This window comes from Conyzicola lurida (assembly GCF_014204935.1).
Lineage (GTDB): Bacteria > Actinomycetota > Actinomycetes > Actinomycetales > Microbacteriaceae > Conyzicola > Conyzicola lurida.
Genome location: NZ_JACHMJ010000001.1, coordinates 1 through 109,931 on the forward strand (window position 1 = coordinate 1; position 109,931 = coordinate 109,931).

Consider the following 109,931-nt stretch of genomic DNA (forward strand, 5'->3'; position numbering starts at 1 on the left):
GGATGCGGGTTGCTTTGCGGGGCTGCGGGGGCACACGTAGAGTAATCACTCGTCACCCCAAAGGTGCGGAAAGCCGCAGAGCTTCCCGGCCTCAAGCAGGGGACTGAATCCCCACTATTTTCCGACTGTGTTCATGTGACCGGTTTGGTATGGTGTTTGGATGAGATTTCCGCCTCTGGCGTGGGGTCTATTGAGATGTTGTTCGGACATGGAAGTGTCCGGCGGGTCGATTTGACACCGGGCCGGGACGTGGTAAGTTATACAGGTTGCCCTGAGCGAGACCGTGAGGTTGAATCAGGAGCGTCCGATCCTTGAGAACTCAACAGCGTGCACAATGTCAAATGCCAAAAACCCGGGCATTCGGAGCCGTTTCTAGCGGCGATGGATGTCACGGATTCCTTTGGAAATTGAATTAAACAAACAAAGCAAGTCAGTAATGATTTGTTCTGTCAGTTTCAAACTTGTCGCATCGACATCCTATTCCGGGTGCGTGCGGCGCTAGATGTGCCGTCAGCTTGCTGGCGTGCAGTCAAACATTTATGGAGAGTTTGATCCTGGCTCAGGACGAACGCTGGCGGCGTGCTTAACACATGCAAGTCGAACGATGACGGGGAGCTTGCTCCTCTGATTAGTGGCGAACGGGTGAGTAACACGTGAGTAACCTGCCCTTGACTCTGGGATAAGCACTGGAAACGGTGTCTAATACCGGATACGAGCTTCAGCCGCATGGCTAGGAGCTGGAAAGAATTTCGGTCAAGGATGGACTCGCGGCCTATCAGCTAGTTGGTGAGGTAACGGCCCACCAAGGCGACGACGGGTAGCCGGCCTGAGAGGGTGACCGGCCACACTGGGACTGAGACACGGCCCAGACTCCTACGGGAGGCAGCAGTGGGGAATATTGCACAATGGGCGAAAGCCTGATGCAGCAACGCCGCGTGAGGGACGACGGCCTTCGGGTTGTAAACCTCTTTTAGTAGGGAAGAAGCGAAAGTGACGGTACCTGCAGAAAAAGCACCGGCTAACTACGTGCCAGCAGCCGCGGTAATACGTAGGGTGCAAGCGTTGTCCGGAATTATTGGGCGTAAAGAGCTCGTAGGCGGTTTGTCGCGTCTGCTGTGAAAACCCGAGGCTCAACCTCGGGCCTGCAGTGGGTACGGGCAGACTAGAGTGCGGTAGGGGAGATTGGAATTCCTGGTGTAGCGGTGGAATGCGCAGATATCAGGAGGAACACCGATGGCGAAGGCAGATCTCTGGGCCGTAACTGACGCTGAGGAGCGAAAGCATGGGGAGCGAACAGGATTAGATACCCTGGTAGTCCATGCCGTAAACGTTGGGAACTAGATGTAGGGGCCATTCCACGGTTTCTGTGTCGCAGCTAACGCATTAAGTTCCCCGCCTGGGGAGTACGGCCGCAAGGCTAAAACTCAAAGGAATTGACGGGGGCCCGCACAAGCGGCGGAGCATGCGGATTAATTCGATGCAACGCGAAGAACCTTACCAAGGCTTGACATATACGAGAACGGGCCAGAAATGGTCAACTCTTTGGACACTCGTAAACAGGTGGTGCATGGTTGTCGTCAGCTCGTGTCGTGAGATGTTGGGTTAAGTCCCGCAACGAGCGCAACCCTCGTTCTATGTTGCCAGCACGTCATGGTGGGAACTCATAGGAGACTGCCGGGGTCAACTCGGAGGAAGGTGGGGATGACGTCAAATCATCATGCCCCTTATGTCTTGGGCTTCACGCATGCTACAATGGCCGATACAAAGGGCTGCAATACCGTAAGGTGGAGCGAATCCCAAAAAGTCGGTCTCAGTTCGGATTGAGGTCTGCAACTCGACCTCATGAAGTCGGAGTCGCTAGTAATCGCAGATCAGCAACGCTGCGGTGAATACGTTCCCGGGCCTTGTACACACCGCCCGTCAAGTCATGAAAGTCGGTAACACCCGAAGCCAGTGGCCTAACCGCAAGGAAGGAGCTGTCGAAGGTGGGATCGGTGATTAGGACTAAGTCGTAACAAGGTAGCCGTACCGGAAGGTGCGGCTGGATCACCTCCTTTCTAAGGAGCACTCGAAGACAGCGTCTGTATACAGCGCTTATCCGCTTCGTAAGCCATTTCGGAGACACACGTTCTCCGGTGGCGCTCATGGGTGGAACATTGACATTGACCAGGACGAGGAGTCCTGACCCAGTACAACCCGCAAGGGTTCGGAACAGTCGTTTTCTTCGGATCGGTCTTGTGCACGCTGTTGGGTCCTGAGGGACCGGGCCGGCAGACGTCGTCTGCCGATCGGACCTCTGGACTCCGGCCGCCTAGAATGCTTCGGCTTTCTGGTGGAGGAGTACCGCCCGTATTTTGAGAACTACACAGTGGACGCGAGCATCTTAAAGATGCAGACGAGATGGATCGGACTTCGGTCTGTGACGGATCGTCTGTGTCACAAATTATCTGGCACCCTTTCCTGGGTGTCAGGTTACTCATGTGATATCAATTTTTTAAGAGCAGACGGTGGATGCCTTGGCATCTGGAGCCGAAGAAGGACGTATAAATCTGCGATAAGCCTCGGGGAGCTGATAATAGAGCTGTGATCCGAGGATTTCCGAATGGGGAAACCCCGCCAGGCGTACTTGTGCGACCTGGTGACTCCCGCCTGAATATATAGGGCGGGTAGAGGGAACGGGGGGAAGTGAAACATCTCAGTACCCCCAGGAAGAGAAAACAACCGTGATTCCGTTAGTAGTGGCGAGCGAAACCGGAAGAGGCCAAACCGATCATGTGTGATAGCCGGCAGGCGTTGCATGGTCGGGGTAGCGGGACTTTTCAGCTGTTACTGCCGTACAGCAAGGATTACAACGCGATATAGACGAATGGTCTTGAAAGGCCAGCCATAGACGGTGCCAGCCCGGTAGTCGAAATGTCGCAATGGTCCGAAGAGTATCCCAAGTAGCACGGGGCCCGAGAAATCCCGTGTGAATCAGCCAGGACCACCTGGTAAGCCTAAATACTCCCAGATGACCGATAGCGGACAAGTACCGTGAGGGAAAGGTGAAAAGTACCCCGGGAGGGGAGTGAAATAGTACCTGAAACCGTCTGCTTACAAACCGTTCGAGCCTCCTTAGTAGGGGTGAGAGCGTGCCTTTTGAAGAATGAGCCTGCGAGTTAGTGATCAGTGGCGAGGTTAACCCGAGTGGGGCAGCCGTAGCGAAAGCGAGTCTTAATAGGGCGTTTTAGTCGCTGGTTCTAGACCCGAAGCGAAGTGATCTATCCATGGGCAGGTTGAAGCGACGGTAAGACGTCGTGGAGGACCGAACCCACTTCAGTTGAAAATGGAGGGGATGACCTGTGGTTAGGGGTGAAAGGCCAATCAAACTTCGTGATAGCTGGTTCTCTCCGAAATGCATTTAGGTGCAGCGTTGCGTGTTTCTTGCCGGAGGTAGAGCTACTGGATGGCCGATGGGGCCCAAAAGCTTACTGACGTCAGCCAAACTCCGAATGCCGGTAAGTGAGAGCGCAGCAGTGAGACGGTGGGGGATAAGCTTCATCGTCGAGAGGGAAACAACCCAGACTACCAACTAAGGTCCCCAAGCGTGTGCTAAGTGGGAAAGGATGTGGAGCTGCATAGACAACCAGGAGGTTGGCTTAGAAGCAGCCACCCTTGAAAGAGTGCGTAATAGCTCACTGGTCAAGTGGTTCCGCGCCGACAATGTAACGGGGCTCAAGCACACCACCGAAGTTGTAGATTTCGTATAGTAGCCCGGCCCGCAAGGGTCCAGGCGTACGGAGTGGTAGGAGAGCGTCGTGTGGCCAGCGAAGCGGCGGTGTAAACCAGCCGTGGAGGCCACACGAGTGAGAATGCAGGCATGAGTAGCGAAAGACGGGTGAGAAACCCGTCCTCCGAAAGACCAAGGGTTCCAGGGCCAGGCTAATCCGCCCTGGGTAAGTCGGGACCTAAGGCGAGGCCGACAGGCGTAGTCGATGGACAACGGGTTGATATTCCCGTACTGACGAAGAACCGCCCAAATCAATCCAGTAATGCTAAGTGTCTGAATCCCCTAGACGGATCCCTTCGGGGTGAAGCGTGGGGCCTAGCACACGACCCTATGCTGGTGCGGTTAGCGTATTAACAGGTGTGACGCAGGAAGGTAGCTGAGCCGGGCGATGGTTGTCCCGGTCTAAGGATGTAGGGCGAACGGTAGGCAAATCCGCCGTTCATATAGCCTGAGACCCGATGGGTAGTCCTCACGGACGAAATCAGTGATCCTATGCTGCCGAGAAAAGCATCGACGCGAGGTTCCAGTCACCCGTACCCCAAACCGACTCAGGTGGTCAGGTAGAGAATACCAAGGAGATCGAGAGAACCATGGTTAAGGAACTCGGCAAAATGCCCCCGTAACTTCGGGAGAAGGGGGGCCTGATGCGTGAAGGGATTTACTCCTGGAGCGTTTGAAGGCCGCAGAGACCAGTGGGAAGCGACTGTTTACTAAAAACACAGGTCCGTGCTAAGTCGCAAGACGATGTATACGGACTGACGCCTGCCCGGTGCTGGAAGGTTAAGAGGAACGGTTAGCCGCAAGGCGAAGCTGAGAATTTAAGCCCCAGTAAACGGCGGTGGTAACTATAACCATCCTAAGGTAGCGAAATTCCTTGTCGGGTAAGTTCCGACCTGCACGAATGGCGTAACGACTTCCCAGCTGTCTCAACCGTGGACTCGGCGAAATTGCACTACGAGTAAAGATGCTCGTTACGCGCAGAAGGACGGAAAGACCCCGTGACCTTTACTATAGCTTTGTATTGGTGTTCGGTGTGGCTTGTGTAGGATAGGTGGGAGACTGTGAAGCTCGGACGCTAGTTCGGGTGGAGTCATTGTTGAAATACCACTCTGGTCACTCTGGATATCTAACTTCGAACCGTGATCCGGTTCAGGGACAGTGCATGGTGGGTAGTTTAACTGGGGCGGTTGCCTCCCAAAAAGTAACGGAGGCGCCCAAAGGTTCCCTCAACCTGGTTGGTAATCAGGTGTCGAGTGTAAGTGCACAAGGGAGCTTGACTGTGAGAGTGACAACTCGAGCAGGGACGAAAGTCGGGACTAGTGATCCGGCAGTGGCTTGTGGAAGCGCTGTCGCTCAACGGATAAAAGGTACCTCGGGGATAACAGGCTGATCTTGCCCAAGAGTCCATATCGACGGCATGGTTTGGCACCTCGATGTCGGCTCGTCGCATCCTGGGGCTGGAGTAGGTCCCAAGGGTTGGGCTGTTCGCCCATTAAAGCGGTACGCGAGCTGGGTTTAGAACGTCGTGAGACAGTTCGGTCCCTATCCTCTGCGCGCGCAGGAAATTTGAGAAGAGCTATCCCTAGTACGAGAGGACCGGGATGGACGAACCTCTGGTGTGTCAGTTGTTCCGCCAGGAGCACCGCTGATTAGCTACGTTCGGAACGGATAACCGCTGAAAGCATCTAAGCGGGAAGCCGGCTTCAAGATGAGATTTCCATGACTTAGGTCGAGAGGCTCGCAGCTAGACTACTGCGTTGATAGGCGGGATGTGGAAGCGAGGACTAAAGACTCGTGAAGCTGACCCGTACTAATAAGCCGATAAATTGATAACACCTTCTGTCTGCAGCAATGCAGATGATGAGTATGCTTGCGTCCACTATGTGGTTCCTGATCTACGGTCGGGAACCGCGAACACAACCACTGTGTTCCACCCCCACAGCCACCAGGCTGCAGGACGGACACACAGTGCGCATGTTTCGCGAAACCTTTTTGATACAGATCAAAAGAGTTTCGGCGGCCATAGCGAGAGGGAAACGCCCGGTCACATTCCGAACCCGGAAGCTAAGACTCTCTGCGCCGATGGTACTGCAAGGGGGACCTTGTGGGAGAGTAGGACACCGCCGGACACAATTTGAAGAATAGCCAGCCCTTCGGGGCTGGCTATTCTGCTTTAAAGCGCCGATCAGGCGACTCAGACTGGCCCGTTCCAGCCCCGGAACGAGTGGATTCTGGCCTCTTTCGGGTACGCGGCGGCGTCATTCGAAGGCGGTCCGACCTCGAACAGGTCGACCATCAGCAGCATCGGATAGTCGGGCGCGGCAGACGAGCTCATGACCACGACTCCCTCGCATGCGATCACCGTGCCGGCCGGACCCCAGACCACCGTCCAGGTGTGCGGTCGGGACGCGTCAATCGGCAGCACTGCCTCCACCATCTCGGTGACGAGGGCGGGGTCGCCGTGGGCCTTGATCCCGGAGCGGACCGCTGTCGAACTCGGTCCGATCGCGGTCGCATCGATCTCGAAGACGCAGATCTCACCCGATTGCTCGGGCGACGAGTTCTCGACGCCGACGAGCCAGACAGCCAGCATGCACCCCTCGTCGACGCTCGCACTGACCGTCACCTCGAAGCGCCCTGACGCCGGCGCCCATAGCAGCCTCTCGAGCGTGGGGGTACGCACTCCGAGCCCGTCGGGGCGGTGCCGATGGGTTCCCCGCTCGGAGCCGAGCGGGCCCGAGAACACGCCGGTCTGCAGGTTCGACACCCGCAGCGGTGCGTCCTCCGGGCGCCAGTCCAGCTGGTCCCTCTCGATCAGGAGGCGGAGGCCCGCTTCACCGTCCAAGCTGTAGCGAGCCCGCGAACGTTCCGGGGTGGTCCAGTGCGGCAGATAGTGGTCGACCCACAGGTCGCGGCGAAGGGCGGGCGCCGAGAAGTGGTCCTCGACGTCCGGCGCGCGGTCGGGCGCCGGCGGGACCGTGTCTGTGACCACGTCAGCATTGTGCCCGCGCGACGGGCTCCCGCGGTAGTGACGCGAGGTGCGTAACGCCCACGGCGAACACGCCCCAGATCCGCGACATCCGTAGCTAGTCTCTCTATATCGGCACCAAAACCTGCATGGTGCTTAGGGAGTAAACATGTTTGAAAGATTTACCGACCGAGCACGTCGCGTTGTCGTCCTGGCCCAAGAAGAGGCCAAGATGCTCAACCACAACTACATCGGCACCGAGCACATCCTCCTCGGACTCATCCACGAGGGTGAGGGCGTCGCAGCCAAGGCTCTGGAGTCACTCAACATCTCGCTCGACGCAGTGCGCGAGCAGGTCCAAGACATCATCGGCCAGGGTCAGCAGCAGCCGACCGGCCACATTCCCTTCACGCCCCGCGCGAAGAAGGTCCTCGAGCTGAGCCTCCGCGAGGCGCTGCAGCTCGGACACAACTACATCGGTACGGAGCACATCCTGCTCGGCCTCATCCGCGAGGGTGAGGGCGTCGCAGCTCAGGTGCTCGTGAAGCTGGGTGCCGACCTCAACCGCGTTCGCCAGCAGGTGATCCAGCTTCTCTCTGGCTACCAGGGCAAGGAGGCTGTCGCAGTGGGCGCTAACGACGCCGCACCCGACAAGGGTTCGCAGGTACTCGACCAGTTCGGACGCAACCTCACTCAGGCTGCGCGCGACGGCAAGCTCGACCCGGTCATCGGGCGCGAGAAGGAGATGGAACGGGTCATGCAGATCCTGTCCCGTCGTTCCAAGAACAACCCGGTTCTCATCGGAGAGCCTGGCGTCGGAAAGACCGCTGTCGTCGAGGGCCTCGCCCAGGCGATCGTCAAGGGCGATGTGCCCGAGACGCTGAAGGACAAGCAGCTGTACTCGCTCGACCTCGGCTCGCTCATCGCCGGCAGCCGCTACCGCGGTGACTTCGAAGAGCGCCTGAAGAAGGTGACGAAGGAGATCCGCACGCGCGGTGACATCATCGTCTTCATCGACGAGATCCACACGTTGGTCGGTGCCGGTGCGGCAGAGGGTGCCATCGATGCGGCATCCATTCTCAAGCCCCTCCTCGCCCGCGGCGAGCTGCAGACGATCGGTGCGACCACCCTCGACGAGTACCGCAAGCACTTCGAGAAGGATGCCGCTCTCGAGCGCCGTTTCCAGCCCGTCCAGGTGCACGAGCCCTCGCTTCCCCACACGATCAACATCCTCAAGGGACTGCGCGACAAGTACGAGGCGTTCCACAAGGTCTCGATCACCGACGGCGCCATCGTCGCCGCGGCGAACCTCGCCGACCGCTACGTGAGCGACCGCTTCCTGCCGGACAAGGCGATCGACCTGCTCGACGAGGCCGGCGCACGCCTGCGTCTCTCGATCCTGTCGGCTCCGCCCGAGCTGCGCGAGTTCGACGACAAGATCTCCGTCGTGCGTGGCCAGAAGGAAGGCGCGATCGAGGATCAGGACTTCGAGAAGGCCGCATCGCTGCGCGACGAGGAGAAGAAGCTCCTCGGCGAGCGTCTGCGTCTCGAGAAGCAGTGGAAGAGCGGCGACGTCGGAGCCAGCGGAACGGTCGATGAGGGACTCATCGCCGAGGTACTCGCACAGGCCACCGGCATCCCGGTCTTCAAGCTGACCGAGGAAGAGTCGAGCCGGCTCATCTTTATGGAGAAGGCGCTGCACATGCGCGTCGTCGGCCAGGAAGAGGCCATCTCGGTTCTCGCCAAGACCATCCGCCGCACCCGCGCCGGACTCAAGGACCCGAAGCGCCCGAGCGGTTCGTTCATCTTCGCCGGCCCGACCGGTGTCGGTAAGACGGAACTCGCCAAGGCACTCGCCGAGTTCTTGTTCGACGACGAGAACGCGCTGATCTCCCTCGACATGTCGGAGTACGGCGAGAAGCACACGGTCTCGCGACTGTTCGGTGCTCCTCCCGGATTCGTCGGCTTCGAAGAGGGCGGCCAGCTCACCGAGAAGGTGCGCCGCAAGCCGTTCTCCGTGGTCTTGTTCGACGAGATCGAGAAGGCCCACCCCGACATCTTCAACTCGCTCCTCCAGATTCTGGAAGAGGGACGTCTGACCGATGGCCAGGGTCGTGTCGTCGACTTCAAGAACACCGTGATCATCATGACCACGAACCTCGGTACGAAGGACATCACCGGAACCCCGATCGGCTTCACGTCGAGCACCGACACCGCCACCGGTTACGACCGTATGCGCGGCAAGGTCGTCGAGGAACTGAAGAAGCACTTCAAGCCCGAGTTCCTGAACCGCGTCGACGAGACGATCGTGTTCCCGCAGCTCAGCCCCGAGGAGCTGCTGCAGATCGTCGACCTGTTCATGAAGCGTCTGAGCGAGCGCATGCTCGACCGCGACCTCACGATCGAGCTCACCGTTCCCGCAAAGGAGCGCCTCATCAAGGTCGGCTTCGACCCGTCGCTGGGAGCCCGGCCGCTGCGCCGTGCCGTCCAGCACGAGATCGAAGACAAGCTGAGCGAGAAGATCCTGCACGGCGAGCTCAACTCGGGCGACCACGTGCACGTCGACTTCGCGGACAACGCGTTCGTCTTCACCACCGGTCGCCAGGCCGGCCTCGCCGAGGCCGAGCCGGTCGCTGTCGAAGCCGGAGCGCCCGCTCCCGAGTAGTAGCAGTACGCGGATCGAGCCTGTCGAAATCCCTGACGTTGTGCGTCTGGGGGCTTCGGCAGGCTCAATCCTGTTTAACGAACTCGTAGACTCGAACACGTGAGTTTCTCCGTGCGCCCGGCCCGAACATCCGATGTTCCATTTATCCAGGCGCTCGTCGAACCCCTGGTGCAGCAGCGCATTCTGCTCGGTAAAGACCTCGTCGTGTTCTACGAGGCGGTGCAGGAGTTCCGCATCGCGGTCGACGAGCACGGCACGCCCGTCGGGTGCGGCGCGCTTCACGTGATGTGGGAAGACCTGGCGGAGGTGCGCACCCTCGCGGTCGACGAGGCCTGGTTGGGCCGCGGCGTCGGTCGCGCGCTGCTCGAACAGCTCGAACGCGACGCCCTCGCGCTCGGCGTGCACCGTCTGTTCTGCCTCACCTTCGAGGTGCCCTTCTTCGAGCGCAACGGTTTCCTGCCGACGGGTGAGGGAGTGGTCGACCCGCAGGTCTTTGCCGAGCTCGCCCGCTCCTCCGACGAGGGTGTCGCCGAGTTCCTCGACCTCTCCCGCGTCAAGCCGAATACCCTCGGCAACACGCGCATGCTCAAGATCCTCGCCTGACCCTAAATCCGCGGCCACACGCCGGTCGATCACCCGCGAGTTGCCGGGGACAAGGCTTACCCTGAGACCATGTCGACGTTCCGAAACCCCGTTGGCCCGCAGTCGAGCAGCACGTACTGGCGCCGCCGCCTCGTCGTCGGCCTCGGACTCGTCGCGGTCATTGTCGTCATCATCCTGATCGCGTTCCCCCGCGGCGGTGCTACCCCCACCGCGGACGAGACCGACGCCCCGGCATCCACGTCGTCGCCGGCCGCAACCGACGAGGCCGTCGTGCCCGACGGCGAGTGCAACCCGTCTGTAGTCGAGGTCACCGCGATCACCGATGCCGGTGACTACTCGGCCGAACAGCAGCCGCTGCTGTCGCTCTCCATCACCAACATCGGCGCGACGGCGTGCACCTTCAGCGCCGGCTCCGACGTGCAGGAATACGTCATCACCAGCGGCGAAGAGCGCATCTGGTCGTCGAAGGACTGCCAGACCGACCCGGTCCCCGCGGCCACCCAGCTCGAGCCGGGAGTCGCCGTCACGACGACACCGTTCGCCTGGGACCGCACCCGTTCCGACCCGGCCGCGTGTGACGCGCAGCGCACCCCGGTCACCGCCGGCGGCGCGAGCTACCACCTCGGCGTCACCGTCAACGGGGTCGCCTCGACAGACACCAAGCAGTTCCTGCTTAACTAGAGGCGTGGCTAAAAAGACAACTCCCCGCGCGCCCGACTTCCGCTCCCAGCCCCTCGAAGAGGCTTTGAAGGCTCAGGATGCCGCGGCCGTCGCGTTCGCTCTGCGCAACGACAAAGTCATCGTCCCGCTCCTCCCGGTCGAGGGCCCGGCCCAGATCCGCGTGTTCCGGCGCGACGACGCCGATAAGTACATGCTTCTGCTCTTCTCGTCGGCCGCGACCTACGTGAAGATGCTCCCCAACGAGACCGACCACCGGGTGCTCGCTTACGACCGTGCCACGCTGCGCGAGTTCCTCGAAGTGAACATCGGCGTGCTCGAAGCCGTGTGGTTCGACGTCGCCGGTCCGCACGCGATGCAGGCCGCGCCGCAGGACGTGCTCGACGCGCTGCAGCTCGAGGCGCCGGCCGAGGATGTCAACTAGGCGCGTTTCGCTTGCCCGTCGAACGTAACTCTCGCTAGCTTTGGCTCAGGCAGTGCTGCGCGAGGAGAACCCGATGAAGAACTCACATTTCGACCCGAGCTTCGACGAGGTTCCCGCGGTCGATAAGGCGGAATCGGCCGAGGGTCACCCCCACACTCTGGGTGTCGAGTACACGGACGACGAAACGCTCGTGACGATCGAGTCGCCGGGGGCCGACGAAGAGTTCGGCGAAGATCCCGACGTGGAGACCCACGACGACGAGGCGTTCGGAGCGTACAACCCGGGCGTCTGACGAGGCCCGGCGAAATCCATCGTGCGCCGATAGGGTGGACAGGTTCTCCGTCCCCCGTGATCTTCCCCGGCGGCGGTGGGCCTCGAAAGGCATAGCGTGACCAAGTCCCCCTCATCCGGCTCGACCCATGGACCCGCGGATGACGACGGTGGACTGTCGGCACGCGACCGCCGCCGTCTGACCCGCGTCCACAGCGACCGCACCATCATCGCGACGCTCGCCGGCACCGGTCTGATCGCCGCATTTATGCAGACGCTCGTGACCCCGATCATCCCCGAGCTGCCGCAGCTGCTCGACAGCGTGCCCTCCGACACCTCGTGGGTGCTCACGTCGACGCTGCTCGCCGCGGCAATCTCGACGCCGATCTCCGGCCGGCTCGGCGACATGTACGGCAAGCGCTGCATCGTCCTCGTGCTGCTGACCTTTATGGCCGTCGGCTCCGTCGTCGCCGCGCTCTCCGACTCGGTGATCCCGATGATCGTCGGCCGCTCGCTGCAGGGCATCGGCCTCGGCGTGATCGCGCTCGGAATCAGCATCCTCCGCGACGTCATCCATCCCAAGAACCTCGGCGGCGCGGTGGCGCTCGTCAGCGCCACCCTCGGCATCGGCGGCGCGATCGGGCTACCGGTCGCCGCGGTCATCGCGGAGAACTTCTCCTGGCACTACCTGTTCTGGCTCGCGACCCTGCTCAGCCTCGTCGCCATCGCCGCGGTGGCCTGGGTGGTGCCGGTCAGCACGCTGCGCACCGCGGGAAGGTTCGACTTCGTCGGCGCTCTCGGACTCGGTGTCGGACTCATCGGCATCCTGCTCGGCGTCTCGAAGGGCACCGAGTGGGGCTGGGCGAGCCCTGGCATCCTCGGACTGCTCATCGGCGGAGTCGTGGTGCTGGTCGGATGGGGCTTCTATGAGCTGCGCTCCGACCACGCGCTCATCGACCTCCGCGTCGCCGCCCGACGTCCGGTGCTGCTCACGAACCTCGCATCGATCTCGGTGGGCTTCGCGTTCTTCATCACCTCGGCGTCGTTGCCCATCCTGTTGCAGGGGGCGACGACCACCGGCGTCGCGTTCGGGCTGCCGCTGCTGCTCGCGAGCCTCTGCCTCATGCCGCTCGGCCTGGTGATGTTCTTCACCTCGCCGCTGGCCGCGCGGCTCTCCGGCGCGAAGGGCCCTCGCACCAGCCTGATCCTCGGCACCGCCATCCTCGCCGTCACCTACGGCGCCGCGATCTTCCTCACCACCGAGATCTGGCACGTCGTGCTGATCTCGCTGTTCGTCGGTCTCGGCGTCGGCACCGCATACGCCGCGATGCCGACGCTCATCATGAGCGCCGTGCCGCCGAGCGAGAACGCCGCGTCGAACGGCCTCAACTCGGTCATGCGCACACTTGGTTCTACGGTCGCCGCCACCGTGGTCGGCGTCATCCTGTCGACCCAGGCCGTCGTGGCGGACGGGGAGTCGATCCCGACGACCGGCGCGTTCCAACTGAGTTTCGGAATCGGTGCCGTCGTCGCGCTGGTCGGAATGCTCATCGCCTTCTTCATCCCGCGGGGTAACGCGCGATTCGGCAACACGGCGAGCATCCCGGTGCAGTAACCGCGTCGAGCGGTTACCGCTGGTCGATGATCGTCGCGAGGGCACCCTCGAAGTCGATGGAGGAGGCCTCGATGCCGGCGTCTTTCAGGCGTTCGGTGAGCAGTGCGCGGGCGTCGCCGGCGTTCCCGAGGGCGATGTCGGCGCGGACCTGGCCGACGATCCCGTCGATCTTCTGAGCGTCGGAGGCGTTGTTGCTGTCTTGCAGCGGTTCGTTCTGGAAGTCGGTCATGCCTCATCGTCGCACCGGACGATGCAGAATGGAACAAATGCCACTCCACGTACTCGCGATTCTCAACCAACCGTCAGCCGATGCCGCGCCGCACGATCCGGACGCGCCGGCCTTTACGTTCGCCGACCCGTCGCAACCGCACCTCAGTGTGATGGACCTCGGGGCGACCCGGGGCGACGGCATCTTCGAATCGATCAGCGTCGGCAGCGGCCGGGCACAGGCGCTCGAGCACCACCTGCGCCGGTTCGCCAGCTCCGCGGCCAAGCTCGAGCTGCCCGCCCCCGACCTCGACGTCTGGCGCGAGGCGATCCTCGCCGCGATCGTCGAGCTCGAGCCCGGCGCAGAGTCGTGGGTCAAGACCGTGCTGACCCGCGGTGTCGAGGGCGACGGCCGCCCCACCGGCTGGGTCTACGCCGCCCACACCGCCGACTTCTCGGCAGCGCGCACCGAGGGCGTGCGCGTCGTCACGCTCGACCGCGGCTACCGTCACGACGTCGAGCAGACGTCGCCGTGGCTTCTCGCCGGCGCCAAGACGCTGAGCTACGCCGTCAACCGCGCGGTGCTGCGCGAGGCCCACCGCCGTGATGCCGACGACGTGATCTTCGTCTCGAGCGACGGTTATGTGCTCGAAGGCCCCACGTCGTCGGTCGTCTTCCGCCGCGGCAACACCCTGCTCACTCCCGGAACGGGCCTCGGCATCCTCGACGGCACGACCCAGGCGAACATCTTCCGATTTGCCGAGACTCTCGGTCTCGAGACCGGCTTCGAGCTGGTCACCCCCGACGAACTACGGGCAGCGGATGCCGCGTGGCTGGTGTCGAGCGTGCGCCTCGCCGCTCCGGTGCGAGAACTCGACGGTCTGCCGCTCGCGGTCGACTCCGAATTCACCGCCGCGCTCAACGACTATCTGCTGGCGCTGCGCGACTGACAGTCGGGCCGCCCGGCGGGCCTATCACCCGTCGGGGGTAGGCGATAGGGGCTATGACCCGGGATGCCGACAGTGTGGACTGGGTTGATGACGAGCACCGCCCCCGATACAGCAACTCTCACCTCCCGCCAACGATCGCACTTCCGCAAGCGCCTCGACGACGACCGCACCGAGACCGCCGAACTGATCATCCGACTCGACGCCGACGTCGCGTCCTTCCACGGTTCCCGCGCCGGGTCCTCGGTCGACGACGAGCACGACCCCGAGGGCCCGACGCTCGCGTTCGAGCAGTCGCAGGCCTCCGCGATCCTCGAGCAGACGCGGGTCCACCTCTCCCAGATCGACAAGGCGCTCGAGCGCCTCGAAGCGGGCACCTTCGGTTCCTGCGTAACCTGCCTCCGGCCGATACCGGTGGCGCGCCTCGAAGCGCGCCCGTACTCGACGCAGTGCGTCGCGTGCGCGAGCGTGGCGCGCTGATGCGGGCCGTCACCTGGCAGGGTAAGCGCAAGGTCAGCGTCGACACGGTTCCCGATCCCGTGATCCTCGAGCCGACCGACGCCATCGTGCGCGTCACCTCGACCGCGATCTGCGGTTCCGACCTCCATCTCTACGAGCTTCTCGGCCCGTTCCTCGACCAGGGCGATATCCTCGGCCACGAGTCGATGGGCGTCGTCGTCGAGGTCGGCAGCGCCGTCACCTCTCTCAAGCAGGGCGACCGCGTGGTCGTGCCGTTCAACATCGCCTGCGGTGCGTGCTTTATGTGCGTCCGCGGCCTGCAGAGCCAGTGCGAGACCACGCAGAACCACGATCAGGGAACGGGCGCCGCGCTGTTCGGCTACACCAAGCTGTACGGCCAGATCCCCGGCGGACAGGCGGAGTACCTGCGCGTGCCGCTCGCGGACTACAACACGATCCCGGTCGGCTCGGAGCTCCCCGACGAGCGGTATCTGTTCCTCAGCGACATCCTGCCCACTGCCTGGCAGGGTGTGCAGTACGCCAACGTGCCCGAGGGCGGCACCCTCGCCGTGATGGGCCTCGGCCCGGTCGGGCAGCTGGTCACCCGCGTGGCCACGCACCTCGGCTACGACGTGATGGCCGTCGACCCCGTGCCCGAGCGCCGCGCGATGGCCGAGCGCCACGGCGTCGAGACGTACGACCTCACCGACCAGACGATTGCGGCGATCCGCGAGCGCACCATGGGCCGAGGCCCCGACTCGGTGGTCGACGCCGTCGGCATGGAGGCCCACGGCAACCCCGTCGCCGGCTTCGCGCAGGCCGCCGTCGGCTTGCTGCCCGACGCGATAGCCAGAAAGGCGATGGATGCCGCGGGCATCGACCGGCTCGCAGCGATGCACGCCGCGCTCGACCTCGTGCGTCGCGGTGGAACGGTCTCGCTGAGCGGCGTGTACTCGGGCGAGGCCGACGTTCTGCCGGTCAAGTCGATGTTCGACAAGCAGGTCGCGCTGCGCATGGGGCAGTGCAACGTGAAGAACTGGATCGGCGACCTGATGCCGCTGGTCGAGGACTCCGCGGACCCTCTCGGCCTCACCGACCTCGTAACGCACCGAGTGCCACTGGACGAGGCGCCCGAAATGTACGAGATTTTTCAGAAGAAGCACGACGGCTGCATCAAGGTCGTCATGACCCCGACGGGAGCGTAAATGAGCGACACCGCATCTACACCGGACCCGTACACCGATGGCTCGGTTCCGGAGGACGCCGATCTGAGCGCGGCCACCGAAGAACAGACAGCGGACGAGGGCGACGAGCGTCTCGACGAAGACGTCTCGCCCGTCATCCCGCCTCTCTCCTGACCATCACCACCATCCACCAACAGAAAGCGAAAGCAACGTGTCGAAATTTTGGTTAGTCGTCGGCTTTGCCGCCGGCTACGTCGTCGGCTCTGCCGCGGGACGTAAGCAGTACGAACGCATCAAGGGTGCAGTGCAGGATCTCTGGGGCAACCCCGAGGTGCAGCGCACCGTCAAGAAGGTCGACGACTTCGTCGAGGAGAAGGCACCGACCGTGCACGACCTCGGCGCGGCCGCGGTCGACAGCGTGAAGGCGACCGCGGACTCGTCCGAGGAGCAGGCACCCGCGGGGTCCACCTCGTGAGCGGCAACCCGGGCAGCGAGCCCGCCCCCGACCCGAAGACCGAGACCGAGACACCGGCCGAGGAGTCGGCGCCCGATACCGTATCGGGCGGAGCACCGGAGGAGCCGGAGAAGTGACCGATCCCGCTGACCACAACCCCGACGCGCTCGTCAAGGGCAACCGCGTCACCAACGCCCGCGACATGGAGTCGAGCGACGAGCCCGGCTACGAGGGCGAGGCGCCGAACGCGCCGCTCGCGAGCCAGGGTTCGCGCGACGGCACGCCCGTGGGCGAGGACCAAGACGACGAGTAGCAACTAGGCCGGTCGAGCCTGTCGAGACCATCCCCGCGGTGTACCCGGGGTGATGATCTCGACAGGCTCGATTAGCGTTTAACGACTAGAACTGCGGCACGTCCACCCGCTCGACCGTCGAGCTCGCGAAGGCCTGTCGCAGCGCCTCGCGCAGGTGGACCGCCTCGGAGTCGATGAACGTCGTGAAGCCGAGGCGTCGGGCCTCGGTGATGCGCTGTTTCGCCGACGATGCGGAACGCACCTCGCCGGCGAGACTGATCTCGCCGACCGCCGCCTGCGTGATCGGGAAGGCCTTGTCGGCGAACGCGCTGGCGATGGCCAGGGCGATGGCGAGGTCGGCACCGGGCTCGGTGACGCGGATACCGCCCACCGTCGAGACGTAAACGTCGACCTCCGACAGCTTCATGCCGGCCCGCCGCTCGAGCACCGCGAGCAGCATGGCCACGCGCGATCCGTCGACGCCGTTGACGACGCGTCGCGGCTGCGGGGCGCCGCTCTTCACGATGAGCGCCTGCACCTCGACGGGCAGCGCGCGCCGGCCTTCGACCGCGATCGTGACGCAGGTGCCGCTCACGGGCAGCCGCGCTCGCGAGAGGAACAGACCCGAGGGGTCGGCGACCTCGGCGATGCCGTCGCCGGTCATCTCGAAGCAGCCCACCTCGTCGGTGGGGCCGAACCGGTTCTTGTGCGCGCGCACGAAGCGGAGCGCGGTCTGGCGGTCGCCCTCGAACTGCAGCACGACGTCGACGAGGTGCTCGAGCAGGCGGGGCCCGGCGATCGAGCCGTCTTTGGTGACGTGGCCGACGAGCAGCACGGGCAGGTTGCGGTCTTTCGACACGCGGATGAGGGTCGATGCGACCTCCTTCACCTGCGACGGTCCGCCCGCGAGCCCGTCGGACATCGACGACGAGACGGTCTGCACCGAGTCGACGATGACGAGCTGCGGGTCGACCTGGTCGATCTGGCCGAGGATGGTGGCGAGATCGGTCTCGGCGGCGAGGTAGAGCGTGGGCTGCAGGGCGTTGGTGCGCTGCGCTCGCAGCCGCACTTGGCTCACCGATTCTTCGGCACTGACGTAGAGCACGCGCTGGCCGGTGGCCGCGGCGCGCGAGGCAACCTCGAGCAGCAGGGTCGACTTGCCGACGCCGGGTTCCCCGCTGAGCAGGATCGCGGCGCCGGGCACGATGCCGCCGCCGAGTACGCGGTCGAACTCGGCGATACCGCTCGGCCAGTGCGCCACCGACTCGGCACCGATCTCGGTGATCGGCCGCGCGGAGCGGGCATCGGAGATCTTGACGGGGGTGACGGAACGGCTCGCAAGGCCGACGGTTTCTGCCTGGTCGACGACCGTGCCCCACGCCTGGCACTCGCCGCAGCGGCCCACCCATTTGATGCTCGACCAGCCGCACTCGGTGCAGCGGTAGTTCGTGGTGACTCGGGCCATGCCGACAGCCTAGGCGTAGCCACCGACGGTCGTTATCGAGCCGGTATTCGCTCGTTACATTGGCGAAACGTTACGGGTACGTTTCTTTACTATCGTGTGGCCATGGGGGCAACAATTCGTCGCGCGGAGCACACAGATGCTGCCGTGCTGGGCAAACTGCATTCCACGTGCTGGGGAGAACTTTTCCCCCGTGCACTGCACCACGACGTACTCGAACAGCTGAGTCCCGACATGATGGCCATGCTCTGGCAGAAGTTCGTCTCGCGCGGTGACCCGTACAAGCAGTGGGTCGCCGAGATCGACCACGAGATCGTCGGCTTCGCGGGCATCGGCCCGGGCCGCGAACCGGGCGACGAACAGAAGACCGAGCTCTACTTCATCTACGTGACGCCGTCGGCGCGCACGAAGGGCGTCGGCGCCGAGCTGTTGGCGACGGCCGACCCCGACTACATGTGGGTCTGGGAGCGGCACAAAGTCACCCGCAAGTTCTACGGCCGCCGTGGCTTCCGCCCGGAGATCGTGCACGCCACCCGCGGCAAGGGCGAGCGCAGCCGGGCCAATCTGATGTTCGGCTCGTACCTCACCGAGTTCCGGCTGGAGCGCGAGAACGCCCGCGTCGTCGAGCCCGTGACCGAGGCCGAACCAGAACTCGTCAGCGAGTAGCAACGACAACGGGGTGCGTCCGTGATGGACGCACCCCGTGTCGTAGTGGCGACTACTCGGTCTCGGTGTCGTCGGTCGGGGGAGTTCCGCCGCCCATGCCCCCGCCGAAGCCGATCGCGCCCTCGGAGATCGAGGTGGCGGTGACGTTGCCGTCGTCGTCTGCCTCGCCGACGACGGTGAGCGAGTCGCCCTCGGCCAGGGCGTCGACGGTGCTCTCCTCGGTGGTGGTCACGGTCGTGTCATCCGTCGTCGTCACGGTCACGGTGGAACCGTCGGTGAGTTCGAGGGTCACGGTGGAGCCGTCGACAGCGGTGACCGTGCCGGAGGTGAACCCGCCCATGCCGCCGCCCGTCGGGGCCTCGCCGGTGGTGCCGGCCGCGCCATCCGGTCGTTCGCCGCCGCTGAAGCCGCCCGCGGCCTGCGAGCTCGACGCGGTGTTCTGGCCGATCAGCACGCCGCCGATGACGCCGATGCCGACGGCCGCGACGATCGCGAGGATCGGGGTGACGAAGCGGGTCGCCTTCTTCTTGGGGGCTGCCTCGGTCGAGGTGGTGGTGGATGACGCGGGGAGGGTCTTCTTGGGGTCAGACATTGTGATTCCTTCGTTTGGTCAGGAGGGGGACTAGGGGGACTAGATAGCGCGGAGGGCCTGGATCGGGCGCATCGCCGCGGCTCGCGCCGCCGGATACACGCCGAAGAACACGCCGATGGCGACGGAGACGCCGAGGGCGAGCGGGATGGAGTAGTCGAGCACCACGGGTTGTGTGCCGTAGATCTCGTAGTTCGCGCCGATGAGGGCGGCGCCGACACCGAGCACACCGCCGAGCAGGGTGAGGGTCGCGGCTTCGGCGAGGAACTGGCCGAGGATGGCACCGCGGGTGGCGCCGAGCGCCTTGCGGATACCGATCTCCTTGGTGCGCTCGGTCACCGACACGAGCATCACGTTGGTGACGCCGATGCCGCCGACGAGCAGGCTGATCGCCGCGACGACACCGAGGAGCACGGTGAAGCTGTCGGCGCTCTCCTCCTGCGTCTCGAGCAGCGAGGTCTGGTTGCTGATCGAGTAGCTCTCGTCGTCTTCGGTCTGCCCGAGCAGCTGGTTCAGCATGATCTCGACCTCGGCCTCTGCGGCATCCACAGAATCTGAATCGATCGCCTCGATCGACAGCGTCGAGACCGCACCGAAGCCGGTGTACGACTTCTGGATGCGGGTGATCGGGGCGATGACGACCGAGTTGGCGTCGGTCGTGCCGGTGCTGCTCTGGTTCTCGAGCACGCCGACCACGGTGAACGGGGTGCCGTCGACCACGATCGATTCGCCGAGCGCCGATCCGGTGGGGAAGAGGGTCGTGGCGAGGGTCTGCCCGATGACGGCGACCTTGGACGACGAGGTGACCTCGGCCTCGGTGAAGGCTTCGCCGGTGCCGACGCCGGTCGTGCCGACGTCGAAGTAGCCGGTCGTCGTGCCGATGATGCTGACGCTGTCGCTCGAGGCATTCGTCGACGACACCGTGAGGCTCGTGCTGACCTGGGGCACGACGGATGCCACGTGGCCGAGATCGGCGGCGGCGAGTTGGTCGCTCACCGCGGTCGTGATGACCTTCTCGGTGCTCGCGGCGGTGGATTCCTGCGCTCCCCCGCCGCCCATGCCGCTCGCCCGCACCGTGATGGTGTTGGCGCCGAGGCCGGAGATCGCGCTCTTGACCTCCTGCGCCGAGCCGTTGCCGACAGCGAGGAGCAGGATGACGGACGCGACGCCGATCATGACCCCGAGCAGGGTCAGCACGGAGCGGAGCTTGTTGGCCGTGACGCCGCGGAGCGCGGAGATCAGGATCTCGAAGGGCTTCATGCGCGCACCGCCCGCGTTGTCGCTGCGCCCAGCTGGGGCGCGTGGCTGTTCAGGCGGTCGGCGATGATGAGGCCGTCGCTGATGGTGATGACACGGTGGGCGCGCTCGGCCACGGGGTCTTCGTGGGTGATGATGACGATCGTGCGGCCCTGCGCCGCGAGGTCGTCGAAGATGCCGAGGATCTCGTCGGTCGACTCGTTGTCGAGGTTACCGGTCGGTTCGTCGGCCAGCACCAGGGTCGGGTTGGTGACCAGCGCGCGGGCGATCGCCACGCGCTGCTGCTGTCCGCCCGATAGCTGCTGCGGCTGGTGGTCGGAGCGCTCGCCGAGGCCGACGGCCTCGAGCGCGGCGAGTGCGCGCTCCCGGCGTTCGGCGCGCTTGACGCCGCCGTAGACGAGAGGCAGCTCGACGTTCGCCAGGGCGGACATGCGCGAGATCAGGTTGAACGACTGGAAGACGAAGCCGATCTCCTCGTTGCGCACCGTGGCGAGCTCGTTCTCGCTCAGCGTCGCCACGTCGTGGCCCGCGAGCGAGTACGTGCCGTGGGAGGCGATGTCGAGGCAGCCGAGCAGGTTCATCAGCGTGGACTTGCCCGAACCGCTGGGGCCCATGATCGCGACGTAATCGCCGGCTTCGACGGCCAGGTTGATGCCGCGCAGCGCGTGTACCGCGGCTTCGCCCTCGCCGTAGACCTGCTGGATCTCGTCCAGCTCGAGTACGAGGCTCATCAGTTTCCGCCGGGGAAGGTGCCGCCGGTGGGAGGAGTTCCGCCGCCGGTGAAGCCGCCGGTACCTCCGCCGAAGCCGCCCTGCTGGGTGATCTCCTCGGTCGCGTCGTCGCCGGTGGATGCCGCGACTTCGCCGAGCACGATGGTCTGACCCAGCTCGAGGCCCGAGGTGATCTCGGTACCGGAGTCTCCGGCGACGCCGAGCTCGACCGTGGTGGTCGTCACTTCGTCGTCGTCGCCGACCACATCGACCGTCGACGTTCCGTCGGTGGCGGTGGTGATGGCCGCGGTGGGCACATAGAGCGCATCCTCGGCGGAGCTGACCGTGGTGATCGTCACCTCGGCGGTCTGGCCGAGCCGCAGTCCCTCGGGGATCGTGTCGAGCGTGATGGTGGTGGAGTACGTGACGACGGAGTTGCTCGTCGTGCCGGTGGGCGCGATCGCGGTCACCGTGGCCGTGGTCGTGACGTCGGTGAGGGCCGGGAACGTGACCGTGGCGGTCTGGCCGACGGCGACGAGCGCGATGTCGGCCTCGGCGATGGCGGCGGTCATGGTCATCTGCGAGACGTCGGCGATGGTCACGAAGCCGCTGGACGTGGTCGTGGTGCCGCCCGTGGTCGTGCTCGAGCTGCTCGACCCGCTGGCACTGCCGACGAGCCCGCCGACGGCGGTGACGAGACCGTTGATCGGGGAGACCAGGATCGCGGCGGCGCGGTTGTTCTGCGCGGTGACGAGTGCGTCGTTGGCGTCGTCGACCTTGTCGCTCGCGTCGGTGACCGCGGACTCGGCGCTCGCGACCGACTGCGCCGAGCTGCCGGACGAACCACCCTGGCCCGTGGATGCCGCGACCGCAGCTGCGGCCTCGGCGGCTTCCGCGGTCGTGACGGCCTCGTTCGCCGTGACGAGGTCGGCTTTGGCGCGGGTGACCGCGGTTGCGGCATCCGTCACTGCCTTATCGAGGTCGGTCGTGACGAGTGTTCCCAGCTGCTGGCCCGCCGTGACCGACGAGCCGAGTGCCACGTCGACCGTGGCGACGGTGCCGCTGACGGCGAAGTTGGCGCTGACTTCCCGCACCGCGGCGACGGAGCCGCTCGCGGTGATCGTGCTGCTCACGACACCCTGCTGCACGGTCGAGGTCAGCTGGGTGGCCTCGGTGGAGCTGCTGGCCTGGGCGGGGAGCAGGATGATCAGGCCGGCTGCGATGGCGCCTGCGATCACGACTCCGAGGGACGTGTTGATGAGCACGGGGCGGGAAATCTTCATGACCGCAGGGTGACCGAGGCGTCTATGCGGCCTCTAGGGCGATCCTGTGAAACAGCCGTGAGGGGTTCTCGCGTGCTCTCAGGCCCTCGATTCTGGATGCGGGCGATTCCTGTACTAAGATCGTCCTTGGAACCGTGTCCGAGCGGCCGAAGGTGCAACTCTCGAAAAGTTGTGTGGGTGTTGAGCCCACCGTGGGTTCAAATCCCACCGGTTCCGCCAGCTTTACCACCACGCCACGCTTGACCGAATTTCTGTCGAGCGTGGCGTTTGGTGTTTTTGGAGAATGGGAAGATGACGCGCGAGACAGGACCATCACGGTACAAGTGGCGCTACGGACCACTCCGCCTGGCGATGCCCTGGCTGGCTGTCGCTGTGGGGATCGGCATGGCAGTCAAGGGCGGGCTCGCGCTCGCTCCGAGCGGTAGTGGCGATCCCGCGTTCTTGTACATGGGGTTGGGTCTCGTCGTTCTCGGGATCGTCGCCTTTTTCGTCTACCGATGGATGGCTCGTCGAGGTCTCTGACTGACACATCGGACGACTTGCTGAACCAGGCCCTGTCGCAGGATCAGGATTTCTCCGGTGACATTCGAGGCTTCCGGATGCTCGCCACGCCCAGCACAAACGGGTAGATCATCGACAGGATGAGGGGAAGCCAGCTACCTAGTACGAGCGTATTGACGACGAGGTTCAGGGCGCCAATTGCCAAGAGGAGACCCGAAGTGGCGGCCATCAGCCATCCCTGAGTCCTGGTCATTCGGTAAGCGAGGTGCGCGGCGACACGACTCATGCCTGTTCCTGTCGTTCGCCTCGTGCGCGCGCAGGGTCGGACTTCGTCCACAGCAGCCGGAACGAGTACGCCGATGACGCCAACGTGATCACGGGAGCGCCGAGCGCGATCCATTTCTGATCCCAGCCCAGCGCGAAATTGAGGACGAAGAGGGTGAGCCCCAGAATGAGAACGACCATGTTCAGCCACCAGTGCCACGGCGCGTTCGTCAGTTTTCCCATAAGGAGAGTCTCGCGCAGTGTGAGCGGGTGTAGAAACTGCCGGCAGGCCGAGTCCACCGGTGGCAGCCGAGGGGGAACACGATGAGCGTCGAATCCAAAGACCGCGGGCAAGCGCGGCGATGGATCGCAGGCGGGGCAGCGCTGATGGTGGTCGGCGCAATCGTCTTCTATTTCATCGCACGCTTTGAGATCCCGGTTCCAGGCCAAGCTGGCATCTTCTTGTTCCTCACCCCTCTCGGGCTCGGGTTGTTTGTCTACGGCCTCGGTCTCGCGTGGCGAGGTCGATCAAAGCCTGGGGAATAGAACGAGCCCTGGCGTCACGAGCACCCGCCAGCAACGTCGCAGCGCCGCGACGTAAACTCGCCTCCATGACTTCCAACAATCCGTTCGCGCGCCTGCCCGAGGTGCCCGACTTCACCGTCACCAGCACCACCGTCATCGACGGCCAGCCGTGGGCCGCGGCCCAGTACTCCGGCGCGTTCGGCGTGCCCGGCGGCGAGGACGTCTCGCCCCAGCTTTCCTGGAGCGGCGCTCCCGAGGGCACCAAGAGCTTCGCGGTCACGGTCTATGACCCCGACGCTCCGACGATGTCGGGCTTCTGGCACTGGGCCGTCGTGGGAATTCCCGCTGCCGTCACCGAGTTGCCCGAGGGCGCCGGCGACGACAGCGGCTCCGGGCTTCCGGATGGCGCGTTCCAGCTGTCGGGCGACGGGGGAGCCGCGCGCTTCATCGGCGCAGCGCCGCCCGCCGGGCACGGCGAACACCGCTACTTCGTCACCGTGCACGCGCTGGATGTCGAGGACATCGGTGTGCCGGCCGAGGGAACGCCCGCGTTCCTCGGCTTCAACATCGCCTCGCACATCCTCGGCCGCGCCACCCTCGTGGCGACCGGCGAGATCCCCGCGTAAAGACGCCCTATAGAGCAACGACGGAAGCCGCCCCGCGAGGGGCGGCCTTCGCTATGCCCGCCGTCTGGTCGTCACCAGTGCGATCACCGCGGCCGCCGCAGCGACGAGGCCGCCGGTCAGGAGCGCAATCGGGAGCCCGGGCAAGAACTCGTCCGGAACCGCGTTGGCCGCATAGACCGACACGACGACGGCGACGACGAGTGCGCCGCCGAGCTGCTGCGACATCTGTAGCATCCCTGACGCCGCTCCAGCGTCTGAGTCGGCGACTCCGTCCATCGCGGCGAGGGTGCCGCCGGTGAAGATCAGCGCGACGCCGGCAGCGTGCACCAGCAGCGGGATGACGACGCCGACATACGAACTCGAACCGTTCAGACCCGCCCAGAGCACGAAGCTCAGGGCGACGAGCGCGCCGCCGGCGACGAGCACGGCACGCGTGCCGAATCGCGACACCCATCCGGGTACCCAGCGGGTGACAACGAACACCGTGACCGTGAGCGGAAGGAACGCGAGGCCGGCCAGCAGCGGGCTGAAGTGCAGGGTGCGCTGCAGGTACAGCGCGATCAGGAAGAGCATCGCGAAGTGCGCCCCGCTCGTCAGCGCCATGTTGACGAGAGCTCCCGTGCGGGCGCGGTCGGCGAGCAGGTGGATCGCAATGAGCGGACTGGCCGTGCGCCGCTCGACGACGACGAGCAGCGCGATCAGCACCGCGGCGACGCCGAAGGAGATCGCGGTACCGGCGGTCGCCCAGCCATGGTCGGCCGTGTTGAGGAACGCCCAGACCAGGGTCACCGACGCGAGCGTCGCCAGAATTGCACCTGGGATGTCGAATCTGCCGGTCTGCGGATGTGACTCGTTCATCACCAGACGTACGACGATAGCGATCACGACGATCCCGATCGGCACATTGACCAGCAGCCCCCAGCGCCAAGAGGCGAGGTCGGTGAGGATCCCGCCGAGGATCAGGCCGAACGATGCCCCGATCGCCGACATCACCGTGAAGTACGCGAGACCCCGGGCACGTGCGGCGGGCGACGGCGCCATGGTCGAGATCAGCGCCAGCACACTCGGCGCGGCCAGCGCCGCGCCGAGTCCCTGGGCGACGCGGGCGGCCACCAGCAACCCGGCGTCGGGTGCCAGCCCGCCGATGAGCGAGGCCACGACGAAGAGTCCGGCACCGATCGCGAACATGCGCACGCGTCCGAACCGGTCGCCGAGCCGACTCCCGAGCAGGATGAAGCCGCCGAAGGCGAGCGCGTAGGCGTTCGGGATCCACGTCAGGCCCGAGGCACTAAACCCCAGATCATCTTGGATGGTCGGCAGCGCGACGGTCATCACCTGCGAGTCCAAGGCGAACATGAACTGCAGCGCGAGAATCGCGGCGGTCGCGACCCCGGTCGATCGGTTGCGGAACACGGGTACTAGATCACCGGCGTCGTGGGCAGGATGAACCGCTCCGGTTCGCCGTCGAGCATCGCGGTGCGCGTCATCGCTTGGATTTCGGGGGAGACGCCGAGCGCGGGAAGGCTGACCTCGTCGAGGCGGGTGTACTGCTCGGCGGTCAGCGTCACGTCGAGTGCGCCGAGGTAGTCCTCGAGCTGTGCCATGGTGCGCGGGCCGATGATCGGCACGATGGCGGTCGACGACCGGTTGCCTCGCTCGCGCAGCCAGGCCATGGAGACCTGGGCCGCACTGGCGCCGGTTTCGGCGGCGACGGCGAGCACCGCGTCGATGGTCGCCGTGGTCTGGGCGGTGGCCTCGGAGACGAACCGGCTGGGGTCGGTCTTGCGGCCCTCGTCGCCGGTGCGGTACTTGCCGGTGAGCAGGCCGCCGGCGAGCGGCGACCACAGGTTCACCGCGAGCCCCAAGGCTTCGGCCATCGGCAGGATCTCGTTCTCCGCCCCGCGCTCGGCGAGGCTGTACTCGGTCTGGATGCCGACGACGGGTGCCCAGTCGCGGAGGTCGGCCTCCTTGGCGGCGAGCGCGACCCGCCATGCCGGGAAGTTCGACAGGGCACCGTGGTGGATCTTGCCGGCGCGCACGAGGTCGTCGAGTCCGCGCAGGATCTCGTCGACGGGGGTGAACGCGTCGGGGAAGTGCACCCAGAACACGTCGAGGTAGTCCGTGCCGAGACGTCGGAGGCTCGCGTCGACGGACGACATCATCGCTTTGCGAGAGGCGCCGTTGTTGGTGCGGTCGGTCTTCTCGGGGTTGCCGAGTCCGTACTTGGACGAGATGACGAACTCGTCGCGCGTCGTGGCGAGCATGTCCCCGAGCATCGATTCCGACTGTCCGCCTTGGTACATGGCGGCGGTGTCGAGGTAGGTGCCGCCGGCGTCGACGAAACGGTCGAAGATCGCGTGGGCGTCGGTGGTGTCGACTCCGCTCGACCAGGCCGTGCCGAAATTGCCGGTGCCGAGTGCGTATTCGGAGACTCGCAGACCGGAGCGGCGGCCAAAGCTGGTGTAGCGCATGGTGATCCTTCGTTTCTGTAGTGATTACTACTGAATAACCTCGGCGGGGGTCGTTTATTCCTCGGCGACGCACATTGCCTCGGCCGGCCTAGGGGATTTGCCTGCGCGACCGCGATCGCGCGGCGATTTCCGCTTAAGCTCGTGGAGCAGGAGAGGAAGCAGCCATGGAGGTCGTGACGCGAGGGCGCCCGCGGGGATTCGATGTCCAAGTCGCACTCGACCGTGCGATCGACGTCTTCTGGCGCGAGGGCTACGACGGCGCGAGCCTCACCGAGCTCACCGGCGCCATGTCGATCACCGCCACGAGCATGTACGCGGCCTTCGGCAACAAGCGAGCGCTGTTCGAGCAGGCATTCACCCGCTATCTCGCCGTCGACATGGCCTACGCCGTGCGCGCCCTGGGCGAGGCGCGCCTGGCCGACGTCTTCCGGGCGTACCTGCTCGATGCGGTGGATTCGATGACGCGCGACGACCGCCCCCACGGCTGTATGTCGGTGCAGATCGGCGGCTCGCGCACCGCCTTGACGCCCGCCGGCAACGAGGTGCGCGACTTCGTCGCCGTGAAGCGCGACGAGGGCCTCGACCGGCTCACCGCGCGGATCGAAGAAGGTCGCGACATCGAAGGGTTCGATCTCAAGGGGATGACCCCGGCCAGCATCGCCGAATACCTCGCCAGCGTCAGCAACGGAATCGCTGTGCGCGCCGCGGACGGCGTCGAGCGGGCAGAGCTGCGCACCGTGGCGGAGATTGCCCTGCGCGCACTCGTTTCCCGCTGATCGGGAATAGCCCACCCCGGCCGAGGCTTTCAGTAGTGATCACTACTGAAAGCGAGAAATCATGAACACCACCGTTCTCATCTACGGCGCCACTGGCTACACCGGACAACTCGTCGCTCGGGAGGCCGTGCGACGAGGCCTTCCGACGATCGTCGCGGGCCGCGACGCCGCGAAGGTGGCACGACTCGCCGACGAGCTCGGCGTGGACGGCCGCGCCTTCGACCTCGCCGACTCCGAAGCGACCCGCGAGGGCCTGCGCGGCATCACCGTCGTGCTGAACGCGGCGGGACCGTTCGCGATCACCGCCGCTCCGTTGCTCGCCGCGGCGCTGGAGTTGGGCGTGCACTACCTCGACACGACGGCAGAGCTCGGGGCGTTCCTGCACTCGGAAGCCGCGGACGCCGCGGCGATCACGGCGGGCGCGATGGTGATGAGCGGCACCGGGTGGGACGTCGTGCCCAGCGACACCCTCGCCGCGCGTACGGCGGCCCGGGTCACCGATCCCGTCTCGCTCATGCTCGCTCTGAAGATCTTCGTCGGCACTCCCGGCGAGCGGATCCCGCTGCTCTTCTCGCAGGGCTCGATCACGAGCGCCGCGGGGTTCGCGGACTACACCGGCTCGGTCAGAGTGGACGGCGCCATCACCCGACGCGAGGACGCGGAGCCCCGCGAGGTCGACTTCGGCTTCGGCCCCGAAGACGTTACCCCGGCGCCGATGGGCGATCTCGTGACCGGGTGGAAGTCCACCGCCATCCCGAACATCGAGGTCTTTATCGCCGGCGGGATCCCCGCCCCGAGCGAGATCGCCGGTGAGAACACACCCGCCGGGCCGGACGCGGCGGACCGTGCGATCGGCCGCGCGCGCGTCTACGCCAAGGTCGTCGGAAGCGACGGGTCGAGCGCGGAGGGGATCGTCGATACCCCCACCGGATACGGGTTCACCCAGCTGGCCGCGGTCGAGATCGTCTCCCGGGTGCTCGCGGGCGACTTCGTACCCGGATTCCAGACGCCGGCGTCGGCGTACGGCGCCGACCTGCTGACCAGCATCGGCGACAGCGTGTTCATCGACCTGTAGGCGGACTGCCTCAGAGCTGCGCCACGGCGTCGAACGCCTCGTCGAGTAGGCGCGAATACGACTGGTCGGAGCCCGACGACCAGGCCGCGGTGGCCACGTAGAGACACGCGAGGGCGCTCTGCGTGATCGCCTCCGCGGCCATCGCTGCTCGTTCGCCCGTGCCGTCGAGGCGACGCGCGACGATCGGGGCGAGGACGGCCGCCCACGCGGTGTGTCGTTCGATCGTCTTCGCCCGGAGCCCGGGTGTACTCAACGCGACGCGTGTCGAGCGGCGGACGTTGTCGGGGTCGCTGTCGGCGATGCGCACGAGTGGTCCGAGCGCTGCGCGTAACGCGGCCCACGCTGTCTCGTCCTCGGGCCGCTCGAGGAGCGCCTTCTCTACGAGGTCACCCATGGGCATGAGGTCGCCGATCGCGACGTCTTCTTTATTCGGGAAGTACCGGAAGAAGCTCCGTGGCGAAATGCCCACCGCGGCCGAGAGCTCCTCGACCGTGGTCTGGTCGAAGCCGCGTTCGTCCAGCAGGGCAATGGCTCGCTGGGTGATCTCGGCTCTGACGGCTTGTCGGGCGATGGATCGCAGGTCGTCCCGCGAGGGTGTCGCGTCGTTCATTCGCGTCGTCTTTCGTTCGATTTCTCTCCCTCGATCCTAACAAATATGGCAGAGGCTGCCAAAGCGGGCATAAAACGCCACCCACGCCGGTTGGGACGACTACATGATCCGCAGGACAGGCCATCCGGCTGGTTCCGAATCACACCCAAGGGCAGAAGAAGTCATGACTGAGACAACAACCACACCGACCATCGTCCTTGTTCACGGAGCGTGGACGGACGCGAGTTCGTTCGGACGGGTGCAGGGGATGCTGAGCGAGGACGGCTACGACGTCGTCGAGTTCGCGAACCCCCTGCGCTCGCTGGACGGCGATGCCGACTATCTCGCCGGATTCATCGACGCCAGAACCGAAGGCCCGGTCCTGCTCGTGGGTCACTCCTACGGAGGCGCTCTCCTCGGCGCCGCGGCGCTCCGCACCCCACGGGTTCGCGGCCTCGTTTACGTGAACGCCTTCGTTCCGGCCTCCGGTGAAAGCCTGCTCGACCTGCTCGGCAGCGCCGGACCGGTCGATCCCGGCCAGCTCTTCGACATGGTGCCGTATCCCGACGCTCCCGCGGGAGATGTCGATCTCTACATCAAGCGGGGTGCATTCGAACCGGCCTTCGCCACCGGGCTGTCGCCCGAACTCCAGACGGAGTTCTACGCCAAGCAACGCCCCATCACCCTCGCCGCGGTCGGCGCCCCTGCCGCCGCCGGGCAGGCCTGGGAGTCGCTGCCGTCGTGGTACGTCGCCGGCACGCTCGACGGCAGTATCCCGCTCGCGCTCCAGCTGCGGATGGCGACCCGCGCTGGATCGACGTTGGCCGAGATCGAGGCAGGTCACCTCTCGATGGTCAGCAATCCGCGGGAGGTCGCGAACGTCATCCGCGAGGCTGCGCTCAGCCTCGGGATGAGCGCCGTCAGCGAGGCCGCATGAGCTCCGAGGGACAACCGGTTCACGCCGCTGTGCAGACGGCGGCCACCCGGGCGCTCGAGATCCGCGCGCTCTACGAGATCCTCGAACTGCGGATCAACGGCAGGGTGTGGTCGCTGCACGAGCTCATGCTCGGGTTCGCCAACGACGTCGGCACGGTCGGGCGCCTCGTTCTCGCGAATGACGGCACGTGGACGACCGACGGCGATGTGACGGCCCAGCTGAAGCACAAGCTCGCCGAGTCGATGTGGTGGGTGCTGGTGATAGCCGACCGTCTCGGGATCGACATGGCGGATGCGTTCGACTCGACGATGAACCGAATCGAGAGCGAGCTCGCGGCGGCCATCGGGTCCGCGGGGCAGTCGCAGCCGTCGTAGCAGGAGCGCGCTACGCGTCGACGTCGCGCAGCGCCGTCGCGTGCAGGGCACCGAGCAGCGCCAGTGCATCAGCGCTGGCGCTGCCGGCGACGGGCGTGCCGACGAGCAACTGCTGTCCCGGAGCGTCGTGCACGTCGAACGTCTGATAGACGAGCTCGATGCGCCCGACCGAGGGGTGCACGAAGACCTTGTAGGCGCGGGCGAGGCCGCCGACCGTCTGGTCGTTCCACAGCGCGCGGAAGGCGTCCACCACCAGCATCTCGTCGACCAGGGTCAGGATGGCGCGGTTCGACGGGTCGATGCCGGCGTTCAGCCGCAGGGCGTGCACCGTGGCGCGGGTCACCGAGTCCCACTCGACGAACACGGTCTTCGCGTCGGGGTGCAGGAACAGCACCCGCACCATGTTGACCGGGGCGTCGTCGCCGGCTTCCGCGAAGGGCGACAGCAGCGCGGCCGCGGGGCCGTTGGTTGCGAGGATATCGAACGACGGCCCGAGCACGTACGCGGCCGCAGCGGGGAACGAGTCGAGCAGGGCCAGCAGCGCGGGGTCCAGGAGGTCGCGGGAAGTGCCGGTCCGAAGGCTCGGAGTCATCCCTGCCAACCGGAAGAGGTGCCCGCGCGAATCGGCGTCGAGGTGCAGCGCCCGCGCGATCGCGTCGAGCACCTGGGCGGACGGGCCGCGCTCGCGCCCCTGCTCCAACCGCGTGTAGTAGTCGGCACTTACGCCCGCCAGCCCGGCGACTTCTTCGCGGCGAAGGCCGGGCACCCGGCGGTTCTCCCGGTCGCCCGAGAATCCCGCGTCGGCGGGCGCGACCTTGCCACGGCTCGCGCGCAGGAAATCGCCGAGTGCGTTGCCGGGGAGAGGTTGCATTCGTCCAACCTAGTCCCGGTGCCTCCGGCCGGCGCGAGACGGGGAGCACCGCACCCTGTTTGCTTCTGGCGGCCGCGCACACGATGGAGTCATGACAAACACAACGACAACGCAGCCCAGAACCGAGTCGATCACCGAGTGGGTCAACGCCTACCTGCTCGCGTGGACCACCAACGACCGCAAGGACATCGCCGCGCTCTTCACCGAGGACGCCGAGTACCACGAGTCGCCGTACGACACCGAGTGGGTCGGCCGAGACGAGATCGTCGATGGATGGCGCAGCCGATGGGATTGGCAGCAGGGAGGCTGGACGTTCGAATGGTCGATCGCCAGCGTCGAGGCGTCGACCGTCGTCATCACCGGCATCGGCCACTACACGGAGCTCGGCGACTTCGACAACGTCTGGACTGTCACCTTCGACGAGACCGGACGCTGCAGCCGGTTCGTGATGCTGAACACCGAACGCGTCTGACGTGACAGCGACACACGAAACCGCTCGCTCCGCCACGGCACAGCGCACCCGCGCCACCCCGCTCGAGCTGTTCTTCGACCTCGTCTACGTCTTCGCCTTCACCCAGGTGACCCACCTGATGGCCGACGGCGCGAGCGTCGAGAGTGTGCTCGGCGGCCTCGCCGTGCTGGGCGTGCTCTGGTGGTCGTGGGCGTCGCACGCGTGGCTGGCGAACCAGCAGGTCGCGGACCGCGGACCCGTGCGCGTCGGCATCCTGATCGCCATTGCGATCGTGCTGCTGCTCTCAATCGCGATCCCCGAGGTGTACCCCGCCGAGGGCGAGAGCCTCTTCGGCGCGCTGCTGTTCTCGGTCGGGTTCGTCCTGCTGTCGCTCGTCTACACGGCGGTGAACCTGGTCGCGGCCCGGCACGATGCCGCGCTCCGTCGTCAGGTGCTGCGCACCATGGGCGTCACCATCGTGCCCGTCTCCGTGGCGCTGATCAGCGGGGCGTTCCTCGGCGGCACCCCCCAGCTCGTACTCTGGCTCGCCGCGGTCGTCGTCGAGGGGATCACCATTTTCGCGACCTCGCAGGGCGGGGCGTGGCTCCTGCCGTCCGCGGCCCACTACGCCGAGCGCCACGGCCTCGTCGTGATCCTCGCCCTCGGCGAATCGATCATCTCGATCGGGCTCGGGGCGTCGCACTCGAAACTCACCCCGCAGGTCGTGCTGGCCTCGCTCGTCGCGATCGTCGTCGCCCTCGGCATGTGGTGGACCTACTTCGGCCGCATCGCCGACACTGCCGAACACCGCATCCACGTGCTGACGGGCAACCGCAGAACCGCCGTGGCGACGATCGGCACCTACCTGCACTTCGGCATCGTCGCTGGCGTCTTGCTCGCCTCGCTCAGCATGGGCGGTGCGATCGAGCACATCGGTGGCGGGCACCCGATCGCCCCGTTCGACTGGACCGTGCTCGGTATCGGTCTCGCGCTCTTCCTCCCGGCCACCGGCGCCTACGCCCGGGTGTCGCGCGCCTAGTTTTCTCTCTCCCCGCAGCACCAGCTGACGGGGTTTCCCAACCACATCACCACACCCAGGAGTCTCCATGACCAGCACACCCTCGAACACCGCCGGCGCCGTCCTCATCACGGGAGCAAGCAGCGGCATCGGCGAAGCAACCGCGCGGCACCTGGGCGCCCTCGGCTACCCGGTCGTTCTCGGCGCCCGCCGCGTCGACAAGCTGGCCGCCGTCGTCGACGACATCAGGGAGGCGGGTGGCCGGGCCGAGTTCCACGAGCTCGACGTCACGGACCTCGCCAGCGTGCGCGACTTCGTGGCGTTCGCGACGACCGTCTACGGCCGCGTCGACGTGCTCGTCAACAACGCGGGAGTCATGCCGCTGTCGACGATGAACGCGCTGCGCATCGACGAGTGGAATCAGATGATCGACGTGAACCTGCGCGGCACCCTACACGGGATCGCCGCGGTGCTGCCGCTGATGGAGGCGCAGGGGAGCGGGCACATCGTCAACGTCGCGTCCGTGTCCGGGCTGCGGGTCGACCCGACCGCCGCGGTCTACAGCGCCACGAAGTTCGCGGTGCGCGCGCTCTCGGAAGGCCTGCGGCAGGAGAGCCGTGTCGTGCGGGTGACGATCGTGAGCCCGGGTTTCACCGTCAGCGAGTTGACCGAGCGCGGCGGCGATGTGGCGACGCTGGATGCCGTACGGGCGACCACCGCGCAGATGGGGCTGCCCGCATCCGCGGTGGCGGAGGCCATCGCCTACGCCATCGGTCAGCCCGCCACCGTCGACGTGAACGAGATCATCGTGCGGCCCACGCTGCAGGGCTAGCGGCGATACCGCGACGCGGGGCGCCCTATTTCGCTACACCCGCCGAAATTCTTCTTCACGAGCGCGTAATGCGCCCGTAACGACCCGTACCTAGCCTCGTCACCAAGCCACTCGGCCCGATTTCGCTATATCCGCCGATTATTCATCTTGCACCGACACCCCACCGATTCAGGAGACTTGCGTGCCCCCACTCACCCATTCCCGACCGGTCCGGCTCACAGCCGGGCTCGCCATGGTCGCCAGCGCCGCGCTCGTCCTCTCCGGCTGCGGCCGAGTCGACAACGCCGGAACGTCGGCGAGCACCGCCGTCGACGACAAGCCCGCCACGGGCACCGTCTCCCTCTGGGCTCCTGACGGCGACGCCAACGCGCTCGACGACACCATGGCGACGTTCAAGGAGGAGAACCCCGACCTCGACCTCGAGGTGACGCTCATCCCCGAGTCGGAGTACAACACCAAGCTCCAGGCCGCGATCGCGTCTGGCACCGGTCCCGACATCGCGCAGACCTACACCGAGGCGCAGGCCGGCTTCATCAAGGGCGAGGCCTTCGCCGCCGTTCCCGACCGCCTCGTCGACGAAGACTCCTTCTTCCCCGGCTCCTGGGCCGCGGGCGAGGTCGACGGTGTCGCGTACACCGTGCCGTGGTACGCGTACACCTACACGCTCGTCTATCGGAAGGACCTCGCCGACGCGGCTGGACTGACCGCCCCCGCCACGTGGGAAGACGCGATCCCGTTCTTTGAGGGCCTCCAGTCGGCCGGCGCCGTCAAGGGCTTCGGCGCAAGCATCGGCTGGGACAGCTACACCGGCCAGGACCTCGCCCAGCTGGTCTGGCAGGCCGGCGGCGAGCTGATCAGCGACGACGAGTCCGAGTGGACGCTCGACACCCCCGAGATGATCGAGGCGATCAACTACAGCGCCTCCTACTTCACCTCGGGTGCGGCCGATACCTCCAGCCCCGGATTCCTCGACACTCAGCCCTACTTCGTCTCCGGCAAGTCCGTGTCGATGATCACCGGTCCCTGGGTCATCGGCCAGTTCGACGCCGTCGCCGAGGAAGACGGCTGGACCGCTGAGAACGTCGGAAGCACGCTCGTGCCCGCCGGTTCCGCCGGCAGCGTCGGCGCGATCGCCGGTGGCAGCCTCGGTGTGCTCGCCGACAGCGACAACCAGGATGCCGCGTGGAAGGTCGTCCGCTTCCTCTCCGAGTCCGACACGCAGATCGCGCAGTACGAGTCCTACGGATCGCTCCCCGCCGTACAGGCCGCGTGGGATGACCCCGCGATCGCCGACCAGCCGCTCCTCGACGCGTTCTTCGAGCAGCTGCAGAGCACGCGGTCCTACCCGCAGCGCACCACCTGGCTGCAGATCGCCACCCAGATGGGCACCGAGATGGAGTCCGTCGCCAAGGGCCAGGAGACCGCCGAAGAAGCAGCGGCCAACCTCCAGGCATTCGCCGACGGCGTCGGCACCGGCGAGTAACGAGCTCATGACTGCACTGAACACCTCGGGGGTGCCGCGCAAGCGGCGCCCCCGCGGCGTGCGCACAAGCGCCATCGCGTGGATCTTCCTCGCGCCCTTCGCCATCGTCTTCCTCACCTACACGGCGATCCCGGCGCTCGCCGCGATCGGCTTCAGCCTCACCGACCTGCAGGGCCGCGACCTGCGCAACCCGTTCAACGTCGATTTCGTCGCCATCGACAACTACGTGCGGCTCTTCGCCGACGCGCGCTTCATCCGCGACATCGGCAACACCCTCCTCTTCGTCGTGGTCGGCGTGCCGCTCACCATGGCCCTCGGCTTCGCGCTCGCCGTCTCGCTGAACTCCGGCATCCGCCGCCTGCGCGGCGTCTTCCGCACGATCTTCTTCGCCCCCGTCGTTACGAACATCGTCGCCATCGCCCTCATCTGGCAGTACGCCTTCAACAGCGACGGCACCGTCAACAACGTGCTCGCGAACTTCGGTTTCGCCGGCCCCAACTGGCTCGACGACACCAACACGGCGATGCCCGTCGTCATTCTGCTCGGCATCTGGCGCAACTTCGGCACCGCGATGCTGCTGTTCCTCGCGGGCCTCCAGGCGGTTCCCGAAGACGTGCAGGAAGCGGCATCCCTCGACGGCGCCGGCTGGTGGAGCCGCATGTGGCACATCACGCTGCCCCTTCTCCTCCCCACGATCCTGCTGATCTCGGTTCTCCTCACCGTGTTCTACCTGCAGGTCTTCGACGAGCCGTACCTGCTCACCGACGGCGGCCCGCTCGGGTCGACCGAGTCGATCGCGCTCTACACCTACAACCAGTTCGGATTCGGCAACTACGGCATCTCGTCGGCCGCCTCCGTCGTCACCCTCGTGCTCGTCGCTGTCGTCAGCGTCGTGCAGTTCCGTCTGCTGAGGCCACGCACATGACCGCAACCATCGACCGAATGACGGATGCCGCGGCCGGCACCCATACCGCCGCGGGCCCGCGCCCCCGCCGGGTCCCCGTCGTGCTGTTGTACATCGGCCTCGCGCTGATCGCGATCGTCACGCTCCTGCCGTTCTTCTGGGTGATCAGCGGCTCGCTGCGCAGCCTCGACGAGATCCGCGCCGATCCCGGAGCCTGGCTGCCGACGGCGCCGACGCTCGACAACTTCGCGCGGCTGTTCAGCAAGGAGAACTTCGCCGGCTACCTGTTCAACAGCGTCGCCGTGGCGGTCATGGTCGTGCTCGGCAACATCGTCGCGGCCGCCGCCGCGGGGTACGCGCTCGGCAAGCTGCACTTCGCGGGCAAGAAGATCGCCTTCGCGGCGGTCATGGCCTCGCTCATGGTGCCGTTCACCGCCGTGTTCGTGCCGCAGTTCGTCGTCACGGTGAACCTCGGCCTCATCGACACCCTCGCCGGCATCGCGCTGCCGAGCCTGGCGCTGCCGATCTCGATCTTCATCATGCGACAGTACGCATCGTCGATTCCCGACGAATTGCTCGAGGCCGCGCGCATGGACGGTGCCGGCGAATTCCGGCTGTTCTTCACGATCTTCCTGCCGCTCTCCGGACCGGCCGTGGCGACCGTCACGATCATGTCGTTCCTCAACTCGTGGAACAACTTCATCTGGCCGCTCATCGTCGCGCAGAGCAACTCGACCTACACGCTGCCCGTCGGCCTCGCCGCGACCAGCCAGGCGTCGGCGAACGTCACCGACTACGGGCTCGTGCTCGCCGGTGCGATCGTCGTGATGTTGCCGGTGCTCGTGCTCTTCCTGTTCCTGCAGCGTTACTTCGTCCAGGGCATCGCCGCGTCCGGCCTAAAGTGAGCAAAGCAACCATTCGACGCGGTGGCGGGAAAGGCACAGATGCCCGGTCTTGATCCGAAGGCGCTCCGGCGCCTCAACACCTCCGTCACGCTGCGCGCCCTCGCCGTGGAGTCGGAACCGGTCGGTATGTCGGCGCTCGCCGTGCAGGCGGGGCTGTCGCGCCGCACCGTCGAGCTCATCCTCGACTCGCTCGTCGAGGCCGGCTGGGTGACTGAGCTCGACAGGGTTCCGACGACCGGCGCGGCCGGGCGGCCGTCGCGGCGCTTCGAACTGCGAGCCGAACACTCGGTGCTCGCGGCCGTGCGGGTCAGCACGCTCGAGGCCAGCGCGGTCGTCGCCGACGTGCGCGGCAACATCCTCGGCAGGGCGGCACGCGCTCTCACCGACTACTACGACCCTGCTTCCTCGCTCGACATCGCCGCGGCGATCGTGCACGAGGCCCTCGCCGCCGCGGGCGCCTCGACCGACCAGCTGCGCGCGGGAGCCATGGCGAGCGGTGGTGCGATCGACGAGAACGGTGTGGTGCGCCGCCTCGTGCACGCCGAGAAGTGGACCGACGTCGACCTTCCCGCGGAGATGGCGGCACGAATCCCCGTCGCCTGGTTCGCCGACAACGACGCGAACCTCGGCGCCCTCGCCGAACGCTGGCGGGGGACAGCCCGCGACCACGAGAACGTGGTCTGGGGAATCTTCGGAAACCGCAGCGGCCTCGGCATCCTGATCCGCGGCTCCGTGTACCGCGGCTTCCAGGGCGCAGCGGGGGAGATCGTCGAGGCGGTGCCGCTCGCGGTCGCCTCGTTCGACACCCGGCCGGTCGCGTTTCTCACCTCGCCGGTCGCGGCCGAGCGGCGCACCGCCGACGCGGTCTTCGATGCCGCCCGCGTGGGCGACACGGCGGCGCTCGCCGAGGTCGACGCGTTCGCCCGCCACATCAGCGACATCCTGCTCACTGTCTCGTGGACGATCGCCCCGTCGCTGGTCGTGCTCGGCGGCGGCCTCGAGAACGGCGCCGACCTGCTGCTACCGCGGGTACGCGAGTCGCTGCGGACGGCGCGAGCCCCCGACGTCGAGCTGGTCGCCAGCTCGCTGGGCGCCGACGGCCCGCTCGTGGGTGCGCTCAAGTTCGTGCTCGACCGCATGGACACCGAACTGTTCGGCCCGCTGATGCCCGGCGCCTAGGCGCCCGCGGGTCCCACGCTCTCAGAACCACAGCACCAGGAGAAACACAATGACTGACACCACCGACACCGACGTGCTCATCGTGGGCAGCGGGATCATGGGAGCCGCCGCGGCCCGGTTGCTCCGTGAGTCCGACCCGCGAGTGCGCATCGTGATGGTCGACGGCGGATCGCCGATCGGCGGCACGGCCGGACTGCACCTGCACGACGTCGAGGAGCCCGACCTCTGGCAGCTCTACAACCAGCGGGTGTCCTCCGGAATCCAGGGCCTCTACACCGGGGCGGCGGTGACGGATGTCGTGGCCGACGACCTGCGGTCGATCGCGCCGGGCATGTTCCACAGTCAGACCTTCGGCGAGGATGCCGCCGCGATGCCCGCCAGCGCGCTGGCGTGGAACACCGGGGGCATGGGCGTGCATTGGACCGCCGCGACCCCGTGGCCGGCCGGACACGAGACCTTCGCGGACGGCGACGACGAGGCGTGGAACGCCGACCTCGCGACCGCCCGCCGCGTGCTCGCCGTGTCGCCGTCGCCGATCGGCCCGACAGCGGCGGGTTCGGTCGTGATCGAGCGGCTGCGTGGACTGCTCGCCGGCACCGCGCCCGTCGGACGCGAACCGCAGCCGATGCCGATGGCCGTCGTGCCGACCGAGACCGGCTTGCGCCCGCGAACCTCGCCCGCGACAATCTTCGCACCGATCGCCGGTGCCGACGACCCGGCCTTCACCCTGCTCACCGGCACCCTCGCCATCCGGATCCTCGTCGACGGGACGCGGGCGACCGGCGCCCGTCTACGCACGGTGGCCGACGGGGCGGAGTTCGAGATCCGGGCGCAGACCGTCTTGATCTGCGCCGACACCCTGCGCACCCCGCAACTGCTGTTCGCTTCCGGCATCCGCCCCGAAGCTCTCGGCCGCTATCTCAACGAGCACGCCTTCGTGACCAGCCGGGTTCTCATGGATCTGGACCGCTTCGGCCTCGACGTCGCCGAGCTGCCGATCGCCCGCGAGGGGGAGTTCTGCACGGACTCGATCTGGATCCCGCAGAACGGCGACGCGCAGCCGTTCCACGGGCAGGTGATGAACAACACGTACGTCGACGAGGATGGCGCGCCCCTGGCGTATTCGGTCGGGCTCTCGCTCTACACACCGGTCGAATCGCGGGCCGAGAACCGGCTGGTTTTCTCGGACACGGAGACCGACATCGCGGGCCTACCGAAGATCGGCTACGAGTTCGCCTACTCGGAGAAGGACCTCGCTCTGATCGACCGGGCCCTCGACCAGACGGAGGAGCTCGCGCTCGCCTTCGGGGACTTCGACCCCGAGACCGAGCGGATGCTGCTCCCGCCGGGATCGTCGTTACACCTCACCGGCACCGTGCGCTCGGGGACCGTCGACGACGGCACGAGCGTGTGCGACACCGACGGCCGCGTCTGGGGATTCGACAACCTCTACCTCGCCGGCAACGGCGTCATCCCGACGGCGGTCGTCGCCAACTCGACCCTCACCGGAACCATCACCGCCGTGCGCGCGGCCCGCGCCGTGAGCCGCGCGCTGGCCGCTGTCAGCCACTAAGACACCCACCCAACGGAGAACACCATGAAGAACCTTGCCGCCGACCGCGTCGCGCTCAACCCGATCCAGTGGATCAACGTCAAGGCCGACCCGGCCGACCCGGGCAGCGAGAGCCTCTGGCTGTTCGCCGAGCCCTCCTTCCGCGCCGACTACCCCGGGGTGCTCGCCGCGATCAAGGCCGCCGGGTTCGCCTCCACGATGATGGAGGTGCTCGACACGCAGACGCTGCAGAACTACAAGGGGATGGTCGACGACGCGGGCCTCACCCTCGCGCCCGGCTACGCCAGCATCGCGCTGCCCGAGGACCACGGCGTGACCCTCGAGCCGGGCAGCGCCGCCGAGGTGCGCTGGTACGACATCATCCGCCGCCGCGCGGAGGAGTCGAACTACTTCGGCCTCGACACGGTGTTCCTCGCACCCGAGGTCTGGTGGGGCGACGTCACCGTGCGCACGAACCAGCAGGTCGCCGTGGGGGCAGCGTTCGACCAGGGGCGCCTGAACCGGGTCATCGACACGATCGGCACCGCGGCCGAAATCCTCGCCGCCGAGGGAATCCGCGCCGGGCTCCACAACCACATCGGCACCTGGGTCGAGACGGAGGACGAGATCGAACAGGTACTCGCGGCGGTGCCGTCCAACTTGCTCGGGGCGTCGTTCGACGTCGGCCACCTCGCCTGGGCCGGAATCGACCCGGCTGCGATGATCACGCGTCACGCCGACCGGCTCGTCGACCTGCACCTCAAAGACCTGAACATGACGATCGCGAACGCGACCCACGAGACGCCGACGCCGTACAACACGGCGACCGACGCGGGCCTCTTCCTCGAGCCCGGACTCGGCGACCTCGACCTCGACGGCGTCATCGCGGCGCTGCCCGAGGCGTGGCGCGGCTGGGTCATCATCGAGGTCGACCGCGCGTCGATGCCGCCCGTCGCGAGCGCCGACGTCAGCTGGAACTGGGTGCAGAACCGCCTGGGCTAGGCGCGCACCGTCAGCGGAACCGCGACGCCGCCTCGACCAGCACGTCCTCCGACCCCGCGTAGATGCCGTCGCGGCGCGGCCAGTGCGAGATCACGTCGGTGAACCCGAGCTCGGCCGCCCGCCCCGCCGCCTCCTCGAACGCGTCGACGCTGGCCAGGGAGAACACCTTCTCGGAGTCGAGCGAGAGGTAGCGGTCGAGCGTGCCCGGGTCGCGGCCGGCGGCGTCGGCCGCGTCATCCAATCTCTTGGACAACTCGGCGACGCCGTGCCACCAGTCGTCGCCGACCAGTCGCTCGTCGCCGGTGGTGACCCAGCCTTGACCGAAGCGGGCGGCCAGCGCGAGTCCCTTCGGCCCGTTGGCGGCGATCACGAACGGCAGGCGCGGCGTCTGGGCGGGGGTGCCCACCATCCGCGCACCGACGGCGGTGAACCATTCGCCGTCGAACGAGATCCCGGCGTCATCCGGCCCCTCGAATCTCAGCAGCGTGTCGAGTCGCTCGACGAACTCGGCGAACCGCTCGTGCCGCTGGCGGGGCGTGTACCCGGGCTGCCCGAGCACGAACGCGTCGAAGCCGGTGCCGCCGGAGCCCACTCCGAGCAGCAGGCGGCCGCCGGAGATGTCGTCGACGGTCGCGAGCTCCTTGGCGAAGGGCACGGGATGCCGGAAGTTCGGCGACGCCACGAATGTGCCGAGCCGGATGGTCGAGGTCGCGGCCGCGGCGGCGGTCAGCGTGGGCACGGTGGCGCCCCACGGCTCGTCGGCGAGCGAACGCCAGGAGAGGTGGTCGTAGGTCCACGCGTGGTCGAAGCCGAGCTCTTCGGCGAGCACCCACTTGCGGCGTGCTTCGGGCCAGCTGTCCTGGGCGAGAATCGTGATTCCGTGTCGCATGACCCCAGTGTGCACCATCCGTCGAACGAGGGGTCGGGATGTCGGCGGGGCGACGCAGCGACGGGTGGCGCCGGTTCTCAGCGCGTGGCGCGCACCTCGGCGGACATCGCCTCGTAGGTCGGCGCGAGCTCGCCCCAGCGGTCCACCCAGGGCACGGGGTCGCGGCCCGCGATATGGGCCGCGAGGTCTTCGAGGTGCGCCTGCCAACCGGCGCCGTGTGCCGAGATCGTCTCGAGCGGCAGGCCGCGTTCCTCGACGAGGAGGTCGGTTGCGCCGTCGGCCGCCGTCAGCCGGGCCTCGAACACCGTCTCGTCCTCCTCGCCCGGACGCATCGTGACGACGAGATGCGTATGCGGCTCGCACACGTCGACCCGGGCGGTGCCCTCCCAATGGCTGGTGAGCCTGGCGCTGAAGCTGCCGCCCACGCGCAGATCGCCGTCGATCCGGCCGATCCACCGGGCGACGCGGTCGGGCTCGGTCATCGCCGACCAGAGATCCTCGATCGAGGTGTCGAACCTGTCGTGCATCCGCACCGTTCCCGTGCCGGGAGCGTTGTCATCCAAGGTCAGAATTTCTCCCAGAATGCCGGTCATCGTCTAACTCCTTGTCTGTCGCTTTCCGCGCGCCACTTCGGTGTGCAGGGCGTCCAGACGCTGGGTCCAGAGCGCGCGGTATCCGTCGAGCCAGTCGTCGAGTTCGGCAAGCGGCTCAGGATGCAACGAGTACACGCGGCGTTGCGCGTCGGTGCGCACCTCGACCAGGCCCGCCTCCCGGAGCACGCGCAGGTGCCGCGATACCCCGGGGCGGGCGATGGGGAGGAGGTCGGCGAGCTCGCCGGCCGTCGCGGGGCCCTGCCTCAGCTGTTCCAGCAGAGTACGTCGACCGGGGTCCGAGAGAGCCTGCAGTACCGCATCCATGGCGTTAATGTACCCGGTCGGGTACGTAACGCACAAGGTACTTACTTGGATTCCTGCGCGGCAGCCTCGACCACTGCGACGGCTGCCGCGACACCTCCGCTCCACGGGGCTCCGTGGCCGGGCAGCACCCACGTCGCGCCGGTGGGCAGCAGGGCGCGCAGCGAGGCGATGGCCTGGGCGGGCTCGTCGGTGAACGGCGCGGGCTGCGGGCCGACGCTGCCGGTGAGCACGTGGCGTGTGGTGAGAGCGTCGCCGACGAACACCGCGTCCACCGCCGGGATGTAGACCGCGATGCTGCCAGGGGAGTGTCCGGGCATGCCGATGATCTGCGGGGCGCCGGGCAGGTCGAGGGTGTCGCCCTCGCGCGCGTCGACTACCTCGGTCAGGTTGGTCGTGCGCAGGCCGTTCTTGCGCAGTGTGTAGCCGATGAAGCTGAGCAGGCCGCCGAGCTTCATCTGCTGCTTGGCGTTGGCGGGTTTCGGTCCGCCCTTTGCGCGCTCCGCGTCGGCGGGGTGCACGTAGACCGGCACTCCGTGGTCGCGGCGCAGGCGTTCGGCGAAACCGATGTGGTCGCCGTCGCCGTGGGTCAGGATGACGCCCTTGATGTCATCGAGGGTGCGACCCATCGATGCCAGTTCGGTCACCAGCTCGTGCCAGTGTCCGGCGAGGCCGGCGTCGATGACGGTCACCCCCTCGGGAGTGTCGACGAGGTAGACGGCGACGATGTCGTTGCCGATGCGGTGGAGGGATTCGCTGAGCTTCATGATGGCTATGGTACATAGCCATCATGGCTATCGTCAATAGCTATACTGGAAACATGCCCACACCGGAACGAACCTCGCTCGACGCCATCGTGCTCGCCGCCCGCGACCTGCTCGAAGAGGAGGGGCTCGCGGCACTCACGATGAACGCGGTCGCCCTGCGGGTGGGCGTGCGTGCGCCATCCCTCTACAAGCGTGTGGAAAACCGCGACCGGCTGATTCAGCTGGTCGCCGAGGCGACGCTCACCGATCTGGCCGGCCGCGTCGACGACGAGGCCGGGATCGCCGAGATCGTGAACGAGCTGCGCGCGTTCGGGCGGGAGCGTCCCGCCGCGTTCCAGCTCGTGATGACGCCGGCGGCGGGTACCGCGGTGGCCGACCTCCAGTTCCGCGTCGCCGCGAGCGAGGGCGTGCTCCGCGGGGCCGGGCGGCTCGCGGGCGAGGAGCAGGCGCTCGAGGCGGCCCGCACGGTCACCGCGTGGGCCACCGGGTTCATCAGCATGGAGCTGAACGGCGCGTTCCAGCTCGGCGGCGACGTCGACGCGGCGTGGGACTACGGGGTGGAGCGGATCGTCGCGGCGATCAGCGAGCGGGCTTAGGCCTCGGGCTCCTCGTCCTCGACGAGCAGGAACAGGCCGGCGTAGGGCGCGAGCGAGACGGGGAAGCTGAGCAGGTCGTCGACCGCCCCGATCGTGCGGCCGGTGACCGCGTTACGCACGTTGCGGCGGGCGATGAGCGCGTCCGACCGCACGGTGCCCTGGATGGCCTCGCCGCTGAAGTTCAGCACGGTGATCTGCACCGGTGCGTCCGTCTGGGTGGCGTCTCCGCCGTCGAGGCGGTGCACGAGCACGAGCATGCCGGGGTGGGCGACGTCGGGCACGTCGATCTGGCTGCCGATCGCGATGTCGAAACGCTCGCGGATCGCCAGCACCGTGCGCAGCTTGGACGCGAACGAGTTGCGGTCGGTGAGCTGCTCGGGCAGCGACCCGTACAGCGAGCGGCCGCGGGGCATGCCGGAGCTCGAGGTCGCGGCATCCGGGTTGCCGTCGATGAGGTCGTGTGCGCCGCGTTCGACCCAGCGGGTGTCGCCGCCCTCGATGAGGTCGTGCACCTGGTCGGCCGGCAGCGGGAGCAGGCCGAGGAGGTCCCAGGCCGAGAGCGCGAAGACTCCGGGCTGCCAGGCGTTGAACATGGCGAGCAGCAGGTGGGCGCTGCGGATGTCGTCGACGTGCTCGTCCTTGATGGCGTCGAGAGTCGTGTGGCCCTGGGCCGCCGCGATCACCGATGCCGTCGTGCAGGCGATTCCGTTGGTGGTGAAGACGAGGTTGTAGTCGGCCGCGTCACCCGTGAGCTTGTCGAGGAGGTCCTGGCGGATGACCTCGGCGAGCTGCGAGCCGGCGATCTCTTCTCCGCGGAACGGGTAGAGGTCGGCGTGGTGCTCGGTGTCCCAGTGCACGAGCTCGTAGGTGAGCTCGTCGTGGTTCTGCAGTGCGTGCACCAGTGTGACGGGGTCGACGCCCACTTCGAGCGAGGTACGCAGGGTGAGGCGCAGGAACTCGGTGTCGCCGGTGGCGAGGGCGTGGTGGTACGCCGGGCGGTTGATGAAGTCGTAGGAGAGGTCGGCACCGACGCGGCCGGTGTCGCGGATGTCCTCCATCGCCAGGTTGAGCTCCTGGAAGGAGAACCCGCCGACCTTGCGCACCATGCTGGCGATGAGGTGGTTCGCGGCTTCGGAGAGCGGGTGGCCCTCGGACCATGCCGGACCCTCCACGCTCTTCTCGACGCCGAGGAAGCCGTTGGCGTCGAGGCGCAGGGCGCTGGTGCGCAGGTCGCCGAGCGAGTGCAGGGCATCGCCCATCACGAGGCGCATACCGGCGAACGTGGGGTCGAGCCAGTTGATCGAGGGCTGGCCCTGCTTGAAGTAGTGCAGGTAGACCCAGCGGCGGGTGCGGCCGTCGACGCCGAGGACGGGACCGGTGGCGCTCCAGTTGGTCTCTTTGATGCCAGGGGCGTAGAAGATCACGCGCTGCAGGCGGCCGATGATGTAGCCGCTGTCGGCGAGCCCGGCCTCGGAGGCGGTGTCGAGGTTCACGGCGTCGCGGCCCTCGGGCACGTCGGGCAGCAGTCCCCAGTCTTCCTCGGGGATCTCGACCATGTGGTAGATGCCGGGGAAGTCCTTGTACGCCATCTCGGCGAGGCGGAAGTCGGCGCCCTTGCCGGTGTGGCCGGGCACGATGTCGTCGATGACGCTGCCGCCGTGCTGCTCCGCCACGTCGGTGAGGGCGCGGAAGTCGTCCTCCGTGCCGAAGGCGGGATCGATCTGCGTGCTGATGCGGTCGAAGTGGCCGTCGACGCTCGGGGTGAGCGCCCAGCCGGTGATGCCGCCGGCGACCTTCACGGGGCCGGTGTGCACGGCGTCGATGCCGATGCGCTGGAACATCTTCCACAGTTCTTCGTCGCCGAGCGCGCGCAGGTAGGTCTGGCCGGGCCGGGTGATGAGAGAGATCGGGTAGGCGGTGAACCAGACAGAGGCGGTCTGGATGGCGCGCCGGGCGTCAGGGCGGGCATACGGGTTGCGCCACATGCTGGGCTGACCGGACAGGCCACGGCTCAGCACGTCGGCGTCGCCGAGCATCGACTGGCGCTTGAGCCACTCGACGTACGACGGGTTCGAGGCGTCGGCCGCGCGCGGGTCGGAGAAGGTGCGCTGGATCTTGCTCGCCGCCAGCGGCGCGCGCGTGCGGAGCCGGGCCGGGCGCGCCGGATACCTGTCCTCGTCGTACGTGATTTCGCTCGGTTCGCGCACGCTGTCGTCTTCGGTCACGATTCCCCCATAAGGTCGATGCTCCATTGTCGCCCCTAAACGAGGGGACGTGTCACCGACCGGCTGCGCGCCGCCTCGGGTCGCGTGGTGTCAGGCCCGCGCCGCCCGGCTCTTCCAGACGCGTGCGGCCCGCAGCCACGGCAGGTCCTGCGGCCAGTGGATGGCGATCGAGCGGAAGCCGCGCACCACGCGGATGCTCCCGCGGCCGTCGTAGAACGGGCGCATCGAGATGCCCATGCCGAGTCGACGGTCGCGGCGGATCAGGTGGTCGGCGCCGAGGTGGAACGACAGGTCCATGTCGTCGTGCACCATGGCGTCGTGACGGTGCACCTCGAGCCGCACCGCCTCCCAGCCGGAGCGGCGCATCGCGAAGTTGGAGCCGAAGAGCGGCACGTGGCCGAGCGCCGCGGAGACGGTGCCGAAGTACGCGCCGAGGTAGAGGGTGGCGGCGAGGGCGCGGAGGTGGCGGGGCCCGTCGATGAACCGCGCCCCGTTGGTCACGGCGACCGTGCCGGGCTCGTCGGCGAACGCGGTCTCGATCCGCTGCAGCCAGTCCGCGGCGGGGATGCAGTCGGCGTCGAGCCGGGCGATGATGTCGCCGCGGGCGTGGTCGTAGCCCGCGGCGCTCGCCGCGGGGATGCCCGGGCGGGTCTCGCTGATCACGGTCGCGCCGAGACGGCGGGCGCGGTCGGCCGTGTCGTCGCTCGAGTCGTTGTCGACCACGACGATCTCGTCGGCGGGGCGCGACTGCAGCGCGAGCGCCCGGAGGCAGCGCTCGAGCAGGTCGGCGTCGTCCTTGGCCGGGATGACGACGGAGATCGTGGCGACGGACGTGGCGGGCTGTTCAGGTGCGGGGTGCATCGGTGTTCCGGTCTGGTCGGGCGGCGGGGCGGATTGCCGACATCCTCACTCTGCGTCAGACCCGGCCACACGCCAAACCGGGCCCGGGCCCTTGATTAACGAGAAAGGACCGTCCCGGCCGGGGCGGTCCCTTGTCTGCGGTGCTGGTCAGTACTTCTGCGACTGTCCGCCGTCGATGGCGATGACCTGCGCGTTGACGTACGACGCGGCGTCGGAGAGCAGGAAGGCGACGACCGATGCGACCTCTTCGGCCTTGCCGTAGCGCTTGGTCGGGTTGGCCTGGATGAACTGCTCGGCGGCCTTCTCGGGGTTCTCGGCGTCGAGCTGCTTCATCGAGTTCTCGACCATGGGGGTCCAGATGGCGCCGGGGGCGACGGCGTTGATCGTCACGCCGAACTCGCCGTACTCGACGGCCGAGTTGCGGGTGAGGCCGACGACGCCGTGCTTGGCCGCGGCATAGCCGGACTGGTTGCCGATGCCGCGGATGCCGCCGACGGAGGCGGTGTTCACGATGTGGCCGGAGCTCTGCTTCTTCATCACGGCGAGCACGTGCTTGAGGCCGAAGAAGACTCCGCTGAGGTTGATCGACAGCACGCGGGCGAACTCATCGGACGCGTAGTCCTCGGTCGGGTTCTGCTTGCCTTCGATGCCGGCGTTGTTGAAGAAACCGTCGATGCGGCCGAACTCGGCGACGGTGGCTGCGACGTACGCCTCGACCTGGGCCTCGTCGGAGACGTCGGCGGTCACGACGATGGTCTTCGCCTCGGGGGAGGCGGCGAGCACGGCGGCCTGCGTCTCGGCGAGGCCCTTCTCGGAGACGTCGACGAGCGCGAGCGAGGCGCCCTGGGCGGCGACGGCGAGAGCGGTGGCGCGTCCGAGGCCGGAGCCGGCGCCGGTGATGAGAACGACCTTGTCGGTGAAGCTAGTCATAATTCCTTCTCTGTGTTCGGTCGATGCGTTTGCATCTATATACATAACCAACACATGTAGCTTTCCATTTATGCCGGGGAACCTGCCGAAAGGTAGAGATCGACCGATGGATGACGCGAGCGACGTCTGAGGACGCGAAAGTCAATGCCCTCTTTCCGATCGCCGTTTCGGGGTTGGATGGGCAGGCCCATCAATCGTGAGGAACCCCCGTGAATGTCAATGCCCGACTCTTCTGGCTGCTCGCCGCGTTCTTCGCGTTTATCTCCGTGGTCTACACGGTGTGGACACTGCTCTACGGCGCGCAGGACCTCGCGCAAGATCCCGGCGCCGGCGGCGACCCCGGAATCCACATCGAATGGGCTGGCAGCCTGGGCCTGCTGCTCGCCGCCGTCGCGGCGGCGTTCATCGCGTTCTACGTCGGACGTGTCCACTCCACCCAGGGCGGCGTGCTCCCCGAAGACCGGCTCGACGCCGAAATCGACGACGGCGACGCCGAACTGGGCCACTTCAGCCCGTGGAGCTGGTGGCCGGTCACCCTCGCCGGAGCGCTCGCGCTGATGTTCCTCGGGCTCGCGGTCGGAGTCTGGATCGCTTTCATCGGGGCCGGACTGCTCATGATCGCGCTCGTCGGCTGGGTCTTCGAGTATTACCGCGGCAACTTCGCTCGCTGACGTAAAACAAACTCACCGGGCATGGTTTGAGCAGCCCTCAGCGCCTACCGTGAAAACGACCGGACAACCCGGCCGGTCACGTTCCGCCGTTCGATGCTTCGCAGGCTTACCCCGCAGTGCGACACACGTGCTGCGAGACGGCGTATTTTCGACCCCGAATGCGAATCCTGTGCCCGATACCTACCTGGCCGAAATTACCGAGGCTCTCCCTGCGAGCCACGCGGGAGCGTGCCTGTCGCTGTTCTTCCAGACCGGGGAGACGCCCGCCGGATGCGTCACCGACCCCGTCGTCGTGGGGGAGCAGTCTGCCCGCGGGCACTGGCAGCTCCTGGGCGTCGACGACGAGCGCCGCCGCGCCTACTACGCGCGCGTCGAGCACGGTGCCGGATTCGACTGCGACGGCCCGATCGGGCGCGCGGAGTAGTCCCCGCGACATCCGGTTTCGACCAAAGCTTGGGCCGCTACGATGTGGGCACGAGCAGAGGGGGACGCCCGATGGCGCAACAGGTGCGGGCGCAGATAACGCGCGAGCGGCTGATCGACGGCGCCGCCGAGGCGTTCACCCGGCTGGGCTACATCTCGGCCACCACGACCGACATCGCGCGGTCCGCGGGCGCCACCCGCGGTGCCCTCTACTTCCACTTCCAGTCGAAGGAAGAGATCGCGCGCGCCGTCGTCGACAAGGAGCAGCGCCTCGCCGTCGAGTCCGGCACGCGCATCGTCGACCTGGGCCGCCCGGCGCTCGAGACGATGCTGCTGCTGAGCGTGGACCTCGCCGAGCGCATGCAGGTCGATCCCGTGGTCAAGGCCGGCATCCGCCTCACCACCGAGAACTCCAACTTCGATCCCCCGCTGCGCGCGCCCTACGAGCAGTGGCTCGCCACCTTCGGCGCCATCGCCGCGGTGGCCGTGGAGCAGGGCGACTTCCGCGGCGATCTCGACCCCGCGATGTTCGCCCGCTTCCTGATCCCGTCGTACACCGGCATCCAGCTCGTCTCCGACACCTTCACCGGCCGGGCCGACCTGCTGCCGCGCATCCGCGAGATGTGGCTGTTCATCTTCCCCGCGGTGGTGCCCGCGGAGCGCATCGAGAACGCGCGGGCGGTGCTCGACGGGCTGATTCCCGAGGCCCTGTAGCGGCCACGCGTTACCCAGATTTAACACGGCGGCGGCTTCGCGAAACAATTCTGTCAGATGATAGAAACGTGACTACGACCACCCCTCTCCCGCGAACCGCCGCCGAGCCCCTCACCTACGGCACGGTGCTCGTCGCCAACCGCGGGGAGATCGCCTGCCGCATCATCCGCTCGGCGAAGGCGATGGGGCTGCGTACCGTCGCGGTGTACTCCGACGTCGACCGCGGCGCGCCGCACGTCAAACTCGCCGACGTCGCGGTCAACATCGGGGCCGCATCGCCGCGGGAGTCGTACCTCAACGGGCCGAAGATCCTCGCCGCCGCGATCGAGAGCGGCGCCGGCGCGATCCACCCCGGCTACGGTTTCCTCTCCGAGAACGCCGAGTTCGCGGCCAGTGTCGAAGCGGCCGGTATCGCGTTCGTCGGCCCGACCGTCGAACAACTCACGGTCTTCGGCGCCAAGCACACCGCCCGGGCCGCCGCGGCCGAGGCGGGCCTGCCGATGGTGCGCGGCACCGGCATTCTCGCTGACGCCGACGACGCGGTCCGCGCCAGCGAGGAGCTCGGGTTCCCCGTCATCCTCAAGGCCACCGGCGGCGGCGGCGGAATCGGCATGCAGGTCTGCCGCAGCGTCGCCGAGGTGCGCGACGCCTTCGTCTCCATCGAACGGATGGCGCAGCAGAGCTTCGGCAGCGGCACGATCTTCGCCGAGCGGTACATCGAGAACGCGCGGCACATCGAGGTGCAGGTGTTCGGCGACGGCCGCGGGTTCGTCGTGAGCCTCGGCGACCGCGACTGCTCGCTGCAGCGCCGCAACCAGAAGGTGGTCGAAGAGGCCCCCGCGTTCGACCTCGACGACGAGCTGCGCGAGCGGCTGCACTCCACCTCGCGCGCCCTCTGCGCCGCGCTCGACTACCGTTCCGCCGGCACCGTCGAGTTCGTCTACGACACCGTGCGCCACGAGGCGTCGTTCCTCGAGGTGAACACGCGCCTGCAGGTGGAGCACCCCGTCACCGAGGCGATCACCGGCGTCGACCTGGTCGAGTGGATGCTCGCGCTCGCCGGCGGCGACGACTCGTTCCTCGACGCCTACCGCGAGACCGCGACCGTGCCCACGAGCGGCAACGCCGTCGAGGCCCGCGTCTACGCCGAAGACCCGGTGCGCGGGTTTCAGCCCTCATCGGGCACGATCACCCGGGCCGTGTTCCCGTCCGCGGCGCGCGTCGACGCGTGGGTCGAGACCGGCAGCGAGGTGCCCAGCTCGTACGACCCGATGCTGGCCAAGATCATCACGAGCGGCGTCGACCGCGCCGCCGCCTGGCACGCGCTCGCCGACGCGCTGCGCGACACCCGCATCGACGGCATCGAGACCAACCTTGGTCTGCTGCGGGCGATCAGCATGGACGAGGATGTCGCGGCCGGCGCCCACATCACGTCGACGCTCGCCTCGCTGACCGACACCGAGCCGCGCATCGCCGTCGAGCGCCCGGGGCTGATGACCACCGTGCAGGACTGGCCCGGCCGCACCGGCTACTGGCAGGTCGGCGTGCCGCCGAGCGGCCCGATGGACGACCTCTCCTTCCGTCTCGGCAATGTCGCGCTCGGCAATCCCGAGGGTGCGCCCGGCCTCGAGTGCACCGTCTCCGGCCCACAGCTGCGCTTCGACGCGGAGACCGTCGTGTGCGTCACCGGCGCGACGGCCCCGGTCACCGTCGACGGCGAACCCGCGCCCATGTGGGAGCCGGTCGTGGTGCCGGCCGGCGGCACCTTGAGCGTCGGTTCGGTGAGCGACGAGGGGCTGCGCGTCTACGTGCTGTTCGCCGGCGGGCTCGACGTTCCGCTCTACCTCGGCAGCGCGTCGACCTTCACGCTCGGCCAGTTCGGCGGCCACGGCGGCCGCGCGCTCACGAGCGCCGATGTGTTGCGCGTCGCGGCATCCGGCCCTCAAAAATCTGCCGGCGTGCCGGCCGAGGCCCGCCCCGAGATCACGCACCACTGGCAGCTGGCAGTCACCGAGGGGCCGCACGGCGCCCCCGAGTTCTTCACCCGCGCCGACATGGACCAGATCTACGCGGCCGACTACTCCGTGCACTTCAACTCGGCCCGCACCGGCGTGCGGCTCGTCGGACCGAAGCCGACCTGGGCGCGCACCGACGGGGGAGAGGCGGGGCTGCACCCGTCGAACATCCACGACAACGCGTACTCGATCGGCGCGGTCGACTTCACCGGCGACACCCCGATTCTGCTCGGCCCCGACGGTCCCAGCCTCGGCGGATTCGTCTGCCCGGTTACGGTCGTGTCGGCCGAGCGCTGGAAGCTCGGGCAGCTCAAGCCCGGCGACACGGTGCGTTTTGTGCCGATCCGGGCCGCAGCGGCACCCTCGTTGCGGGCCCTCGACGAGTCGCGGTTCGTCGTCAACGCGCTGCTTGGCAGCGGCGGCGACGGGGACGACGGCGTGATCCTGCGCCAGGACGGCGACCCCTCCGTCACCTACCGCCGCAGCGGCGACGACAACGTGCTCGTCGAGTACGGCGACATCGTGCTCGACCTCGCGCTGCGGGCGCGGGTGCACGCGCTGTACACGAGAGTTCAGGATGCCGCGTGGCCCGGCGTTCTCGACCTCACCCCGGGTATCCGCTCGCTGCAGGTGCACTTCGACCCGACCGTGCTGTCGGTGACGACGGTGCTCGGCCGGTTGCGCGAGCTCGAGGAGCGCATCCCCGGCGCCGCCGAGCTCGTCGTGCCCAGCCGCCGCGTGCGGCTGCCGCTGTCGTGGGACGACCCGGCGACGCGCGAGGCGATCGAGCGCTACATGAACGGCGTGCGCGACGACGCCCCGTGGACACCCTCGAACATCGAGTTCATCCGCCGCATCAACGGGCTGCACACCCCCGAAGACGTCTACCGCACGGTGTTCGACGCCGAGTACCTCGTGCTCGGGCTCGGCGACGTCTACCTCGGCGCGCCCGTCGCCACCCCGCTCGACCCGCGGCACCGCCTCGTCACCACGAAGTACAACCCCGCGCGCACCTGGACGGCCGAGAACTCGGTCGGCATCGGCGGCGCCTACCTGTGCATCTACGGCATGGAGGGGCCGGGCGGCTACCAGTTCGTCGGCCGCACCACGCAGGTCTGGAGCCGCTACGGCTCGTTCGCGCCCGCCGGAACGCCGGCCGACGCGCCCAAGCCGTGGCTGCTCAACTTCTTCGACCGCATCTCCTGGTACCCGGTCGGCGCCGACGAACTGCTCGACATGCGCGCCGAGGTGGCAGCGGGCCGGGGCGTGTTCGACATCGAAGACGGCACGTTCTCGCTCGCCGAGCACGAGCGGTTCCTCGCCGACAACGCCGAGTCGATCGCCGAGTTCCGGTCGATGCAGGCCGGCGCCTTCGGTCTCGAGCGGGAGGCGTGGACCGCCTCAGGCGAATTCGACCGGGCCGAGAGCATCGAGGCGGTCGCGCCGCCCCAGGAGGACGTACTCGACCTGCCCGACGGCGCCATCCTCGTCGACTCGCCCTTCATCTCTCACGTCTGGAAGATCGACATCGCAGACGGGCAGCGGGTCGCCGAGGGCGAGCTGCTGGTGTCGCTCGAGGCGATGAAGATGGAGACGAACATCGTCTCGCCGGTCGCCGGCACAGTGCTGATGCTGCGGGTCGCGCTCGGTCAGCAGGTGCGCGCGGGCGAGACCATCGCGATCATCGTCCCCGACTAGCGCTCAGGCGACGTCGTCGAGCAGCGCGTGACCGGCCGACGTGATCGCGGCCACGGCACCGGCGTCGAAGCCGAGCACGTGCAGGCAGCTGCTCGCGACGACCTCGACCAGCACGGCCGGCTCGTCGTCGGGGTGGTCGGCGCGGATCGCGATGACGCTCTCGACCAGGGCGAAGACCACCTCCGTGAGGTACTTGCCCTCGTGGGCGCGCGGCGCCGAGGGGGCGCCGGGGCCGTCGGCCGCGAGCACCTGGGCGATCAGCGACGCGTAGACGTTCTGCAGCGACATCCGCTCGTCTTGGAATCTTTCGAAGCCGCCCGCCCGCACCTCGGGCAGCAGGTAGAGCGTGCCGACGTTGTGCGGCGCCCGCACCAGCTGGCCGACGTCGTAGGAGATGAGAGCGAACAGGCGCACTGACGCGGGGGCGTCGAGCTCGGCGAGGGTCGCGGCCATCGTCATCGACGGCTCGACCGTGCGCAGCAGCAGCACGTCGAGCAGCCGCTCCTTGCTCGGGAAGTGGTAGTAGAGAGAGGCCTGGCGGATGCCGACCTCGTCGGCGATCGCCCGGGTCGAGGTGGCGGTGTAGCCGCGCTGCACGAAGAGGCGGGCGGCGGCGTCGAGGATCTGGTCGGCCGGGCTGAGGTCGGGTCGCAGAGTCGTGCCGGAACGGGGTCGGCCGACCTCGCTCTTCTTCGGGAGATCGTCGGCCATGCGGCCATCGTGCCACAGATCGCGGGGTGGGCCGCGTCGCTCGCGGCCCTCGACGGCCCCAGACGGCGTCAAAGCTAAACATGCCCGTTACATGGCTGAAACGAACGGGCGGTTGGATAGTGACATAAACCTGTCAAGCGATAGAAACAAACTGGTTTGATCCACAGTTGTCCCGCACCGTCCCCACCACGCCCCGCACCACGGAACTGAAGGACTCACCCATGACTACGAAGAGAATCGCCGGGGTCGTCGCGTCGGCGACCGCGCTGCTGCTGATCGCGACGGCCTGTTCGAGTGCCGCCCCGGCCGCCGAATCGTCGGACACGACCCTCCGCCTCGCGCTGAGCTCGGACATGACCACCCTCGATCCGAGCACCGTCTACCAGTTCGAGGGCAACCAGGTTCTCACCGCCGTCTACGAGGGGCTGCTCGAGTACGCGAGCGACTCGTCGCCCGACATCGAGCCGCTGCTCGCCGAGAGCTACACCGTCTCCGACGACGGGCTCACCTATACCTTCTCCCTGCGCACCGACGTCACCTTCGCCGACGGCAGCATCATGACCTCGGCCGACGTACAGCAGAGCTTCGAGCGCCTCGGCGTCGAAGAGGTCGGCTCGCAGATGTCCTACATGCTGATGGGCGTCGCGAGCTACGAGACCCCGGATGACGCCACCCTGGTCATCACCCTGGCCCAGCCCGACGCGTCGTTCCTGAGCCTCCTCGCCAGCCCGTTCGGGCCCAAGGTGATCGACCCCGCCGTGCTCGACGAGTACAGCGCCGACAACGCACTCGAGTACCTGAGCGCCAACACCGCGGGCACCGGTCCCTACGAGGTGACGCAGTTCACCGAGGGCCAGGAGTACGTGCTGACCCGCAACGACGACTACTGGGGCGACGAGCCCTACTTCGAGACGGTCAGCTTCAAGATCATCCCGGATGCCGCGACCCAGGTGCTCCAGTTGCAGGGCGGCGACCTCGACCTGATCACCGGCCAGCCGATCGCCACCGTGCAGAGCTTCGTCGGCAACGACGAGTTCCAGATCCCGACCCTGCCGACCCTGCTGAAGGCCCAGCTGCACCTGCAGACCACCGGCAACCTCGCCGACGTCGAGGTGCGTGAGGCCCTGCGTTCCGCCATCGACCGCCCGGCGCTCGTCGAGCAGATCTGGGGCGACTACGCCACCGAGTCCACCCAGCTCTACCCCGTCGACAACGTCCCCGAAGGAACCGCGACGGACGAGTGGGAGTACGACACCGCCCCGCTCGAGGAACTCGCCGCCGGAAAGACCTTCTCGCTCGGCTACGTCACCGGCAGCGCGCAGAACAAGCAGGTCGTCGAGGCGTTGCAAGCCCAGTGGGCCGCGGCCGGCGCCGACGTCACCCTCGTGCCCCTGCAGTCGGGCGACCTGTACGGCTTCAGCGGCGACCTCTCCGCCGCGCCCGACATGATCTACGAGACCGCCTTCCCCGACTCCTCGCACCCCGACACCTGGGCGCGGCTGTTCTGGTACAGCGACACCTCGATGGGTAGCGGCGCGCTGAACTACATCGGCGGCGGTTCCCCCGAGGCCGACGCGGCGATCGACGCGGGCATCAGCACCGTCGACCCGGACGAGTCGCTCGCCTCCTACGGCGAGGCCGGCGACCTGATCGAGGAGCAGGCGAGCTTCATCACGCTCGCCGACCTCGAGGACACCTTCATCGCCCGCGCCGGGCTCAGCGGATTCGCCCACTGGCTGCCCGCGGCCAGCACCGTCGACCTGCGCGAACTCACCGGAGAGTAACTATGTCCCGTCTGCTGTCGGCCCGCGCACCGGGCCTCGTGCCCGGTGCCGGGCCGGTGCCCGGTGCCCGGCGGTACGACCTGTTCGGCGCGTTCCGGCGCAAGCGGGTCGGCTACGCCGAGCGGGTCGCGGTCGTGCTAATCGGCATCCTCACCGTCGCCCTGCTCGCGGCGGCGTGGATCGCGCCGCATTCGGCGAGCGAGATCGTCGGCACGGCGTTCACCCCGCCCTCCGCCGAGGTGCCGTTCGGTACCGACAGCCAAGGCAGGGACGTCTTCTCGCGGGTGATCCTCGGGCTGCAGGCCAGCTGGTTCGGCGCCCTCGGCGTGATCGCGTTCGGCGTCGTGTTCGGCGGCGCGATCGGCCTGGTCGCAGGCATGGCCGGCGGTGTGATCGACACGATCCTGATGAGATTGACGGATGCCGCTCTGGCACTACCCGGCACGCTCGTCGCGCTCATGGTGGTCGCCGCTCTGGGCCCGAGTCTGCAGAACACGCTCATCGCCGTCGCGGTCACCTGGTGGCCCTGGTACGCGCGCATCGTGCGCGGCTCCACGCGCAGCATCGTTCATCTGCCGCACGTCGACGCCGCCCGGCTCGGCGGTTTCTCCAAGTTCCGTCTCGCGGTCGTGCACGTGCTTCCCGGCAGTATCGGCCCGGTGCTCGTCGCCGCGTCGCTCGACGTGGGCGGCGTGCTGCTCGTGCTCGCCTCGCTGTCGTTCATCGGCCTCGGTTCCCCGGCCCCCGCCGCGGAGATCGGCAGCATGGCGGCCGACGGTCTCACCTACCTGTTCAACGCGCCGTACATCGCGCTCGCCCCCGCGCTGGCGCTGTTCGCCGTCGCCTTCATCGCGAACTACGCCGGCGACGCGCTGCGCGAGCTGACGGAGTAGCCGATGGTCAAAGCAATCGCCACCCGCATCGGCTCGACCGCCGCCGTGCTGCTCGTGCTCTCGCTCGCGGTCTTCTTCATCCAGCGCACGCTGCCCGCCGACCCGGTGCGCGCCCTCGTCGGACGCACCGCCAGTCCCGAGGTGATCGCCGCGGCTCGCGAACGCCTCGGCCTCGACCAGCCCGTCATCGTGCAGTACTTCCAGTTCCTCGGCGGACTGCTGCGCGGCGACGCCGGAACCTCGCTGCGCACCCGCAACCCGGTGCTCGACGACATCGCCGCGTACCTGCCGGCGACGCTGGAGCTCGTCGTGGTCGCGATCACGATCGCGCTCGTCGCCGGGTTCGTGCTCGGCGTGGTCAGCTCGCGCGGCGGCTGGCTGTCGACCGGCGTTACCGCGGTCTCGGTCGCGGGATCCTCGGCCGCCACCTTCCTCGTCGCGATCCTCGCCGTGCTCGTCTTCTACCGCAACCTCGGCTGGTTCCCGGCTGGCGGACAGAGCAGCTCGGGTGCGGCCGTCGGTCCCACGGGGTTCGTGCTCGTCGACACCCTGCTCAGCGGCGATCTCGGCGCGTGGTTCGACGCCTGGCACCACGTGCTGCTGCCCGCCGCCGTGCTCGCCGTCGGGCCCGCGGTGGCCATCGGCCGCACCTTCCGCGGCTCGCTGCGCAGCACCCTGCAGAGCGAGTTCATCCGCTCGGCCTACGCCAAGGGCTTCGGCTGGCACACGGTCGTGCTGCGGCACGCGACCCGCAACGCGCTCGGCCCCGCCGTCTCGATGGCGGGTCTGCAGCTGGGCATGCTCTTCGCCGGGTCGATCGTGGTCGAGAAGGTCTTCTCCTGGCCGGGTGTCGGCGGCTACCTGTTCAACTCCATCGGGGTGTCCGACTTCCCCGCCATCGTGGGCGTCGTGCTCGTGATGGGCCTCATCTACGTGGTGGTCAACTTCGCGGTCGACATGATCCAGCTCGCGGTCGACCCGCGTCAAAGGAAGGTCGCATGAACGTCCCGACGAAAGAACTCGTGGCGCAGGTCGTCGACCTGCGTGTCAGCTTCGCCACCGAGGACGGTCTCGTGCAGGCGGTCAAGGGTGTCGACCTCGAGATCCGCGCCGGCGAGATCCTCGCCATCGTCGGCGAATCGGGCTCGGGCAAGACCGTGCTCAGCAGCTGCCTGATGGGGCTGCCGCCGACCAGCCGTAAAACCACCGTCACCGGCTCCGTGCTGATCGCGGGGGTCGACATGATCGAGGGCGACGAGAAGCTGCGCCGCGAGGTGCGTCGCAACCTGCTCGGTGCGGTGTTCCAGGACCCGCTCACCTCGCTCGACCCGATGATGAAGATCGGCGCGCAGGTGCGCGAGCGTGGCGCGACACAGCAGCGCGGCGTCGACGCCCTCGTCGACTGCGGCGTGCCCGAACCCGAGATGCGTATGGACCAGTGGCCGCACGCGCTGTCGGGCGGGCTGCGGCAACGTGTCAGCATCGCGTCGGCTCTCACCACCGACATCCGGCCCCCTGTATCTTCTGGAGTGGACTCGACCCGCATCGGCGAGCTCGTGGCCGCGCAGGACGGCACACCGATTCTGCTCATCGCCGACGAGCCGACCACCGCGCTCGACGTGCGGGTGCAGGCGCAGATCATCGCGCTCTTCGCCCGGCTGCGGGAGGAGCACGACTGCTCGATCGTGCTGATCACCCACGACCTCGGGGTTGCCGGTCAGATCGCCGACCGGGTCGCCGTGATGTATCAGGGCGAGCTCGTCGAGGTCGGACCGACCGAGCAGGTGCTGCGCGACCCGCAGCACGAGTACACGAGAAGGCTGCTCGACGCGCGCCTCGACATCAAGAAGGTGTTCGCGACGGCCGAACGCGAGCCGGCGGTCGACGTGTCCGCCGCTCCCGACCTCGTGCTGACCGACATCGTCAAGAGCTACCCGAAAGCCGGCGGCAGGCGGGGCGAACGGCTCACCGTCGTCAACGGCGTCTCGCTCTCGGTGCCGCGGGGTGGATCGCTCGCCCTCGTGGGGGAGAGCGGCTGCGGCAAGTCCACGCTGCTGAGGATCGCGACCGGGCTCACCGCGGCCGACTCGGGAACCGTGGGCAGCCGCGACGGCGAACGGCCGCAGCTGGTCTTCCAGGACGCGGGGTCGTCGCTGACGCCGTGGCTGAGCATCGAGTCGCAGATCGGCGAGCGGCTGCGGTCGCGCCGGTTCTCGCGGGCCGAACGCGCCGAGGAGACCAACCGGCTGCTGGGCCGGGTGGGCCTCGACACGCGTGCCGCCCGGGCCAGGCCGCGCGAGCTCTCGGGCGGGCAGCGGCAGCGCGCCGCCATCGCCCGGGCGCTGGCTTCGAACCCCAACATCCTCGTCTGCGACGAACCGGTGAGCGCGCTCGACGCCTCGCTCGCCGCCCGCGTGCTCGACCTGCTCGAAGAGCTACGCGAGACAATGGGCATCGCGATCCTGATGGTGACCCACGACCTCGCGGTCGCGAAGCGCATCAGCAATACGGTGGCCGTGATGTACGCCGGGGAGATCATCGAGCGCGGCTCCTCGTCCGAGGTCTTCGCCTCGCCACAACACCCCTACACGCGGGAGCTGCTCGCGGCATCCCCGACTATCTACTGATCGCTTCGAAAGGTCTCCATGTCAGAGTCAGCCACTAACGACCCGAACGGCGCCCGGGCCCACGCCCGCGCGCAGGGCGGCGTCAGCATCGAGACGATGCCCGTGTTCCCGCCGTCCGCGGCAGACCACTGGCCCGAGGGCGTCGAGCCCGAGAGCGCGGTCTGGGCCGAGACGGTCGGCGCCGGCAACTACACGGCGCTCGCCGTGGCCGCGGGCACCGTGATCGAACTCACCGACCTCGAGGGCGACGCCTGCGCCCACCTCGCGCTGTTCAACTCGCTGCAGACCGACGAGCGCCTCAACGTCGCCGACACCGTCAAGGTGCAGTGGCAGGCCTACCTCGCGGCCGGGCACCTGCTGCTCTCCGACCGTGGTCGGGTGCTCGCCACGATTCTCGCCGACACCTCCGAGCACCACGACACCTTCGCCGGCACGTCGACCCGTCGCGTCAACGAGGCCCGGTACGGCAGCGGCAGCGCGCACGGCGGCAGCCCCGCCGGACTCGAGCTGCTCACGCTCGCCGCGGCGAAGTTCGGCCTCGAACCGCGCGACCTGCCGCCCACGGTGACGCTGTTCCAGGGCGTCTTCGTCGAACCGACCGGCGCGCTGACCTTCACCGGTTCCGCCGGCGCCGGCGCGACCGTGCGCCTACGCGCCGAGCTGCCGCTCATCGTGCTCCTCGCCAACGTGCCGCACCCGCTCGACCCGCGGCCCGAGTACACCTCGTCACCGCTGCGCATCCGGGCCTGGGCCGGTTCGCCCGCGACCGGAGCCGACTCGGACACCCCGGAGGCAGCCCGTGCCTACGCCAACACCATCGCCTACTCGAACCTCAGGGGAATCTGATGAGTCTCACCGCCACAGCCACCGTCGTCAGCGACGACACCGTCGAGCGCCGCGGGCCGTGGTCGAAGCTGCTCACCGCGGGCCAGTCGCTGACCATCGTCGACCTGCACGGCAACCAGGCCGTCGACTTCCTGGTCTACGACGCGCACGACACTGCCATCCGGTACAGCGCGCAGCAGACCATGGCCCGCCAGGGCAACATCTTCCTGACCACCGGGTCGACCCTGCTCGCGAACACCGGGGACGCGCTGATGACCATCGTCGAGGACGAGGTCGGCCGGCACGACACCATCGGCGGAGCGTGCAGCAAGGAGTCGAACTCGCTGCGCTACGGCGCGCACACCGTGCACGAGCACGCCTGCGTCGAGAACTTCCTCGCCGAGGGCGCCCGCTGGGGACTCGGCAAGCGCGACCTGGTGAGCAACGTCAATTTCTACATGAACGTGCCGGTCGAACCCGACGGCGTGCTCGGCATCGTCGACGGCATCTCGGCCCCCGGCCTGTCGCTCACGCTGCGCGCGGACCGCGACGTGATCGTGCTGGTCTCCAACTGCCCGCAGATCAACAACCCCTGCAACGGCTTCGACCCGACGCCCGTGCGCATGGTCGTGACCGCGTGAGCGTGCGTGCCTGGGGGCCCGCGGAGGCACTCGCCGTCACCGGCCGGCCGCTGCGCATCCACCCCATGGTCGTGGGCTACGAGCCGATCCGCGAGGACATCTCGATCATCGGCGGGGACGACCACGTCTTCCTGCTCGAGCCGGTGACCGCCACGGCGGTCGTCTACGCGGACGGTTGGGTACTGCTCGACTCCGGATTCAACGTCGACGTGATCCGCGATCCCGAGGAACGCCGCTACTACTTCAACTACGACAGCTACACCGCGCTCGTGCCGCCCGGCGACCCGCTGCCCGAGCAGGTCGCGGCCCTCGGCCTCGAGTGGTCGCGGCTGCGCGGCTGCGCCATCTCGCACGTGCACGTCGACCACACGGGCGGGCTGCGGTTCGTGCCCGCGGACGTGCCGGTCGTCTTCCAACGCGCCGAGTACGAGTTCGGCGCGACGATCAGCCCGACGATGGGCGGCGACTACGCGGCCGTGCCCAAGGACTACCTGCGCGACGGCCTCGACATCGTGCTGATCGAGGGCGACGTCGAACTCTCCCCCGGTCTCACTGCCATCGACACGGCCGGTCACACCCCCGGCCACCAGTCGTTCGTGGTCGAGCTCGCCTCCCGCACGGTCGTACTTGCCTGCGACGCCGCCGACCTGCGCAAGAACATCGTCGAGGCGATCCCCTGCGGCACACAGATGAGACCCGAGGATGCCGCCGCAGCACAGACCGCCGTCGACCGGCTGCGCGAGCTCGACGAGAGGCCGGGCGTCGAAGTCTGGCCCGGCCATGACCCCGAGTGGTGGGGGTGGAAGGAGCGGGTGGTGGAGTAGGGGGACACAGCCGCATCCGTCCCGTTTTCACCCATGAGACCGGTTCACCTGCAACCCCGTGGGCGTGATTCGGGCTGATGTCGGTGGTCGCCATTTGAGTTCGTGGCATGACAGACCTGCTCCCCATCACGCCGCCCCCGCCGCCGGACCCGTTCCGCCCGCTCGGCACCCTGGGCCAGATCCTGAACGCGGTCGAAGAGGCCGACCGACTCGCTCGGGCCGCCACGGCGATCCGCGCCGGGCTCATCGACGACGCCCGCATGTTCGCCGAGCTGCTCGTCGGGCTCGACCCCGAGGTCACCGAGCGTGACGGCTGGACGCCCGACGTCCGGGGCCGCCGCGAACTGGTCTTCGATCTCGCCGCCCGGTTGCGCATCCCCGAGCGCAGCGCCGAGAACCTCGTCGGCGAATCGAAGGTACTCGTCTGGAGTTTGGCGAGCACTCTCGGCTACCTGCGCGAGGGGTACATCGAGTACGGTCACGCGAAAGTCATTATCGAGGTGTGCGGGGGCCTCAAAGACGAGGTGCAGCGCGGCTTCGAGATCGAGCTGCTGGGGCACGCGATCGAGCTGACCGTGCCGAAGTTCAAGGCGCTCGCCCGCCGGCTGCGCGAGGCCCTCGACCCGCACACGGCCGACAAGCGGCACCGCGACGCGGTGGAGGAACGACGGGTGTACCTCGATCCGCAAGAGGACGGCATGTCTCTGCTGAGCGTGCTGACCACGGCCGAGAAAGCGGCTGCGGCACACGACCGCATCACCCGCATCGCGCTGGCGCTCGGGGCGGTCGAAGCGGCGGCGGAAGGGGCGGCGGGCGACGGGGTAGGGGCGACCGACGCAGCCGAGCCCGACACACGCACTCTGGCGCAGAAGCGGGCCGACGTGTTCGCCGACCTGCTCATCGACGGCGACCTCTGCGAGACGGGAGAGCCGGCCGCCCACGGCATCCGGCCGAACGTGCTCGTCACGGTTCCCGTCCTCACGCTCGTCGGCGCCGAAGAGATCCCGGGCACCCTCGAGGGGTACGGACCCATCGCGCCCGAGACCGCCCGGGATCTCGCGGCCCGGGCACCGAGCTTCGCCAGGATCCTCACCGATCCGGTCAGCAGCGCCATCCTCGACTTCGACCGCTCCAAGTACGCCGTCCCGGCCGACCTGCGCACCATCATCCGACTGCAGAACGAGACCTGCACCGCGCCGGGCTGCACCCGGCCCGCATCCCAGTGCGACTACGACCACACTGTCGCGTGGCAAGACGGCGGTACGACCTGCCTGAGCAATCTGAGCCCGCTCTGCCGCACCCACCACAACCTCAAACACCACACCCGCGTACAACTCCGCAATCTCGGCAACGGCCAGATGGAGTGGACCACACCCACCGGGCACGTCGCGGTCACCCGCCCCACCACGGAACTCGGTGCGGGCATGCTGAAACGCGGTTCGCCCCGTGGAGCGGAGAAGACCGAGCCTCCGCCACCGGAGGCGTTGCCCGAGCCGCCGCCGTCCGAGCAGTCCCCGCCACAACCCTTCGATTCCTGACAGTCGAGCGCCGGGCGTGGCTCTCATGGTTGACCCCTCGGCGGCGCGGTGTTAGCGTTGCTAACATCAAGCACGAAACAGTGCTTACAATCCAGCCAAGGAGTCACCATGACCACCACATCCCGCGTCGCCCTCGTCACCGGTGGATCCGGAGGCATCGGTCGTGTCACCGTCGAACGCCTCGTCGCCGACGGGTTCGCCGTCGCCGTGCACTACGCCGGCAACCGCGCGAAGGCCGACGACACCGTCGCGCAGATCGTCGCCGCGGGCGGAGAGGCCGTGGCCGTCGGCGGCGACGTCGCCGACGAGATCGCGATGACCGAGCTGTTCGACACGGTCGAAGCGGAATTCGGCGGAATCGACGTCGTGGTGAACACCGCCGGACGCATGATCCTCGGGCCGGTCGCCGAGTTCGACCTCGACCAGTTCGACGCGATGATGCGCACCAACGTGCGCGGCACCTTCGTCGTCAGCCAGCTGGCGGCGAAGCGTGTGCGCGCCGGCGGCGCTATCGTCAACTTCTCCTCCACCGTGGTGAAGCTGGCGATGCCGACCTATGCGCCGTACGCGGCGACCAAGGGAGCGGTCGACGCGATGACCCTGATCCTCGCCCGCGAGCTCCGCGGGCGGGACATCACCGTCAACGTCGTCGCCCCCGGCCCGACCGCCACCCCGCTGTTCCTCGACGGCAAGGACGACGCCACCGTCGAGCGTCTCTCCAAGGCCGCGCCCCTCGAGCGACTCGGCGAGCCCGCCGACATCGCCGAGGCCGTCGCGTTCCTCGCCGGTCCCGCGCGCTGGGTCAACGGCCAGGTCATCTACGTGAACGGCGGCATCGCCTAGTCAGCGACGATCCGCCGGCACCGGCACCACCCGATAGCAGCCACCGCCTGAGTGCTCTGCCCAGCCGGGCACGATACTGTCGGATTCCGGGTGTATCCGAATCTCGCCCGCGCAATCACGACTTTAGGAAGTGCATGCTCACCGTCAACGCCTACGCGGCCCCGTCCGCCACTGAGCCCCTCATCAAGACCACGATCGAACGCCGCGATGTCGGCCCGGCCGACGTGCTCATCGAGATCAAGTACTCCGGCATCTGCCACTCTGACATCCACACCGTCCGCGGCGAATGGGGCGACATCCAGTACCCCCAGGTTGTCGGCCACGAAATCGTCGGCATCGTCAGCGAGGTCGGATCCGAGGTCACGAAGCACAAGGTCGGCGACCGCGTCGGAGTCGGCTGCATGGTCAACTCGTGCGGCGAGTGCGACAGCTGCCTCGCGGGCAAAGAGAACTACTGCCTCAAGGGCAACACCGGAACCTACACCGCCGTCGACCGCGACGGTTCGATCACGCAGGGTGGCTACTCCACCCACATCGTGGTCGTCGAGGACTTCGTGCTCAAGGTCCCCGAGTCGATCCCCTTCGAGAAGGCCGCGCCGCTGCTCTGCGCCGGCGTCACCACCTTCTCGCCCCTCGCCCACTGGAACGCCGGCCCCGGCAGCAAGGTCGCGGTCGTCGGAATGGGCGGACTCGGCCACATGGCCGTCAAGATCGCGCACGCCATGGGCTGCGAGGTCACGGTGCTCTCGCAGACCCTGAGCAAGCAGGAAGACGGACTCCGCCTCGGCGCCGACGACTACTTCGCCACGAGCGACCCCGAGACCTTCAGGAAGAACTCGAGCCGCTTCGACCTCATCATCAACACGGTGAGCGCGTCGATCGACATCAACGCGTACCTCGGCCTCCTCGCCGTCGACGGCACGCTCGTCAACGTCGGCGCCCCGAGCGAGCCGCTCGGCGTCCAGGCGTTCAGCCTCATCGGCAAGCGCCGCTCGTTCGCCGGATCCAACATCGGCAGCATCCAGGAGACGCAGGACATGCTCGACTTCTGCGCCGAGCACGGCATCGCCCCCGAGACCGAGCTCATCGCGGCCGACTACATCAACGAGGCCTACGAGCGCGTGCTGAAGAGCGACGTGCGCTACCGCTTCGTGATCGACATCGCCACGCTCGCGTAAGCACCGCCACCCACGTTCGCCCGCCCGACAGGACGCGACCGGCCCCCGCGGCCGATCCGTCCTGTCGGACGGGCGTTCGCCGTTGACGGGCCTGTGGGCGCCGTCGTCGAGCGCGGTCCCGCGGGCGGATGACGCGGCTGAACAACCGGTGAATACTGCCGCGCGGCACTCCGGCCCCGCGGTCGCTCTGGCATCGTCGACACGGTGAGAATCTCCCCTCCGGCCACCGCCATGATCTACTCGGGGCCCGCCGACCCACATCGACCACTCGCCGTCGACTCGGTCGACCTGCGGCCCGGCGACGCCCTCGTCGAGATCGAGCTCGCGACGGTCTGCGGCTCTGACGTGCACACCGTCGGCGGGCACCGGTCCACTCCCACGCCGACGGTGCTCGGACACGAACAGGTCGGCCGCGTGGTCGCGCTCGGAGACGGGGCGGTGCGCGCCGACGGCACCGCGCTCGCCATCGGCGACCGCGTCGTCTGGTCGGCCACCGTGAGTTGCGGCGACTGCGACCGGTGCACGGCCGGGCTCACCCAGAAGTGCCGGGCGTTGCGCAAGTTCGGCCACGAGCGGGTGGATGACGCGTGGACACTCAACGGCGGGTTTGCCACACACGCGCACCTTCCGCGCGGCATGGCCGTGGTCGCGGTGCCGGACCACATCCCCGCCGACGTGCTCGCGCCGCTCGCCTGCGGCACGGCCACCGCCTGGGCCGCGGTCGCCGCCGCGCTCGACGGCCGCGAGCCGCGCGGCCTCTCCCTGGTCGTCACCGGCGGCGGGCTGATCGGACTCAGCGCTGCCGCCATCGCCTCGAGCCTCGGCGCACGCGTGACCCTCGCCGACCCCGATCCGGCGAGGCGCGACCTCGCTACGCGCTTCGGCGCATCGGTCGTGCTCGACCCCACGTCGCAAACTGCCGAGCCGTGCGACGCCGCGATCGAGGCGTCCGGCTCGCGGCACGCGGTGGCGGCGGCGATCGATGCTCTGGATGTCGGCGGCGTCGCCGCCCTCGTCGGCAGCGTGTTCCCCGGAGATGCCGTGCCCCTCGACCCGGAGTCGATCGTGCGACGCCTCGCTACCGTGCGGGGAGTGCACAACTACACGCCGCGGCACCTCGTGGACGCCGCAGACTGGGTCGCCCAGCACCACGACGCGTTCCCGTTCGCCGAACTCGTGGGGGAGCGGTTCGCGCTCGCCGAGCTGGACTCGGCGATCGCGCTGGCCGCGGCCGGCACCCACGTGCGCGTCGCCGTGTCAGCGGGTTGAGCGTGTCGAAACCCGGCTACTTCTTCGGCGGCGCGGGCATCACCCGGATCGCCCCGAACTTGCCAGCGATCGCCCGGAGGACCGCCGGCGTCAGTGCGAACACCGCGCCCACCATCGCGCCGGTGGAGGCGACGAAGATCCAGAAGCCGAGCCAGCCCCCGTCGTTGCGCGCCGCATACATGTGGTTGAGGTTGTCGATCGCGCCTGTCGTCAGCACGAGGAACACGTGCACCGCGGTGAAGATCAGGAAGAAAATCAGCGTGGCGTAGTGCACGGTGCGGGCGCGCTTCTCGTTGACCACGCGGTTGAAGAGAGTGTCTTTCTGAGGCCAGCCCGGCGACATCCTGAGCCCGGTGATCACCGCGACCGGGCCGGCGATGAAAATCACGACGAAGTAGCTGATCACCTGCAGCGCGTTGTAGTTGACCCAGCCGTTCTCGCTCGGCCAGTCGAGCGAGGCGTACTGCAGGCCGGCGGAGATCGCGTTCGGCACGATGTCCCAGTTCGTCGGCACGACGCGCACCCACTGGCCGGTAGCGAAGAGCACCACGATGTAGACCACGCCGTTGACGACCCACAGCGTATCGACGCAGATGTGCAGCCAGAGGTCGATGCTGAGGCGCCGCGGCGCGCTCTTGGTCTTCACGAACCGGGTGTTGTCCCGGGTCCAGAAGGCGCTCGGCCGCTTCTTCGAGTGCAGCTGTAGTCCCGACCGCACGATGAAGATCAGGAAGAACGTGTTGAGACCGTGCTGCCAGCCGAGCCAGGCGGGCAGGCCGACCGGTGCGCCGTCGGGTAGGGCGGAGGTGCCGTGGAAGTCGGCGATGAAGTCCTGCGTCGCCGGCAGCTCGCGGATCCAGCGAGCGAGCACCACGATCACGACGGCGGCGACGACCGACGCCACGATCACCCAGACCAGCCGAGGGGCTCTGCGTGGTGCCGTCGTCTCCGGCGCACTGGTGTTCACGGGAATAGTCTCCCATTTTCCCGGCTCGGCTCTTGCGCGCGCGACGGCACCGCGCTAACGTACAACCAAATGGTTGTAGATGAGCTGAGCGACACCGATGTGGATCGCATTTTCCAGGCACTGGCGGATGCGACCCGACGCGACATCCTGAACCGCACGATGCGGGGGGAACAGTCGGTCTCGGCGCTCGCCCAGCACTACTCGATGAGTTTCGCCGCCGTGCAGAAACACGTGGCGGTACTCGAGAGAGCGGCCCTGGTGACCAAACAGAGGCGCGGACGGGAGCAACTCGTGCAGGGCAATGCCGAGACCCTCCGCCGGGCGGCGCAGCTGCTCGACGCGTACGAACAGATCTGGCGCAACCGCGTCGACCGCATCGGAGACCTCCTCTCCGAACCCGCGAAAGGAATGAAAGAGTGACAGTACTCAGCTCGCAGAAAGACCCCGAAGCGCTGACCCTCACGATCGTCGCCGAGTTCGACGCCCCGGTCGAGCGGGTCTGGCAGGTCTGGGAGGACCCGCGCCAGCTCGAGCGCTGGTGGGGGCCGCCCACCTGGCCGGCCACGTTCACCCAGCACGACTTCGTCGCCGGGGGCAGCTCGAAGTACCACATGACCGGTCCCGAGGGCGAGATCGCCGGCGGCTGGTGGGACAACGTGGTGGTCGCGGCGCCGAGCCGGTTCGAGTGGGTCGACGGGTTCTCCGACGAGAACGGCGACCGCAGCACCGAGATGCCGACCATCGACGGCGCCGTGACGATCGCCGAGGTCGACGGCAAGACCCGCATGACGACGGTGTCGACGTTCGGCTCCGTGGAGCAGCTCGAACAGCTGGTGCAGATGGGCATGGAAGAGGGCCTGAAGCTGGCGATGGGCCAGATCGACGGGCTGCTGGTCGAGGTGCCGGCGAACTAGTAAGTCCGGGATGTCGGAAGGCGCATCGTTGCGCCTTCCGACATCCCGTGTCAAAATTGCCGGGTTCTTGTTCCCGACGTTAGGCCTCCAGTGAAGATCTCGACGGTTTCGCGCAGCTAGCGCGCTGACTCGTCGAATCGCCGTTTCTCGGCTCGCGTGTCAGCGCTTCCTCTGACACCCCGGGAGACACGTGCTCAAGAATCCTTCAATCACCCTGACCGACCTCGGTCATACCTGGCCGGACGGCTCGACCGCCCTATCCGGCCTCACCGGAACATTCGGCGTCGGCCGCACCGGTCTGGTCGGCGCCAACGGCTCCGGCAAGTCCACGCTGTTGCGGCTCGTCGCGGGCCTGCTCGAACCGACGACCGGCCGCGTCGTCACGATCGGCGACGTCGACTACCTGCCGCAGACCCTCACGCTCGCCACCGACGCGACGGTCGCCGACCTGCTCGGCGTCGGCGACACCCTGGCCGCGCTGCGTGCCATCGAGTCGGGCGACGTCGCGGTCGAGCACTTCGAGACGGTCGGCGACGACTGGGATCTCGAGACCCGCGCCGACGAAGCCCTGCGCCACGCGGGACTCTCGTCGGCCGACCTCGACCGTCGGGTCGGCGAGCTCTCCGGTGGCGAGACCGTGCTGGTCGCGATCGCCGGGCTACGGCTGCGGCGCGCGCCGATCACCCTGCTCGACGAGCCGACGAACAACCTCGACCGCGGTGCCCGCGCCCGTCTCGCCGACATGGTGCGCTCGTGGCCGGGAACGCTCGTGGTGGTCAGCCACGACACCGCCCTGCTCGAACTGATGGACGACACGGCCGAGCTGCACGACTCGCGCCTCACCGTCTTCGGCGGACCGTACAGCGAGTGGCGCGCCCACCTCGACCGCGAGCAAGAGGCGGCGCAGCAGGCGGCGCGCACCGCGCAGCAGGCGGTGAAGACCGAGAAGCGCCAGCGCATCGAGGCCGAGACCAAGCTCGCCCACCGCGCGCGCACCGGCGCGAAGATGAACGAGAACCGCGTCGCGCCGAAGATCGTGATGAACCAGTGGAAGGCAAACGCGCAGGTGTCGGCGGGCAAGCTGCGCAACGACCACGAGGGCGCCCTGCGGTCGGCGCAGGCGGCCCTCGACGCCGCGGACGCCCGCGTGCGGGACGACGCGACGGTGCGCATCGATCTGCCGGATCCGGATGTCGCCAACGGCCGGAGTATCGCGGAGCTGCGGGGTACGAACCGCTCGGTGCTCATCCAAGGCCCCGAACGCATCGCGCTCGTCGGGCCGAACGGCGTGGGCAAGACCACGCTGGTCGAGGATCTCGTGCTCGGCCGTGCGCCCTCGGGCCCCGCCACCGCGGTCGCGCTCACCGACCGCATCGGCTACCTGCCGCAGAGGCTCGACGGTCTCGACGACGCCGCGACCGTGCTGCAGAACGTGCAGGCCGCGGCGCCCTCGGTCGCGGTCGGGCTGATCCGCAACCGGCTCGCGCGCTTCCTGCTGCGCGGGGCGACGGTGGAGCGGCCGGTGGCGACGCTGTCGGGCGGCGAGCGGTTCCGCGTCGCCCTCGCGCGCCTGCTCCTCGCCGACCCGACGCCGCAGCTGCTCGTGCTCGACGAGCCGACGAACAACCTCGACCTGCAGAGCGTCGACCAGCTCGTCGACGCGCTGGTGTCGTTCCGCGGCGCGGTGCTCGTGGTCAGCCACGACGACGCGTTCCTGGCGCGGCTGGGGCTGACCGCGACGGTGGAGCTCGACGCGCAGGGGGAATTGACGGTGGTGGAGTAGCGCGGTCTGTATCGAACCCTCGCCGCGTTGCCGCAAATCGACCCGTCCTGAGCCGCTTTGGGTCGATTCGCGGCAACCGGCGGGCCGAAGCGGGTATGTCCAGCCCTACCCGCCGTCATCCCGGTATCGATAGGTTCGATCCAGAATCTCTGGGGGTCCCGTTGCCGAATACCGATCACGACGCGTCGCGGCTGGCGAGCGTCGCGCTCGCCGTCGTTGTGCTGTTCACCGTGCTGCTCGCCGCGCCGCCCTTCATGCAGGACGACGAGGCGCAGGCAGACTGCGGCGACCTCGTCGCCGACCGGTTGAACGGCGAGGCCGGCGATGCCGAGGCCGAGTGGCAGTACCTTCCCGCCCCGCACTGGCAGTGCGAGTGGCGCGGGGTGCCCGCCGCCGAGCTCGGCTGGTGGGCGGACGACGACGGCGCGACCTCCGCGCGGCTGCTAGTGCCGGCGGAGAAACCCTGACCGCACCGTGCGGACGGGATGTGATGGACTCGGGGTATGGCATTCCCGTACCCGAGTTACGTCGCCGTGGGCGACAGCTTCACCGAGGGCGTCGGCGACGAGACCCCGGACGGCGGCGTGCGCGGCTGGGCCGACCTCGTGGCCCTCGGCCTCGCGCTCGCCAGCCCGGAACCCGTGAGCTACGCCAACCTCGCGATCCGCGGCCGGTTGCTCGCCCCGATCGTCGGCGACCAGCTCGACGCGGGGATCGCGCTCGCGCCGCGCCTGCTCAGCCTGAACGGCGGCGGCAACGACATCATGCGGCCGCGCGTCTCGATCGCCGCGATCACCGACCAGCTGGTCGGCGCCGTCGAGCGGGCCGCGCAGAGCGGCACCCACGTGCTGCTGGTCAGCGGGGCGAATCCCACCCGGCACCTCCCGCTCGGGAGGTTCATCGAGTCCCGGGGCAACGAGTTCGCCCGCGGCATCCGGGCCCGCCTGCCGCTCGCCAACACGACGTTCGTCGACAACTGGGCCGACGACGAACTCGCCCAGCTCAAGTACTGGTCGCGCGACAAGCTGCACCTCGGCCCGCTCGGGCACGAGCGCGTCGCCGGCAACGTGCTCGCGGCGCTCGGCGTCGAGGTCCCGGGCGCGACGGGCGCTGTCGGCATGCAGCACGAGCAGCGCACGAGCGAGTACTGGCGCGAGTACGTGCTGCCGTGGATCGGCCGCCGCCTCACCGGGCGTTCGTCGGGCGACAACCGCGCGCCGAAGATCGCGACGCTGCAGCCGGTCGAGCTGCCGGAGCGCTGAGCCCGGCCCTTCAACAGGACGCGGCCCGCCGCGCGGGGCGATCCGTCCTGTCGAGCGTGCGACGGGCGCGATCCGTCCTGTCGAGCGGGCGAAGAAGAGACGTCGGATGCCGCGGCCGCCGCTACAGCGTCAGCCCGGGGCGGCGCTCGGCCAGGTCGTCCAGCACGAGATCGACCGCGTCGTGCGCGAGGTCGCGCGGCCGCGCCAACGTGGCCCGCGCGTGGCGCGCGAACGAGTCCCAGTCGCCGCCGCCCGCGCGCAGCTCGCGCAGCGGAGACAGCAGCGCCGCGCGCCGCAACCAGACCGAGTTCTCGCCCGCCCAGCGGTCGACCGCCACGGTCGCTTTGGCCCGGGACGCGGCATCCAACCCCTGAATCAGCGGCCCGATCACGTCGGTGGCCAGCGGGTCGACCAGCGCGGTCACCCGGGCGGAGCGCACGAAGCCCTCGATGCGGGTCAGATCGTCGTTGTCGAGCAGGGCGAGGTTCGACTGCAGCAGCACGACCGCGGCGAGCCGGCGCTCGAACACGCCGCCCGCCCAGAGCTCGGAGGCCAGCGCCGTGATGTCGTCGGCGCCGAGCGAGCGGTAGCGGCGGGACGCGTCGCGCACGGCGCCGCGCACCGCCCCGACCGAGGCGCCGTAGAAGGCGAGGCCGCCGCCGATGCGCTCCTCGGCGTCCTGCGCGCGGTAGTAGTCGCCCTCGCGCTGCAGTGCCGCGTCGATGAAGTCGCCGGCATCGCTCACCAACCCATTCTCGGGCATCGTTTATGATCGAGTCTTGAAGGGGAGTAGTTCCCGGTTCCGGCCTCAGCGAGGCCCGGAGGTAAGTCGACATACTGGCGGGCAATCCCGCCCGGCTTGCCACTCGGTCTGAACGACCGAGCGAACGAGACCTTCGGCACATCGATGCCGAAGCCTCCCTAAAAACGGCCTCGGCAGCTACCGCAAAGGTTCCCTGCGCTCATGGCCCTCTGGTCTGTCTTCCTCATTGCCCTCGGCGTCTCCGCCGACGCGTTCGCCGTCTCGCTCGGCCGCGGCCTCCACATGAGACGCCTCAACTACCGGCACGCGTTCCTCATCGCCCTCACCTTCGGCGCGTTCCAGGCGCTCATGCCGCTCATCGGCTGGCTACTGGGCACGCAGCTCGAGCAGTACATCACGAGCGTCGACCACTGGATCACCTTCGGCCTGCTCGCGATCATCGGCGGAAAGATGCTCTGGGAGGCGTTCGCGAAGCACGAGGACAAGGACGAGACCGACGACCGCCTGCACGTGCGCCAACTGCTCCTGCTCGCCGTCGCGACGAGCGTCGACGCCCTCGCCGTCGGCATCTCGTTCGCGTTCCTCTCCGTGTCGATCGGGGAATCCATCGCGCTCATCGGCGTGACGACGTTCGTGCTCTCCTTCGTCGGCGTGCTGATCGGGCACCGCGTCGGACTGCGGTTCTCGAAGCCGGCGGAGATTGCCGGCGGCGTCATCCTGATTCTCATCGGCACCAAGATCTTGCTCGACCACCTCGGCGTCTGGGGCTAGCAGACAAACGCCCCCGTGCCCATGGGCGGAGCCGCGCGGGGTGATCTGAGAAAGTTTCTCTAGAGTTACTGGATGCGCACCCCCAGAATCGACCCGCCGGTCACGCCCGCGGTCAGCCCGCTGACCAGAATGCTCACCGACCGGTTGGGGACGCTGGGACTCCGCAGCGGCCAGATCCTGCTGGCCCTCCTGCTCGCGAGCGTGCTCGTCTTCGCGCTCGTGCAGCTCAAGCTCGTCGTGATCCCGCTGCTGATCGCGCTCATCATCGCGTCGGCGGCGTCGCCCGTGCTGCGCTGGTTCCGGTCGAAGGGCCTGTCGGCGGCGGTCTCCACCTGGATCACCCTGCTGTCGGGCATCATCGTCTTCGGCGGCGTCGTCACGCTGATCGTGATCGCGGTCGAGAACCAGTTCGCCGAGCTCGCCGAGGCGGCCGTCGACGGCATCGAAGAGCTGCAGACCTTCCTGGTCGAGGGCCCGCTGCCGATCGACCAGGCCCAGATCGACGAGGCCGCCGCCGGCATCACCGACTTCCTCACGAGCAGCCAGTTCGGCACCGGCGCGCTCGCCGGAGTCACCGTCGCCGGGGAGCTCATCACGGGCGCCGTGCTCTCCGTCGTCATCCTGTTCTTCTTTATGAAGGACGGCGACCGCATCTGGTCGTTCTTCCTCAGCCCGCTCAAGGGCGAGCGCCTCGCCCGTGGCCGCCGCATCGGCACCACGGCGGTCAGCACCCTCGGCGGCTACGTGCGGGGCACGGCGACCGTTGCATTCGTGGATGCCGCGGCGATCGGTATCGGCCTGCTCGTGCTCGGCGTCCCGCTGGCCCTGCCTCTCGCGATCCTGGTGTTCATCGGAGCGTTCATCCCGCTCGTCGGTGCGACCGCGACCGGAATCCTCGCGGCCCTCGTCGCGCTCGTCGCCAACGGCTGGGGCGTGGCGCTCATCGTCATCATCATCGTGATCGCGGTCAACCAGCTCGAGGGCAACTTCCTGCAGCCCGTCGTGATGGCGCAGTCGCTCAAGCTGCACCCGCTCGTCATCCTGATCGCGTTGACCGCCGGCACGATCCTCGGCGGCATCACCGGCGCCGTGCTGTCGGTGCCGATCGCGGCCGTCGGCTGGGCGATCGTCAAGGTCTGGAACGCACCGACCGCGCTGGCCGCGCCCGCGCCGCCGCGGCGGAAGAAGCGCTAGCCGCCCCTGCGGTGTACGGCGCTGCTGCGCGGTGTGCGGGTGTGCGGGTGTGTGCGGCGCTGAGCGACGTCGCGCTCGCGGAGGTTTGTCGCGGCGGCGCTGAGGTTTGTCGCCGGCGCGGCTGTTCGTGCGGGCGCGTGCGCGACAAAGCACAGCGCGCAGCGGCACCGCCCCGGCAACCGACCGGTCGGTTGTAAACTTCGGGCATGGTCAGAGACGCGGGCGCCACGAAGCAGAGACTGCTGGATGCCGCGACCGCCGAATTCGCCCAACACGGCATCGCCGGGGCGAGGGTCGACCGCATCGCCCGCGCCGCCGACAGCAACAAGGCGATGATCTACTCTTACTTCGGCAGCAAGGACGCCCTGTTCGACGCGGTCTTCGCCGCCGTCGTGGTGTCCACGGTCGAGGCGGCCAAATTCGACCCGTCCGACCTGCCCGGGTACGCCGGCCGCCTGTTCGATTCATTCGAGCGCGACCCGCGCATCTCCCGCCTCACCACCTGGTACCAGCTCGAGCGCCCGGACGGAGCCGCCCTGCAGACCCTCGTCGTGTCGAACGAGGCGCGCATCGACCGCCTGCGCGAGGCCCGCGAGTCGGGACTCCTGCCCCGCCGCTACTCCCCGGTCGAGCTGCTCACCCTCGTGCGCTCGATCGCCATGTCGTGGTCGCTCGTTTCGCCCGAGATCGGTGCCGTCGCCACGGGCCACTTGCGCGCCCGTCGCCGCGAGGTCGTCGTCGAGTCGGTGCGGCTGCTGCTCACCTGAGCTCCCTCCGCCGCATCAGCACCAACGAGACGGATGCCGCGACCGCCGCGATCGCCACCAACCAGTAGCCCCCGGTGAGGTCGACCCGGTCGGTCACGACCGAGGGCGTGTGGGTGAAGGGCGAGAGGTCGCGCAGCCAGTCCGGGAACCCGACCAGTCCGCCGAACACCCCGAGGAACGCGCCGACCCCGAGCAGCGCCCAGCCGAGCGCCGCCGTGACCGAGGGCAGCAGCACGAACACGAGCGCGACCACCCCGAGGTAGGAGAGCGCGGCGGGCAACTGCGCGGCGGCCGCGGCGAACGACTCCCCGATCTGCGCCTCGTCGTCGCCGCTCGCGAAGACGGCCAGGGTCGAGGCGAGTCCGCCGGCCGCGAGCACGAGCGTGATCGCGATCACGCCGAGCACGAGGTAGTCCGCCAGCCAGCGCACCCGGCCGAGGGGCGTCGACAGCAGCAGCTCCGCGGTGCCGCCGGACTCCTCCTGCCGTGCGCGGATCACCGCCTGCACCGCGCACGCCGCGGCGAGCACCCCGACCAGCTCGAACATCGCCGAGATGAGCACCTGCGTCACCGTCCCGGATCCCGGGACGAGCGACTTCAGCACGCCCTCGAGCTCGGGGTTCTCGGCCGCGGCCTGCACGATCACTCCAGAGAGGCTGCCGGAGATCAGTCCGAACACCGCGCCGCCGATGCTCCAGCCGACGATCGTCGGCCACTGCAGCCGCCAGGCGAGCGAGAACGAGCCGCGCAACCACGGCCGTGCGACGATCCGTCCGGGCGTGCTCGGCAGCAGCGACGCCCCGCTGTCACGACGGGACTGCAGCACGAACACCGCCGCGGTGCACACCGCGGCGAGGGCGACGCAGAGCAGCAACGGGGTCAGGTCGTTCGCGGTGTACGCCGCGACGTGCTGGCCCCAGCCGATGGGGGAGAGCCAGCTGGGCCAGGCACTCGTCATCGACAGCTGGTCCTCCGACGGGGTGCCGAGGGCGTCACCCACCCCGCGCAGCACGAACGCGAGCAGCACGAGCGCGACGGCGATCGAGTTCGCCCCGCGCGAGGTGTGCGCGAACTGGGCCGCGAGCAGCGCGACCGCGAGGAACGTGATTCCGACCGCGCCCGTCGCCAGGCCCGCGACGAGAGACCCGTCGAGGGGCATGCCGCCCGCCACGAGGCCGAGCGCCACCGCCGCGCCAAGCACGAGATTCGCCAGCACACCGTGCACGAGTGTCGCCACGGTCGGGGTGGTCCGTGCCGCCGGCGTCGCCGCGATCAGTTCGGCCCGGCCCGACTCCTCCTCCGCGCGGGAGTGCCGCACGGCGAGGAACGTGCTCATCAGTGCCGCCATCAGCGCGAGGTAGGTGAAGATCTGAAAGAACACGAACGCGTTCAGCCCGGCACCCTGCGGCAGGCCGCGCAGCAGCAGGATCGCCGGGTTGTTGACCGCGAGCCGCATGATGCCGGCGCGCTCCCGGTCGTCGCCATAGGTGTCGTCGATGGCGCTGGCCGAGAACAGCGCGAGCAGGGCGGTGCAGACGATCCAGATCGCGAGCTGCACCCGGTCACGGCGGACCCGGTGCCGGACGAGCGTGATCACGAGACCGGGTCCCCGTAGTGCCGCAGGAACAGCTCTTCGAGCGACGGCGGCGCGATCACGAGCCCCTGCACGCCGAGCCTGCCGAGCGCGGGCAGCACCGCGCCGAGTTCTGCATTGTCGACCGTGAAGCGCACCCGCCCGCCCGTGGTCGCGAGGTCGCCCGCCGACGGGATCGTGGCCAACGCGTCATCCGGAAGCCCCGCCGCAAACGAGATCTCGATGCGGGTCAGGTGCCGCAGCCCCGCGAGCGTTCCGGTCTCGACGGTCGTGCCGGCGCGGATGATGCTCACCCGGTCGCAGAGCTGCTCGACCTCGCTCAGGATGTGGCTCGAGAGCAGGACGGTCGCACCGTCCGCCGCGACCCGGCGGATCTCGGCGTCGAACACCGCCTCCATGACGGGGTCGAGCCCGCTCGTCGGTTCGTCGAGGATGTACAGGTCGGCGGGGGTCGCGAACGCGGCGATGAGCGCGACCTTCTGCCGGTTGCCCTTCGAGTAGGCGCGGCCCTTCTTGCCCGGGTCGAACTGGAACGCGTCGATCAGGCGCGCACGTCGGGCCGGGTCGGCGGCGCCGCCTCGCAGCCGCCCGATCAGGTCGATGGCCTCGCCCCCGGAGAGGTTCGGCCAGATGCTCACGTCGCCCGGCACGTAGGCGACACGGCGGTGCAGTTCGACGGCGTCGGTCCACGGGTCGCGGCCGAAAAGGGTCGCCGTGCCGCCGGTCGCCCGGGCGAGGCCGAGGAGAATGCGGATGGTGGTCGACTTGCCCGCGCCGTTCGGCCCGAGGAAGCCGTGCACCTCGCCGGCGCTCACGCCGAGATCGAGGCCGTCGAGCGCGCGGACGCGCCCGAATCGCTTGTCGAGGCCACGCGCCTCGATGACGAGATCACTCATGAGACAGCAACGTACGCCCAAGTCGGTGGCCCCGTAAGAGGCGGGTTGAGCCTGTCGAAACCCGGGAATTGCCCGTAAACCTCGGTCGCAGGCTCCCTCGGCGCTGGGGTCGCAGAATCGCTGGCGCGATTCCCAAAGCTCCACCGCGCAAGCTCAACCCGCTAGGGGCCCTACAGTGAACCGTGCCCAGAACGCCCCTCTCGCCGCGCGAGCTCAACACCCGCGGTAACCAGCCGTGGTCCGCCATCCTGCGTAACCCGGCCCTCATCGGAACCGAGGCGCTCGCCGGCGCGGTCACCGTGCTCGCTCTGATCCCCGAGGTCATCTCCTTCTCGATCATCGCGGGAGTCGACCCGGTCAACAGCCTCGTCGCCTCTGCCGTGCTCGCCATCACGATGTCGTTCCTCGGCGGGCGGCCCGCCATGGTCACCGCCGCAGCCGGATCGGTGGCCCTCGTCGTCGCGCCGCTCGTGCACGCGGAGGGGGTCGAGTATCTCCTCCCCACCGTCATCCTCGCCGGACTTATCCAGATCGTGTTCGGCGTCACCGGTCTCGCGCGGCTGATGCGCTACATCCCGCGGTCGGTGATGATCGGCTTCGTCAACGCCCTCGGCATCCTGATCTTCGTCGCCCAGATCGCGAGCCTCGTCGACGTGCCGTGGCAGGTCTACCCGCTGTTCGTGCTCACACTGCTGATCATCTGGCTGTTCCCGAAGCTCACCACGATCGTGCCCGCGCCCCTCGTGGCGATCGTCGCCATCACCGCGATCACCGTCGCGGTCGGCATCACCGTGCCCACCGTGGGCGACGAGGGCCACGTCACCGGGGGCCTGCCCGGCATCACCCCGTTCGCCGTGCCGTTCACTCTCGACACGCTCTTGCTGATCGCCCCGACCGCGATCGCCGTCGCGTTCGTCGGCCTGATCGAGACCCTGCTCACCGCGAAGCTGGTCGACGACATGACCGACAGCCCGTCGTCGAAGAAGCGTGAGTCCTGGGGTCTCGGCGTCGCGAACATCCTCTCCGGCCTCTGGGGCGGCGTCGCCGGCTGCGCCATGATCGGCCAGACCGTCGTCAACGTGAAGATCGGCCGTGCGCGCACGCGCCTGTCGACCCTGTTCGCGGGCGTCTTCCTGCTGCTGTTCGTCGCGGTGTTCTCGAGCGTCATGGCCGTCATCCCGATGGTGGCACTGGCCGCCGTCATGATGGTGGTCGCGGTGCGCACGGTCGACTGGCACAGCGTGCGGCCGAGCGTCATCAGACGGATGCCGCGTTCCGAGACCATCGTCATGGTGATCACGGTCGCCACCGTCGTCGTCACCAGCAACCTGGCGATCGGCGTCGGAGTCGGTGCCGTGCTGGCCGCTCTGCTGCTGTTGCAGCGGGCGTCGCAGGCGTTCAGCGTGACGCGATACGGGGCGCCGGATGCCGCGACCGTCGAGTACCGCGTGCGGGGCGCGCTGTTCTTCGCCTCGAGCAACGAGCTCGCCGACCACTTCTTCCACGCGGACGATCCCGCGCGGGTGATCATCGACCTGAGCGAGTCGCGCATCTGGGACGCGTCGAGCGTGGCCGCCCTCGACGCGATCGAGACGAAGTACGCGGGCCTCGGGTCGACCGTGGAGGTGCGCGGCCTCGACGAGCGCAGCGCGCGGCTGCGGGCGACGCTGAGCGGGCACCTGAACCAATAGCACCGGTACCGTGGTCTCCATGACCACCATCACCTGCCGCGCCATCCTCTTCGACATGGACGGCACCCTCGTCGACTCGACCGTCGTCGTCGAGCAGGTGTGGGCTCGCTTCGCCGACCGCTTCGGGCTCGACCTCGACACGATCCTCGCCTCGTCGCACGGCCGCCGCATGGAGGACTCCATCGTGCGCTTCGGCCCCGACGGCGTCGACGTGGTCGCGGTGCAGGAGGACCTCTCCGCGTTCGAGTTCGAGACGACCGAGGGCGTCGTCGCGGTGCCCGGCGCCGCGGACTTCCTCGCCTCCCTCCCGTCCGACCGGATCGCCCTCGTCACCTCGGCCGGCCGTCGTCTCGCGCTCATGCGGATGGAATCGGTCGGCGTTCCCGTCCCCGGCGTCGTCATCACCTCCGAGGACGTCGACCGCGGCAAGCCGCACCCCGACCCGTACCTCGCCGCAGCCGCACTGCTCGGCGTCGACCCCGCCGACACCGTGGTGTTCGAAGACGCCGACGCGGGCATCGAATCGGGACTCACCGCCGGCATGCGCGTGGTCGTCGTCGGCGACGCGGCGGGGGAGATCGCGACCGACCTCCCGGCGATCAGCGACTACCGCGACATCCACGCCACCGTCGTCGACGGCCTGATCACCCTGACCGTCTGACCCTGCAAATCCCAGCCAGCCGTGTTTGGCTAGTGGGGTGAGCACACCGACCCCGCGCCCGGCGCGCCCCCAGACCGTTCTGTCCGTCGTCCGCACCGAATGGGTCACCCCGCAGCTGGTACGCGTGATCGCCGGCGGTCCCGAGTTCGCGAACCTCGGCCTCAACGAGTTCACCGACAAGTACAGCAAGCTCGTCTTCGTCAAGCCCGAGCTCGGCATCGAGCCGCCCTACGACGTGCCGGCGCTGCGCGAGACGCTCGCCCAGGACGACTGGCCGGTCGTTCGCACGTACACGATCCGTCGGGTGGATGTCGCGAACGAACAGCTCGCGATCGACTTCGTGGTGCACGGCACCGAGGGTGTCGCCGGACCCTGGGCCGCCTCTGCCCAACCGGGCGACCCGGTCGTGCTCGCCGGAATCGGCGGCGCGTACGCCCCCGCCGACGACACCGACTGGCACGTCTTCGTCGGCGACGAGTCGGCGCTGCCCGCCATCTCCTCCGCCCTCGAGGTGCTGCCTGCCGATGCCGCCGGTGTCGCCTACCTCGAGGTGCACGACGACAGCGACGTGCAGCTGCTGGCAGTGCCCGACAACGTGCTCGTCAACTGGATTGTGCGCGGCGACGACGACCGTCGCCCCGAAACACTCGCCGAGGCAGTGCTCGCCGGTGTCTGGCCGGATGACGCCAGGGTGCAGGTCTTCGCGCACGGGGAGCGCGAGTCGATGAAGGCGGTGCGAGCCGCGCTCGCCGCCCGCGGCATCCCGCGCGCCAACTTCTCGCTCTCGGGTTACTGGGCGCACGGACGCACCGAGGACAAGTTCCAGGCCGAGAAGCGCGAGCCCATCGGCAAGATCGCCGACTGAGGAGCGGGTCAGCAGTCCGACGCCACCGTTTCGCCGTTCTGAATGCGGGCGAACCAGTCGAGCACCGGCTCGAGAGCGCCGACCGCGGTTTCGCCGTGCCCGAGCGACGATAGTGACAGGTAGCCGACCGTCTCGCCCGCCGCGCATGCCCGGTCGGTGTACGCGCGGGTCACGGCGGGATCGACGAGCGTGTCCTGCTCGCCCTGCGCGATAAACACGGGGACGCCGATGGCGGTCGCGCCGGGTGAATTGTCGGCGAGAATGCCCGCCCACGGTTCGACCTCGCGCGGGTCGGCGGCGAAGTAGCCGCCGAGCAGGGGAGTGGCGAGCGCCTCGAGTTCGCTCTCCTGCGACGAGCAGAGCCCGGCCACCCGCGGAACTGCGGCCACGGCCGCCGCGGTCAGGATCGTCGACAGCTCGGCACCGCGGTGCGCGTAGGCCGAGGAGTAGGCGTCGAGCGCGTACGCCGAGAGCGCGAGTGCGGCCGGGTCCTCGACGCCCGAGGCGAAGAGCGCGGCGAGGTCGGTGGGCGGCGCGGCGGCCGCGACCCCGCGCAGCGTGAGGTCGGGCGCGTACTCGGCGGCGAGCTGGCCGGCGAACAGTGCCGCGTGTGCGCCCTGCGAGAAGCCCCAGAGGTAGAGGTCGTGGCTCGCGCCGGTCTCGGGCAGGGCACGGGCGGCTCGGGCCGCATCGAGCACGTTCGCACCCTCCGTCGCGCCGACGAGATACGAGCCGGGGCCTGCCGCTCCCAGGCCGGAGTAGTCGGTCGCGGCGACGACGGCGCCGGCGTCGAGCAGCTCGCGCAGCCCGAGGATCTGGTCGAAGGGCGACTCGCTGAGCGACGGCGCGCAGGCGACGGCGGCGCCCGTCGTCGGGTGTCCCCACGACACGATGGGCCGGCCGAACATCGGGGCGGGCGAGTCCGGCGCGATGACCAGACCCGAGACGAGGATGTCGCTGCCGACCGCATCGGTGGAGTGGTACAGCACGCGCCATGCGTTCGACCCCTCCGGCGCGTCCTCGACCGGCTCGGACCGCACAATCTCGCCGGGTTCCCCGTGCGGCAGCGGGTCGGGCAGCTCGTAGAAGGTGTCGGCGATCGCGGGTGATGCCGGTTCGGGGTCGACGGCGCTGCAGCCCGCGAGGAGCACCGCCGCGGCGACGGCGACGGCGAGAGCGCCTCGGGTCCGCGGTGCTGTCATCCCGTCATTGTGGCGGCCGCGCGGGGCGCAGGGCAAACACGGCAACCGCTTCTCCGCCGTATCCGTGGCCGCCTATCGTGGCCGGATGGCGCTTCCCCTCCGGTTCCGGGTGATCCAGCTGCTCTGGGCGGCCGGGTTCCTCGTCGGCACCACGACGCACATCGCCGATCTGGTGACCGGGGGACCCGACGTCTACGCGGGGTATCCCGAGGGTGCGCGGTTGTTCTGGGTGGCGCTCACCGTGCTCGACCCGCTCACCGTCGTGCTCGTCCTCCTGCGGAAGCGCGCCGGCATCGCGCTCGGCGCCGCGGTGATGATCGCCGACGTGTCGGTGAACCTGACGGTCGCCGCGACCATCGGCGGGTTCGGCGCGTTCGGGCTCGTGAACCAGACGGTCTTCTGCGTCTTCGTGCTGGCCACGGCGTACCCCCTGTGGCGCGTTTTCGCCATGCCACGCTGAGGTGGCATAGCGAAAACGCGGATCCCTGTCGCGCGTCGGCCCGCGGCATTGTGCGTGCGAGGTCAGGGGACGGCAAGGCCTCGGCGCCCAGCCCGTGGCCGCCTATCGTGGCCGGATGGTCACGCGCATCGGCACCTCCGGCTGGAGCTACGACCACTGGGACGGTGTGCTCTACCGCCCGGGTCTGCCCGCCCGCGACCGACTGGCCGCCTACGTCGAGCGCTTCGACACGGTCGAGCTCAACGCGAGCTTCTACCGCTGGCCGCGGGAGTCGAGCTTCGCGAGCTGGCGGCGCCGACTGCCCGACGGGTTCGCGCTCTCGGTGAAGGCGCCGCGCGGCCTCACCCACGCGAAGAAGCTCTACGCGCCCGAGGTGTGGATCGACCGCATAGCCCGCTGCTGGCACGAGTTGGGCGACAGACGCGCGGTGCTGCTCGTGCAGCTGCCGCCGGGCATGCCGCGCGACGACGCCCGGCTCGACTACTTCCTCGGGGCGCTGCCCGACTGGATCCGCGTCGCGGTGGAGTTTCGGCACGAGAGCTGGCACGTCGAGGACGTGTTCCGCCTGCTCGAGCGGCACGGCGCGGCCTACTGTGTCATCAGCGGCGCCGACCTGCCCTGCATCCTGCGGGCCACCGCGCCGTTCGTGTACCTGCGGCTGCACGGTCCCGATCAGCACTCGCTCTACGGCGGCAGCTACTCCGACCAGGATCTCGCCTGGTGGGCCGACCGCATCCACGAGTGGGAGGCATCCGGCCACGAGGTTTTCGCCTACTTCAACAACGACGGCGGGGGCAACGCGGTGCGCAACGCGCAGACCCTGCGGCACCTCGTGGGTCCCTGAGCCTGTCGACGGGCCGCCACAATAGACGAATGACCCCGCTCGCCACCGTCGTGCGCACGCCAAGCGCCGTCTACCTGCTCGGCACCTCCTTGGTCGGCCGCCTCCCGAGCGCGATGGCCGCCCTCGCGATCGTGCAGCTCGTGCGTCTGCAGGGTGGCGACTACGCGCTCGCCGGCGCCATGACCGCGGTGTACATCGTCTCGGGCGCCGTCGGCCAGCCGCTTCTGAGCCGCTGGGTCGACCGCGCGGGGCAGACGCTCGTGCTCGTCGTCTCGGCCGTGGTCAGCTCGCTCTCCTTCGCCGCGGTCGCGCTCTTCGCGGGGGACGCTCCCGCGCTCGCCTTGGTGGGCGCGGTGCTCGCCGGGTTCTTCGCCCCGCCCCTGGAGCCGTCGCTGCGTGCGCTCTGGCCGCGCATCGTCGCCCCCGGCGCACCGCTCAAGGCCGCGTTCAGCCTCGACGCCGGCGCGCAGGAAGTCATCTTCATCGTCGGGCCGTTGCTCACGGTGCTCGGCATCTCGGCCTTCGGGGCCACCGGCAACGTGCTGTTCGCCGCGGCACTCGGCCTCGTCGGCACCGTCGCCTTCGCGCTGAACCGGGTGTCGCGCACGACGGGCGCATCCGCCCCCGGCACTGCTCCTCGCCGGTCGCCGGTGACGAATGCGGGCTTCCGGCGCCTGGTGGCGTTCACCTTCGGGGTGGGTGTTCCGGTAGGGGTTCTCACGATCTCGGTCACGGTGTTCGGCGAGAACCACGGCGTCGACGGATTCGCCGGCTGGGCGCTCGCCGCCAACGCGTTCGGCGCCCTCGCGGGGGCGACGGCTCTCGCGCTGCGTCCGCTGCGCCGCGAGCCGCAGCGCCTGCTCGCGCTGTGCGGCCTGTCGCTCGCGGTCGGCTACCTGCCGCTCGCGCTCGCCGACCTGCCGCCCGCGGTCTGGCTGGCGCTCGCCGTCGTGGCGGGGTTCATGCTGCCGCCGACTCTGGCGCAGGTGTTCGAGACCGTGCCGCGCGTCAGCGACAGCGGTGCTCTCACGGAGGCAAACGCCTGGGTCGTGAGCGCGATGAGCGTGGGTGTGGCGGCGGGCACGCTCGGCGGCGGCCTCGTGGCCGGCATCGACGCGGCAGTGCCGGTCATGGTGCTTTGCGGCTCGGCCCTCACGGCGGCGCTCGCCCTGCTCGTGCTCCCGTCGCGCATGCGTCCGGTCGCCGAGCCTGCTGCGGTCGCTGAGCCTGTCGAAGCGACATCCCTCCCAGAATCGAGCCAAGCGTGATCTCCTACCCCGACTACCTCCGCCTGCTGCCGAAGACCGAGCTGCACTGCCACTTCGTCTCCACGATGCAGCCGGCCCGGCTGCTCGAGCTCGCGGACAAGAACAACGTCGCCCTCGCGTCGCGCGACATCGACACGCTCCTCGACTCGGACAACCTGCTCGACTTCCTGGCGCTGTTCAACGCCGCCCACGACGTGCTCGTGACGGGCGACGACCTCGCCCAGCTCGCCTACGACGGCGTGCGCGACGCGGTCGCCGAGGGCAACCTGCGCTACCGCGAGACGTTCATCAACCCGCAGAACTTCCCGGGGCGCAGCTACGCCGACGTGGTCGACCCGATCCTCGACGGACTTCGCGCGGCCGAGGTCGATCTCGGCGTCGGGTTCGGCTTGGTCGTCGCGATCAACCGCAACCTCGGGGCGAGCTCGGCGACCGAGCTGGTGCAGACCGTGATCGACAACCCGCGCGACGGCGTCTTCGGCATCGGCCAGGACGACCTCTCGCCCGACGGTACCGAGAGCCCCGGCGCCTGGGTCGACGCCTACGCGCTGGCCGGACGCCACGGTCTCCAACGCACCGCCCACGTGGGGGAGACACTCGCGGCCGATCCCCGCGGCATCCTCGTCGCCCTCGACGATCTCGGCTGCGAACGCATCGACCACGGCTACCGCAGCGTCGACGACCCCGAGGTCTTCGCCCGCCTGCTCGACTCGCAGGTGCCGATCACGTGCACGCCGCACTCGACGCGCGTGCTCAGCGGCTGGCAGTTCGGGCCGGAACACCGCATCGCGCGCATGATCGCCGGCGGCCTCAACGTGACTCTCTCGACCGACGACGCGGTGTTCTTCCGCACCGACATCGGCCGCGAGTACACCGACGTACTCCCCGCCATGGGCTTCGGGCCGGATGCCGCCAAACAGATCTCCCTCGCCGGTGCGAGCGCCGCGTGGTGCGAGCCGGGCCAACGGTCCCGGCTCGAGGCCGCGTTCCGGGCCGAGCACCTCGCCCTCGACGCGCTGCTAGCGGGTGAGCCTGTCGAAGCCTCGCCGCCCGGATGACGCGGGGTCATCCGCGCGCCCGACGCGGGCCGCGCAGCCGGCTGCGAGTATCGGAAAGTGCCACCGAGATCCCGCCCCGCCGCTGCGCTCGTTTCCGCCGTCATCGTCGCGCTCGTCGCGGTCGCCGCGGGATCGCTGACCCCGTTCGGCCAGCAGTACCTGCCCGAGTGGCTGAGCTCGCTCGCGAACTCGTCGGGCAGTTGGACGATGATCGGGCTCCTCGCCGTGTACCTCTCGCGGGCGCGCGGGTTTGTCGCGGCGATCCTCGGTATCGCGGCGCTGCTCCTGCTCAACGAGACCTACGCCGCCGTGTCGACGGCGCGCGGGTATCCGTACGCGGGAGGACTGGCGAGCGAGTGGACCTACGTCGCCGCGGTCGCCGGCCCGATCGTGGGGCTGGCGGCGTCATGGCTGCGCTCGTCGCGGCCGGTTCTCGTCGCACTCGCCGTGGCCGTGCCGAGCGCGGTGCTGATCGGCGAGGGTGTGTACGGGTTGATCCTCATCGCCGACAGCACGAGCCCGGTCTACTGGTGGCTGCAGATCGTGGGCGGCGCCGTGTTCGTCACGGTCGTCTCCGTCCGGAAGCTCCGGCGGCCCGGAGTCATCGCGCTGGCGGCCGCGCTGACCGTCGTCGGCGCGGCCGTGTTCTACGCGTTCTACGCCGTCTGGCTCCCGGCGCTGATCGGCGCCTGACGCACTGGCGCATCCCGGTCGGCGGTGGCAGGGTGGTCGGCATGGGACCCCTGATCGCCGTCGCGCTGGGCGCCACCGGCGTGGTGCTCTTCTTCGTTCCGGCGCTCGTCAAGGCCGATACCCGACGCCGCCGTCGCACCGACCCGCGCTACCGGCCGATGGGGTCGTTCGGCGTCGTGGACGAGCTGTTCCACCCGACCGCGTACTCGGCGTTCCAGGAGGCCGAGGCCGAGCAGGAGCTGCCCGCGCCGGCCCCGTCCCCGGGCGACCTCCCTCGCCGCCGCACGGGCCGGTGATCCGCTCCCATTCCCCGTCGACAGGATGCCGCGGCCGGTGCCGCGCAGCTCGTCCTGTCGGACGTGCGTCACGGGCATTCGGTCCTGTCGACGAGCGCGGGGCTACCGCAGAGTAGCGGTAGCCGCCTCCCGCACCGCCTCCGCCACCCGGTCCAGCGTCGCCGACCGCAGCTGCCACTGCTGCCAGTAGAGCGCCACGTCGGTCGCGTCGCCGGCGGGGTCCAGCTCGACGAGCCGGTCCGATGCCTGCAGGTCGGGGATCATGCCCCAGCCGAGACCGAGTTCCACGGCCCGCACGAAGTCGGCCGACGACGGCACGAACTGGCGCGGGGGATCGGCCCGCCGTCGCCCGGCCCGCCGGAGGAACGCGTCCTGCAGGTCGTCCTTCGTGTCGAAGACCACGACCGGCGCGACGGCCAGGGCCGCGGGCGTCGCGCCCTCGGGGAACCAGCGCGCGGCGAACTCCGCGCTGCAGCGGGCGCGGTACCGCATCGTGCCGAGCCGCGACGAGGTGCAGCCCTGGATCGGCCGGGCGACCGCGGTCACCGCCGCCATCACCGCACCCGAGCGGAGAAGCGCGGTGGTGTGGTCCTGGTCGTCGAGGTGCAAGTCGAACACGGTGCCCGGCGGCAGCGCAGCGAGGGCGGGGAGGATCCACGTGGCGAGCGAGTCGGCGTTGACGGCGATCGGCACGCTCGCCGGGCGGCCGTCGTCGAGCTCGTCGCCGAGTTCGCGGTGCGTGTCGGCGGTGAGGATCTCGATCTGGCGCGCCAACCGCAGCACCGCCTGCCCCGACTCGGTCACCTCCACGGGCTTGGTGCGCTGCAGCAGCACGCTGCCCACCGCCGACTCGAGCGCCTTGATGCGCTGGCTCACGGCCGAGGGCGTGACGTGCAGCCGCCGGGCCGCCGCCTCGAAGGTGCCCTCGGAGACGGTCACGCTGAGCGCACGGAGCTGGGAGAGGTCGAATTCCATGATTAGCAATGCTAATGGTGCGTAAGTATCCGTAGCTGGACTGTTCGGTCGCGGCATCCGTACCGTGGGTCTATGGCACTCCAGCACCTTCTCGTCCTGCTCTCCGGTCTCGGCTTCGGGCTCTCCCTCATCGTCGCGATCGGCGCACAGAACGCCTTCGTGCTGCGTCAGGGGTTGCTGCGCGAGCACGTGCTGCCGGTCGTGCTGGTCTGCGCGCTCTCCGACATCGTGCTGATCGTCGCGGGCATCGCCGGGGCGGGAGCGGTCTTCGCCCTCGCGCCCGTGCTCATTACCGTCGTCACCTACGCGGGTGCCGCCTTCCTGCTCGGCTACGCGGTGTTCGCCGCTCGGCGGGCGATCCGTCCGTCGGCGCTCGCGGCCGGCGGACCCGCCGTGGCGAAGACGCTCGCCGCGACCGTCGCCACCTGTCTCGCTCTCACCTGGCTGAATCCGCACGTCTACCTCGACACCGTGGTGCTGCTCGGATCGATCGCCAACACGCACGGTGACGAGCGCTGGTGGTTCGGGGCGGGTGCCGCGATCGGCAGTCTGGTCTGGTTCACCGCCCTCGGCTTCGGCGCACGGCTGCTGCAGCCGGTCTTCGCACGGCCCATGGCCTGGCGCGTGCTCGACGGGATCATCGCGCTGGTGATGGCGGCGCTCGCCGTGTCCCTCGTGATCCGGGCGCTGACCGGCGCGTAGCAGCGCTAACACCCCCGTGTTATCGTCGGGGAATGAGCACCCGCGACGACATCCTTGCCGCGACCGCCGAGCTGCTGGTGGAGTCGGCCACGGGCGACATCTCCACCCGCGCGATCTGCGAGCGGGCCGGCGTGCAGGCGCCGACGCTCTACCGGCACTTCGGCGACAAGGACGCGCTGCTCGCCGCGGTCGTCGACGAGGCATTCGAGCAGTACCTCGGCAGCAAGAGGCTCGTCGTCGCCACCGACGACCCGGTCGAGCGGCTGCGCAACGGCTGGGACTCGCACAACGCTTGGGCACTCGCCCACCCCGCCTACTACCGCATCATCTTCTCGCCATTCGCGACGGGTTCGATCGCGGCGGCGGAGGCGATGGCGATCCTCCGCACCCACCTCGACCTCTGCGCGGAGGCCGGCCTGCTGCGCGTCGCGCCCGAGGTCGCGGCGCAGATGATCATGGCGGCCAACGTCGGCGTCTCCCTGATGCAGCTGACGCGCGGCGAGCTGTATCCCGATCCCGGCCTGTCGACCAGGGTGCGCGATGCCGTGCACGCGCGGGTGTTCGTGGCCGACATCCCGCCCTCGACCTCTGAAAAAGGGCGGTCGGATGTCGCGACCGCAGCCACCACCCTGGCCGCGCTCGTCGCCGCCGACGACGCCGCGCCGCTCGCGCCGACCGAGCGTGCGCTGCTGCTCGACTGGCTCGCGCGCCTCGGCGACGCGTGACCCGTCGACCGGTCACGCGTGATCGGGCCGACCGTCGCCGCATAACCGGTCGACCGGTCGACCGGTCGACCGGTCGACACCATGCCGCAATGGATTGTCGCTACTGTGAGCACGAGCAGTGTTCAGTACATTGCCCGGAAGAGGGTGCTGTGACGATCGACCCCCACGAAACCATCCCGGTTCTCGAGACGGCGCCGACCCCCGAGCCCGCACCCGAGACCGCTCCCCTCGCGCTCGGCGGGCTGTCGTTCGGCGAGGCCGCCGCGGTCTCCGGACTCACCCCCGAGGCGCTGCGCTACTACGAGAACGAAGGGCTGACGCTCAACCCCTCCGAGACGCCGGGTCGCGGTCGGCGGCGGTACTTCGAGCGTGACATGAGCTGGATCCGCGCGCTGATGATGCTGCGGCGCAAGGGCATGCGGCTGCGCGACGTGCGCGCGTTCACCGACCTGTCGCGCGACGCGGGCACCGAGCCCGAACGTCTGACGATCCTGCAGACGAGGCACGCCAAGCTGACCGACAAAATCGCCGATCTGCAGGCGCAGCTCGTCGTGGTCGAAAACAAGATGGACTTCTACCGGGGCGCCGGCGAGCAGTAGCGGGCGGCATTTTACGTGATTCCGTGAGGGAGTATCGCGTCAAGATGTCGCGTTATTCTGCGGGATACAGTGGTGAATTCGACTACTGGAGGCGTCATTGGGAACGTTGCTCTACGGCAACCCGAGCATTGAAGTGGCCTTCGACGATCGCGCGCTTATGCACCTCCAGATCGTGATCACCGCGAAGCTGCGGCGCAACGAGAGTTTCGTCTTCTCGTGGAAGGACGCCGCCGAATTGGGCAGCGGACGCAGCACCATCTGGCTGCACCCGAGCAGCACGCTGTACTACCGGTATCTCGGCAGCCGCCTGCCCACGATCAACCGCGACTGGATCGACGTCTTGATGGAATCGGCGAACAGCAGTGGCGGACTCTTCTTCACCCCGGAGCCCGGCACGGCCCCCGTGACGCCGCCCGCGCGTCGCTCCTAGCTCGACCGACTCTCCGAGGTCGGTGCCCGCCATCGCCCGTTCTCATCGCCCCGGTCCGGTCTGACCCACGCCGGCGCCGCCGACCGGTGCGGCCGTGGCGTCGGAGGAACCCGTGGAGTACTGAGCCGTCTACGGTTGAGTCATGGCACCCGCTCCCCGATCCGCACCGATCGGCGCCGTCGGGCTGGTCATCGCCGGTCTCTCGCTGCAGGAGGTCGGGGCCTCGTTCGCCGTGCACCTCTTCGACGACGTCGGGGCGGTCGGCACGGTGTCGCTGCGGCTCGGGTTCTCCGCGATCATCCTGCTGCTGGTTTGCCGCCCCACGGTGCGCGGCCACGGCCGCAGCGCCTGGCTGACGGTCGCCGGGTTCGGCCTCGCACTCGCGGGCATGAACTTCCTCTTCTACGAGGCGCTCGCCCGCATCCCTCTGGGTGCCGCGGTGACGATCGAGGTGCTCGGCCCGCTCGTGCTCTCCGTCGTCACGAGCCGCAAGCTCTCGGCCTGGCTCTGGGCGGTCGTCGCGTTCGCCGGAGTGTTGCTGCTCGGCCAGGGCAGCTTCGGCCACCTCGACCCGGTCGGCGTGCTGTTCGCCGCGGGCGCCGGGGCCACCTGGGCCGCTTACATCCTGCTCTCGGCCGCGACCGGCCGGCACTTCCCGCGCTTCGACGGCCTCGCGATCGCGATGGGTATCGGGGCGGTCGTCGCGCTGCCGTTCGGGGTCGCCGTCACCGGGGCCGGGCTGTTCGACCCGTTGATCCTGCTGCTCGGCGCCGCGGTCGCCGTGCTCTCGTCGACGCTGCCCTACGCGTTCGAGCTGATGGCACTGCGACGTTTGCCCGCCGCGACGTTCTCGATCCTGATGTCGCTCGCGCCGGCGATCGCCACTCTCGCCGGTCTCGTGATCCTGGGCCAGCAGTTCACCCCGGTCGCCGCGCTCGCGATCGGGCTCGTGATCGTCGCGAGCATCGGGGCGGTGCGTTCCGCCCGCCCACGCCCGCCGGCCGAGCCGCTCGCGGTCTGACCGCCGCCTGGGGCACGTGCACGCCCTGACCGCGGTCGGTGTTCGTAACTCAGGCTGTTTCAGGCGCGCGGATGCCGCGGCCGCGGTATCTCGCGGGTGGCGAGGACCCGCGGCGCGGCATCCGGCAATTCAGCCTGAATGTCGAACAGGGTGACGGGTTAGGAGATACCCATGAACGGGATCAGCAGCGCGAGTACCGCGGAGACGCCGAAGATCACGACGGATGTGCCGATCAGTACGAACTGGGTGCGGGTCTGGCTGACCAGGGCGGCAACACCGAGGAGGAACAGCGAGATCGACATGAGCACCGTGTACAGCGTGAGCTTGTCGCCCTGAGCGCCGAGGTCGTCGCCCTCCTTGACCTTCGCGTCGGCTTTGTCCTTGGTGTCGGAGTAGCCCGAGAACAGCGAGTCCTGGTACTCCTCGTCGTCGAGCGGGCTGTAGTAGAACTCCTCGTCCGCTTCGTTCTGCTCGGTGGCGCGGTCGATCGCGCCCTGGAAGTCTTCGGAGACACCCTGGAAAACGAGGGTGTCGTACTTCTCCTGCGCGATCGCCGCGGCCGCCTCGTCGGCGCCGTTGATGTCGATGCTCAGCAGCGTGAGGTCGTTCCAGAGGGCGTTGTCCTGCTGGTACTGCTGGTTGCCCTCGAGGTAGAGCGACTCGGCCTCGGTCGAGAGAGTGCCGCCGACCGCGTAGGCGGTCGCGCCGGCGCCGCCGTAGAGGGCGGCCTGGAACGAGGCGTAGGCCACGAAGATCGAGACGACACCGAGCAGGATGGCGATGACCAGCTCGAGGTTGTTGGAGAAGCTCCCCGAGATGCCCTTGGGCGTGGACGTGGTCGATGATTCGGTGGACACAATGCTCCGGTCTGTGGCTGCGGGAGGGTGCTGAGGCTGGCCCAGTTTATTGGTTCGCTAAGCCTGTTAACCCGGCGCCCGATACCCCACTTCGGGGAGCATCTGTCGCGTTTTAGCGGGCCGGACTACGCTCGAGAGCGACGACCCAAGGGACAACGATGGCCACCAAGGATTCCGCAGACTTCGACCCGCGATTCGACCCCGCGTTCCAGCGCGGATTCGGCGGCGGGCCCACCACCGACGCGCCGGCGCGGGCGGTCCCACGGCCGCCGGCGCCCGCGCCCGCTCAGATCGGGCTGCCCCTGGTCGTCCAGGCTCCGGTCACGCCCGAGGGCACCATTCCCGACCTCCAGGGCGGGCCGGATGCCGCGGCCGACGTCGACGCCCCGAAGCGGATCAACCCGTTCCTGATCGCGCTCGCCGCGGCCAGCATCCTGCTGATCGCGGGCGGTCTCTGGGGGGTCCAGGCCGCGCGCGAGCCGTTCCTGCAGACCGACGTTGCCGCGCAGGCCGACTACGTGGGGCTGCAGATGCTGATGGAGTTCGCACCGATGGCGATCATCCTCGGCCTGGCAACCGGGTTGGGAGTGCTGTTCTTCCTCGCGGCGGCGTGGCAGCGCGCGCGGCGCTAGTTCCAGACCGAGCGGATGAACGCGTTCACGTCGTCGAGCTCGGGTCGGGCGATCGAGTGCGGCAGCTCCTCGTAGATGCGTGCCGTGAGGGTCGAGTGTTCGGGCAGCCACTCCTCGGTGTAGGCGATCTTGTCGGGCGTGATCACCTGGTCGAGCGTGCCGCGGCCCCAGAAGACGGGCGGTTTACGCGTCGCGAGCTCGGCATCGCCGGGGTGCTGGTCGAGCACCGCGAAGCCGGAGAGGTTGACCGCGAACGCGAAGCGGTCGGGGGCGTTGCGCAGCAGCTGCATGGCCATCGCGCCGCCCTGCGAGAACCCGAGCAGACCGACGGACGTCGACTCGGTCGTGTCGAGCCAGTCGAGGATGGCGCGGGCGGCGTCGTTCGCGGCGGACGCGACCTCCACGGGGTCCACCTGGCTGGCCAGCGGCGCCCACGAGTAGCTGCCCTGCTGGAGCGTGAGCGGGGCGCGCACCGACGCGATCACCGGGCCGAGCGGGAGCTGCGGGGAGAGACCGAAGAGGTCGCCCTCGTGCGAGCCGAAGCCGTGCAGCAGCACGAGCAACGGGCGGTCCGCGCGTTCGCGTTCGGGGGCCGACCAGAGGACGGCGGCGGGGTCGATGGTGACCATGGTTCCTCGTTTCTCGTGACCCCTCACGCTAGCCGGAACTTCTCCGGGCCCGCTCCGCTGACCGCCGCGCAGCCCGGCAGGGCGCGGAATACAGGTGGTAGAATTGTCATCCCTTTCAACCCCGTCCACCCCGGATGCGCCGCAACGACGCTGCGCACGCAGACCCGATACACGCTCGTGGCCGTGAGCCGCCGAGCTACTGCTCGGCCACCGCGGCCCGCACGTACACCGTTTCTCGAGACACTGATTTGAGGCTTTCCAGATGATTTTCGAAGTAGGGGAAACCGTCGTCTACCCGCACCACGGTGCAGCAACGATCACGGCCGTGAAGACGCGCACGATCAAGGGTGTCGACAAGACCTACCTCACACTCAACGTGCACGCGAGCGATCTGACGATCGAGCTGCCGCAGGAGAACGTCGAGCTCATCGGCGTGCGCGACGTGATCGACGCCAAGGGCGTCGAGGCGGTGTTCGATGTGCTGCGCAGCGAGTGGGTCGAAGAGCCGGGCAACTGGTCGCGCCGCTTCAAGGCCAACACCGAGAAGATGGGCAGCGGAAGCGTCTACAGCGTGAGCGAGGTCGTGCGCGACCTGTGGCGCCGCGACCAGGACAAGGGCGTGTCCGCCGGCGAGAAGCGCATGCTGCTCAAGGCCCGCCAGATCCTGGTCTCCGAGCTCGCCCTCGCGCGCCAGTCCACCGAAGAAGAGGCCACCGCGGCCCTCGACGAGGTCCTGGCCAGCATCCCCGTCTGACCCCGGCGGGTTGGTTGACCAGAACTACGTCTGGCACCGCGGACACCAGTAGGTGTCCCGCTCCGTGAGCGCCGTCGCGCCGAGCTTGCCGCGGCGGATCCGCGTGCCACAGCGCAGACACGGCTTGCCCGCCCGCCCGTACACCCAGGCGTTGCGGCCGGAGCGCAGATCTCCGGTCGTCGACCGGTCGACGCGGCCGCGGTTGGCCACGAGGAGCCGTTTCGCGAGCGCGACGGTGGCCGCGGCATCCGGGTCTTCGGAGACCGGCCTGGTCGGCAGCATGCCGCGCAGAAAACAGAGCTCGTTGGCGTAGACGTTGCCGATGCCGGCGAGGTTGCGCTGGTCGAGCAGCGCCACGAATACGGGCACCTCGGGTGACGCGGTCACCCGGGCGAGCGCGAGCGTCGCGTCGAAGTCGCCGAGCAGGTCGGGGCCGAGGTAGCCCACCACGTCGTCTTTGTCGGTCGTGGGCACGAACTCGACGACGCCGAGCGAGAAGCCCACGGTCACCCAGTCGGCCGTGCTCAGGATGACGCGGGCCTGATGGGCCGGGCGCCGCCACGGCGTGCCCGGCCGGTACAGGTGCCACGACCCCTCCATCTTGAGGTGCGTGTGCAGCGTGAGGTCGCCGATGTGGTGCAGCAGGTGCTTGCCGCGGCTCGCGACGTCGTGCACGGTCTCCCCGGTGAGGTCGACCGTCGCGAAGGCGGGGACGCGCACGTCGCACCCGGTCAGCACCTGACCGCCGATCGCCTTGTTGAGGTTGTCGGCGGTGAGCCAGACGGTATCGCCCTCGGGCATCAGGCGCGCATCGACAGACCGCGGGGCGTCGCGCTGAATCCGGCGTCGCCCAGGGCGATGCCGAGCGGGCTGCCGGTGATCGATTCGCCGTCGACCTGTTCGATGCGCAGTTTGCCGAGACCGGTGCGCACGATCGAGGCCAGCGAGGCGGATGCCGCGGCGAGCACCCCCTCGTCCGCGGTGAACGTCAGCACGGTCTTGCCGCCGCGTTCCACGTACACGGCCAGGTGCCCGTCGACGAGTACCACGAGCGACCCGGCTTTGCGTCCGGGACGGTGGCCGCGGGGCGCGTCGGGTTCGGCGGCCGGCCAGGGCAGCGCCGCGCCGTAGGGCTGCGCGGGGTCGGTCGCTGCGAGGGTGACCGCGGCGGGCGGCTCGTTGCTCGCGTCGTCGCGGGTGAAGGCGCGCAACCGGTCGACGGTGGCGCCCGTGGCGAACTGTGCGGCACCGAGGCCCTCCACGAAGTAGCCGCGGCGGGCGCGGCCGATCTCCTCGAACCCGCTGAGCACCTTGTAGGCGAGGCTGAACCCGCCGCGCACACCCTCGCTCTGCACCGCGCCGCGGGTGACGACGCCGTGCCGCTCGAGCAGCAGCTCGGCCATCGACTTGGCGCGGATCGTGGTGTCGCCCTCGGCGAGCGGCAGCAACGACCAGCGTCCGCCGACGTTCGGCGCACCGGCCTGGCTGGGCAGGGTCGGACGGGCGCGGCCGCGGTAGGCGCGGGAGCGCGACGGCGCCCGCTTCGGCGCGGCTTTGCCGCCGAGGAACGAGCGCAGCGGCGAGAACGTGTCGTTCGTGACGAGTCCGGCCCAGACCAGATCCCAGAGCGCGGTCGTGAGTTCCTTGTCGTCCATGCTGCCGACGGCGCCCGAGAGCTGGCGGAAGAAGAACGCGCCGCCGCCGGCGAGGCTGGCGAGGATCGAGCGCTGCAGCTCGGTGGTCTCGTCGCCGCTCGGGTCCGCGAGGGTGAGCGGCGCGTTGTCGGCGAGGTGCAGGCTGACCCAGCCGTCGCTGCCGGGCAGCGAACCGCGCCCCGACCAGACCACCTCGCCGGTGAGAGTCAGCTCGTCCAGCCAGGCGGGGCTGTAGTTGCGCAGGCGTGCGGGCAGCACGAGGGTCTCCCAGGCGGATGCCGGCAGGGCGACGCCCGACAGCTGGTCGATCACCTGCACGAGTCCGTCGATGCCGGTGAGGTTGCTGCCGACGTGCTGCCACGCGGGCAGGAAGCGACCGAGGGTGGCGGCGTCGACCGGCTCCACCTCGTGGCGCAGGGCGGCGAGCGACCGGCTGCGCAGGCGGCGCAGCACCTCGGTGTCGCACCACTCGCTGCCCGTGGCTCCCGGGCGGAACTCGCCCTCGACCACGCGGCGTTCGCGCGAGAGCCGGCGCAGGGTGTCGAGCACGACCGCGACGCCGAGCCCGAACCGGGTCGCGACCGCGGACACGGTGAAGGGGCCGTGGGTGCGCGCGAAGCGCCCGACGAGGTCGCCGAGCGGGTCGGCGACCGGCTCGATGAACGCGGCGGGCACGCCGATCGGCAGGGGGACGCCGAGCGCGTCGCGTAGGCGAGCGGAGTCCTCGATGCCGGCCCAGCGCTCGGTACCCGCGATGGTGACGCGCAGCACGCGGTTGTCGCGGGCCAGGCCGACCATGAGCGGATTGAGCCTGTCGAAATCCTCGGGCAGGCCGTCGGTCTGAGTTTCGACAAGCTCAACCCGCTCCGCGATCTCCTCAGTCGACAACGGCCCGAGCAGGCGCAGCACGTCGACGATCCCCTCGGCGTCTTTCGCGCGACGGTCGGCGGCGAGACGCTGCAGCTCGAGCTCGGTCTGCTCGATGACGCCGGCGTCGAGCAGTTCGCGCAGTTCCGCGCGGCCGAGCAGCTCGGCGAGCAGCGTCGAGTCGAGCGAGAGGGCGGCGGCGCGGCGCTCGGCGAGCGGCGAATCGCCCTCGTACATAAACGCGGCGACGTACCCGAACAGCAGCGATCGGGCGAACGGCGACGGCACCTCGGTCTCGGTCTCGACGATGCGGATGCCGCGGCCCTCGATCTCGGACGCGATGGCGACGAGCGCCGGCAGGTCGTACACGTCTTGCAAGACTTCGCGCACGGTCTCGAGCACGATCGGGAAGCTCGGGAACTTGCGCGCGACGTCGAGCAACTGCGACGCCCGCTGCCGCTGCTGCCAGAGCGGGCTGCGCTTGCCGGGGTTGTAGCGCGGCAACAGCAGGGCGCGCGCGGCGCACTCGCGGAACCGCGATGCGAACAGCGCCGACCCGCCGACCTCCTCGGTCACGATGTCCTGCAGCTCGCCGGGCTCGAACACGAACAGTTCGGCGCCGGGAGGCGCGGCATCGGTGTCGGGGATGCGCACCACGACGCCGTCGTCGCTGGCCATCGCCGCGCCATCCATGCCCAGCCTGTCTCGAACTCTCGCCCCGACGGCCAAGGCCCACGGCGCGTGCACCTGCATACCGAAGGGCGAGTGCAGGATGACGCGCCAGTCGCCGAGCTCGTCGCGGAATCTCTCCACGACCAGGGTCTTGTCGGTCGGCACGTGGCCGGTCGACTGCTTCTGGTCGGCGACGAACGTGATGAGGTTGTTGGCGGCGAACTCGTCGAGCCCGGCGGCCACCATCCGTTCCCGCACCTCGGTCCCTGAGCTTGTCGAAGGGTCTGTGCCCGTCGACAATTCCGGCGAAGCCGTCGAGATCTCCCGCGTAAACGCCCCGATCGCCCGCCCGAGTTCGGCGGGCCGGCCGAGGCCGTCGCCCTTCCAGAACGGCACCTTGCCCGGCTGCCCGTAGGCGGGGGAGACCAGGACACGGTCGTGGGTGATGTCCTCGATGCGCCAGCTCGTGGCGCCGAGGGCGAAGACGTCGCCGACGCGCGACTCGTAGACCATCTCTTCGTCGAGCTCGCCGACGCGCGCCGCCTTCTCGCCGACCATAAAGACCCCGAACAGTCCGCGGTCGGGGATCGTGCCGCCCGAGGTGACGGCGAGACGCTGGGCGCCGGGGCGGCCGGTGATGGTGTCGCCGACGCGGTCCCAGACGATGCGAGGACGCAGCTCGGCGAACTCGTCGCTCGGGTAGAGGCCGCTGAGCAGGTCGAGCGTCGCGACGTAGGCGCTGCGCGGCAGGGTGGCGAACGGCGCACTGCGGCGCACGGTATCGAACCACTCCTCGACGCCGAGCGGGCCGAGGGCCACGGCGGCGACCGTCTGCTGGGCGAGCACGTCGAGCGGGTTCGCGGGGATGGAGATCGCCTCGATCTGGCCGGACAGCATGCGCTCGGCGGCGACCGCGGTGTGCAGCAGGTCGGCGCGGTGCTTGGGGAAGAGCACGCCCTTCGAGATCTCGCCGACCTGGTGGCCCGCGCGACCGATGCGCTGCAGTCCGCTCGCGACCGACGGCGGCGACTCGACCTGTACGACGAGGTCGACGGCGCCCATGTCGATGCCGAGTTCGAGCGAGCTCGTCGCGACGACGCAGCGCAGGCGTCCGCTCTTCAGGTCGTCCTCGATGCCGGCGCGCTGGTCTTTGCTGACGCTGCCGTGGTGCGCGCGGGCGAGCAGGGGAGCGGCGCCGGAGGTGGAGCCTGCCTGCGCCATCATCTGGGCGGGCGCGGCAGCGGGTCGAGCCTGTCGTGGCCCCTCCGACGTGATTGCGCCGACGGCGGTTTCGACAAGCTCAACCCGCGATAGTTCCCGCTCCTCGTAGATCTCATTCAGCCGCGCCGTCAGCCGCTCGGCCAGGCGCCGCGAGTTGGCGAAGACGATGGTCGAGCGGTGGTCGAGGATCAGGTCGACGATCCGCTCCTCGACGTGCGGCCAGATCGAGCCCTGCGGCGTCGCCCCGGCGGCGGACCCCTCGAGCGCGGGCGCGCTGCCGAGCTCCGTCATGTCTTCGACCGGCACGACGACGCTGAGGTCGAACCGCTTGCTCGACTCGGGCTGCACGATCGTCACGGGGGCGTTGCCGGCGAGGAATCGCGCCACTTCTTCGCGCGGCCGCACGGTGGCGCTCAGCCCGATGCGCTGCGCGGGCTTCGCGAGCAGCGAGTCGAGCCGCTCGAGCGAGACCGCGAGGTGGGCGCCGCGCTTGGTCGACGCGACGGCGTGCACCTCGTCGATGATGACCGTCTCGACCCCCACGAGCGTCTCTTTCGCGGCGCTCGTGAGCATCAGGTACAGCGATTCAGGGGTGGTGATGAGGATGTCGGGAGGCGTGCGGGCCAGCACGCGCCGGTCGCCGGGAGTGGTGTCGCCCGAACGCACGCCGACGGTCACCTCGGGGGCCGCGAGCCCCAGGCGCTTCGCCGTCTGCGTGACGCCGACGAGCGGGGCGCGCAGGTTGCGCTCCACGTCGACGCCGAGCGCTTTGAGCGGGGAGATGTAGAGCACGCGGGTGCGGTGCAGCGGGTTCTCGGGCGGGGGAGTCGACGCCAGTTTGTCGATCGCCCAGAGGAACGCCGCGAGGGTCTTGCCCGAGCCGGTCGGGGCGACGACGAGGGCGTGGCTGCCGCTCGAGACTGCTGTCCACGCGCCGAGCTGCGCGGTCGTCGGCTGCGGGAAGGCACCCGAAAACCACTCCCGGGTCGCGGGAGAGAATTTGTCGAGCACGTCGCCCATCCGACTATCTTCGCCGGTACCGCCGACATTCGCCTGAGCGCGAGGGGCGATGCCCTCAGGGCTTATAGTTCGGGTCCCGGAATTCCTCGAACTCGCCGGGGCGCGCGGGCGTGGGCGGAGCCGCCGGCCGCACCGCGTCCGGAGGAGACGGGAACGTCGGAGGCGCGGGATACACCGGCGGCGCGGGGAGGGCCGGCGTCGGCTGCGCGACTGCCTCCGGCTGGGGAGTCGCGCCCCCGGCATCCGACACGGAGAGCGGGTCGGCGGCGACCGGCGGCACGAACGGGGCGGCCGGTGCGGCAGCGGCCCGGAAGGCCGAGCGCAGCAGCTGGAAGCAGCCGAGCGCGCCGAAGAGCAGGGCCAGCCCGAAGTTCGGGAGGTAGGAGCCCGCGACGCCGGGGATCGACAGGATCTGCTGCAGCTGGGTCCAGAACTCGGGGGAGACGAGGGAGGAGAAGACGTCCTGTCCGGTCTGTGCGGTCCAGAAGTCGAGCACGTCGCTCACCACACCGGCGGCGAAGGCGAGAAGCAGGGTGACGATCGTGACGATGGCCACCCGCACCGCGCCCTGGCGGCCGAGCACGCCGGCGCCGAAACGGTAGAGCGCGATCGCGAGGAACGCGACACCGAATCCGACGATCGAGGCGACGAAACCGAAGCGCCACAGCACCACCCAGGCGACTATGCCGACCGGGATCGCGAGCAGCGAGAAGACGGTGCCTCTCGCGACGTTCTCGACGGGTGTGTCCTCGAATGCGTTGGTCACTGCTGTCTCCCCGGGTCTACGTGTTCCACCACGCTAGCGAGCGGCGGCCGATTAGTCGAGAGTAACTCCAATTCACCACGGAGAGTTGGACCGCGGCCGGGCGGGAATGAGTAAGAATGGAGCATGAGCTCCGTAGGCACCCCAGATCCCAATTCCGGCTGGCTGTCAGAGGAGGAGCTCGCTGAGACGCGTCGCCGACTTCCCCTGCTCTACGTCGAGGCGGTCCCCGTCCGGGTCGACGGCCTCGGCCGCGTCACCGAGGTCGGCATGCTGCTGCGGGCCTCGCCCGAGGGTGCCATCACGCGCACGCTCGTCTCGGGACGCGTCATGTACGGCGAGACCCTGCGCGATGCGCTGTTCCGCCACCTCGAGAAGGACCTCGGACCAATGGCCTTCCCGCTGCTTCCGGCTAGCCCCGTGCCGTTCTCGGTCGCCGAGTTCTTCCCGTGGCCGGGCGAGAGCCAGTTCACCGATGCCCGCCAGCACGCGGTCGCGCTCGCCTACGTCGTACCCGTCACGGGAACGTGCGACCCCCGCCAGGACGCCCTGGAACTGACATGGATGTCGCCGGCCGAGGCCGTCTCCGCCGACACGGTCGCGGACCTCGAGGGCGGTCGCGGTGCCCTGGTGCGCGCCGCACTCGCGTCGGTCGGCGTGCTGCCCTAACCGGTCACCCTCAGCGGGTTGAGCCTGTCGAAACCCTCACGCCGACAACCAAAAACGGCCCCCGCTTCCGCGGGGGCCGTTTTCAATTGTGGCTACCTAGCCCTGGGCGCGACGGCCCTGGCGACGCTCGCCGCCGGACTGCTCGGCGTAGCCGGAGTTGCCGCCGGTCGAGGTCGAGTAGGTGCGCGGTGCGGCGGCCGGACGGCCACCACCGGTTGCTCCGCCACGGCGGGCGCCGCCGGAGCGACCTCCGGCCGCGGGTGCACCGGCTGCTGCGGGGCGTCCGTTGCGGTCGCGACGGGGAGCAGCGTCGCCGCCACCCTCGCGGCCGGCGCGCTTGCGCTGCGCGTTGGCGCCCTGCGAGCGACCGCCCTGGCTCTGCCCGCGGACGGGCTCGGCGGCGCGGGGCTGCGGCTTGACGTACTCGGCGACCTCGCCGACGAGGGCGATGACGGCGGGCGAGTCGGCCGTGACGCGCTGCGGCGTGACGGTGATCGCGGCCTTGCGCAGGAGCTGCGCGGTGTCCTTGCGCTGTTCGGGCAGGACGAGCGTGACGACCTCGCCCTCCTTGCCGGCACGGGCGGTGCGGCCCGAGCGGTGCAGGTACGCCTTGTGCTCGGCCGGCGGGTCGACGTGGATCACGAGCTCGATGTCATCGACGTGCACACCGCGCGCCGCGACATCCGTGGCCACGAGGACGCGCGAGGTGCCGGCGGCGAACGCGGCGAGGTTGCGGTCGCGGGCGACCTGCGAGAGGTTGCCGTGCAGGTCGACGGCGGGGATGCCGGAATCGGTGAGCTGGCGGGCGAGCTTCTTCGCGTGGTGCTTGGTGCGCATGAACAGGATGCGACGGCCCTGGCCCGAGGCGAGCTTCTCGATGAGGAGACGCTTGGACTCGACCGAGTCGACCTCGAACACGTGGTGGGTCATGGCGGAGACGTGGCTGGTGGCCTCGTCGACCGAGTGCAGCACCTCGTTGTGGAGGTAGCGGCGCACGAGCTTGTCCACGCCGTTGTCGAGGGTCGCGCTGAACAGCATGCGCTGTCCGGTCGACGGGGTCTTGTCCATGATGCGGGTGACGACCGGCAGGAAGCCGAGGTCGGCCATGTGGTCCGCCTCGTCGAGGATCGAGATCTCGACCGAGTCGAGGTTGACGAAGCCCTGCTTCATGAGGTCCTCGAGGCGGCCGGGGCAGGCGACGACGATGTCGACACCGGCCTTGAGTGCCGCGACCTGGCGCTGCTGGCTGACGCCGCCGAAGATGGTGGTCGACTTGAGGCCGTACGCGTCGGCGAGTGGGGTCAGCGCGACGGTGATCTGCGTGGCGAGCTCACGGGTCGGCGCGAGGATCAGCGCGAGCGGACGGTTCGGGCGACGGCTTCCACCGGCGAGCTTGCCGCCGAGGCGGGCGACCATGGGGATGGAGAACGCGAGGGTCTTGCCGGAGCCGGTCTTTCCGCGGCCGAGGACGTCGCGGCCTGACAGGGTGTCGGGGAGCGTGTCGACCTGGATCGGGAACGGGGCGTCGATTCCCTGGGCGGCGAGAGCCGCGACGAGGGGAGCCGGAACGCCGAGCGCGGCGAAGGAGTTTTCAGACATAGGGGTGGTGGTGCCTTTCGGGCATCGGTGTGCACACCCCCGCGCAGCGAAGAGCTGTTTGGAGAGGTGCTTGGCGAAGGTGGCGATGGCCACATCCGTTCGCCGGAGAAAGTTTCTACGAGCTCAGTGCTTCTGATTGGCACATGAACGAGAAGAGTAAGCGTTCAACGACGCAGGGGATCCGTCATGGATCCGCAAGTGAGTTCAGGCTAGCACACGGGCTTTTCAGAACGCCGGATGCCGCGGCTCGGGCATCCGCCGGCCCCGGCCGCGGCATCCGCTCTGCCTAGTGGGCCCCGTCGTACCGCTCGCCCACGGGGATCTCGACGGCGACCCGGTTGCCGAGCGGTGCGAGCGGGCACGCCCACGCGGGGTCGTACGCGCACGACGGGTTGTAGGCGAAGTTGAAGTCGAGCACGAGGGTGTTCGGAGCGCCCGACGAGTTGAGCGAGGCGCCCTTGATCGAGTCGACGAGGTAGCGGCCGCCGCCGTAGGTTCCGCCGGGCTTGCCCGCGAGGGCGTCGCGCACCGGGATGAATATGCCGCCGCCGTAGGAGGCGAGCCGCCAGACGTCGAGCGTGCCGACCCCCGGGACGTCGGCGATGCCGAGCCGCTCGAACGGCACGACGCCGTCGGTGCCGGTCTCGAAGTCGAATCGCGCGGGCTCGGCCTCCTGGACCTCGACCTCGAAGCGCCAGTCGGGGTCGTAGGGGCGCGTGGGCAGGCCGGTGAAGACCGCGAGGTCGTCGGGCAGCAGCGGCGACGACGGGTGTTCTGCGAACAGCCGGTCGCGCTCGCGGCGCCAGAGGTCGTGGGCCGCGTACAGGTCCGTGGACTCGCGCACGGCGGCGTAGATGGCGAACACCTGGCGCCGCCAGTCGGCGACTTCGAAAGCGGTCATCTGCTCAGGCTAGTCGGCGGCCGCGACCCAGGTGCGGGTCATGCCGAGCACCGCGCCGCCGTCGAGATCGACGAGCTTGGTGCCCACGAAGGCGCTCGCACCGGCGGAGGTCTGCACCCGCAACGTCGGCGCCGAGGAGTCGAGCACGGCGACGACGGCGGCCGCGGCATCCGCCGACGACTGGGCGTTCGCGAACGACTGGCCGGAGCGCGCGAGGTAGGCGTCGAGCGCCGGGCCGTAGGCGCCCGCGTCGGCGACCATGGACGCGCGGTCGAGTCCGATGTTGGGCACGAAGTCGCTGGCGACCGCGCCCGGCTCGACGATGCTGACGCGCACGCCGACCGTCTCGGCCACGGGCGCGAGGGATTCGAGGAACCCCTCGACGGCGAACTTGGCCGCGCAGTACGCCTCGCTGAACGGCTGGCCGACCGCGCCGCCCACGCTCGACACGGTGACGACCCGGCCGCCGCTCGCCCGCAGGTGGGGCAGCGCCGCCTTCGTGACCGCGACGACGCCGAAGAAGTTGACCTCCATCACGTCGCGCACGGTGTCGAGCGATTCGTTCTCGATCGTGCCGACGTGCCCGGCGCCCGCGTTGTTGACGAGCGCGTCGAGGCGGCCGTGGGTGTCGACGACGCCGTCGATGCAGGCGGCGATCGAGTCCGCGTCGGTGACGTCGAGCTGCCGGATGTCGAGGGTGACACCGATCGCGCGGGCGGCGTCGCGCAGTCGGTGGGCCTTGGCGAGGTCGCGCATGGTCGCGACGACGGTGTGGCCGCCGCCGGCCGCCTGCACCGCGATTTCGAGGCCGATTCCGCTCGAGGAGCCGGTAATGAGGGTCACGGGAGATGTCATGTTCCCGAGGCTACGCCCGTGTCGGTGGGCGGGTGTTCAATGCGTGCCATGGACAAGATCGATTTCCGTGCGGAGAGGAAGGATCTGTACTCTCCCTCCTCCACCGCGTTCAGCGTCGTCGAGGTACCGAGGTTCGAGTTCTTCGCGGTGTCGGGTCGAGGAGACCCGAACTCCAGCGCCGAGTACGCCGACGCCGTGGCCGCGCTCTACTCGGTCTCGTACGCCGCGAAGTTCGCGAGCAAGCGGGTGTTCGAGCGCGACTACGTCGTCGCGCCGCTCGAGGGGTTGTGGCCGATGTCCGCCCGGAGCCTGCCGAAGAGTGAGTGGACCTGGACGATGCTGCAGCGTCAGCCCGACTGGCTGACCGCCGAGGTGCGTGAGCACGCGCTCGAGGCCGCACGCACCAAGCAACTCGCGGCCGTCGACCGGGTGCGCTTCGAGGTGATGACCGAGGGGCTGAGCGTGCAGATCCTGCACGTCGGCCCGTACGACGACGAGGCGCCCACGATCGCTCGGCTGCACGACGAGTACCTGCCGCAGCAGGGCTATGTCGAGAACGGCGAGCACCACGAGATCTACCTCAGCGACGCCCGACGGGTGGAGCCGGCGAAGCTCACGACCGTGCTGAGGCAGCCGGTTGCTGTCGCGTCGTGACTACGCGGGCAGGCGCCACGATGCCGCGAGCCGGCGGATCGCGATACCGCGCCACTGCCAGAAGCCCCAGTAGGCGACCCACATCAGCGGGGTGAGCAGTCCAGCCGAGAATTCCAGCTGGTCGCGGTAGAGCGTGCGCCCGTCGGGCTGCGCCGAGACCGCCATCCGGTGGTGCCACGACGTGGTGAGGGTGAGCGGCCAGGTGAGCCCACGGCCGGTGTCGTGCACGATACGCACGAGCACGGGGTTCTCGTGCCGGCCGTGCACGTGGTCGAGGCGCTCCTCGGTGTGGATGTCGATGATCTGCTCGCCGACGGCGATCAGCCCGAGCGGCTTCATGGCGACGCGGTGTTCGCCGTCGCTCCAGGTGTCGGTGTACCCGCCGGGGTCGAGCGACTCGAACGCCACCAGCGGGGCTGAGACCTGCTGGAACACCGCCGGGCTACGCAGCGCGTGCCACGCCGCATCCGGCTCGCAATCGAGCACCATCTTCAGCAGAACTCTCATGGCTCCAGTGTGGTCCTCGGTTAGGCTTTTGCGGTGCCAACACCCCACGGACAGTCCCAATACCAGGTTCGCTTCGACTGGGGCATCCCCGGCGCCTCGGCCATCGGCGGCGACGCCGACGTCGTCGTCTGGGTCGACCAGCTCGGGTTCGACGCCTCTGGTTCAGGCACCGACGATCTCGAACTGCCCGAGGGCGGCGTGGTGCTCGGCACCATCCAGTGCCGCCGCGCGCTCGCCGACTGGGCGCTCGGGCGGCAGGGCGACCTCGGCGACCGGTTCACGATCGCGGTCGTCGCCGCCGGGGAGCCGCGCGACGACGGCAGCCTGCGGTTCGCGGTCGAGGACCTGCTCGCGGCCGGTGCCGTGATCGACGCGCTCGCCGACGTGGGCATCGACTACTGCTCTCCGGAGTCGGCGGCCGCGGCATCCGCCTATACCGGCCTCGTCAACGCCACGAGCCATCTCATCTCGTCGTCGGCGAGCGGCCAGGCCCTCGGGCGACCGTCGATCTCGCTCGACCCGGTCGACGAGATCGTCGTACTGCGGGAATTCGCCGCGAGCGCCTGACGTTTTCACCTCTACATCCGATCTAAGGAGCGCATCATGAAGGCAGTACTGGGCGACGTTGTTCTCGCCGAATCCCCCAAGGAAGACCTCATCTCGATCGAGGGCAACTGGTACTTCCCGCCGTCGAGCGTGAAGACCGAGCTGCTCGTCGAGAGCGCCACCCCGTACCACTGCCCGTGGAAGGGCGACTGCCAGTACTTCTCCGTGAAGGACGGCGACACTCTGCTGCAGGACCGCGCGTTCAGCTACCCCGACCCGATCCCGACCGCGTTCGACCGTGTCGGCAAGGACTTCTCGGGCTACGTCGCGTTCTGGAAAGAGGTCAAGGTCGTCGACTAGTCCCGTAGTCTGCCCGGATGACGGTGGTTGCACCGTCGCCGGGCCGACCAGGGGGCACCATGACGACGACCGACACACCGCGACGCTCGCTCGGGGTGCGCCTCTTCTGGACGCCCGTCGTGATCATCGCCCTCGTCGGGATCGCGTTCGCGGTCTGGGCGATCGCGCCGTTGGTCGAAGACGACCACGGCGTGGTGGGGCTCGTCATCTACACGGCGGTCGGTGCAATGGTCGGCGCGGGTCTCGGCGTGATCGTCGGACTCAGCGCGCTGCTCGGCAACTACCTCGCCTTCGCGAGCGTCGCCACGACCCCGGCGCGTTTCGTCGGCGTCAGCCTCGCGGCGGGCAGCTCGGTCGCGCTCGCGGGCTACGTGATGCTGGTATTCGCCGGGGCGGTCGAGCCCTTCGGCTGGATCATCGTTGCGCTCGCCGTGGTGCTGCCGGTGGTGCTGTGCGTGGGCATCAGCCGCTGGGCGCGGGCAGCCGGGTAACTCAGAGCCGGCGCGTCGAGATCTCCAGCAGCCACGGACCCTCGGCGCGGTTCCACGCGAGCACGTCCTCGACGTCGTCGTAGTCGCACTCCTGAAGTTCGAGCACGGCGGCCCAGGCGCGGCAGAGGGCGACAGGGTGCGTTGTCTCCGCCGTGGGGGTGCCCGTGATCAGGATGTCGCGGCCCTCGACCTGCACGGTCCATTGCAGTGGCGCGAGTCCGTCGACGAGCCCGGCCGTTGCCACGGCGCTGGCGATCGACGAAGCCATCATTCCGTGAACCCATCCGTCCGACTGACCGTCGTGGTGAATCCCGATGTCTCCGACTGACACAGTTATCCCCTCTCGAGTACGACGAGTGGCGACCAGGGTCTGGGGTTACCGTGCCTCCACGATACGACCATTGACAGGTGTCGTGAAAAAAATCTCGTGAGCGGATGTAGCGATTCAGCGGGCGTTCGCGCGATGCGTGCGCACCTTGGCGCGGTTGCCGCAGCGCTTCATCGAGCACCAGCGGCGGTTGTTCGAGCGCGACTCGTCGTAGAAGACGAGTCCGCAGTCGTCGGCGGCGCACTCGCGGATGCGCTCCTGCCGCTCGGGGGCGAACAGTTCGACGGCCTCGCGGGCCATCGCCGAGAGCGCCTGTCCGGCGCGAGCGTTGGCGCGGCCGGCCTGGCGGGTGCCCCCGGCCAGTGTGGGCGGGATATCGGGCGTGGCCGCGAAGAGGTTGATCACGTCGACGTCGGCCGCGGCGGGCCCCTCGCCCCGGCTGGCCGCGAACGCGCTGCGGGCGATCACCGCGCGCAGCGCGACGCCGTCGGAGAGGTCGCGCTCGCTCGCCTCGGTGTGGACACCGGGGAAGCGGCCCTCGAGCCAGGCGGCGAGGTCGTCGGGGGTATGCAGGATCTCCCACGCGGGGTTGTCGCCCATTGCGCCGGTGTAGGCGAAATCGAGCGATACCGCTCCGGAATCGAACCACCACTGGTGGCCGTCGCTCGAGCGGAACCACTGGCCAGTAGGTTTCGGTGACTGCACGGTAACCAATATAGTGGGTTACATGAATTCCGCCCCAGACCAGACTCCCCAGCCTACAGGCTCCAAGAAGGATGCCGGTTGGGAAGTCGGAGTGCGCGAGACGGTGGACACCCCGCTGCCCGTCGTGTGGCAGTTCCTCGTCAGCCGCGGCATCCCGATCTGGCTCGGAACCGGCGAGTTCCGTGGCGTCAAGGGCTTCAAGTACACGATGGCCGACGGCGTCGCGGGCGAGGTTCTCGTCTACACCGAGGGCTCGAAGATCCGCGTCACCTGGCGTCCCGACGACTGGCCGCACGACACCGTGCTGATGCTCAGCGTCAAAGAGGTCGAGGCGGGGACCACGATCGCCATCCACCACGAGCAGCTGGCCGACCGCGACGAACGCCGCATGATGCTCGGCCACTGGAAGAACGTCGTCGCCGACCTGGCCGCCACGTTCCGCTAGTCGCTGCATTCCGCCGGCCGCTGCTTTTTCTCGGCGCTACCGCCGCGCCCAGCTGATCGCGTTCGCGAGGTCGAAGCTGCGCGAGCACTTGCCGCAGGCGAGCAACCGCTTCGGCTGCCGGTACCCGTAGTGGATGTGGCCCCTCGGGCAGGTGCCGACCCACGGAGCGAGCTCGTCGGCGATCGCCCCGTCGTGCAGTCGTTTGCCCTCGTAGCCGAGTTCGGCCGCGGTCGCCTTCCAGCGCTCGCCGTGCCCGGCCCGCGAACCGGCCATCGCGTGGGCCACCTCGTGCAGCAGCACCTGGTGGATCTCGTCGTCCTCGTAGCGCGCCGCGAGGTACTTCGACACCGAGATGCGCTTGGTCGTGTAGTTGCACAGGCCCGCGCGGGTTTTCGCGTTGTCGAACCCGAAGGTCCACACGCTCGGATCGAGGTGCAGCGCGATCAGGGCGTCCGCCCACTGTCGCACTCGTACTAGTTCAGCCACCTGACGAAACTAGCTCCCGGCACCGTCGATAAAGGTCTCGGTGATCTGGATGGCGATCATCGCGGCATCCACCTCGTCTGGGGAGGACTTGATGCGAACGTGCACCTTCAGGGCGTCGCTGAAGTCGCGGCGCGCGGCGTCGTAGTCCTCCATGTCGAAGTTCACGCGGCCGCGCTGCTGCAGCGCGAAGGCTTCGGTCGCCGACCAGTCGTGGGCGTGCGCCTCGTTGACGCAGTCGGTGAGGTCGGCGAGGGCCGGCTCGAGCTTGCCGAGAGCCTGCTGTACCTGGGCGCGGCGCACGCGGGCGAGGGCGAGCATCTCGCGGTCGCCGCCGAACCGCGCCTGGCGCACGGCCTGGTTCGCGATGTCCCATGCCTCGTCGAGCTTTCCGGCGAGACGGAGGAGTCCGACCTTCTCGTCGAGGGCCGCAGCGCTGCGGAGCTCGCCGAGTTCCTCGAGGCGTTCCTCGAGAGCGACAGGGTCGACCTGTTCGCGAAGGGTGGTGGGGTCGTAACCCAAAACGATTGCCACGGGGGATGTCCTTAGGTTCACTTGCGACTCAAGGTTAACCCGGCGCGACCGTTCCGAGCGGCACCTCGATCAGCTTGTCGTCACCCTCCTGCACCGATCCGCGGCCGTCCGTGTTGCTCGTGAGCATCCAGAGCGTGCCGTCCGGGCCCGGCGTCACGTCGCGGATCCGGCCGTACACGCCCTCGAACCACGGCTGTGTCGCGACCCCGTCGGCCGTCGTCACCGACCAGAGCCGCTGCCCCTTGAGTGCCGCGAGGTAGAAGGCACCCCGGGTGAATGCCAGCCCGCTGGGGCTCGCGTCGTCTGTACCCCACTGCGCCACCGGGTTGGTGAAAGCCGGGTCGGATGCCACGCCCTCCACGACAGGCCAGCCGTAGTTGGCCTCCGCCTCGATGGCGTTCAACTCGTCCCAGGTGTCTTGGCCGAATTCGGCCGCCCACAGCTGGCCGCTGTCGTCCCACGCGATGCCCTGCGGATTGCGGTGGCCGAGCGAGTAGACCAAGGTCCCCGTGAACGGGTTGTCGTCGGGCGCGGCGCCGGCGGGCGTCATCCGGAGCACTTTGCCGTTTAAGGAGTCGGGGTCTTGGGCCGCGTCGCGCACGCTGGCGTCGCCGGTCGTGGCGTAGAGCATGCCGTCGGGCCCGAAAGCGATGCGTCCGCCGTTGTGGTTGCCGGCCTTGGTGATGCCGGTGAGGATCGGCTCCGCGGCA

114 protein-coding genes, 1 tRNA gene and 3 rRNA genes (1 of these 118 running past the window's edge) are annotated in these 109,931 nt (G+C 68.7%); 78 read left to right on the top strand and 40 right to left on the bottom strand.

Going from position 1 to position 109,931, the window contains the following annotated elements; translation table 11 throughout:
* The first annotated feature begins 536 nt into the window (after positions 1 to 536).
* From HD599_RS00005 to rrf, 3 genes are all read left to right on the top strand, one after another.
* Positions 537 to 2,057 (top strand): 16S ribosomal RNA (locus HD599_RS00005).
* Between the two features lie 427 nt (positions 2,058 to 2,484).
* Positions 2,485 to 5,603 (top strand): 23S ribosomal RNA (locus tag HD599_RS00010).
* A gap of 178 nt (positions 5,604 to 5,781) precedes the next feature.
* Positions 5,782 to 5,898, top strand: a 5S ribosomal RNA gene (rrf, locus tag HD599_RS00015).
* The 16S, 23S and 5S rRNA genes sit together here, the layout of an rRNA operon.
* A gap of 65 nt (positions 5,899 to 5,963) precedes the next feature.
* Here rrf and HD599_RS00020 read toward each other — a convergent pair.
* Entirely contained in the window at positions 5,964 to 6,761 is a 798-nt protein-coding gene (locus HD599_RS00020; protein WP_343061807.1) for a glycoside hydrolase family 16 protein, read from the bottom strand.
* A 145-nt stretch (positions 6,762 to 6,906) separates the two neighbouring features.
* Here HD599_RS00020 and HD599_RS00025 point away from each other — a divergent pair, with 145 nt between their 5' ends.
* The 6 genes from HD599_RS00025 to HD599_RS00050 all read left to right on the top strand — a co-directional run bounded on the left by HD599_RS00025 (position 6,907) and on the right by HD599_RS00050 (position 12,992).
* Positions 6,907 to 9,402 (top strand): ATP-dependent Clp protease ATP-binding subunit, encoded by a 2,496-nt coding sequence (locus tag HD599_RS00025; RefSeq protein WP_184232468.1) that lies wholly within the window; start codon positions 6,907 to 6,909, stop codon positions 9,400 to 9,402.
* A gap of 99 nt (positions 9,403 to 9,501) precedes the next feature.
* The gene (locus HD599_RS00030; protein WP_184232470.1) at positions 9,502 to 10,005 is read left to right on the top strand and encodes an amino-acid N-acetyltransferase; all 504 of its coding nucleotides are present in this window, start codon (positions 9,502 to 9,504) and stop codon (positions 10,003 to 10,005) included.
* 69 nt (positions 10,006 to 10,074) lie between these two features.
* Positions 10,075 to 10,686 (top strand): hypothetical protein, encoded by a 612-nt coding sequence (locus HD599_RS00035; protein ID WP_184232472.1) that lies wholly within the window; start codon positions 10,075 to 10,077, stop codon positions 10,684 to 10,686.
* A gap of 4 nt (positions 10,687 to 10,690) precedes the next feature.
* Positions 10,691 to 11,107 (top strand): SseB family protein, encoded by a 417-nt coding sequence (locus HD599_RS00040; RefSeq protein WP_184232474.1) that lies wholly within the window; start codon positions 10,691 to 10,693, stop codon positions 11,105 to 11,107.
* Positions 11,108 to 11,180: 73 nt separating this feature from the next.
* The gene (locus tag HD599_RS00045) at positions 11,181 to 11,399 is read left to right on the top strand and encodes a hypothetical protein (RefSeq protein ID WP_184232476.1); all 219 of its coding nucleotides are present in this window, start codon (positions 11,181 to 11,183) and stop codon (positions 11,397 to 11,399) included.
* A gap of 96 nt (positions 11,400 to 11,495) precedes the next feature.
* Positions 11,496 to 12,992 carry an MFS transporter gene (locus tag HD599_RS00050; protein WP_343061808.1) on the top strand — a complete coding sequence of 499 codons (1,497 nt, stop codon included), beginning with the start codon at positions 11,496 to 11,498 and terminating at the stop codon, positions 12,990 to 12,992.
* Positions 12,993 to 13,005: 13 nt separating this feature from the next.
* Here HD599_RS00050 and HD599_RS00055 read toward each other — a convergent pair whose 3' ends face one another.
* A complete protein-coding gene (locus HD599_RS00055; RefSeq protein WP_184232478.1) occupies positions 13,006 to 13,221 on the bottom strand; it encodes a hypothetical protein in 216 nt (71 codons plus the stop codon).
* A gap of 37 nt (positions 13,222 to 13,258) precedes the next feature.
* Here HD599_RS00055 and HD599_RS00060 point away from each other — a divergent pair, with 37 nt between their 5' ends.
* The 6 genes from HD599_RS00060 to HD599_RS00085 all read left to right on the top strand — a co-directional run bounded on the left by HD599_RS00060 (position 13,259) and on the right by HD599_RS00085 (position 16,556).
* Positions 13,259 to 14,149: an aminodeoxychorismate lyase gene (locus tag HD599_RS00060; protein WP_184232479.1), complete on the top strand. Its 891-nt coding sequence runs from the start codon at positions 13,259 to 13,261 to the stop codon at positions 14,147 to 14,149.
* A gap of 87 nt (positions 14,150 to 14,236) precedes the next feature.
* On the top strand, positions 14,237 to 14,626 hold the full coding sequence (locus HD599_RS00065; protein WP_184232481.1) for a TraR/DksA family transcriptional regulator: 390 nt from the start codon (positions 14,237 to 14,239) through the stop codon (positions 14,624 to 14,626).
* Positions 14,626 to 15,810: an alcohol dehydrogenase catalytic domain-containing protein gene (locus HD599_RS00070; RefSeq protein ID WP_184240121.1), complete on the top strand. Its 1,185-nt coding sequence runs from the start codon at positions 14,626 to 14,628 to the stop codon at positions 15,808 to 15,810. The genes HD599_RS00065 and HD599_RS00070 overlap by 1 nt, the downstream gene beginning before the upstream one ends.
* Positions 15,811 to 15,963 carry a hypothetical protein gene (locus HD599_RS00075; protein ID WP_184232483.1) on the top strand — a complete coding sequence of 51 codons (153 nt, stop codon included), beginning with the start codon at positions 15,811 to 15,813 and terminating at the stop codon, positions 15,961 to 15,963.
* A gap of 37 nt (positions 15,964 to 16,000) precedes the next feature.
* Entirely contained in the window at positions 16,001 to 16,264 is a 264-nt protein-coding gene (locus HD599_RS00080; RefSeq protein WP_184232484.1) for a YtxH domain-containing protein, read from the top strand.
* 112 nt (positions 16,265 to 16,376) lie between these two features.
* The gene (locus HD599_RS00085; RefSeq protein WP_184232486.1) at positions 16,377 to 16,556 is read left to right on the top strand and encodes a hypothetical protein; all 180 of its coding nucleotides are present in this window, start codon (positions 16,377 to 16,379) and stop codon (positions 16,554 to 16,556) included.
* A gap of 85 nt (positions 16,557 to 16,641) precedes the next feature.
* On the opposite strand, the gene radA is transcribed toward HD599_RS00085, so the two are convergent.
* Positions 16,642 to 18,000: a DNA repair protein RadA gene (radA, locus tag HD599_RS00090; RefSeq protein ID WP_184232488.1), complete on the bottom strand. Its 1,359-nt coding sequence runs from the start codon at positions 17,998 to 18,000 to the stop codon at positions 16,642 to 16,644.
* 102 nt (positions 18,001 to 18,102) lie between these two features.
* Between radA and HD599_RS00095 the strand changes: the two genes are divergently transcribed.
* The gene (locus HD599_RS00095; RefSeq protein ID WP_184232490.1) at positions 18,103 to 18,663 is read left to right on the top strand and encodes a GNAT family N-acetyltransferase; all 561 of its coding nucleotides are present in this window, start codon (positions 18,103 to 18,105) and stop codon (positions 18,661 to 18,663) included.
* Positions 18,664 to 18,715: 52 nt separating this feature from the next.
* On the opposite strand, the gene HD599_RS00100 is transcribed toward HD599_RS00095, so the two are convergent.
* The 4 genes from HD599_RS00100 to HD599_RS00115 are packed head-to-tail and all read right to left on the bottom strand — an operon-like array spanning position 18,716 to position 22,502.
* Entirely contained in the window at positions 18,716 to 19,255 is a 540-nt protein-coding gene (locus HD599_RS00100; RefSeq protein WP_184232492.1) for a DUF5666 domain-containing protein, read from the bottom strand.
* Between the two features lie 39 nt (positions 19,256 to 19,294).
* Entirely contained in the window at positions 19,295 to 20,512 is a 1,218-nt protein-coding gene (locus HD599_RS00105; protein ID WP_184232494.1) for an ABC transporter permease, read from the bottom strand.
* Complete coding sequence (locus HD599_RS00110; protein WP_184232496.1) at positions 20,509 to 21,240, bottom strand: ABC transporter ATP-binding protein; 732 nt, start codon at positions 21,238 to 21,240, stop codon at positions 20,509 to 20,511. Before HD599_RS00110 ends, HD599_RS00105 begins: the two co-directional genes overlap by 4 nt.
* Positions 21,240 to 22,502: an efflux RND transporter periplasmic adaptor subunit gene (locus HD599_RS00115; RefSeq protein WP_184232498.1), complete on the bottom strand. Its 1,263-nt coding sequence runs from the start codon at positions 22,500 to 22,502 to the stop codon at positions 21,240 to 21,242. The genes HD599_RS00110 and HD599_RS00115 overlap by 1 nt, the downstream gene beginning before the upstream one ends.
* Before the next feature lie 128 nt (positions 22,503 to 22,630).
* Here HD599_RS00115 and HD599_RS00120 point away from each other — a divergent pair.
* Positions 22,631 to 22,721: transfer RNA gene (locus tag HD599_RS00120), tRNA-Ser, on the top strand.
* Positions 22,722 to 23,285: 564 nt separating this feature from the next.
* On the opposite strand, the gene HD599_RS00125 is transcribed toward HD599_RS00120, so the two are convergent.
* Entirely contained in the window at positions 23,286 to 23,510 is a 225-nt protein-coding gene (locus HD599_RS00125) for a hypothetical protein (RefSeq protein ID WP_184232500.1), read from the bottom strand.
* Positions 23,511 to 23,591: 81 nt separating this feature from the next.
* Here HD599_RS00125 and HD599_RS00130 point away from each other — a divergent pair, with 81 nt between their 5' ends.
* Both HD599_RS00130 and HD599_RS00135 read left to right on the top strand, forming a co-directional pair.
* Positions 23,592 to 23,813 (top strand): hypothetical protein, encoded by a 222-nt coding sequence (locus HD599_RS00130; protein WP_184232502.1) that lies wholly within the window; start codon positions 23,592 to 23,594, stop codon positions 23,811 to 23,813.
* A gap of 65 nt (positions 23,814 to 23,878) precedes the next feature.
* The gene (locus HD599_RS00135; protein WP_184232504.1) at positions 23,879 to 24,418 is read left to right on the top strand and encodes a YbhB/YbcL family Raf kinase inhibitor-like protein; all 540 of its coding nucleotides are present in this window, start codon (positions 23,879 to 23,881) and stop codon (positions 24,416 to 24,418) included.
* A gap of 51 nt (positions 24,419 to 24,469) precedes the next feature.
* Here the strand turns inward: HD599_RS00135 and HD599_RS00140 are convergent, their stop codons facing one another.
* Positions 24,470 to 25,831: an MFS transporter gene (locus tag HD599_RS00140; RefSeq protein WP_221420406.1), complete on the bottom strand. Its 1,362-nt coding sequence runs from the start codon at positions 25,829 to 25,831 to the stop codon at positions 24,470 to 24,472.
* Between the two features lie 5 nt (positions 25,832 to 25,836).
* Entirely contained in the window at positions 25,837 to 26,889 is a 1,053-nt protein-coding gene (locus HD599_RS00145; RefSeq protein WP_184232506.1) for an aldo/keto reductase, read from the bottom strand.
* A 164-nt stretch (positions 26,890 to 27,053) separates the two neighbouring features.
* Here HD599_RS00145 and HD599_RS00150 point away from each other — a divergent pair, with 164 nt between their 5' ends.
* Together HD599_RS00150 and HD599_RS00155 are read left to right on the top strand one after the other, a co-directional pair.
* Positions 27,054 to 27,665, top strand: coding sequence for a TetR/AcrR family transcriptional regulator (locus tag HD599_RS00150; protein WP_184232508.1), 612 nt, complete (start codon positions 27,054 to 27,056; stop codon positions 27,663 to 27,665).
* A 61-nt stretch (positions 27,666 to 27,726) separates the two neighbouring features.
* The gene (locus HD599_RS00155; RefSeq protein ID WP_184232510.1) at positions 27,727 to 28,740 is read left to right on the top strand and encodes a saccharopine dehydrogenase NADP-binding domain-containing protein; all 1,014 of its coding nucleotides are present in this window, start codon (positions 27,727 to 27,729) and stop codon (positions 28,738 to 28,740) included.
* Between the two features lie 10 nt (positions 28,741 to 28,750).
* On the opposite strand, the gene HD599_RS00160 is transcribed toward HD599_RS00155, so the two are convergent.
* Entirely contained in the window at positions 28,751 to 29,350 is a 600-nt protein-coding gene (locus HD599_RS00160) for an acyl-CoA-like ligand-binding transcription factor (protein WP_184232512.1), read from the bottom strand.
* A gap of 163 nt (positions 29,351 to 29,513) precedes the next feature.
* Here HD599_RS00160 and HD599_RS00165 point away from each other — a divergent pair, with 163 nt between their 5' ends.
* Positions 29,514 to 30,266 carry an alpha/beta fold hydrolase gene (locus HD599_RS00165; protein WP_184232513.1) on the top strand — a complete coding sequence of 251 codons (753 nt, stop codon included), beginning with the start codon at positions 29,514 to 29,516 and terminating at the stop codon, positions 30,264 to 30,266.
* The gene (locus tag HD599_RS00170; RefSeq protein WP_184232515.1) at positions 30,263 to 30,640 is read left to right on the top strand and encodes a nucleoside triphosphate pyrophosphohydrolase family protein; all 378 of its coding nucleotides are present in this window, start codon (positions 30,263 to 30,265) and stop codon (positions 30,638 to 30,640) included. The genes HD599_RS00165 and HD599_RS00170 overlap by 4 nt, the downstream gene beginning before the upstream one ends.
* 10 nt (positions 30,641 to 30,650) lie before the next feature.
* Here HD599_RS00170 and HD599_RS00175 read toward each other — a convergent pair whose 3' ends face one another.
* Positions 30,651 to 31,511 carry a helix-turn-helix domain-containing protein gene (locus HD599_RS00175; RefSeq protein WP_184232517.1) on the bottom strand — a complete coding sequence of 287 codons (861 nt, stop codon included), beginning with the start codon at positions 31,509 to 31,511 and terminating at the stop codon, positions 30,651 to 30,653.
* A gap of 91 nt (positions 31,512 to 31,602) precedes the next feature.
* Between HD599_RS00175 and HD599_RS00180 the strand changes: the two genes are divergently transcribed.
* The 9 genes from HD599_RS00180 to HD599_RS00220 all read left to right on the top strand — a co-directional run bounded on the left by HD599_RS00180 (position 31,603) and on the right by HD599_RS00220 (position 40,837).
* Complete coding sequence (locus HD599_RS00180) at positions 31,603 to 31,983, top strand: nuclear transport factor 2 family protein (RefSeq protein ID WP_184232519.1); 381 nt, start codon at positions 31,603 to 31,605, stop codon at positions 31,981 to 31,983.
* Between the two features lies 1 nt (position 31,984).
* A complete protein-coding gene (locus HD599_RS00185) occupies positions 31,985 to 33,001 on the top strand; it encodes a low temperature requirement protein A (protein WP_184232521.1) in 1,017 nt (338 codons plus the stop codon).
* 67 nt (positions 33,002 to 33,068) lie between these two features.
* Positions 33,069 to 33,812: an SDR family oxidoreductase gene (locus HD599_RS00190; RefSeq protein WP_184232523.1), complete on the top strand. Its 744-nt coding sequence runs from the start codon at positions 33,069 to 33,071 to the stop codon at positions 33,810 to 33,812.
* A gap of 181 nt (positions 33,813 to 33,993) precedes the next feature.
* Positions 33,994 to 35,295, top strand: coding sequence for an extracellular solute-binding protein (locus tag HD599_RS00195; protein ID WP_221420407.1), 1,302 nt, complete (start codon positions 33,994 to 33,996; stop codon positions 35,293 to 35,295).
* 7 nt (positions 35,296 to 35,302) lie between these two features.
* Entirely contained in the window at positions 35,303 to 36,220 is a 918-nt protein-coding gene (locus tag HD599_RS00200; protein ID WP_184232525.1) for a carbohydrate ABC transporter permease, read from the top strand.
* Positions 36,217 to 37,104: a carbohydrate ABC transporter permease gene (locus HD599_RS00205; RefSeq protein WP_184232526.1), complete on the top strand. Its 888-nt coding sequence runs from the start codon at positions 36,217 to 36,219 to the stop codon at positions 37,102 to 37,104. Before HD599_RS00200 ends, HD599_RS00205 begins: the two co-directional genes overlap by 4 nt.
* A 39-nt stretch (positions 37,105 to 37,143) precedes the next feature.
* Positions 37,144 to 38,283, top strand: a complete 1,140-nt coding sequence (locus HD599_RS00210) for an ROK family protein (protein WP_184232528.1) — start codon at positions 37,144 to 37,146, stop codon at positions 38,281 to 38,283.
* A 49-nt stretch (positions 38,284 to 38,332) separates the two neighbouring features.
* Positions 38,333 to 39,856: a GMC oxidoreductase gene (locus HD599_RS00215; protein ID WP_184232530.1), complete on the top strand. Its 1,524-nt coding sequence runs from the start codon at positions 38,333 to 38,335 to the stop codon at positions 39,854 to 39,856.
* 24 nt (positions 39,857 to 39,880) lie between these two features.
* Positions 39,881 to 40,837 (top strand): sugar phosphate isomerase/epimerase family protein, encoded by a 957-nt coding sequence (locus HD599_RS00220; RefSeq protein WP_184232532.1) that lies wholly within the window; start codon positions 39,881 to 39,883, stop codon positions 40,835 to 40,837.
* Between the two features lie 10 nt (positions 40,838 to 40,847).
* Here HD599_RS00220 and HD599_RS00225 read toward each other — a convergent pair whose 3' ends face one another.
* The 4 genes from HD599_RS00225 to HD599_RS00240 form a co-directional block, all read right to left on the bottom strand.
* Entirely contained in the window at positions 40,848 to 41,726 is an 879-nt protein-coding gene (locus tag HD599_RS00225; RefSeq protein WP_184232534.1) for an LLM class flavin-dependent oxidoreductase, read from the bottom strand.
* A 77-nt stretch (positions 41,727 to 41,803) separates the two neighbouring features.
* Positions 41,804 to 42,319 carry an SRPBCC domain-containing protein gene (locus HD599_RS00230; protein ID WP_184232536.1) on the bottom strand — a complete coding sequence of 172 codons (516 nt, stop codon included), beginning with the start codon at positions 42,317 to 42,319 and terminating at the stop codon, positions 41,804 to 41,806.
* A gap of 3 nt (positions 42,320 to 42,322) precedes the next feature.
* Positions 42,323 to 42,643 (bottom strand): ArsR/SmtB family transcription factor, encoded by a 321-nt coding sequence (locus tag HD599_RS00235; protein ID WP_184232538.1) that lies wholly within the window; start codon positions 42,641 to 42,643, stop codon positions 42,323 to 42,325.
* Positions 42,644 to 42,684: 41 nt separating this feature from the next.
* Complete coding sequence (locus HD599_RS00240; protein WP_184232540.1) at positions 42,685 to 43,407, bottom strand: MBL fold metallo-hydrolase; 723 nt, start codon at positions 43,405 to 43,407, stop codon at positions 42,685 to 42,687.
* Positions 43,408 to 43,460: 53 nt separating this feature from the next.
* On the opposite strand from HD599_RS00240, the gene HD599_RS00245 reads away from it, so the two are divergent.
* The gene (locus tag HD599_RS00245; protein ID WP_184232542.1) at positions 43,461 to 44,003 is read left to right on the top strand and encodes a TetR/AcrR family transcriptional regulator; all 543 of its coding nucleotides are present in this window, start codon (positions 43,461 to 43,463) and stop codon (positions 44,001 to 44,003) included.
* Here HD599_RS00245 and treS read toward each other — a convergent pair.
* From treS to HD599_RS00260, 3 genes are all read right to left on the bottom strand, one after another.
* Positions 44,000 to 46,255: a maltose alpha-D-glucosyltransferase gene (gene treS, locus HD599_RS00250; RefSeq protein WP_184232544.1), complete on the bottom strand. Its 2,256-nt coding sequence runs from the start codon at positions 46,253 to 46,255 to the stop codon at positions 44,000 to 44,002. The genes HD599_RS00245 and treS overlap by 4 nt on opposite strands.
* A gap of 63 nt (positions 46,256 to 46,318) precedes the next feature.
* A complete protein-coding gene (locus HD599_RS00255) occupies positions 46,319 to 47,089 on the bottom strand; it encodes a glycosyltransferase family A protein (RefSeq protein ID WP_184232546.1) in 771 nt (256 codons plus the stop codon).
* A 147-nt stretch (positions 47,090 to 47,236) separates the two neighbouring features.
* The gene (locus HD599_RS00260) at positions 47,237 to 48,019 is read right to left on the bottom strand and encodes an SDR family oxidoreductase (RefSeq protein WP_184232548.1); all 783 of its coding nucleotides are present in this window, start codon (positions 48,017 to 48,019) and stop codon (positions 47,237 to 47,239) included.
* 209 nt (positions 48,020 to 48,228) lie between these two features.
* On the opposite strand from HD599_RS00260, the gene HD599_RS00265 reads away from it, so the two are divergent.
* The 4 genes from HD599_RS00265 (at position 48,229) to uca (ending at position 53,540) form a co-directional block, all read left to right on the top strand.
* A complete protein-coding gene (locus tag HD599_RS00265; protein WP_184232550.1) occupies positions 48,229 to 48,690 on the top strand; it encodes an aa3-type cytochrome oxidase subunit IV in 462 nt (153 codons plus the stop codon).
* 169 nt (positions 48,691 to 48,859) lie between these two features.
* Positions 48,860 to 49,114, top strand: a complete 255-nt coding sequence (locus HD599_RS00270; protein ID WP_184232552.1) for a hypothetical protein — start codon at positions 48,860 to 48,862, stop codon at positions 49,112 to 49,114.
* A 71-nt stretch (positions 49,115 to 49,185) separates the two neighbouring features.
* Positions 49,186 to 49,827, top strand: a complete 642-nt coding sequence (locus HD599_RS00275; RefSeq protein ID WP_184232554.1) for a ScbR family autoregulator-binding transcription factor — start codon at positions 49,186 to 49,188, stop codon at positions 49,825 to 49,827.
* A 68-nt stretch (positions 49,828 to 49,895) separates the two neighbouring features.
* Entirely contained in the window at positions 49,896 to 53,540 is a 3,645-nt protein-coding gene (gene uca / locus HD599_RS00280; RefSeq protein ID WP_184232556.1) for an urea carboxylase, read from the top strand.
* A 3-nt stretch (positions 53,541 to 53,543) separates the two neighbouring features.
* Here the strand turns inward: uca and HD599_RS00285 are convergent, their stop codons facing one another.
* Complete coding sequence (locus HD599_RS00285; RefSeq protein ID WP_184232558.1) at positions 53,544 to 54,251, bottom strand: TetR/AcrR family transcriptional regulator; 708 nt, start codon at positions 54,249 to 54,251, stop codon at positions 53,544 to 53,546.
* A gap of 221 nt (positions 54,252 to 54,472) precedes the next feature.
* On the opposite strand from HD599_RS00285, the gene HD599_RS00290 reads away from it, so the two are divergent.
* The 11 genes from HD599_RS00290 to HD599_RS00340 all read left to right on the top strand — a co-directional run bounded on the left by HD599_RS00290 (position 54,473) and on the right by HD599_RS00340 (position 66,673).
* Positions 54,473 to 56,035 carry an ABC transporter substrate-binding protein gene (locus HD599_RS00290; protein WP_184232560.1) on the top strand — a complete coding sequence of 521 codons (1,563 nt, stop codon included), beginning with the start codon at positions 54,473 to 54,475 and terminating at the stop codon, positions 56,033 to 56,035.
* A 2-nt stretch (positions 56,036 to 56,037) separates the two neighbouring features.
* Positions 56,038 to 56,928 (top strand): ABC transporter permease, encoded by an 891-nt coding sequence (locus HD599_RS00295; RefSeq protein ID WP_184232562.1) that lies wholly within the window; start codon positions 56,038 to 56,040, stop codon positions 56,926 to 56,928.
* A gap of 3 nt (positions 56,929 to 56,931) precedes the next feature.
* A complete protein-coding gene (locus HD599_RS00300) occupies positions 56,932 to 57,930 on the top strand; it encodes an ABC transporter permease (RefSeq protein ID WP_184232564.1) in 999 nt (332 codons plus the stop codon).
* Positions 57,927 to 59,555, top strand: a complete 1,629-nt coding sequence (locus tag HD599_RS00305) for an ATP-binding cassette domain-containing protein (protein ID WP_184232566.1) — start codon at positions 57,927 to 57,929, stop codon at positions 59,553 to 59,555. Before HD599_RS00300 ends, HD599_RS00305 begins: the two co-directional genes overlap by 4 nt.
* 18 nt (positions 59,556 to 59,573) lie before the next feature.
* Positions 59,574 to 60,401: an urea amidolyase associated protein UAAP1 gene (locus HD599_RS00310; RefSeq protein ID WP_184232568.1), complete on the top strand. Its 828-nt coding sequence runs from the start codon at positions 59,574 to 59,576 to the stop codon at positions 60,399 to 60,401.
* Positions 60,401 to 61,021, top strand: a complete 621-nt coding sequence (locus HD599_RS00315; RefSeq protein ID WP_184232570.1) for an urea amidolyase associated protein UAAP2 — start codon at positions 60,401 to 60,403, stop codon at positions 61,019 to 61,021. Before HD599_RS00310 ends, HD599_RS00315 begins: the two co-directional genes overlap by 1 nt.
* The gene (locus HD599_RS00320) at positions 61,018 to 61,845 is read left to right on the top strand and encodes an MBL fold metallo-hydrolase (protein WP_184232572.1); all 828 of its coding nucleotides are present in this window, start codon (positions 61,018 to 61,020) and stop codon (positions 61,843 to 61,845) included. Before HD599_RS00315 ends, HD599_RS00320 begins: the two co-directional genes overlap by 4 nt.
* A gap of 107 nt (positions 61,846 to 61,952) precedes the next feature.
* A complete protein-coding gene (locus tag HD599_RS00325) occupies positions 61,953 to 63,383 on the top strand; it encodes an HNH endonuclease signature motif containing protein (protein WP_184232574.1) in 1,431 nt (476 codons plus the stop codon).
* A gap of 108 nt (positions 63,384 to 63,491) precedes the next feature.
* Positions 63,492 to 64,226 (top strand): SDR family oxidoreductase, encoded by a 735-nt coding sequence (locus tag HD599_RS00330; protein ID WP_184232576.1) that lies wholly within the window; start codon positions 63,492 to 63,494, stop codon positions 64,224 to 64,226.
* A 134-nt stretch (positions 64,227 to 64,360) separates the two neighbouring features.
* Entirely contained in the window at positions 64,361 to 65,404 is a 1,044-nt protein-coding gene (locus tag HD599_RS00335; protein WP_184232578.1) for an NAD(P)-dependent alcohol dehydrogenase, read from the top strand.
* 204 nt (positions 65,405 to 65,608) lie between these two features.
* Positions 65,609 to 66,673, top strand: a complete 1,065-nt coding sequence (locus tag HD599_RS00340) for a zinc-binding dehydrogenase (protein WP_343061810.1) — start codon at positions 65,609 to 65,611, stop codon at positions 66,671 to 66,673.
* Positions 66,674 to 66,689: 16 nt separating this feature from the next.
* Here HD599_RS00340 and HD599_RS00345 read toward each other — a convergent pair whose 3' ends face one another.
* A complete protein-coding gene (locus HD599_RS00345) occupies positions 66,690 to 67,640 on the bottom strand; it encodes a cytochrome b/b6 domain-containing protein (RefSeq protein ID WP_184232580.1) in 951 nt (316 codons plus the stop codon).
* A 69-nt stretch (positions 67,641 to 67,709) separates the two neighbouring features.
* On the opposite strand from HD599_RS00345, the gene HD599_RS00350 reads away from it, so the two are divergent.
* The 5 genes from HD599_RS00350 (at position 67,710) to HD599_RS00370 (ending at position 71,599) form a co-directional block, all read left to right on the top strand.
* The gene (locus tag HD599_RS00350) at positions 67,710 to 68,060 is read left to right on the top strand and encodes an ArsR/SmtB family transcription factor (protein WP_184232582.1); all 351 of its coding nucleotides are present in this window, start codon (positions 67,710 to 67,712) and stop codon (positions 68,058 to 68,060) included.
* The gene (locus HD599_RS00355; protein ID WP_184232584.1) at positions 68,057 to 68,554 is read left to right on the top strand and encodes an SRPBCC domain-containing protein; all 498 of its coding nucleotides are present in this window, start codon (positions 68,057 to 68,059) and stop codon (positions 68,552 to 68,554) included. The genes HD599_RS00350 and HD599_RS00355 overlap by 4 nt, the downstream gene beginning before the upstream one ends.
* Before the next feature lie 190 nt (positions 68,555 to 68,744).
* Positions 68,745 to 70,337 (top strand): ABC-F family ATP-binding cassette domain-containing protein, encoded by a 1,593-nt coding sequence (locus HD599_RS00360; protein ID WP_343061811.1) that lies wholly within the window; start codon positions 68,745 to 68,747, stop codon positions 70,335 to 70,337.
* A gap of 161 nt (positions 70,338 to 70,498) precedes the next feature.
* Positions 70,499 to 70,804 carry a hypothetical protein gene (locus HD599_RS00365; protein WP_184232586.1) on the top strand — a complete coding sequence of 102 codons (306 nt, stop codon included), beginning with the start codon at positions 70,499 to 70,501 and terminating at the stop codon, positions 70,802 to 70,804.
* 36 nt (positions 70,805 to 70,840) lie between these two features.
* A complete protein-coding gene (locus HD599_RS00370) occupies positions 70,841 to 71,599 on the top strand; it encodes an SGNH/GDSL hydrolase family protein (protein ID WP_184232588.1) in 759 nt (252 codons plus the stop codon).
* 121 nt (positions 71,600 to 71,720) lie between these two features.
* On the opposite strand, the gene HD599_RS00375 is transcribed toward HD599_RS00370, so the two are convergent.
* Entirely contained in the window at positions 71,721 to 72,344 is a 624-nt protein-coding gene (locus HD599_RS00375) for a DNA alkylation repair protein (protein ID WP_184232590.1), read from the bottom strand.
* Between the two features lie 219 nt (positions 72,345 to 72,563).
* Between HD599_RS00375 and HD599_RS00380 the strand changes: the two genes are divergently transcribed.
* From HD599_RS00380 to HD599_RS00390, 3 genes are all read left to right on the top strand, one after another.
* Entirely contained in the window at positions 72,564 to 73,133 is a 570-nt protein-coding gene (locus HD599_RS00380) for a manganese efflux pump MntP (RefSeq protein ID WP_184232592.1), read from the top strand.
* Positions 73,134 to 73,205: 72 nt separating this feature from the next.
* Positions 73,206 to 74,327 (top strand): AI-2E family transporter, encoded by a 1,122-nt coding sequence (locus tag HD599_RS00385; protein ID WP_184232594.1) that lies wholly within the window; start codon positions 73,206 to 73,208, stop codon positions 74,325 to 74,327.
* 206 nt (positions 74,328 to 74,533) lie between these two features.
* Complete coding sequence (locus HD599_RS00390) at positions 74,534 to 75,094, top strand: TetR/AcrR family transcriptional regulator (RefSeq protein WP_184232597.1); 561 nt, start codon at positions 74,534 to 74,536, stop codon at positions 75,092 to 75,094.
* On the opposite strand, the gene HD599_RS00395 is transcribed toward HD599_RS00390, so the two are convergent.
* Together HD599_RS00395 and HD599_RS00400 are read right to left on the bottom strand one after the other, a co-directional pair.
* Positions 75,087 to 76,691 carry an ABC transporter permease gene (locus HD599_RS00395; RefSeq protein WP_184232599.1) on the bottom strand — a complete coding sequence of 535 codons (1,605 nt, stop codon included), beginning with the start codon at positions 76,689 to 76,691 and terminating at the stop codon, positions 75,087 to 75,089. The genes HD599_RS00390 and HD599_RS00395 overlap by 8 nt on opposite strands.
* On the bottom strand, positions 76,688 to 77,584 hold the full coding sequence (locus HD599_RS00400) for an ABC transporter ATP-binding protein (RefSeq protein WP_184232601.1): 897 nt from the start codon (positions 77,582 to 77,584) through the stop codon (positions 76,688 to 76,690). Before HD599_RS00400 ends, HD599_RS00395 begins: the two co-directional genes overlap by 4 nt.
* A 182-nt stretch (positions 77,585 to 77,766) precedes the next feature.
* Here HD599_RS00400 and HD599_RS00405 point away from each other — a divergent pair, with 182 nt between their 5' ends.
* Genes HD599_RS00405 through HD599_RS00415 form a run of 3 tightly spaced genes read left to right on the top strand, consistent with a single transcriptional unit; the run spans position 77,767 to position 80,801 of the window.
* Entirely contained in the window at positions 77,767 to 79,275 is a 1,509-nt protein-coding gene (locus HD599_RS00405) for a SulP family inorganic anion transporter (RefSeq protein WP_184232603.1), read from the top strand.
* 19 nt (positions 79,276 to 79,294) lie between these two features.
* Positions 79,295 to 79,936, top strand: a complete 642-nt coding sequence (locus HD599_RS00410) for an HAD-IA family hydrolase (RefSeq protein ID WP_221420409.1) — start codon at positions 79,295 to 79,297, stop codon at positions 79,934 to 79,936.
* A gap of 37 nt (positions 79,937 to 79,973) precedes the next feature.
* Positions 79,974 to 80,801 carry an SIP domain-containing protein gene (locus HD599_RS00415; protein ID WP_184232607.1) on the top strand — a complete coding sequence of 276 codons (828 nt, stop codon included), beginning with the start codon at positions 79,974 to 79,976 and terminating at the stop codon, positions 80,799 to 80,801.
* Positions 80,802 to 80,809: 8 nt separating this feature from the next.
* Here the strand turns inward: HD599_RS00415 and HD599_RS00420 are convergent, their stop codons facing one another.
* On the bottom strand, positions 80,810 to 82,003 hold the full coding sequence (locus tag HD599_RS00420) for a lipase family protein (protein ID WP_184232609.1): 1,194 nt from the start codon (positions 82,001 to 82,003) through the stop codon (positions 80,810 to 80,812).
* A gap of 85 nt (positions 82,004 to 82,088) precedes the next feature.
* On the opposite strand from HD599_RS00420, the gene HD599_RS00425 reads away from it, so the two are divergent.
* From HD599_RS00425 to HD599_RS00450, 6 genes are all read left to right on the top strand, one after another.
* Positions 82,089 to 82,463 (top strand): hypothetical protein, encoded by a 375-nt coding sequence (locus HD599_RS00425; protein ID WP_184232611.1) that lies wholly within the window; start codon positions 82,089 to 82,091, stop codon positions 82,461 to 82,463.
* Between the two features lie 115 nt (positions 82,464 to 82,578).
* Complete coding sequence (locus HD599_RS00430) at positions 82,579 to 83,307, top strand: DUF72 domain-containing protein (protein WP_184232613.1); 729 nt, start codon at positions 82,579 to 82,581, stop codon at positions 83,305 to 83,307.
* 29 nt (positions 83,308 to 83,336) lie between these two features.
* The gene (locus tag HD599_RS00435) at positions 83,337 to 84,575 is read left to right on the top strand and encodes an MFS transporter (protein ID WP_184232615.1); all 1,239 of its coding nucleotides are present in this window, start codon (positions 83,337 to 83,339) and stop codon (positions 84,573 to 84,575) included.
* Entirely contained in the window at positions 84,572 to 85,633 is a 1,062-nt protein-coding gene (locus HD599_RS00440; RefSeq protein ID WP_184232617.1) for an adenosine deaminase, read from the top strand. The genes HD599_RS00435 and HD599_RS00440 overlap by 4 nt, the downstream gene beginning before the upstream one ends.
* Positions 85,634 to 85,690: 57 nt before the next feature.
* The gene (locus tag HD599_RS00445) at positions 85,691 to 86,326 is read left to right on the top strand and encodes a DUF6518 family protein (RefSeq protein WP_184232619.1); all 636 of its coding nucleotides are present in this window, start codon (positions 85,691 to 85,693) and stop codon (positions 86,324 to 86,326) included.
* A gap of 41 nt (positions 86,327 to 86,367) precedes the next feature.
* On the top strand, positions 86,368 to 86,622 hold the full coding sequence (locus HD599_RS00450; RefSeq protein WP_184232621.1) for a hypothetical protein: 255 nt from the start codon (positions 86,368 to 86,370) through the stop codon (positions 86,620 to 86,622).
* Between the two features lie 102 nt (positions 86,623 to 86,724).
* On the opposite strand, the gene HD599_RS00455 is transcribed toward HD599_RS00450, so the two are convergent.
* On the bottom strand, positions 86,725 to 87,597 hold the full coding sequence (locus tag HD599_RS00455; protein WP_184232623.1) for a LysR family transcriptional regulator ArgP: 873 nt from the start codon (positions 87,595 to 87,597) through the stop codon (positions 86,725 to 86,727).
* 72 nt (positions 87,598 to 87,669) lie between these two features.
* Here HD599_RS00455 and HD599_RS00460 point away from each other — a divergent pair, with 72 nt between their 5' ends.
* From HD599_RS00460 to HD599_RS00480, 5 genes are all read left to right on the top strand, one after another.
* Positions 87,670 to 88,299, top strand: coding sequence for a LysE/ArgO family amino acid transporter (locus tag HD599_RS00460; protein ID WP_184232625.1), 630 nt, complete (start codon positions 87,670 to 87,672; stop codon positions 88,297 to 88,299).
* A gap of 32 nt (positions 88,300 to 88,331) precedes the next feature.
* A complete protein-coding gene (locus HD599_RS00465; RefSeq protein ID WP_184232626.1) occupies positions 88,332 to 89,024 on the top strand; it encodes a TetR/AcrR family transcriptional regulator in 693 nt (230 codons plus the stop codon).
* Positions 89,025 to 89,173: 149 nt separating this feature from the next.
* The gene (locus tag HD599_RS00470) at positions 89,174 to 89,623 is read left to right on the top strand and encodes a MerR family transcriptional regulator (protein ID WP_184232628.1); all 450 of its coding nucleotides are present in this window, start codon (positions 89,174 to 89,176) and stop codon (positions 89,621 to 89,623) included.
* A gap of 106 nt (positions 89,624 to 89,729) precedes the next feature.
* Positions 89,730 to 90,053 carry a DUF7882 family protein gene (locus tag HD599_RS00475; protein ID WP_460498588.1) on the top strand — a complete coding sequence of 108 codons (324 nt, stop codon included), beginning with the start codon at positions 89,730 to 89,732 and terminating at the stop codon, positions 90,051 to 90,053.
* A gap of 142 nt (positions 90,054 to 90,195) precedes the next feature.
* Positions 90,196 to 91,074 carry an EamA family transporter gene (locus HD599_RS00480; protein WP_184232632.1) on the top strand — a complete coding sequence of 293 codons (879 nt, stop codon included), beginning with the start codon at positions 90,196 to 90,198 and terminating at the stop codon, positions 91,072 to 91,074.
* Positions 91,075 to 91,232: 158 nt separating this feature from the next.
* On the opposite strand, the gene HD599_RS00485 is transcribed toward HD599_RS00480, so the two are convergent.
* Positions 91,233 to 91,931, bottom strand: a complete 699-nt coding sequence (locus HD599_RS00485) for a hypothetical protein (RefSeq protein ID WP_184232633.1) — start codon at positions 91,929 to 91,931, stop codon at positions 91,233 to 91,235.
* A 158-nt stretch (positions 91,932 to 92,089) separates the two neighbouring features.
* On the opposite strand from HD599_RS00485, the gene HD599_RS00490 reads away from it, so the two are divergent.
* Positions 92,090 to 92,563, top strand: a complete 474-nt coding sequence (locus HD599_RS00490) for a hypothetical protein (protein WP_184232635.1) — start codon at positions 92,090 to 92,092, stop codon at positions 92,561 to 92,563.
* Here the strand turns inward: HD599_RS00490 and HD599_RS00495 are convergent.
* Positions 92,560 to 93,192: an alpha/beta hydrolase gene (locus HD599_RS00495; protein WP_184232637.1), complete on the bottom strand. Its 633-nt coding sequence runs from the start codon at positions 93,190 to 93,192 to the stop codon at positions 92,560 to 92,562. The genes HD599_RS00490 and HD599_RS00495 overlap by 4 nt on opposite strands.
* A 262-nt stretch (positions 93,193 to 93,454) precedes the next feature.
* Between HD599_RS00495 and HD599_RS00500 the strand changes: the two genes are divergently transcribed.
* Positions 93,455 to 93,946 carry a CarD family transcriptional regulator gene (locus HD599_RS00500; RefSeq protein WP_184232639.1) on the top strand — a complete coding sequence of 164 codons (492 nt, stop codon included), beginning with the start codon at positions 93,455 to 93,457 and terminating at the stop codon, positions 93,944 to 93,946.
* Positions 93,947 to 93,970: 24 nt separating this feature from the next.
* Here the strand turns inward: HD599_RS00500 and HD599_RS00505 are convergent, their stop codons facing one another.
* Genes HD599_RS00505 through HD599_RS00515 form a run of 3 tightly spaced genes read right to left on the bottom strand, consistent with a single transcriptional unit; the run spans position 93,971 to position 100,147 of the window.
* Positions 93,971 to 94,747 carry an Fpg/Nei family DNA glycosylase gene (locus HD599_RS00505; RefSeq protein ID WP_184232641.1) on the bottom strand — a complete coding sequence of 259 codons (777 nt, stop codon included), beginning with the start codon at positions 94,745 to 94,747 and terminating at the stop codon, positions 93,971 to 93,973.
* Complete coding sequence (locus HD599_RS00510) at positions 94,747 to 99,381, bottom strand: ATP-dependent helicase (RefSeq protein WP_184232643.1); 4,635 nt, start codon at positions 99,379 to 99,381, stop codon at positions 94,747 to 94,749. Before HD599_RS00510 ends, HD599_RS00505 begins: the two co-directional genes overlap by 1 nt.
* 55 nt (positions 99,382 to 99,436) lie before the next feature.
* Entirely contained in the window at positions 99,437 to 100,147 is a 711-nt protein-coding gene (locus HD599_RS00515; RefSeq protein WP_184232645.1) for a hypothetical protein, read from the bottom strand.
* A gap of 123 nt (positions 100,148 to 100,270) precedes the next feature.
* Here HD599_RS00515 and HD599_RS00520 point away from each other — a divergent pair, with 123 nt between their 5' ends.
* Complete coding sequence (locus HD599_RS00520; RefSeq protein WP_184232647.1) at positions 100,271 to 100,813, top strand: NUDIX hydrolase family protein; 543 nt, start codon at positions 100,271 to 100,273, stop codon at positions 100,811 to 100,813.
* A 96-nt stretch (positions 100,814 to 100,909) separates the two neighbouring features.
* On the opposite strand, the gene HD599_RS00525 is transcribed toward HD599_RS00520, so the two are convergent.
* The 3 genes from HD599_RS00525 to HD599_RS00535 form a co-directional block, all read right to left on the bottom strand.
* Entirely contained in the window at positions 100,910 to 102,412 is a 1,503-nt protein-coding gene (locus HD599_RS00525; RefSeq protein ID WP_184232649.1) for a DEAD/DEAH box helicase, read from the bottom strand.
* A 286-nt stretch (positions 102,413 to 102,698) separates the two neighbouring features.
* Positions 102,699 to 103,313, bottom strand: a complete 615-nt coding sequence (locus tag HD599_RS00530) for a DUF1684 domain-containing protein (RefSeq protein WP_184232651.1) — start codon at positions 103,311 to 103,313, stop codon at positions 102,699 to 102,701.
* Positions 103,314 to 103,322: 9 nt separating this feature from the next.
* Positions 103,323 to 104,168: an SDR family NAD(P)-dependent oxidoreductase gene (locus tag HD599_RS00535; protein WP_184232653.1), complete on the bottom strand. Its 846-nt coding sequence runs from the start codon at positions 104,166 to 104,168 to the stop codon at positions 103,323 to 103,325.
* Between the two features lie 48 nt (positions 104,169 to 104,216).
* On the opposite strand from HD599_RS00535, the gene HD599_RS00540 reads away from it, so the two are divergent.
* On the top strand, positions 104,217 to 104,822 hold the full coding sequence (locus HD599_RS00540; protein WP_184232655.1) for a GyrI-like domain-containing protein: 606 nt from the start codon (positions 104,217 to 104,219) through the stop codon (positions 104,820 to 104,822).
* Here the strand turns inward: HD599_RS00540 and HD599_RS00545 are convergent, their stop codons facing one another.
* Positions 104,823 to 105,329 carry a hypothetical protein gene (locus tag HD599_RS00545; RefSeq protein ID WP_184232657.1) on the bottom strand — a complete coding sequence of 169 codons (507 nt, stop codon included), beginning with the start codon at positions 105,327 to 105,329 and terminating at the stop codon, positions 104,823 to 104,825. It lies immediately after the preceding gene.
* A 33-nt stretch (positions 105,330 to 105,362) separates the two neighbouring features.
* Between HD599_RS00545 and HD599_RS00550 the strand changes: the two genes are divergently transcribed.
* The 3 genes from HD599_RS00550 to HD599_RS00560 are packed head-to-tail and all read left to right on the top strand — an operon-like array spanning position 105,363 to position 106,726.
* Positions 105,363 to 105,896 carry a hypothetical protein gene (locus tag HD599_RS00550; RefSeq protein ID WP_184232659.1) on the top strand — a complete coding sequence of 178 codons (534 nt, stop codon included), beginning with the start codon at positions 105,363 to 105,365 and terminating at the stop codon, positions 105,894 to 105,896.
* A 36-nt stretch (positions 105,897 to 105,932) separates the two neighbouring features.
* Complete coding sequence (locus HD599_RS00555) at positions 105,933 to 106,235, top strand: DUF427 domain-containing protein (protein ID WP_184232660.1); 303 nt, start codon at positions 105,933 to 105,935, stop codon at positions 106,233 to 106,235.
* A gap of 59 nt (positions 106,236 to 106,294) precedes the next feature.
* On the top strand, positions 106,295 to 106,726 hold the full coding sequence (locus tag HD599_RS00560) for a hypothetical protein (protein ID WP_184232662.1): 432 nt from the start codon (positions 106,295 to 106,297) through the stop codon (positions 106,724 to 106,726).
* A 1-nt stretch (position 106,727) separates the two neighbouring features.
* Here HD599_RS00560 and HD599_RS00565 read toward each other — a convergent pair whose 3' ends face one another.
* Together HD599_RS00565 and HD599_RS00570 are read right to left on the bottom strand one after the other, a co-directional pair.
* A complete protein-coding gene (locus tag HD599_RS00565) occupies positions 106,728 to 106,997 on the bottom strand; it encodes a hypothetical protein (RefSeq protein WP_184232664.1) in 270 nt (89 codons plus the stop codon).
* 174 nt (positions 106,998 to 107,171) lie between these two features.
* Positions 107,172 to 107,759, bottom strand: a complete 588-nt coding sequence (locus HD599_RS00570; protein WP_343061812.1) for a CGNR zinc finger domain-containing protein — start codon at positions 107,757 to 107,759, stop codon at positions 107,172 to 107,174.
* Between the two features lie 22 nt (positions 107,760 to 107,781).
* Here HD599_RS00570 and HD599_RS00575 point away from each other — a divergent pair, with 22 nt between their 5' ends.
* Positions 107,782 to 108,204: an SRPBCC domain-containing protein gene (locus tag HD599_RS00575; RefSeq protein ID WP_184232666.1), complete on the top strand. Its 423-nt coding sequence runs from the start codon at positions 107,782 to 107,784 to the stop codon at positions 108,202 to 108,204.
* Between the two features lie 36 nt (positions 108,205 to 108,240).
* On the opposite strand, the gene HD599_RS00580 is transcribed toward HD599_RS00575, so the two are convergent.
* The 3 genes in view from HD599_RS00580 to HD599_RS00590 are tightly spaced (at most 34 nt apart) and all read right to left on the bottom strand, a layout consistent with a single transcriptional unit that may run on beyond the window.
* Positions 108,241 to 108,690, bottom strand: coding sequence for a SprT-like domain-containing protein (locus HD599_RS00580; RefSeq protein WP_184232668.1), 450 nt, complete (start codon positions 108,688 to 108,690; stop codon positions 108,241 to 108,243).
* Between the two features lie 9 nt (positions 108,691 to 108,699).
* Positions 108,700 to 109,221 (bottom strand): YfgM family protein, encoded by a 522-nt coding sequence (locus HD599_RS00585; RefSeq protein WP_184232670.1) that lies wholly within the window; start codon positions 109,219 to 109,221, stop codon positions 108,700 to 108,702.
* Between the two features lie 34 nt (positions 109,222 to 109,255).
* Positions 109,256 to 109,931 carry the 3' portion of a PQQ-dependent sugar dehydrogenase gene (locus HD599_RS00590; RefSeq protein ID WP_246376058.1) on the bottom strand. The gene runs 539 nt beyond the window's last position, so only the last 676 of its 1,215 coding nucleotides appear in the window; the start codon falls outside the window, past its right edge; the stop codon is at positions 109,256 to 109,258.

What these genes read in the sequence shown, in the direction of transcription:
- HD599_RS00025 (WP_184232468.1), top strand. Translation starts at nt 6,907, where the DNA reads ATGTTTGAAAGATTTACCGACCGAGCACGTCGCGTTGTCGTCCTGGCC.
- HD599_RS00035 (WP_184232472.1), top strand. Translation starts at nt 10,075, where the DNA reads ATGTCGACGTTCCGAAACCCCGTTGGCCCGCAGTCGAGCAGCACGTAC.
- HD599_RS00045 (WP_184232476.1), top strand. Translation starts at nt 11,181, where the DNA reads ATGAAGAACTCACATTTCGACCCGAGCTTCGACGAGGTTCCCGCGGTC.
- HD599_RS00055 (WP_184232478.1), bottom strand. Translation starts at nt 13,221, where the DNA reads ATGACCGACTTCCAGAACGAACCGCTGCAAGACAGCAACAACGCCTCC.
- HD599_RS00060 (WP_184232479.1), top strand. Translation starts at nt 13,259, where the DNA reads ATGCCACTCCACGTACTCGCGATTCTCAACCAACCGTCAGCCGATGCC.
- HD599_RS00065 (WP_184232481.1), top strand. Translation starts at nt 14,237, where the DNA reads ATGACGAGCACCGCCCCCGATACAGCAACTCTCACCTCCCGCCAACGA.
- HD599_RS00070 (WP_184240121.1), top strand. Translation starts at nt 14,626, where the DNA reads ATGCGGGCCGTCACCTGGCAGGGTAAGCGCAAGGTCAGCGTCGACACG.
- HD599_RS00075 (WP_184232483.1), top strand. Translation starts at nt 15,811, where the DNA reads ATGAGCGACACCGCATCTACACCGGACCCGTACACCGATGGCTCGGTT.
- radA (WP_184232488.1), bottom strand. Translation starts at nt 18,000, where the DNA reads ATGGCCCGAGTCACCACGAACTACCGCTGCACCGAGTGCGGCTGGTCG.
- HD599_RS00095 (WP_184232490.1), top strand. Translation starts at nt 18,103, where the DNA reads ATGGGGGCAACAATTCGTCGCGCGGAGCACACAGATGCTGCCGTGCTG.
- HD599_RS00100 (WP_184232492.1), bottom strand. Translation starts at nt 19,255, where the DNA reads ATGTCTGACCCCAAGAAGACCCTCCCCGCGTCATCCACCACCACCTCG.
- HD599_RS00105 (WP_184232494.1), bottom strand. Translation starts at nt 20,512, where the DNA reads ATGAAGCCCTTCGAGATCCTGATCTCCGCGCTCCGCGGCGTCACGGCC.
- HD599_RS00110 (WP_184232496.1), bottom strand. Translation starts at nt 21,240, where the DNA reads ATGAGCCTCGTACTCGAGCTGGACGAGATCCAGCAGGTCTACGGCGAG.
- HD599_RS00115 (WP_184232498.1), bottom strand. Translation starts at nt 22,502, where the DNA reads ATGAAGATTTCCCGCCCCGTGCTCATCAACACGTCCCTCGGAGTCGTG.
- HD599_RS00125 (WP_184232500.1), bottom strand. Translation starts at nt 23,510, where the DNA reads ATGGGAAAACTGACGAACGCGCCGTGGCACTGGTGGCTGAACATGGTC.
- HD599_RS00130 (WP_184232502.1), top strand. Translation starts at nt 23,592, where the DNA reads ATGAGCGTCGAATCCAAAGACCGCGGGCAAGCGCGGCGATGGATCGCA.
- HD599_RS00135 (WP_184232504.1), top strand. Translation starts at nt 23,879, where the DNA reads ATGACTTCCAACAATCCGTTCGCGCGCCTGCCCGAGGTGCCCGACTTC.
- HD599_RS00145 (WP_184232506.1), bottom strand. Translation starts at nt 26,889, where the DNA reads ATGCGCTACACCAGCTTTGGCCGCCGCTCCGGTCTGCGAGTCTCCGAA.
- HD599_RS00150 (WP_184232508.1), top strand. Translation starts at nt 27,054, where the DNA reads ATGGAGGTCGTGACGCGAGGGCGCCCGCGGGGATTCGATGTCCAAGTC.
- HD599_RS00155 (WP_184232510.1), top strand. Translation starts at nt 27,727, where the DNA reads ATGAACACCACCGTTCTCATCTACGGCGCCACTGGCTACACCGGACAA.
- HD599_RS00160 (WP_184232512.1), bottom strand. Translation starts at nt 29,350, where the DNA reads ATGAACGACGCGACACCCTCGCGGGACGACCTGCGATCCATCGCCCGA.
- HD599_RS00165 (WP_184232513.1), top strand. Translation starts at nt 29,514, where the DNA reads ATGACTGAGACAACAACCACACCGACCATCGTCCTTGTTCACGGAGCG.
- HD599_RS00170 (WP_184232515.1), top strand. Translation starts at nt 30,263, where the DNA reads ATGAGCTCCGAGGGACAACCGGTTCACGCCGCTGTGCAGACGGCGGCC.
- HD599_RS00175 (WP_184232517.1), bottom strand. Translation starts at nt 31,511, where the DNA reads ATGCAACCTCTCCCCGGCAACGCACTCGGCGATTTCCTGCGCGCGAGC.
- HD599_RS00180 (WP_184232519.1), top strand. Translation starts at nt 31,603, where the DNA reads ATGACAAACACAACGACAACGCAGCCCAGAACCGAGTCGATCACCGAG.
- HD599_RS00190 (WP_184232523.1), top strand. Translation starts at nt 33,069, where the DNA reads ATGACCAGCACACCCTCGAACACCGCCGGCGCCGTCCTCATCACGGGA.
- HD599_RS00200 (WP_184232525.1), top strand. Translation starts at nt 35,303, where the DNA reads ATGACTGCACTGAACACCTCGGGGGTGCCGCGCAAGCGGCGCCCCCGC.
- HD599_RS00205 (WP_184232526.1), top strand. Translation starts at nt 36,217, where the DNA reads ATGACCGCAACCATCGACCGAATGACGGATGCCGCGGCCGGCACCCAT.
- HD599_RS00210 (WP_184232528.1), top strand. Translation starts at nt 37,144, where the DNA reads ATGCCCGGTCTTGATCCGAAGGCGCTCCGGCGCCTCAACACCTCCGTC.
- HD599_RS00215 (WP_184232530.1), top strand. Translation starts at nt 38,333, where the DNA reads ATGACTGACACCACCGACACCGACGTGCTCATCGTGGGCAGCGGGATC.
- HD599_RS00220 (WP_184232532.1), top strand. Translation starts at nt 39,881, where the DNA reads ATGAAGAACCTTGCCGCCGACCGCGTCGCGCTCAACCCGATCCAGTGG.
- HD599_RS00225 (WP_184232534.1), bottom strand. Translation starts at nt 41,726, where the DNA reads ATGCGACACGGAATCACGATTCTCGCCCAGGACAGCTGGCCCGAAGCA.
- HD599_RS00230 (WP_184232536.1), bottom strand. Translation starts at nt 42,319, where the DNA reads ATGACCGGCATTCTGGGAGAAATTCTGACCTTGGATGACAACGCTCCC.
- HD599_RS00235 (WP_184232538.1), bottom strand. Translation starts at nt 42,643, where the DNA reads ATGGATGCGGTACTGCAGGCTCTCTCGGACCCCGGTCGACGTACTCTG.
- HD599_RS00240 (WP_184232540.1), bottom strand. Translation starts at nt 43,407, where the DNA reads ATGAAGCTCAGCGAATCCCTCCACCGCATCGGCAACGACATCGTCGCC.
- HD599_RS00245 (WP_184232542.1), top strand. Translation starts at nt 43,461, where the DNA reads ATGCCCACACCGGAACGAACCTCGCTCGACGCCATCGTGCTCGCCGCC.
- treS (WP_184232544.1), bottom strand. Translation starts at nt 46,255, where the DNA reads ATGGAGCATCGACCTTATGGGGGAATCGTGACCGAAGACGACAGCGTG.
- HD599_RS00255 (WP_184232546.1), bottom strand. Translation starts at nt 47,089, where the DNA reads ATGCACCCCGCACCTGAACAGCCCGCCACGTCCGTCGCCACGATCTCC.
- HD599_RS00260 (WP_184232548.1), bottom strand. Translation starts at nt 48,019, where the DNA reads ATGACTAGCTTCACCGACAAGGTCGTTCTCATCACCGGCGCCGGCTCC.
- HD599_RS00275 (WP_184232554.1), top strand. Translation starts at nt 49,186, where the DNA reads ATGGCGCAACAGGTGCGGGCGCAGATAACGCGCGAGCGGCTGATCGAC.
- HD599_RS00285 (WP_184232558.1), bottom strand. Translation starts at nt 54,251, where the DNA reads ATGGCCGACGATCTCCCGAAGAAGAGCGAGGTCGGCCGACCCCGTTCC.
- HD599_RS00290 (WP_184232560.1), top strand. Translation starts at nt 54,473, where the DNA reads ATGACTACGAAGAGAATCGCCGGGGTCGTCGCGTCGGCGACCGCGCTG.
- HD599_RS00295 (WP_184232562.1), top strand. Translation starts at nt 56,038, where the DNA reads ATGTCCCGTCTGCTGTCGGCCCGCGCACCGGGCCTCGTGCCCGGTGCC.
- HD599_RS00300 (WP_184232564.1), top strand. Translation starts at nt 56,932, where the DNA reads ATGGTCAAAGCAATCGCCACCCGCATCGGCTCGACCGCCGCCGTGCTG.
- HD599_RS00305 (WP_184232566.1), top strand. Translation starts at nt 57,927, where the DNA reads ATGAACGTCCCGACGAAAGAACTCGTGGCGCAGGTCGTCGACCTGCGT.
- HD599_RS00310 (WP_184232568.1), top strand. Translation starts at nt 59,574, where the DNA reads ATGTCAGAGTCAGCCACTAACGACCCGAACGGCGCCCGGGCCCACGCC.
- HD599_RS00315 (WP_184232570.1), top strand. Translation starts at nt 60,401, where the DNA reads ATGAGTCTCACCGCCACAGCCACCGTCGTCAGCGACGACACCGTCGAG.
- HD599_RS00325 (WP_184232574.1), top strand. Translation starts at nt 61,953, where the DNA reads ATGACAGACCTGCTCCCCATCACGCCGCCCCCGCCGCCGGACCCGTTC.
- HD599_RS00330 (WP_184232576.1), top strand. Translation starts at nt 63,492, where the DNA reads ATGACCACCACATCCCGCGTCGCCCTCGTCACCGGTGGATCCGGAGGC.
- HD599_RS00335 (WP_184232578.1), top strand. Translation starts at nt 64,361, where the DNA reads ATGCTCACCGTCAACGCCTACGCGGCCCCGTCCGCCACTGAGCCCCTC.
- HD599_RS00350 (WP_184232582.1), top strand. Translation starts at nt 67,710, where the DNA reads ATGGTTGTAGATGAGCTGAGCGACACCGATGTGGATCGCATTTTCCAG.
- HD599_RS00370 (WP_184232588.1), top strand. Translation starts at nt 70,841, where the DNA reads ATGGCATTCCCGTACCCGAGTTACGTCGCCGTGGGCGACAGCTTCACC.
- HD599_RS00380 (WP_184232592.1), top strand. Translation starts at nt 72,564, where the DNA reads ATGGCCCTCTGGTCTGTCTTCCTCATTGCCCTCGGCGTCTCCGCCGAC.
- HD599_RS00385 (WP_184232594.1), top strand. Translation starts at nt 73,206, where the DNA reads ATGCGCACCCCCAGAATCGACCCGCCGGTCACGCCCGCGGTCAGCCCG.
- HD599_RS00390 (WP_184232597.1), top strand. Translation starts at nt 74,534, where the DNA reads ATGGTCAGAGACGCGGGCGCCACGAAGCAGAGACTGCTGGATGCCGCG.
- HD599_RS00400 (WP_184232601.1), bottom strand. Translation starts at nt 77,584, where the DNA reads ATGAGTGATCTCGTCATCGAGGCGCGTGGCCTCGACAAGCGATTCGGG.
- HD599_RS00410 (WP_221420409.1), top strand. Translation starts at nt 79,295, where the DNA reads ATGACCACCATCACCTGCCGCGCCATCCTCTTCGACATGGACGGCACC.
- HD599_RS00420 (WP_184232609.1), bottom strand. Translation starts at nt 82,003, where the DNA reads ATGACAGCACCGCGGACCCGAGGCGCTCTCGCCGTCGCCGTCGCCGCG.
- HD599_RS00425 (WP_184232611.1), top strand. Translation starts at nt 82,089, where the DNA reads ATGGCGCTTCCCCTCCGGTTCCGGGTGATCCAGCTGCTCTGGGCGGCC.
- HD599_RS00430 (WP_184232613.1), top strand. Translation starts at nt 82,579, where the DNA reads ATGGTCACGCGCATCGGCACCTCCGGCTGGAGCTACGACCACTGGGAC.
- HD599_RS00435 (WP_184232615.1), top strand. Translation starts at nt 83,337, where the DNA reads ATGACCCCGCTCGCCACCGTCGTGCGCACGCCAAGCGCCGTCTACCTG.
- HD599_RS00450 (WP_184232621.1), top strand. Translation starts at nt 86,368, where the DNA reads ATGGGACCCCTGATCGCCGTCGCGCTGGGCGCCACCGGCGTGGTGCTC.
- HD599_RS00455 (WP_184232623.1), bottom strand. Translation starts at nt 87,597, where the DNA reads ATGGAATTCGACCTCTCCCAGCTCCGTGCGCTCAGCGTGACCGTCTCC.
- HD599_RS00460 (WP_184232625.1), top strand. Translation starts at nt 87,670, where the DNA reads ATGGCACTCCAGCACCTTCTCGTCCTGCTCTCCGGTCTCGGCTTCGGG.
- HD599_RS00465 (WP_184232626.1), top strand. Translation starts at nt 88,332, where the DNA reads ATGAGCACCCGCGACGACATCCTTGCCGCGACCGCCGAGCTGCTGGTG.
- HD599_RS00480 (WP_184232632.1), top strand. Translation starts at nt 90,196, where the DNA reads ATGGCACCCGCTCCCCGATCCGCACCGATCGGCGCCGTCGGGCTGGTC.
- HD599_RS00490 (WP_184232635.1), top strand. Translation starts at nt 92,090, where the DNA reads ATGGCCACCAAGGATTCCGCAGACTTCGACCCGCGATTCGACCCCGCG.
- HD599_RS00495 (WP_184232637.1), bottom strand. Translation starts at nt 93,192, where the DNA reads ATGGTCACCATCGACCCCGCCGCCGTCCTCTGGTCGGCCCCCGAACGC.
- HD599_RS00500 (WP_184232639.1), top strand. Translation starts at nt 93,455, where the DNA reads ATGATTTTCGAAGTAGGGGAAACCGTCGTCTACCCGCACCACGGTGCA.
- HD599_RS00505 (WP_184232641.1), bottom strand. Translation starts at nt 94,747, where the DNA reads ATGCCCGAGGGCGATACCGTCTGGCTCACCGCCGACAACCTCAACAAG.
- HD599_RS00510 (WP_184232643.1), bottom strand. Translation starts at nt 99,381, where the DNA reads ATGGGCGACGTGCTCGACAAATTCTCTCCCGCGACCCGGGAGTGGTTT.
- HD599_RS00520 (WP_184232647.1), top strand. Translation starts at nt 100,271, where the DNA reads ATGAGCTCCGTAGGCACCCCAGATCCCAATTCCGGCTGGCTGTCAGAG.
- HD599_RS00525 (WP_184232649.1), bottom strand. Translation starts at nt 102,412, where the DNA reads ATGTCTGAAAACTCCTTCGCCGCGCTCGGCGTTCCGGCTCCCCTCGTC.
- HD599_RS00530 (WP_184232651.1), bottom strand. Translation starts at nt 103,313, where the DNA reads ATGACCGCTTTCGAAGTCGCCGACTGGCGGCGCCAGGTGTTCGCCATC.
- HD599_RS00535 (WP_184232653.1), bottom strand. Translation starts at nt 104,168, where the DNA reads ATGACATCTCCCGTGACCCTCATTACCGGCTCCTCGAGCGGAATCGGC.
- HD599_RS00540 (WP_184232655.1), top strand. Translation starts at nt 104,217, where the DNA reads ATGGACAAGATCGATTTCCGTGCGGAGAGGAAGGATCTGTACTCTCCC.
- HD599_RS00545 (WP_184232657.1), bottom strand. Translation starts at nt 105,329, where the DNA reads ATGAGAGTTCTGCTGAAGATGGTGCTCGATTGCGAGCCGGATGCGGCG.
- HD599_RS00555 (WP_184232660.1), top strand. Translation starts at nt 105,933, where the DNA reads ATGAAGGCAGTACTGGGCGACGTTGTTCTCGCCGAATCCCCCAAGGAA.
- HD599_RS00560 (WP_184232662.1), top strand. Translation starts at nt 106,295, where the DNA reads ATGACGACGACCGACACACCGCGACGCTCGCTCGGGGTGCGCCTCTTC.
- HD599_RS00565 (WP_184232664.1), bottom strand. Translation starts at nt 106,997, where the DNA reads ATGATGGCTTCGTCGATCGCCAGCGCCGTGGCAACGGCCGGGCTCGTC.
- HD599_RS00575 (WP_184232666.1), top strand. Translation starts at nt 107,782, where the DNA reads ATGAATTCCGCCCCAGACCAGACTCCCCAGCCTACAGGCTCCAAGAAG.